Origin of the sequence: Paenibacillus glycanilyticus, assembly GCF_030161375.1 — a bacterium.
GTDB lineage: Bacteria > Bacillota > Bacilli > Paenibacillales > Paenibacillaceae > Pristimantibacillus > Pristimantibacillus glycanilyticus_B.
On sequence record NZ_BSSQ01000010.1, the window covers coordinates 1 to 115,343 of the forward strand.

The window sequence follows — 115,343 nt, forward strand, 5'->3', positions numbered from 1 at the left end:
GGTGTTTTGATCCCTGTCTCACAAATGGGGGTCAGTCCCTAATGACGGGATAGCCCTTTTTTAACCTTCCACTATATCCGCTTCTAGTTCGCTTGCAACCTCGAGCATTTTCGGTATAACCGCTTCGTTGCTGCCCGATACATACAGGTCGCCGCCATAAAGCCGGAATGGAATCTTTACATCGCCGAAGCTCCACATGAAGAAATCGCCTTCAATGGACATCGTGCTTTCCGGGCCTTTGACGGTAAATACCGAAGTATATTCGAATTCCGCTCTGGATTCAAACAATTGCTTGCATTCTTCCAAGGTCAGATCCTGCACATTGCCACTTTCCTTTAATGATCTAGTAATGCGGTAACGCTGGCTCATGGGAATAGGCCTCCTCTTTCATAAGTAAGTGCCTACTAGTATACATGACTTGCGGGCGTCCTTCAAAACGGAAAAACCCAGGTTGCCAACAAAAATGGCCGCCTGGGCATGACTAACTATAAAATAACGCCGTCTTTAAAAATCGCAATCTCGCGGAAGCCGTTGCGTTCATTATTGGTCTCCCGCATTCCGGAAGCCAGTTCGATAATCTGCTTGAGCAGCTCTTCCTGGAGCTCCTCCATCCGCTTGCCTTCGATCAGCTGGCCGGCATTGAAATCGATCCAATTCTTCTTGCGTTCCGCCAATTGCGTGTTTGTTGCAATCTTTACGGTTGGTACCGGACCGCCAAACGGCGTGCCGCGTCCCGTCGTGAACAAGACGATATGCGCGCCAGCCGCGGATAAAGCCGTCACCGATACGAGATCATTGCCCGGCGCCTGTACCAGGTTAAGTCCGGGTCTCCGGGAAGGTTCACCGTACGGCAGGACGTCGGTAACCGTTGCGTGGCCGCCTTTTTGCGTACATCCTAGCGACTTTTCCTCCAAGGTTGTAATCCCGCCGTCTTTGTTGCCCGGTGAAGGATTCTCGTAGATTTCTTGTCCGTGTCGAATGAAATACCCTTTGAAATCATTAACGAGGCTAACAATCCCTTGGAACACTTGCTCGTCAGCCGCCCGGTCCATCAGAATCGTCTCTGCTCCAAACATTTCGGGTACTTCCGTAAGCAATGCCGTACCGCCGGCCGCAGTTATCGCATCCGCCACCTTGCCAACAAGCGGATTAGCGGTAATGCCGGAAAACCCGTCTGAACCGCCGCATTTGAGGCCAATCTTAAGCTTCGCCAGCGGAAGCTCTTGACGCTTGAATCGACCGGCATAGTCGACTAACTCCTCGATTAGCTTCAACCCTTCTTCGAGTTCATCCTCGACCTCTTGCGATTTCAGGAACTTGACACGATCTGGATTATAGTCGCCAATCGCTTTCTTGAAGGCATCGATCTGATTATTCTCGCAGCCAAGCCCAATGACCAGCACGCCTGCCGCATTGCCATGCCGGACAAGCGCGGAGAGCAGCTTTTGCGTTGCCGCAAGATCATCGCCAAGCTGGGAGCAGCCGTAAGGATGCGGAAAATGGTACACGCCGTCGATTCCTTGCCCTTCAAACTGCCGACCGGCGAGCCTAGCGAGCGTCTCGCAAGTCTTATTGATGCATCCCACCGTATTAATAATCCAGATTTCATTCCGGATACCGATCTCGCCGTCTTCCCTGACGTAGCCTTGGAAGGTGGTTGGCCAAGCGGTTTGGTCAGTCTGAACAGCCGTTGCCAAATCCGCTTTGGGTTTATACTCATACTCCAGAACCTCGCCTAAGCCGGTCCGGAGATTATGCGTGTGTACCCAATTGCCTGGTGTTAGGTCTTCTTTGGCTACTCCAATCGAGTAGCCGAATTTATGGACGTGCGCGCCTGCGGCTACCGGATGAATCATGATTTTATGCCCACGAGGCACTGCTTCATGAATGGTAACGGATTGCTCGCTTCCTTCCGTTGAGGGCCATCTTACAATCTCTCCTGGCTCGATATCCCGCAGCGCGATCACGACATCATCCTGATGGTGAAGGAGTGTTGCATTTGTAATCATCGCATTCCTCATGCCTTCTCCTCCAACCGGTCAAACTCCGCAATTAATTGTTCGAGCAAACCGTCAAACTCGCGAAGATCTCTTCCCCACCATGAACTGCGCCCGATTAGATCCGACAGCAGCTCTATGACGCTGAGCTCGCCGTTATCCACTTTCTCCCATAATTGCGCAAGCTCCGCTAATACAGCGGCATCATCGCGAATAAGCAACGTACTTCCGTCCAACCGGCATCCGGCATAAGTGCCTTGTTCGGTTTGTTTGACGCGATACATGGCAAGCAAGGAAGCAAACGATTGAACGAGGAGTGATGGTAGCTCGCGTGTGCGATCATAATAAGCCGTCAGCGTCGGCAGCAAACGCACCTTGAATTTGGAGAAGCTGTTCATGGCGATATCCGCCAGCTTATGACGGACATAAGGATTGGCGAAACGTTCCAGCACCTGCTCGGCATAGAGTTTCATCTCTGCTTCCGGCAGAGGCACAGAAGGAATGATCTCATTATAGATCACATTCCGCAGTTGCTCGCCATATACCGGGTGCTCCACAACTTCTCTAACTTCGCTCAATCCGTTCAACAGTCCGTAAGCCGCCATCCAAGTATGCGCTCCGTTCAGAATGCGCACCTTGCGAAGCTGATAGGACGACAAGTCATTTGTCCATACGACGTTAAGTCCCGCCTTCGCGAGCGGAAGCCGTTCATCAAGTTCAGGTTCGCCTTCAATAGCCCATATATGATAAGGCTCAGCCGCATTAAGCAACCGGTCACTCATTCCCCATTCCGCATAACGTTCGTCTGCTTCTTCCGCAGGGAATCCCGTCACAATACGGTCAACTAAGGAATTGAGAAACCGGTTATGCTCCCGAATCCAGTCTGCAAAAGCTTCCGGCAGCTTCCAATCCGTTGCATGCTGCACAACGATGTCACGCAGCTTATCGCCGTTGCGCTCCACAAGCTCGCAAGGCAAGAGAAGAAGTCCTTTTGACGGGTCGCCGCCAAAATGCTCAAATCTACGATACAAGAGCAGCGTCAGCTTGCCGGGGTACGATAATATCGGCTTATCCGGCGCCCATTCGCTTGGCTGATAGACAAGTCCTGCTTCCGTCGTATTGGATACGACTAGCTCCAGATCCGGGCTAGCGGCAAGCGCGAGAAAACGATCCCACTCCTGATACGGATCAATAAAGTCAGAAAAGACGGAGATCAACTCGCGCCGGTCAACAAGCTCACCTTCATACAATCCTCTGATCCACTGATAATACAAACCATCCTGCTCCTTCAGCTCTTGCAGCTTCTGTGCGCCCGTTGGCCGCGGCTGAGATACGGCAACGCTGCCCTCAAACAACCCTTGCTTATTGCAGCGGTGTATCATCCAATCCACAAAACCGCGGAGGAAATTACCTTCCCCGATCTGCAGCACCTTAACCGGATAAGACTTCATCCGGTCATAGGATGAAGCCTCTCCTTCCGATAGGTTCGCATAGCTGAGCTTGGGCAAGTCGTTCGTCAGTCGACTCATTGCGCAACCACCGCCTGCACGTTAATGCTGGCAGCTTCCGAACCAAAACGGAAATATTGCTCGGCATTGCTGTAGCAGATGCCTTCAACAATTGTGCCGAGCAATTCCATATCGGCCGGCACTTGGCCGGATTCTACCCAGTCGCCAAGCAAGTTGCATAGAATACGGCGGAAATATTCATGCCTTGGGTACGACAAGAAACTGCGAGAATCGGTCAACATGCCGACGAACCGGCTGATTAGCCCCATGTTCGCAAGCGACTTCATCTGAGCAAGCATGCCGTCAATCGTATCATTAAACCACCATGCCGAACCAAGCTGGATTTTGCCGGGAATTGTACCGTCTTGGAAGCTGCCGATAATGGACGCGAGCACGTCGTTATCCGATGCGTTCAAAGAATACAGAATCGTGCGCGGCAATCCGCCATTTGCTTCCATGCTGTCGAGCAGTCTGACAAGCGGCCCCGCCAATTGCCCCGTGTTGATCGAATCGTAACCGGTATCCGGACCAAGGCTTCTCATCATCGCGGAATTATTATTGCGGTGGGCATGAATATGAAGCTGCATCGCCCATCCATGATCGGCATACAGGCGGGACAAATAAACAAGCGTAAACGTCTTGTATTGCGCTTCTTCCTCCAGGCTTACCGCTTCTCCGCGAAGCGCTTTGGCATAGATGGCAGCAGCTTGCTCTTCCGTTGCATCCGCATGCATAACCGTATCAATCGCATGATCGGACAGCAGACAGCCCGTCTGATGGAAGAACGCAACTCTCTCCTTCAATGCCTGAAGGAGCCGTTTGTAATCCGTTACTTCGTAGCCGCAAGCTTCCTGCAAACGGCCGATCCACGGCAAAAACGTATCGCGATTAATCTCAAGCGCCTTATCCGGACGGAACGAAGGGCGCACCTGGAAGCCGTGGCGGTCTTCTTCCATCAGCTTAATATGATAGTCCAGCGAATCAGCCGGATCATCGGTCGTACATACGACCCGGACATTTGATACGCGCACCAGCTCCTGCGGCGTCAGTCCTTTGCCTTCGAACAATTTATTTGCTTTTTCCCAAATGGCCGGAGCATTGTTCTCGTTAATAATCTCTTCGATTCCAAATAACCGTCTTAGCTCCAAATGAGACCAATGATACAGCGGATTGCCAATCGCCATCGGCACGGTACGGGCATAGGCGAGGAATCGGTCATAATCGCTGACGCCTTCGCCGCCGGTCACATACGCTTCAGCAATTCCGTTCGCCCGCATCGCCCGCCATTTGTAGTGATCGCCATACAACCACACCTCCGTCAAATTGCTGAAAGGTTTGTTCTCGTAGATGGCCTTGGGATCCAAGTGGCAATGATAGTCGATGATCGGCATCGGCTTGGCAAATTTCTCGTAGAGTTGAACCGCCGTTTCGCTGTTTAATAGGAATTGATCATCCATAAAAGTCTTCATTCGAATTCCTCCTATTCGTAAAAGCGTACCAGGTCTTGGACTTTAACCGATTGGCCCGTACGGATCGATTTGTTAGCCGCAATGCCCGTCAGGATGGAACGCGCCCCGTCGATGTGGTTAGCCGCGCGTTTGAAGCGGTCTTCAACCGGCACGCCAAAAATATCGTTCAAGAGCACCGGATCGCCACCGCCGTGACCGCCTTCTCCTTCCTCGAAGTCCGCCGTATACGCTTCCCCAAACATCGGGAACACAATAATATTTACGCCTTGAACGGCGCCTTCGAGCGCCTTGTCCCCGCCGGAATTGACGTAGGACTGTTCGATTACGTTCATTTCGATGCGGCCTTTTGTCCCATTAAACGCAATTCGGTAACCTTCCCATGGCAGATAAGCGTTAAGCGAATACGTGAGCAACGCTTTGTTCTTGTAGCGGACCATCACGCTCATCGTATCTTCAATCGAGATCCCGTCGCCAAAAACGCTCTGGTCGCGGCGATAACCATCTTCCGGTTCCGCGTCGTAATACATCGCCTTCAAATGCTCGTTGTTATCAAGCGGCAGCGCAAACGGATCGCCTTCCGCGTTTGGATTGCCGGTGGCGCGGTCATAAAACTTCGTAACGCCGCGTTTCTCGGCATTGTCCCGTCCGTAGAAGAGCAGATCTCCCATCGCGAACACGGTATCGGGCTCGGAGCCGATCCAGAAGTTGACGAGGTCGAAGTGATGCGTCGACTTATGGACAAGCAGTCCGCCGCTGTTGCGCTTATCGCGATGCCATCTGCGGAAGTAGTCCGCGCCATGCTGCGTATTCAGCAGCCATTCGAAATGAACGGAAGTTACATCGCCGATGGTACCGTTTTCAATCAGCTCCCTGGCTTTCGTATGATGCGGAGCATAACGGTAGTTGAACGTCACGCGAACTTGGCGCCCCGTCCGCTCAACGGCATCGAGAATTTCTTGGCATTTCTCTTCGTCAACCGTCATCGGCTTCTCCGTAATGACATCGCAGCCTAGTTCGAGCGCGCGAATAATATATTGATGATGCGTGCGGTCGACCGTAGTGACGATAACGAATTGCGGCTTGATCTCTTCAATCATTTGTTCGAATTCATTGCTTTTATAAGTCTTCACGGCCGGATAATCGAATTTGTCTTGCAAAAGTTTGTTCGCGTAATCCATGCGGGTCTGGTTAATATCGCAAAAAGCGAGCAGCTCCGATGTCTCGCGGTAAGTCGTCGCAATCGCTCCGTAGAAAAATTCCGCGCGCCCCCCGGTTCCGACTTGCACGTACGTTTTTTTGTTCGACATGAAATAGACATCTCCTCATTGCTGGAATGGATTTCTTATATGCCAAATGTACAGCAATATTTGCTCAATATCTCCGCAATCTATGCTAGAATTAATTCCATACCGCATATTTTGTCATTTTGGCCCATTCATTTCAGGAGGTCTATCACGCTTATGCAATTGGATAACGAATTGATATACGGAAACGCAGAGGATTTGTTTTTTATGGAATACAACAAGCGCAAAGGGCATTTCAATATGACCGTTGAGCACATTCATGGACAGTATGAGCTTTATTATTTGTTTAGCGGGGAACGGCAGTATTTCATTAGGGACCGTACCTATCCGATCGCTGCCGGCGATCTGGTTCTTATTCCGGGCAATGAGCTGCATAAAACATCCGATACCGGAGTACCTAACCATGCGCGAATCGTGCTTTATTATAATGAGAAATATTTCGAGCAATTCGGCAAGCAAGAAGCCGAGCTGCTGCTGTCGCCTTTTCTAAGTTCGAGGCGAGTCTTTCGGTTAACCCATCAGGAACGACTGCGCTTTGAGCAATTGCTGTACGGTCTCCTGCAAGAGGTACAGGATCAACCGCAAGGACATGAAATGCCGATTCGCCATGCCGTTGCCGAAGCTCTCCTGTTCGCGGCCCGCCACGCCATCAACAGTAAGCCGGAGGCGGAGGAAGGCTCTTCCCTGCCTTCTCCGGCTGCCGCAAAAGCGATGGAGATTGCCGGTTATATCGCCGGACATTTTCGCGAGCCACTTACGCTAGACAGTTTAAGCCGCCAGTTTCACTTGAGCACCAGCTACCTCAGCCGCACGTTCAAGAAGCATACGGGCTTTGGCTTGACCGAATATATCGGGATTACCCGCGTCAAGGAAGCGCAGCAGCAGCTCAAAGAAACGGATGAACGGATTACCGAAATCGCCGCCGATGTCGGATTCGAAAGCTTGTCCCAATTCGAACGCGTATTTAAGACCCATGTCCGGCTGTCGCCCCGCGATTATCGGAATCAATATGGACAAAAAGGATAAAACCGCTAGAGAAAAAATATCCTTCGTCTTTTGCGCGGCTCTTAAGGTATAATAGAAACCTTGCATCAAGATTAACATCCGGGAGTTTATCACAACAATGAGAGTATTATCGCAATATCCGAAAGAAATAAGAGTTTTTCTTACCGCTAGTCTTATTAATGCAATCGGCAGTTCGCTCATGTGGCCGCTTGTCACGATGTTTGTGTTCGATCAGCTTGGCCGCAGCATGGCAGACGCCGGTCTGGTTATACTGGTGCAATCCATAGGGGGCATTGCCGGTCAACTGCTTGGCGGCGCGCTTTATCACCGCGTAGGCGTGAAAAAGCTTATTATCGGCTCCCTTTCATTAAATGCGGCAGGTTTGCTGCTCTTACCGGTCCTTAGCCATAATTGGAATGTATTTATCGGCATGATGGGCTTGATCGGCTTGTTTAATGCCCTTTCCATGCCGGCTATTCAAGCTTTTATCGGGTTCCGTTTCGCGAAGCAGCGCGGCGAGCTTTTTAACATCGTCTATATCGCCAACAATATCGGTGTAGCCATAGGAACTGCACTCAGCGGATTTCTCGCCGAAGTCTCCTATTCCCTTAGCTTTGTATTAAATGGCGTTACTTCGGGCGTGTTCGCCTTGTTCTTCCTTTTCTATTTGAAACGGGTTGGCGCAGGCGGCAACGATAGCGAAGCTTTAATGAAGAAGAAACGAGCCCAGAGTGAAACCGGCTTGTGGCATCTGCTTACCGATGTCAGGTTATACCTGTTCATGGCGCTTGGAGGCATGCTGATTAATCTCGGCAACAGCATCTGGAATACCGGCGTCTCTCCTTTTATCATCGAGCAAGGGATGTCGAAGCATATGTTTGGTTATCTTTGGACGCTTAACGGCATTCTCATTTTTGTCGCTCAGCCGGTTACCAATCTGATCAAACGTATGGCTGCGAGCTCAATCAAAGCCCAGCTGACAGCCAGCGCTATTTTTTATTTAAGCGGTTATGCGGTTATACTGGCCATGCACAGCTTTGCGGGAATGGTGCTGGGCATGATCTTGACCACATTAGGCGAAATGCTTATCGCGCCTGCCATTCCGGCCTTTCTAAGCGAGAACAGCGGGAAACACGCTCCCTTCTATCTCGGACTGACCGGCGGCATTGGTTCAGCCGGACGGGTATTTGGGCCGTACATGATGGGCGGGCTTTATGATGGCGGCGGCTTGACGCCCGTTGCTTGGCTTGCCGTAATCACGGCTGCCGTATCCGTCGTTTCCTTCTATGTCCATTCCCTGGTCAACAAAGATAACCGGGTTCCGGCGAGCAGTGCGCAGCCGCGCACGGTCAGCACTTAATTAGTAAAGGGTCTGTCTCCCGAAGAGACAGACCCTTTTTGTATTTTCAAACAATAATGCCCTCCGCCGCATGCAGCAGGCTTTTTGCCTGCTATTCGGATCGTTCCGCACTACGCTCGAGTATCGCACCACCTGCAGCAGGCTTTTTGCCTGCTATTCGGATCGTTCCGCCCTGCGTTCGAGCATCGCACCACCTGCAGCAGGCTTTTTGCCTGCTATTCGGATCGTTCCGCCCCATGTTCGAGCATCGTTCCCGCCATGAAATGGCTTGAACAACACCGCTACTGATTTATTTCCAACAGCATTTTTTTGAATTGTAATGCTTAAAGGCTCATATGTATGAAAAAGTAGTTATAAAACAGCTGTTTCTGCCCTCGTTGAAACAGATTCAAGCGAACCAGAGGGGGTGATACCGATTCCTCTTGTCACTCGTGCCACATTTAACGCGACCGGGGCGATTTCCTTTACGGGAAATACGCTTGGTTTAAGCCGTTCCGATACGGCGGGAGCACCCGGAACCCTGGATAGTATCGGTGCGTTCGTAACGACCAATACCTCGTCCGTATACGGTACATATCCTGCCGGCACGACCAGCGCGTATGCAAGCAACCGTTCCGCTGCCATCCTGACTTTGCCGGCGGGCAGTACGATTCTGTACGCCGAGTTAATCTGGGGCGGCTCGTACATTAACGGAACGGTAGATCTTAGCGCGTTCATCAACAACGCGGTCTCGTTCACGACGCCAGCCGGAACCTTTAACGTCACGCCGGATTCGGCGACCAGCAATCAGGTCAACCTGGGGAACGGCGCCTTTGCGTATGTACGTTCCGCCAATGTCACGACGCTGATCTCGCAGGGCGGCGCAGGTACGTATTCAACCGGGAATGTCGTAGGGACTATCGTTATTCCTAGCGATTCCACCGCCAACCATTGCGGTTGGACATTAGGCGTCATCTATCAGAATCCAACGCTTCCGTTCCGCAACATGTCGCTGCGTGCCGGCGCCGTTCTTGTTCAAGCCGACTCCGGGCCCGTATCCACAACCTTAACCGGCTTTGCGACTCCGATCTCTGGCGCATTAGGCGGCAGAGCGTTGTTCAGCGCCCAGGAAGGCGATGCGAACAGGACTGGCGACCAGGCGCTATTTGGTCCAACAAGCGGTACAGCCGTTGCTTTGTCTGGACCCAATAACTTTGCGAACAACTTTTTCGCCTCCCAGATCAACAACGATGCAGGCAACTTGAATACAACCGGCACTTTCGGCACGCGAAATCAAACCAATGGCGCACCAGGCTCCAATATTTCGGGAGGAAGACAAGGCTGGGATATTACGAACGTGGACGTATCCGCGCGTCTCATCAACAACCAGTCTTCAGCCGTTCTTATTCTGACAACTTCCGGGGATGCTTACGTCGTAAACGCCAATGCTATTCAGATTAATATCAACTCTCCTACGATTACCGTCACAAAAGGCGCCAACGTCTCAGGCGTTGTCGTTGGAGATACGGTAACCTATACCGTAACCGTAAGCAACTCGGGCACGGCCAACGCGGCAAGCGTCGTATTAACCGATGCATTGCCAACCGGTCTAACGTTTGTTACCGGCAGCGTAACCGTTGGCGGGGTTGCCCGCCCGACCTATGATATTTTGGCAGGGGCTCCCTTAGGGGCATTGAACTTGAGCAGTTCCGTGATCGTAACTTACCAAGCGAAAGTCACCTCTCTGCCAAGTACGTTCCTAGTGCCCAACAGCGCGCAAGCTGCCTTCACTTTCCAGAGCGTAGCCGGTGGGCAGGTCATCACCGGCGTTATCCCGTCAAACACGGTATCCACTCCCGTCTATTCGCCGATTATCGGGATTGCCAAAAGTTCCAATCGGACGACGGCAACGGTCGGAAGCACAGTCACCTATACGTTAGTCGTCTCGAATACGGGCAATATTGCCGCAAACGTGACGCTTGCGGATAACATTCCTACGGGAAGCTCCTTTATTACCGGTACGTTCCGGGTGAACGGGAATGTCATCGCAGGCGCTAACCCTCCGGCTGGCGTTGCAATCGGATCGATTGCGGCAGGGGCATCATCAACCGTCACCTTCGACGTCCAAGTGAATTCTCTGCCTTCGCCGCCGCAATTCGTGGACCAAGGAACGGCAACCTATACGTTTACGCCTCCGGATGGCCGTACGATATCCGGATCCGCGGCGTCCAACACGCTGACCATTCCGGTGTCTCTGCCAAACGTCACGCTCGCAAAAACCGTGAATGTAACGGATGTTGCCGTCGGCGAGACGCTTACCTACTCTTCAGTCATTACAAACAACGGATCGGAAGCCGTTACGAATGTCACATTGACGGATATTCTACCGGCTGGCAGCACGTTTGTGTCAGGCAGCGTGACGATCAATGGCATCCCTAACGCAACAGCAAATCCGGCAACCGGGATTGCCGTAGGTACCGTTGCTGCCAACAGTGCGGTAACGGTAGCTTTACAAGCACTGGTCAGCTCCATGCCTTCAAGTTCGCAGCTAATTAACAGGTCCAATGTTTCCTATTCCGTAGGTACTTTTTCCGGTACGGCGGCCTCCAACAACACAACAACGCCGGTCTATCAGCCCGTTATTCCGCTCACCAAATCGGCGAGTACAACAGCGGCGACGGTTGGCGATACAATCACTTATATCATCCTTGCTAGGAATACCGGCAACTTGGCAGCTACCGTCACCGTATTTGACAATATCCCGGCAGGATCCAGCTTTGTGCCAGGCTCCGTGACGATTAATGGCGCGCCTAGTCCCGCTTCTTCACCGCTCACCGGTATCGCTATCGGCAGCTTGACGCCTAACAGCCAGACAACAATCATTTTCCAAACTTTATTGAACACTTTGCCTTCACCTCCGGTATTGGTCGACCAAGCAACATCCACCTATGCGTATACCTTGCCAAGCGGCAGAATACTTAACGGCAACAGCAGCTCAAACACGGTCTCTATCACAGCTTCTTCACCCAACGTAACGATTACCAAAACAGCGAGCGATACGGCTGCTGCCGTACAAGATGTTCTGACTTACACCTTACTTGTTACGAATAACGGCATTGCTCCGGTAACGAATGTGGTATTGTCCGATCCGGTTCCGCAAGGATCAACCTTTGTCGCGGGCAGCGTTACGATCAACGGCTCCCCTTCTCCGCTGGCCAATCCAAATGCAGGTATTGCGTTAGGCTCGATTAATGCAGGAGCAACCTTTACCGTTACTTTCCAGATTCGCGTCACCTCGCTTCCCGCGTCAGGCAGTCTAAGCAATGCGGCAAGCGTAGGTTTTACTTCCGGAGCGTTCACCAGCACCTCCACCTCCAATACGGTTACAACTCCGGTATCGGAAGCTGTTGTGACCATAAGCAAATCCGCCAGCACCATTAACGCAACGGTTGGCGATACGTTCTCTTACAGCTTTACGCTATCCAACACGGGGAATACGGCCGCATCCGCTACCTTAACGGATACGGTTCCGACCGGAGCCGTATTTGTCGACAACAGCGTGCTGGTCAACGGCGTTCCTACTCCGGGCGTCAGTCCTGCAACCGGCATTCCCATCGCATCAATCCCGGCAGGCGGGTCGGCGGTTGTCAGTTATGTCGTCAATATTGTCTCTTACCCGGCCAGCAGGCAACTAGTGAACCAAGCAACTGCCGCTTATACCTTCACCCTGAGCAATGGAAATATCGTTAACCGGTCTGCTTTATCCAATACGGTGACCGTGCTTGTTGCCCTGCCGAACGTCGCGCTTGTCAAAAGCGCCAGCCGAACCGTGGCCGTAACCGGCGACACGATGACTTTCACCTCCGTAATGACGAATAACGGCATTGCTCCGGTGAACAATATCGTTCTTCGTGACCAGCTTCAATCCAATGCGGCTTTTGTACCCGGAAGCGTCTTGGTTCAAAACGTTTCACAGCCGGCGGCCTCTCCCGTAGCCGGCATATCTCTCGGTAGCCTCGCACCAGGTGCTTCGGTTACCGTATCCTTTGAGGTGATCATAACGATGGCAATCCCTTCTGAGATCCAGAACCAATCGACTGCTAGCTTTACATCCGGCACCTTCTCGGCAACATCCGCATCCAACACGACAGTTACTCCGGTCACGCAGCCGCAAATCGCAGTCGCCAAAAGTGCCAGTACCAGCAACGCAACGCTTGGCGATTCCATTATCTACACCTTGTCCGTCTCGAATACGGGCAACCTGGCAGCGGCAGTTGTCGTCACGGACACGATTCCGGCAGGCACAACCTTTACGGAAAACAGCGTCATCGTAAACGGAATGCCCTTTCCTGGCATTTCCCCGATTACCGGCATCGATATCGGTCAACTTGCGCCAGGCGCTACAACTACGGTCACCTTTGGTGTTGTTGTCACTTCCCTTCCTTCGCCTCAAGTTGTAAGCAACACCGGAACGGCCTCCTATACTTATACGCCGGCGGATGGGCGCACCTTAACCGGCTCAGTCAATTCCAACACGGTCAGCTTCCCGGTATCCGCGCCAAACGTAGGCGTTGTATTGGGAGCGAACTATACCGTTGTCACTGTCGGCGATACGATTACTTATACCGGCGTCATAACAAATAGCGGGATTGAGGCGATTAACAATGTGCAGTTTACCGCCCCTGCGCCAACCGGCAGTTCGTTTATTCCCGGAACGGTAACGCTTAACGGAACGCCATTGCCGGGCGCTAACCCAACCGGAGGCATTCAGGTCGGCTCCATCCCGCCCGGAGGCACGGCTACCATCACGTATAACACCAGCGTCAATTCCGTTCCTAATCCGGCTGTGCTGAACAATACCGCTACGGTTACGTTTACTTCCGGTGCCTTCTCGGGCATTGCTTATTCAAATACCGTATCTACGCCTGTCGACCTGCCGGTTATTACCGTGGCCAAAAGCTCCAGCACTTCCAATGCCTCCGTTGGCCAGACGGTAACGTATACCTTAATTCTGACGAACAGCGGCAATTATCCCGCAACCGCAACGGTAACGGACAATATTCCGGCAGGTACATCTTTTGTCCCTAACAGCGCTTTGCTAAACGGCAATCCTGTTCCCGGCGTGGATCCCGTGACGGGAATTCCGGTCGGCTCCATCGCCGCTGGTGCCTCGGCCAACGTGATGTTCTCCGTCGTTATCGATACGTTGCCGACGCCGCAGCAGTTGTCCAATACCGGAACGGCGGCCATCTCTTACACTTTGCCAGATAGCAGGGTGTTTAACCAAACGGCCGTGTCCAATACCGTTACTTTCCCTGTCTCCGCCCCAAATGCCACCGTTGTGAAAAGCACGCCGTCAACCGCCGTATCCATTGGCGATACGGTTACCTATACGACTACCGTTACGAACAGCGGGATTGCATCGATATCGAATGTTTTATTCACGGACCCGATCCCAGCGGGCTCCAGCTTTGTTACCGGTTCGCTTACCGTTGACGGCACGCCAAGGCCGGCAGCCAATCCGGCAACCGGCGTCATCATTGACGCGATCGCGCCTGGGGCAACGACCACCATTATTTTCAATGTTCTCGTAACTTCCTTGCCTTCGCCGGCTGTACTGAACAACCAGTCCTCCGTCACCTTTACTTCCGGTACCTTCTCGGGAGTGACGTTCTCCAATACCGTTACAACGCCGGTGTATCAACCGATTCTTTCGGCCGTGAAGACAGGGAGCGCAGTGAATGCGACCGTTGGGGACACGGTCACGTATACCGTGGCGATCTCAAACACAGGCAACTATGGCGCGGATATTACCTTAACCGATACGATCCCTGCGGGCACCGTCTTTGTTCCCAATAGCGTAATCGTCAATAGTCAGCCGGTACCGGGGGCCGATCCATCGACAGGTATTCCGCTTGGCAATGTGACCACGTCGTCAACCGTGTCCTTCTCCGTGCTGATCCAATCGCTTCCTGTCGGCCAACAGCTTGTGAACCAAGCTTCGGCGACTTATTCGTACACGCTGCCGGACGGACGTACCTTGAACGGATCGCTCACTTCCAATACGCTTGTTATCCAAGTATCTGCGCCTAACGTGGCTGTAGCGAAATCGGTGTCCGTTCCAACTGCTGTAGTTGGAGATACCGTTACCTACACCATTGGCGTTACCAATAGCGGTATCGCTCCAATCAATAACGTTGTGGTTGCTGATGCCATACCTGCAGGCTCGGTATTTGTCGCCAATAGCGTCACCGTAGACGGGTTGCCGCGGCCTGGCGCTTCGCCTGCTGCCGGTATTTCGATCGGTACCATCGCACCTGGCGCGACCTCTACCATTACCTTTAACTTAACGATTGTGTCGTTGCCTACTCCGGCTCAACTCAGCAACCAAGCAAGCGCGACCTTCACATCCGGCGCTTTCTCTGGATCGACGTTCTCCAATACAGTCGTATTGCCGGTATACCAAGCCATTATTGCGATTCAGAAGACGGCGAATACAAACAATGCAACGGTTGGCGATACGGTCACTTACGAATTGCATATTACAAACAGCGGCAATCTTCCAGCTCAAGTCACATTGACGGATCCGGTGCCATCTGGCGGCGCCTTTGTGCCAAACAGCGTACTCGTGAACGGCGTTCCTCAGCCGGGAGCCAACCCGTCCGCCGGTTTCTCGGTTGGTACGGTTAATCCGGGCCAAACGGTTGTTGTTAACGTCTCTTACGAAGTCATCATTCAGACGCTGCCGCCTTCCCAGCGGCTTGTCAATACGGCAACCGGCAGCTACTCGTATTTGGTACCGGACGGCAGAACGATTACCGGCACGGTCACTTCCAATACGCTTTCCATCCCGGTATCCTCGCCGGATGTTTCCGTCGTCAAGAGCACGACAGCCATCGACGCCGTCGTTGGCGACGTCATTACGTATACCATTGTAGTAACGAATAACGGAATCGCGACGGTCAACAATGTCATTCTGGTCGACCCTGTACCTACCGGAACCGTATTCGTAGACGGCAGCGTGACGGTTGACGGGACGCCGCGGCCTACGGCCAATCCGAATACAGGCATCTCGATCGGATCGATTGCGGCCGGCGCTTCCTCGACGGTCACCTTCAATGTGCAGGTGGTCACAATATGAGCCCAAACAGTAATTTCAAGCTGCTGAACCAGACTCTTGTCCGGTTCAGCAGCGGTGCCTATGATGGTGTCGCCTATTCCAATACAGTGCTGACTCCCCTAGTGGGTCCCATCCTTACGGCGGAGAAGAGCGCAACTCCAACGAAGCTTGCGCGGAATCAGACCGTAACCTTTACCTTTAACATCGCCAACTCCGGGAACCGGGCAGCCGAAGTGCAGCTCATCGACAGATTGTCGGCCGGATTATCGTTTATTCCGAACAGCGTATTGTTGAACGGCGCCCCCCTTCCGGGGGCTTCGCCGCTTACGGGGATCCCGCTCGGAACTATTCCTGTAGGCATATCTATTCAAGTCGTATTCCAAGCGATTGTCATTGCGATTCCGGAAACGCATGTTTTTCAGAATCAAGGGGAACTCCTCTATACCTTTACGACACTGGATGGCCGAGTGATCTCCGATTCGGTACTCTCCAATCGAATTACGTTAACCGTTGCGCCGTTTCAGCTCGAGGCCCACGCCACTCTCAGCACGCCCGTAACTTTCCTCGGAGATGTGATCTTCTACGATCTGGTCATCCGGAATGACGGCTTGCTGCCTATGGAAAATGTTATCGTATATCTCCCGCTTCCCGAAGGCTTCGAATTTGTACCGGGCAGCGTCGTTATTGACGGTGTACTCGTGCCATGGATTGATCCAACGGCGGGCATCTATATCGGTTACTTGCCTCCAGGGACCACGGTATCGGTAAGGGTTGCCATCCGGCTTGCGCAAATGCCTGCCGAGACGCAAATTCCGTTCCAGGCCATTATCGAATATACCGTGGACGGAACGGTGTACCGTACGCTCGCTAATCTGCTTATTCTAAGCGTTACTATTCCGTCATTGACAGTAAATTTAGCGGTGGATCGAACCAAAGCTTCCTTCTGCTCAAGCTTGACTTACACGATAACGATTGCGAATGAGAACAGCTTTGCCGTAGATGCCTATCTGATCCGTCTTATTCCGCAAGGCACGGTATTCTTGCCGGAGAGCGTAAAGATTGACGGCGTACCTCGCAAAGGAACCTCTCTTGCGGCCGGCCTTCCGCTTGGCACTTTATTAGCCGGCTCGACAACTACTATTACTTATCAAGTGCAAGGCGGAAGCTCCGGCGCGAACTACCCGCAAACCAGGAATCAAGTAGAAGTTATTTATACGTACAGACTGACGGATGGAAGAGTAGTTAATCAAAATGCAGTGTCCAATCCGGTAACAACCGACATCTTTAGTCCGGTCCTATCGGTCGTGGCCCATGCTGCGCCGATGTATTATGAGGCTGAGCATTCCGTCTATTTCTCCGTTGTTGTGCACAATAACGGGAATCTTGCGGCCGATGTGCAATTATACCGGAGTGATTATCCAAGAGGCTTCTATCTGCTCGACCCGCAAATCAATGGCAGTCAGATCCCTTCCTTTCCCTCTTCAGAAGGTTTGAATTTAGGTGTCTTAGCCCCTGGTTACGCGGTGACGGTCAGTTATTGGATTTATGTATCGGACTCAGAAGAGATTGCGGAGATTTCGGCGATTGAGAGCGAATCGCTCTCGCAAGTCGTCACGCGCTTCACGGCGCGCTACCGCTGCCATTATGAAGACAGTACGTGCACGGGCGAAAGCTTGTCGAATGAACTAATCTTGCCTGTTGATCCAAATATCGAATAAAAAAGCAGAGACCAGTAGCCAACGTCATAAAGTTAGCTCTTAACTTAATGACATTGGGCCAGCGGCCTCTGCTTTTTACTTGTCTATTCGATCGAGGAGTCCAAATTACACTCTTCGAGCTTTAACACTTTTGTTTTGTACTTCCATTTGTAACCTAACCAAATGGCGAGGAAGAACGGAACGCCGATATACGAAGCGAGCAGGAACATCCAGTCTACCTTGCCATCCGAGAAGCCGCTGATGCTCTGGCCGATAATAACGATCATGCACATGATGCCGGCCAAGATTGGTCCAAACGGATACCATAGGGAACGGTATGGCAGATCCTCCACTTTATTTCCTTGCGCGACATAAACTTTACGGAAGCGGTAATGGCTGATCGCAATCCCGAGCCATGCGATAAAGCCGGACATGCCGGACGCGTTTAGCAGCCAAATATACACTTGTCCGTCGCCGAAGAAGGAAGCAAGGAATGCAAGCATGCCAACTGCAGCGGTAGCAAGCAAAGCGTACACCGGAATGCCCCGCTTATTCAGCTTCGCGAATAGCTTGGGAGCTTTCCCTTCTTTGGCCAATACCCACAGCATACGGGTGGAAGCATACATGCCGGAGTTGCCGGCAGACAGAACGGAACTTAAGATAACGGCATTCATTACCGATGCAGCAACGCTAAGGCCGGCTTTTTCGAAAATAATCGTAAACGGACTTGCCGCGACACTGTCGTCAGCAAGCGTATCTGTCGTGAACGGGATTAGCATGCCGACAATAAAGATCGCCAGGATGTAGAAGAGCAGAATTCTCCAGAACACGCTGCGGATCGCGCGCGGAACATTTTCCCGCGGATTCTCGGACTCCCCCGCTGCGATACCAACAAGTTCCGTCCCTTGGAACGAGAAGCCCGCTGCCATGCAAATCCCGAGCACGGCCAGCCAGCCGCCGGAGATCGGAGCGTCGCCTGCCGTAAAGTTGCTGAAGCCTACCGCGTCGCCCTTCCAGATGCCTACGATCATAAGAAGACCGATAGCGATAAATACAATAACCGTAACAATCTTAATCATCGCGAACCAATATTCGGACTCCCCGTAACCTTTAACGGACAACAGGTTCAGTCCGACCATTAATGCCAGGAACAGCGCGCTCCATAGGAATGACGGACTGCCCGGAAGCCAAAATTTGATAATCAACGTTGCAGCGGACAACTCTGCCGCAATCGTTATAGCCCAGTTATACCAATAGTTCCAGCCAAGGGCAAACCCTAAGGATGGATCTACGAATCTTGTTGCGTACGTACTGAATGTGCCGGATACCGGCATGTAAGTTGCCATTTCGCCAAGGCTGGTCACCAGGAAATAAACCATGATTCCGATAATGGAATAACCAAGCAGTGCGCCGCCCGGACCAGCGTCATGGATTGCTCCCCCGCTCGCCAGGAATAGCCCCGTACCGATGGATCCGCCAAGGGAAATCATCGTCATGTGCCTGGATTTCAGACCTCTTCGTAACTTATTTTCTTTCACGAACTTAAACTCTCCCTTATCTACGTTTCCAATAGTGTCCCAATAATAGCAGCGTTATAACGCAAAAAAGCCGCCTCTCTTCGCAAAACCAAGAAAGACCGCTTCATCTTCCCCATTTTCCATCTATCAAGATAGCACAACATATTGCCGCTGATTGAAGCAATATGACAGTTCCGTTCCTATTCGGATACGGCCCCAGCGAGTCGCGGTCAGTATACCGGACAGCTTCGGCGATGATACCTTTCAACCGGGATCCGTGGTTTGTACTGGACCTCCCCCGATCTACTCATTAGCATCGCGACCTCTACCTCATCCATGGTGATGAGGATTTACTATTTAATTGAATTGACATTGACCTATAATAAAGGACTGTTGACTAATAAATCAATGGATAAAACAACCAAATCAGCGTTTTGAACAAAAGCAAAAAGCTGACACGACAGGCGCCAGCTTCAGGTTTACATATTTTCATTTTTGGAAGAAGGAAACTACTCCCGATAATCTCCTCTTTGTTCAATCCCAAGTACTGCCGTTCGCGAAATTCCATGTGTATTCCGATTCCTTGCCGTTCACCGTGTAAAAGTAATTGGTCACCGTTCTGCCCTGAAAGGATGCCACGCCTATGTTATGTTCACCGACGTATCTGGAGTTGGCTGCGTCGTTCACACGTTGCCTGAAGAGCCGTGCCGGCTTCACTTCTTCCTTCGTCCTTCTCACGACAACTTTTCGTGCTTCGGCGAGATCCCATTCAATCATCGTGAAACCTCCGTTCTCCGGAATGCCAGCTAGGACACTTCCGTCTTCTGTCAAAATCAAGGCAGAACCCAAACCCGACAGATTGGCTGTTGATTGGGTAATTTTTCCCTTCGCATAGTTCTTGAGTGCACTGCTCGTTAGCTGCAGGAACCGTGCAGACAATAGCGGTTCGTATGTGGGCGATGAGCCGCGCGGCACCTTGGGGAACGTTGTTCCTGGCGCCAGCAACTTGATCATATTTCTCAACGATTGATCATCATATACGACCGATTTCATCGTCGAAGTAAACGCATAGTGGACATCTCCCGACAGAATAACGACGTCTCGGTCAGCCATCAGATTAAGGAATAATAAGAAATGCTGGCGATTTGCCGACCAACTCTCCAGATCCAAGAAATACGGTCCGGCTACTGCGGATATGGCATTCTGCGATTCCTCTATCAAATTAAAACCGAACACTGGCGCCGCGGCCACTAGAACGAGCGGCCAATCGCGGTTCTGTCGTTTCAATAAGACATTTAACATTTCATTGGTTGCCGACCAAGAAAGATGATTTTTCAGATAAGCGGGAGCGCCTTCGTCGCTGCCATGCAGCCCGTCCTTCACGCCGCGCTGCGTCCGAGTGTCGAGAAAATAGATGAATGGGTAGGTAGGAGTAAAGAACTCCCAATCGCGCAATCCCCAGAACAACTCTTCGGCTTGTTCGTAATTCTTGTTGCGGTTACTAATCCGGTCCGCAATATCGTAAACTTTCTTGTCGGTGTACAAATCCGGTTGATTCCCAAATCCCTGCATAAGCCAGAAAGCCATCAAACCGTTTGCGATAATCCTTTTGCCGAGCGGTGCCTTGCCTACCTCTTTCTGCCATCTGACGCATAAATTCCAATCGTCCGTGATATCATGATCGTCAAAAATCATGTAAGTCGGGATATTAGCAAGTAGCCGCCTTACATTCCCTAGACTACTCGTGAAAGAAGACATAGCGCCTAAGGGAACCTTCCAATTATTCTTGTTCCACATGAGGCCGTACATGGCTAAATATTCGGCGAACGTGACCAGATGGTTAACGCTATCCCCTGAAGTGAACTTGGCGTATTTGGTAACGAAGTCCTTCCTCCTGCCGATTCCGGGCAAACTCGATGCAATTGGCAACTTCTCGGGATCAGAGCCTTCAATCCGCTTCGCCAGCGCCATGACTTCTTCCAGGACGGTTGGATCCACGTCGTCAGCATAGATTTGGTCACCTCCTAGACAGAGAACGGCAGGCCTGTTATCCAGATCGTTCACGTGCTCGGCAATGAGCTTGTCGCCATTGGGCAGTGCATCTAGCTTGCCCCCGTGCTCGTCATGAATTTTGCGACAGGATCCGTATAATACGTTTAGCTTCTGTGATGGGCTCTGCAAGAAGAAAGTAGGTAGCTTGTGCCCGTCGTAAGCAAGGCCAAGTCCGTCCGTCGCGACGATCGCTTCGAATGACTCGTAATCCGCTTTCTCTGCCTCGTTCGGACCCAGCACGCCGATGCCGTACTCGAGCAGCGTTCGAACGGGGAACTTCTTGCCACTTTCGCTAGGAGTCACTCGACCGAAATAAACATACAGTGTCTGCGATACCTGGATAGCAATAGGCATATTGTCATGCCCAAGCCAGTGATTCTTGCCGTGTTCCCTGACCGAGAAGATAAGGTTGACCGGTTTGAAGACAGCCAGACAGATGACGACGAGATCCTCCTGCGCTCGCCGAAGCAAAGGACCAACAAAGATATCTTTCGTGTCCATTAGACTTCCTCCCGTCAGATCTGCCGCCCGGTCTTCGGATCGTAGACGACTTCTACGGGCACGATTTGATCTGTAGGCAATACTTCGATCCATTGATCGAAGACTTGGAAATGCCGGTCCGTATTATTAGGATCGGGATTCTGGCTGTTCGGATCTGCGCGAAATCCCCCTTGCAAAGGGTAGAAGCCATGCTCGAATACTTTCTCCACAGGAGTGGAATGGACTTTATTGTCGTCGTTAATTTCTGTGTTCGGATACTTCTTGACCGTGTTGGATTCTTTGTTCTTGTCAGCCACTTCGAGACAAAGGTAGTCGATCGCGTGCCTTATCGTGACGTCCGCGGCGGGATCTATTCCAAGTCTCGCGCGAATGGCTATCCGTTCGTCATCCGTTGCGGCGTAGGAAGCATCAAGCCCGTCGGAACCTTCAACGTTGGCATTTTGCAGCCAATTGAGCGCGGCTTGCTCCTTCCCTGGACGGATCGGGATAACGGCTTTCACCCAAGGCGCATTCAGAAACGCGTTACGCAAATTATCTCCATCCAATTGAAGCAGCCAGCCAAGCGAGCTGCCCATTGCCGCCGGCGCTGACTTTTCCGTGATTAGATAATTGTCCTGACGAACGGTACTGTCACTCCAATTGACAATACTGTCGTCCAATTGCGACTGGAGATCAGGCAAGTTAAGATGCTGATAGGCACGAGGCTTCCACCACTCCGGAGCTACGAAATAGAGCATCTTATCGATGTCGAAGATCGACAGCAGCAGTTCGGAGAGCACATGCCGACTGCTGTCGCTTGCCGAATGATATTGAAAACCAGTCATGAGCGAGCTAATCAGCTTGCGATAAACGACAATCCGCTCCTCTTCCCGTAATTCCTCATAATTACGCTTCGCGATTCCGCGGGCAAGCTCGACGCGCTCTTTTGCGGACTTGACGAACGTTTCTTTGGTGATGCGGTCATTCTCGGCGGTGGCGACGTAACCATTCTGCCTCCTCGCGGCATTCGCGGCGTCGATCTCTGCCCGCTTAGCCGTGCTTACCGTGCATTTCACGACGGTGCCGACTACGAAATCAATCCGTTCGTCCCACTCGAGACCATTTGGTCCGGTGATGACGCCGATCTCGATCTGGCCGCTTACGTTGAACCTTGCCCCAAACTCCCAGATGCCCGTAAAGTCTTCTCCTGAACCGGAGAGTTGTGCAGCTTGAAAAACTCCGGTTTCCTTGACTATATCGAACCCTGCCGGCGGTAGCGGAGGATCCATGAACGCTAGGGTGACAAATCCGTATTTCCGCGAATCGCCGAAGTTCCATACCGCATTTGTCTTGAGCGAGATGAATTGGTCCGCAGGTACTGAGATTTCGGACTGATCAGGAACCGGCAGCAGATTAGAAGGCTGCGCGATATGAATCAGATTGGCAAGGCCAAGGCTTTGGCCCGGCTCATCCACATAAGCCTCCCAGCAAAGGTAAGTACCAACATCCTGCACCTGGACGCCAACTTGTCTCATCTTGCGGCGCAATTCGTAGTTAATCAGCTTCTCCGTGTTATTTGACAGCACATATCGCTTACTGGAGGTATCCGTGGTTTCCGTAATGGACTTAAACGTCGACTTGTAATTTTCCCGGATCTCGCTGGATAGCTTCTCGCTTTGCTGCCGCATCTTCTTATGTGTCGTTTCTCTTGCTAGCTGTTGCGTCTTATCCATATTCAGACTGGCGGAGGCTGAAGCGCTGCCAGTCCCCCAGGATTGGTTGACATTCGAGGTAATGCCAAGCTTCAAGTCATCTTTGTTGTCTTCTTTGACCGCTTCACTAATCTCGTCCTGATCTGTCGTGCTCGTCTCGGTTTTCTTCGTCGTCTCCAGCGAGGTTTCAACCGTTCTCTCAACGATCGTCTTCCGGGTGCTGACCTCGATCAATTCGACTGTAGAACCGGGACTTAGCCAGACATGGCCGGTAGGCGTTCCAAGAAAGCTGTCTAGCTCGAAAAAATATTGCCGGTATAAATGAACGATGCCAAGAGGTGACAACGAGACATCTTGTACGTCCTTCTTTGGGTCGAACGTGAGGTATGGATCATCGGCTGTATCTGTTTCGGCCTTAGCTAGCGTGTCATAGAATCCTTGCTTGAAATCGTAGTCAAGGTTCGTGTAAAAGATCCGAATTAACTCCGCCATCCGGTCGTTGTTAAACAGTTCGCTGATCACACCGGCGATGGTGGTTTCGTTCTCAAGCGCGGTACGGATGTCTTCCTTGCTTTGCTCGCGGAGACGGTTGGCTAGCGCGGGATTGCTCTCGCTATTCCTGCCGATCAACTTGCACTGAGTCATCGAGGTTGAGGCGTAATACTCAATGACGTGATTGTTCAATATGCCGCGGAGCTCATCATCGTTGACGAACATCTTCCATTCTTCCGCGCTCTCCGGAAGACCGCCTTTCTCGCGAAGCCTATTGCTGATCGTGCGAAGCAGGATGGAATCCTGCTTCTTCAGCGTCGGACCGGTGAACGGAGCCGGGACTAGGTTCGGCGCATATACGTTGCAGTCATCGTTAATGTCGATCGGCATCTGATTCGATAAGTAACGCTGAAGCCGCGGAAGCAAGTCACCCTTGTCCAGCTTGGCGCCTGATTGGAGCTTATCGAGTACACGTTTCGATTTCCAGCCGATTAGCGATTGATGCACTCCGAACAACTCGCTCGAATATGGCAACACGGTTTGGTAATCGACGAGATCGGTAATTCGTTTCACGTTCGTCATGGGACGAGGCTCCATTCGTTATAATATTTTGGCAAGCTCTATTCGCCATAGGACAATCGCCCAATTGGCAAGATGAATATAGCAAACGATACCACGTGCCGCATGCACCGCGAGTATGAATTCAGTTACACCTTCGGTCACATTCTTTCCCGCCGATTCACCAATACCAGACACCTTTCGCCAATTCGTGTACGATGACATTTTTAGTGGATAAAAAAAGAAAAAAGCCGCAATTCATGCGGCTTTAGATGTTACTATTCTCGATCCGACGTTTCCCCATGGTTTTGACTTTCCTTCTGAATCTCAATCAATTGGTCCAGCCGTTCGATTATTTTCTGTTCATTCTCCAGCTGCTTCTTCATTTTCCCATCCATATTGAGAATGACTAGAATAAGAATTACGAACCCCATGATAAAAAAAACAAACATAAAACCCACTCCATTGTCGCTTGTTATTAAATACTTCTAACAATTGTAAACGATTAGAAGTCCTTCCGTCTAATATCATTTGGCTACAAAAAACGGCAGCCCGTAGGCTGCCGCTCCATCACCTTATCCTCTAAGAAGTTCCCCGTTCAACAATATGCCAATCGTGCGAACAAAGAGAACCAACAGCACGATGCTAAGCAAAGCCAATATGATTACGGCAAGCGCGGTTAACGGCCAAGAATCCGTGAACATCGCGTATTTCAAAGCGGCATTGCTAAGGGCTCCCATCGGGAAGCTTACTCCCCACCAGGAGGCGCCAAACGGCACCGTTTTTTTGAATACTTTAAAGAACAAGACAAGGAACAGAAACAGACCGAAATAAAACAAAACCGATGAAAATGAATCCATGCGCTGCTCAAAATTCGTATAGCCAAGAAATCCAACTTCAAATGGAGCAATTAATATCATCATGGATGGCACTAATCCCGCAGGCAGCGGAGCGTGATGAACAAGCCTGGAAATAATCAAGGTAAAATACACGATTGCCACAAATCCGCCGATTGCAAGGGATAACAAGTTCACTTCATGCGCCCATGCAAATGGCATGTTCCCGCCGGCAACGGAAATGTCGAGCGTGCCTACCACGGGAATCAGCAAAGCAGGTACTACATGTTCCGGGTTAAGGTTGCCCTTCAACAAACGTGCTACAAATACAAAACTAAGAACGAAAGTCAGTACGGTTCCAAACATCCAGATCCATTGTCCTGCCGTTTGGCTATAAATGCCCATGACAGAGGACAACAATAAAATGGAAACCGTAATGGTGCCAAAAAAATTACCGAAGATCGGATGGGTAAATTCGTTTTTCACTTTTTGCGGATGCATCACCCATTTTACGAGGTAGCCAATGCTTAACGCTACAAATATGATAATGGCCAGAATGCCGCAAATATCAGCGATTACCGCGGAAGTACCAAATAGCTTGCCGGCTTCTCTCCAAGCAAGAGACAAGCCGGAGATCCCCATAACCGATGCGAATAGATTGACGGGCAAAAATTCAATTGAACCGATTTTGCTTGGTTTCTGTGCGGCAGCCAGAGATTGCATGTGCATAGGACATTCACCACTTTCTATATGTGATAGGCGGAGTGCAATCAACAACGTTGATCCTCTCTCCCCCACTGGCCCCATTGTATGAAAATCGGATTTATTCATCAATATCGTTGTTTCTATCGTTATAATAGACCAACGAAATGATTAGTATAAATCCTCCAAGCACCGTCAATACTTGGAACACCTTTGCCTGGAAATGGAGAATAGAAGATGCAAGCCACCGAAAAAATAACGGGGAATCAGTTAAGCTTCTTATTGTTTACGTTCATCATCTCGACGAACTTATTAACCGCTCCATCATTTATGGTTATGTTTGGCAAGCAAGATGCTTGGTTGTCCGCCCTGCTTGCCCCAATCACCGGAATTGTCAGCATATTTGTCATGATCGAACTCGCAAAGCGGTATCCGGGAGAGACCATTACGCAATACAGTTCGAAAATTCTCGGTAAAGGTTTAGGCAAATTAGTGACGGCCAACTACATCTACTATTGGTTCATTTCCATATCGACCATTACGATGCAGCATACGGGATTTATCAGTACGTTACTGCTTCCGACCAGCCCCGCCATCATTATTAGCCTGACGTTTATTCTCTTATGCGGTCTAGCTGCCCATCTCGGGATTGAGGTCATCGCCAGAAGCAACGAGTTCCTTACTGTTCTGTTGCTCGTATTTCTCATTCCGCTCTTAATCTTGACCGTTATGGAAGCTAACTTCCAAGAGATCAAACCGATCCTAAACGGAGGAGTCTATCACGTCTTGCAGGGAGCCGTAAATCCGGCAGGCGGATTTATGAATCAACTTTTTATATTAGGCTGGCTACTCCCCTACTTGAATCAGATGAAAGCAGCCCGCAAAGTTTCCTTTATTGCCCTAACGGGTATTACTTTACTCTCGGTCAGCATTGTGATGCTTACGATAATGATCTTTGGTCCTTTAACAAGCAAGCTGACCTTTTCATTTCTGAGCGTCGTTCAATATATCGGAATCGAAGGCTCGTTCGAGCGCTTGGAGGCAATCGCCGTCTCCACGTGGGTGATTGGCTGCTTCGTTAAAGTTTCAGTGTCCATCTTTATTTTAAGCCTCTGCGTGAGCCATCTTTTTGAGTTGCGCAATTACCGAAGCTTGATCTTCCCGCTCTCGTTGCTTTCCCTAATCGGTGCCTTTTGGATCTTCAAGAATAGTGCCGAACTGCTCAATTATCTTATCTATACATTTCCCTTATTGGCTTTCATTAATCAAAGTCTGCTCCCTTTATTGCTGCTTATCATTGACTCAACCAAGAAAAAAATGTCATTGTCCCAATAACCGGATTCCGACCGGTTCAAGCAAGCGTATGCAGACAACAATAAAGCTCGGCACCTTAACATGAGCAAGCAATAAAGAACCAATTAACAAGGAAATGCCTAATATTCCTCCGTTCACTACTATTTCCTTCGTTTCATGTTTTCTCCGCGAAGACTTAATGAGGAAGATGAACCATACGACCACAAACAACACGTAACCAATAACATAAGCAGTCAATTCATAATCTCCTTCTCGTTTAATTGCAACGGAGGTCCTGCCATTCCGGCGCTGCTGATGGACAATTTTACGTCAACGGAGATATCCGCCTCGGCAAATTTGCGGTCCCATTCCGCTTGTACCGCTTGCCATGCTCGCGGCTTACTTCTGTAGAGCTCCCTTCCCAAACCAATGGCATCCGTTTGATATCGCTTTTGAAGCTTAACGATCACTTCCTGAACTTGTCTCTCTGCGGCTTCCTCTAACGAATGTTGGATTAACGCAAGATTTTGCGGTCTGGACACATTCAAATTCGAGTTATTCTCGAACAATGGACCTTTCGCTTGCAAGACGATCTTAAACTGAATCTGATCCCCCTTGACTTTGGATGTGATGGTACGGTTAGCATGAGCCACAACCATGCTCACGCTCCCTTTGCCGTCAGGCAGCTCGGCATTTATTCTGCCGTCCTCCATATGATTTTTCAGCCAATTTAATCCATTGGTTTCATAGCCGTTCAGCATGCCAATCAGTTTCAAGTTCTTGAATACGGCTGCTCCGGATAACCTAAACACACTTGTTTTGCTCTGACCGGCACCTTCCGATTCCGCTTCTATCACACCCATAATCGGATAAATCCCCCTGCTGGATGCCGCCATGAAGAAATCCCTCAAGGTTACGGCAACTTCGCTTTGCTGGGCTTCCATCTCTTTGACCGCCTCCATCGGCACTTGGTCATAGGGATATTGCGCTTCCAGCACTTGTTTGGCTTCTCCTCCTTTTACAACCATGATATAGGTCTTCAAGCGTTGATGCGGATCGTGGGCAAACACGTCCAGCACATCGTTAATCCCCTTCCTTCCCAGCGATTCGCCAATAAAAATAACGCTGCGATGGGAAGTAAACAGCTTGCGGGAGCTCTTCTTCTGGATTTTTTCAAAAGCATCCGATACATTCTTGCCTGTGGCAGACATGACAAAAAATTTGTTTGGTTCCCCGCCTTGTCCCCCGTCCTGCGAAGATGAAGGAATGGCAAATTGCAAGGACAACAAACTGTCGCCCTTCTCCGTCAAATCAAAAGCCGAACCCGTTATAAACGCAAGATCGTTTATTTCCGTGCGGTCCCAGCAACCGCCCGTTAGGAAGAGGAGTAAGATTAAGCAAATTCGCAACAATGGCAACAATGGTTTCATCTTAGCTCCTTTCCCTGCTTAACGATTTAACGGTAACTACTTGAGCTTATCGCGATAGGGACTTGGTTTCTGGCCAGGCTGCTCTCGAACCGGATCGTTCATTCCCGTTGCCTGAGGCCTGTTCCCCCTTGCCCAGATTGGAGCTCTTATGAGGATGTCTTTCAGATTGCTTAATGTAATGGGTCCAAGCGGCGTCAAGTATGGAACGCCAAACGAACGCAACGCGGCAACATGCAGTACGATGCATAAAAACCCGAGCACAATGCCGTAAAGACCAAGCGTTCCCGCTAGAAAAAGAATTGGAAAACGAAGCAACCGAATTCCACTGGCGAAGTTAAAGCGCGGAATGGCAAAGGTCGCAATACCCGTAATAGATACAATGATTACGACCGGCGCCGATATAATACCCGCTTCCACTGCCGCTTGCCCAATAACTAATGCCCCAACGATGCTGATCGCTTGTCCGATTTGTTTCGGTAATCGTACGCCTGCTTCCCGGAGCGCTTCAAAGACGATTTCCATTGAAAGCGCTTCGAACATCGCCGGGAAAGGCACGGCTTCTCTGGAGGAGGCGATACTTAACACTAAGTTTGTAGGGATCATCTCTTGATGGAAGGTTGTAACCGCAACGTATAAGGAAGGCGCAAATATCGCGATAAAAATAAACAAGAAACGAATCCAACGCACAAAGGTGGCTATTGGCCAACGGATATAGTAGTCTTCGCTTGCTTGAAGCCCCGTCCAAAAGGTCATGGGAACAATTAATACAAACGGGGAATTATCGACAAGTATCGCGATCTTCCCTTCCAGTAGTTCGGCAGCCACAACATCTGGCCGTTCCGTGCTATGCACTTGCGGAAAGGGGGAATAAGGCAAATCCTCGATAAATTCTTCAATATATCCGGAATCCAGAATGCCGTCGATTTGAATCCGGCTAACTCTCTTCCGAACTTCTTCGATTAGAGCTTCATCGGCAATGCCTGCGATATAAGTCATCACAACTTGGGTTTGCGTTAATTCGCCAAGGATGACGGACTCCGTCTTCAACCTGGCCGTTTTGAGTCTTCCGCGAATTAAACCGATGTTGGTTGCTAGATTCTCGATAAATCCATCCCTAGGTCCGCGAATCACTTGTTCAGAGGAAGGTTCTTCAAGACTGCGGTGTTTGACACCGTTTGCCTTGACTAGAATGACCCTGTTATCCGAATCTATTAAGACGGCAGCGAAGCCGTCCAATACTTGTTTGACAATCTCAGAGGCTTGGGAAGCTAGTTTCGTTGACCCCGCTGAAATGATCTGTTTATTTATGCTTTCCGCTCCAATTGGATTGGACTCCTGCTCAAGTTCAATGCCGCTCTCAAACAATGGTTTTAAAATATGGTCATCAATGATTTGTTCGTCCACGAGACTGGCGAGATACACGATTACCGCATCCTGCCCGGCAATTTTCACTTGTCGGAAGACGATGTCTGAACAACATTTGAATATGTCTTGGAGCATGGCTTCGTTCTGGGAAAGAGCCGAGGATAGTTCAATCGGTGTGGCATCCTCCGGAGACATTTCAGCCATGGATGGAAACTTCGGCTGCATTCGCATCCATTTCTTGAAACGTTTCACGGGCAATTCCCCCTTCACGGATATGGATATATCTTCCCAAATACGGCAACATCCTATTCGGTTAGGTAACGCAAGAAAACCATGAAGCTCTGCTCCATGGTGTCCCAAGTATCGTCCTATCTAGTTATCAATCGCAGTTATCCCGATTGGTATCATGCTTAAGTTGCTGCACATGCGCCGTAAGCGTATGTATAAACCCTTTCGAAGCTTTTCCAATAAACTTATCGCGGTGATAAACGATGCCCACTTGTCTGCACAAGGTTGGATTTTGAATCGGGATATGAACCAAATCATCGTAATTGTACATTTCAACAAGCGTTTTGGACAGAATAGTGCCTCCGCCGCCTGAACGGACTAAACCAAATAGAGAATCTATTGTTGAGGTTTCAATGATGGGTTCAAGCGTAAGCCCGCCGCTTGCACAAGTTGTATCGATAAGCTGACGGCTCCGGTGGGTTTCCGGGAACATAATAATCGGAACATCGATAATCTCGTCGAAATTAACGGATGAACGTCCCGCGAAGGGATGATCGGATGTTGCGACAAAGTAAAACGTTTCCCGATACAATGGAATGGTCACAACCCTGTCGTCTTCAACCGGCAATATTGTAATAGCCAGATCTAATTCGTTCTGCAAAATACGGGTAACAAGATCCTCGACGCCAAACACTTTAATCCGGACTTTCGGATATTTATAATGGAAATCAAGCAATATGGAAGTTACTAATTCGCTTAGCTCCCCTGGCAGCGCTCCAATGGATAACGTCCCCCGCTCCATCTTCTGAAGCTCTTGCAGCTGTTCTTTGGCGAGAGTTAATTCACCAAACGCAAGTTTACTTTGCTTCAGCAAGATCATGCCGGCTTCCGTGATCGCGATTTTTTTCCCGATTCGGTCGAACAATAGGACACCTAGCTCGTCTTCAAGCGTTTTAATCTGATGGCTTAAAGAAGGCTGAGTGATGCCAAGTTTCACGGAAGCTCGCGTAAAATGCAATTCTTCGCATGTTGTTATAAAGCATTCTAGTTGTCTTAATTCCATGGCAATCGGCCTCCCAGCGTTATATCTTCACCGTAAGTTACCCTTATCATTCGTGTCAACTCCGGCCTGCACAATAACTCCTGTCGCCTGATTGTATGAAATTAAAATATAGGGTTCAATACTAAGTTTTCTATGATAATAATAGACAACGTGAATCGTTGTTCTTGCTCGGTTTAGAAGTCCTTCCGTCTAATAACAAGCATCCCCCCAACGAGGAAAACCACGAAATAGATAGCGGTATAATATAAAAAAACGTCCGATGGCGGATTCACGATCGAGAAATAACCCAAGGAATCTCTCGAAGAGAACGATTCGCCGAGGTCTTTCACTTGAAACAAATCCGATAACATCCGCTGTTGCAGCGCATCGGTTGGGATAAGGAGACGAATCAAACCAGACACAATCTCCATCGTATCGGATGTTTTCGTTGTTTCGTCGGATGCGAACATTCCCGCAGCGGTAACCCGGTCAAGCATAGTCCCGACCCAGCCCATGCCAAACAACAGCACCATGGCTACGCCGTTGCCAAGCGGCGCAAGCCAGCAAGAAGCAAACATGGTTAGCGTAACCATCAGCAGAACAGGAATAATGAACAATACGAGCCCCCAGCCCATCGCGGACCAATCAGGATGTACACCGGTCGCATAGGCGACGAGCAGCAAGATCGATGCAAACAACAGCACGGCGTAAGCTAGACAAAACGTTACAAACCCAAACCACCGCCCCAAATACCAATGGGTACGCGGAATGGGTCTTGCAAGCACCGATTGCAGCACGCCATGCTCAGCTTCCCCGCTAACGGCGCCAACCGAGCTGAATATCGCCAAGAATCCCGTGGCAAAAGTGGCAAAGAAAAATCCAATCCAAAGCAAAATAGCGCTTCCTCTGAAGCGGTCGATTAATTGATCCAAACTGATAATGCCTGATTCCGTGTGCGACACTGAATTGCCTACGCTTTGAGTTACAAAATAAAAAACAATCCAAAATAAAACCGTGAGCAGCAAGGTCATCAAGGTGACTTTCTTGCGGATCAATTCTTTCCAGGTCAACATCCAAACCGCGATCATCGGTTTTCCCCCCTATGCTCCAAACCCGATACCGCTTGTAGAAACCATTCGTCCAGGCTTGACTTTACTTTGTGCGTCTCATAAAGGGTCACGCCTTGGTCAATTAGCAATCGGTTCATATAGCCCACTTGCTCATCATCGGCTAACTCGGCTTCCAGCCAATTCTCTCCCCACTCTGGTACGCTTCCATCCTGCCATGGAACCATATCTACCGGAACAATCATCCGTTCGCGAAGCCAGTCCAGCAGCTCAGGCGTTATGCCGCCTACCCGGAAGCGCCAGCGTGCCGATGTTGCGCGTAGCACTTCAGATACCTGTCCGTCAGCCAGAATCCGTCCATTATTCAAGAGCGCCACATGATCGCATAATTGTTCAACATCCTCGAGCAGATGCGAATTCAGGAATATCGTTTTTCCTTCCTTGCGCAGACGCTGCAGTAGCTCGCGCACTTCATGGCGGCCAACGGGGTCCAGTGCGGAAGCAGGCTCGTCCAGAAATACGATATCCGGATCGGTCAGAAGCGCGCAAGCAAGTCCAAGACGCTGCTGCATTCCTTTGGAATAACCTTTAATGCGGTCGCGTCCCCGCTGACCAATACCAACTTCATCAAGCAATTGATTAATCCTGCTCTTCAAGACCGGACCTTTCATGCCGCATAGCTTGCCATGAAATTGCAACACCTCTTCCCCGCTCAGCCAGCCTGGATAACGGAATAATTCCGGCAAATAACCGATCCGCCGCCTGGCTTCCACGGATCCGGCAGGCTCTCCGAACAGCAAAGCTTTTCCATCGGTTGGGGTAGCTAACCCTACAAGCATTTTGACAATGGTGCTTTTGCCCGCCCCGTTAGGGCCAAGGAAGCCAAAGGCTTCCCCGGCAGGAATACGGAGCGTGACATCTTGGCAGCCGCGTCCGTTCCCGTAATTTTTCGATAAGTGGAATGTTTCGATTGCATAACTCATTTCGTTATCAATTCCTTCACGATCATCTCCGCGTCTTCGCGGGATTTCGCATTATACATGCTCGCTTGCTTGACCATCCCATTGTCCAGCCACGTCGCGTTCCATCCGTTACCCCAGGCTTGACCGTTTTCGAAATATACATCGATTCCTTCCATTACCGACTTCGTCACATGTCCGTTCGTAATGATCGGGAATGGAACCTCTCCCTCGGAAATGCGCGTGCTTTGCATCAACACGTTTTTCAGATCAGTCGGCAGAACCGGGAATCGGATCAAAGCTTCGTACGCATCTTCCGCTTGAATGGACGGATCCATCTCAATGACCGGAGCCGGTGAAATCGTGAGATGAACATAACGCTCCTGCTCATCCGAATCTATGAAACCATAATCGACGCTTACTCCTTCTCCCATCCGAAGCGTGATCGCTTTGCCGTCAACCGAAGCCGGCAACAGCTTCTCCGCGCCAAGCTTCTTCATCACGTTATTAATCTCATCGACATTTAAACTGAAGGTAATAGCCTCGCCTTGCATGCCGTAGATATGGAGTTCCTTTTGATTCCCAAATGGCGTAACGAGCTTCTCCGGTACATCAATCCCGTATTTCTCGCTTGTTTGCGAGACGCTCAAATCGTTAGCCCCTTCACCTATAACCGTCCGCTCGAATTTGCCAAACTTATTGCTCGACTCAGCCGATATATCCGATCCGAAGAACCCTTGAAGCGCCGTCTTGAAATCATCCTCTTGCACGACCGCTACCTGATTCATCTTGAATTTGCCCAAAATGGCTGCTAGCGCTTCATTCGTAGACGGTAATGCAATAGCAGCGCAGATCAATACGGCCGCGGCGGCAACGCTTGTCTTCATGCCATGTTTCCTTATCCAACTGCGAGATTTGGAAGGTCTCGGCTTCTGCTCATTGCCTCGCTCCAAATTCTCTTCTTGTCGCCCCTTAGCAAGAGACTCGAATCCTTCTAAATGCGACGAGGCCGTGTTATCGGATCTTGGAATCGTATCTTCAGCCGTTGCGCCGTCCTTCGCCCATGCGCCCCAGACCGGCGATCCTGTCTGTTCTTTAAGCTTAAGCTCCAGCTTGGTCCAAGCATCATTTGTTTCTTCCTCGGTAGGCAGATTTATTTGCTTCCGCTCATCGTTTGTCATTATTATGTCACTCCTTATTCATGCGACCATTGATTGTCGCTTTTGTACGCTTGTTTCTTCAACCGATCTCCCGCCCGCTTCAGTAACATACCGACTTGGGGCTGTTGGACGTTTAGCTCTTTCGCAATCTCGGAATAGCTGTAGCCGGAATACCTGAGCAGAAGAAGCTCTCTGTCTTTCTCAGGCAATGCATGCAACCAGTTCTGAACCTGTTCTTCTTCTCCCTGTTTCATGACGGCTTGCTCACCGGATTGAAACGACTGCGGCTCTGTCATCAGCTGTTTCTCTTGCCGCTGCATGAGTTGCCGCTCTCTCGCTTTTTGATCCAAATAATCGTAGGCGCTTCTTGTCAGCACCTGGTGCAGCCATGCCCCAACGGCTTCCGGCCTGGACGGCGGATTGTTATACAACTTCAGGAATACTTCCTGGGCTATGTCTTCGGCCGCTGATTTATCTTTTAGTAATGCGATCAATTTGCGTAATACCGACGGATAATGCTTATGAAATATATCTTTAAACAAATCCGGCGCCGGATTAAGATTGTTCATTTCTCCTTTGCCTCCCTATAATTCATTGCCATGACGATTGCCCCGGGCTTAACGTTGACATATGTAAGACGGTTCTCCGGCCTATTTTGTAACACCTCGCGCTGAAATATTTATAGAATCGATTCTTGCACGCAAAAAAGAGACTGCATTCCGGCATGTAAGATGCCGATATGCAGTCTCTTTTCTTCTAATCTAGTTATTATACGTTCACCGTGAACTTCTCACGGGCAATCTTGGTAGCGTCGACCATATTGCGCAGGGACGCGATGGTCTCTTCTTGGCCGCGAGTCTTGAGGCCGCAGTCCGGGTTAATCCAGAACAGCTTTGGATCAAGCACTTTGAGCGCACGGTCGATCATCACCGTCATTTCTTCCACGTTTGGAACGCGCGGACTATGAATATCGTATACGCCAAGGCCAATGCCATGCTTATACGTATTTTCCTCAAAGCTATGAATCAACTCGCCATGGCTTCGCGAAGTTTCGATCGAGATCACGTCCGCGTCCATCTCCTCGATGGAGTCAATCATGTCGTGGAATTCGCAGTAGCACATATGCGTATGAATTTGCGTGGTATCTTGAACCGTGCAAGTCGTCATGCGGAACGCTTTGACCGCCCAGTCGAGATAAGGCTTCTGCTCCTCTTCCTTCAAGGGAAGACCTTCCCGTACCGCTGGCTCATCGACCTGAATCATCCCGATTCCTGAATTTTCGAGAGCTTCTACTTCTTGACGAAGCGCGTACGCCAATTGATAAGCAATTTGCTCTCGCTTGATATCATCGCGCACGAAGGACCAGTTCATGATTGTAATTGGACCCGTTAACATGCCTTTAACCGGACGTTTGGTTTTGGATTGGGCATACACCGTTTCTTCAACCGTCATCGCTTCTTTGAACGCGACATCGCCATAAATAACCGGCGGCTTCACGCAACGGGAACCATAGGATTGCACCCAGCCGTTCTGCGTGAAGGCAAACCCTTCAAGCTTCTCGCCGAAAAATTCGACCATGTCCGTCCGCTCAAACTCGCCATGCACGAGAACGTCGATGCCGATCTCTTCCTGATAGCCGATCCATTGGTCAATTTGATCCTGAATAAAGCCGGAATACTGCTCATTATTCCATTCGCCTTTACGCCATGATTGGCGTGCCTTCCGTACTTCGGTCGATTGCGGGAAGCTGCCGATTGTTGTTGTTGGGAATAAAGGCAACTGCCATTTCTCCTGCTGAGCTGCATTCCGCGTTGCAAACGGCGATGTTCTTGCCGGCTCCTGCGATTGAATTCGGGCTACGGCGGATTGAACGTCCAAGCGGTTGCGAGATTCGGATTGTTCCAAAGCTTCAAGATCCGCTACGTTGGCCTCAAGCGCTTCGGCTACCGCCGCTTCGCCATTGTTTAACGCTTCAGTCAGGAGCACAACTTCGTCTAGCTTCTCGTCCGCAAATGCCAGAGCGTTCTTCAGCACAGGCTGCAGCTTCGTCTCCGGTTTCGTTGTTACCGGTACATGAAGCAGGCTGCAGGACGTTTGAATAAGAAGTTTATCCGCGGATACGAGGTTTTGAAGCTCTTTCACGAGCCCTAGCTTCTTCCCAAGCGGTGCCTTCCAAATGCCGCGGCCGTCAATAACGCCCGCTCCAAGCACTTTGTCTTGCGGGAAGCCGAATTCGCGAATGGCGGATAAGTTGCCTTCAAGACCGTGAACAAAATCAAGACCAATGCCTTGTACAGGCAGGTTTACGATATCTTTGAATTGTTCTACCGATTCGAAGTAAGTCTGTAGCAAAATGTTCAGTTGCGGCACCGCTTCGGCGATTTTGCCGTACACCGATTTCACCCGCGCCAGATCATCATTGCTAAGCTTGGTTACAAGTACCGGTTCATCGATCTGAACCCATTGTACGCCTTCGGCCTCTAGCTCTTGAAGAACTTGCACGTACAATTTCACCAGAATCGAAAGCCAGGTGTCGATTTCCGATCTTCCGTAACCTTTCGACAGCTTCAGGAAGGAGATGGGACCAAGAATAACCGGCTTGCCCTCGATTCCAAGCTTTTCTTTTGCTTCGCGGTAAGCGGTCAGCGGTTTGTTTTCCGTAAGAACCGGTTCTGCTCCATAAAGCTCAGGCACGATATAGTGATAGTTCGTATTGAACCATTTCGTCATTTCACTGGCAGCCGCGTCTTTGGTACCGCGCGCAACGCCGTAGTAGACCGACAACGGAACAGCTCCGCCGTTATAATTGAACCGCTGAGGAATAATGCCGAACATAGCGGCCGTATCAAGCACCTGATCATAATAACTGAAGTCATTGACCGGAATGAAGTCGATTCCTTTGTCTTTCTGCTTGCGAAGATGGTTCAAGCGGATTTGCTGCAGCTGGTTATGTAGCTCCGATTCCTCCAGCTTGCCTGCCCAAAAAGCTTCCAGCGCTTTTTTCCATTCACGGTTTTCACCAATACGAGGGTACCCCAATACACTGCTCTTTGCCATCTTGCAACAACTCCTTAAGCTTTTGTTACAAGAAAGATACCATGCTTTTTCAGTTATAGTGTAACTGTAAAATACTATATCTAGTTATAGCCAAAAGCTATATCATGGAGATGGCGCTATCGCCCGGTGCAAAGCTTCGATATAGGTGGTGCCAAGCTTAGATAACGCCGTGCTCTTGTGGGCAATCCAGCCTACATTAATCGTTTCGTCAATGTCGAGCGGCACGGGAATAATCTCGTTTCCGTTAAGATCCGCGCTAAGCACGCCGGTCGAAATCGTGTAACCGTTCAGTCCAATCAAGAGGTTGAACAATGTAGCCCTGTCGTTTACCCGGATGCTTTTTTTATGCGATAACGTGCTTAGAATCTCCTCGGCGAAATGGAACGAATTGTACTCCCCTTGGTCAAAGGACAGGTATGGGTATTCGTCCAGCTGGTCGATCGTCACCTTCGGCTGCTTCGCTAGCGGATTGTTGATGCTGATGAATATATGCGGCTCAGCCGTAAACAAACTCGTGAATTGGAGGTTAGATTCCTTCAGCAGTTTATTGATCACTTTCCCGTTGAACTCGTTCAAATACAGGATGCCGATCTCGCTGCGCAAGCTCTTCACGTCTTCAATAATCTCGTACGTCTTCGTCTCGCGAAGCGCGAGCTCATACTCTTCCTGTCCATACTCTTGTACGAGACTAACAAACGCATTCACGGCAAAGGCATAATGCTGCGTCGATACAGAAAAATACTGCGGAGACGGCTTTTTGTTCAGATACCGGCTTTCCAATAGCTCCGCTTGCTCCACGACCTGCCTAGCATAGCTAAGAAACTCCACGCCTTCCTTCGAGAGCGAAATTCCTTTATTCGAACGTTCGAATATCGCAAGCTGCAGCTCTTCTTCCAAATCCTTAATCGCATTGGATAATGTCGGCTGCGAGATAAACAGACGTTTGGCCGCTTCGTTAATAGATCCGCGGTTCGCGACTTCAATGATGTATTTCAGTTGTTGCAACGTCACTATTTGTTCCTCCTACCACACTTTTCTAAGCATCTGATTCTCCGGGCTGCCAGCCCGTCTCTTGAGACCACAAGTGCGCCCGATGGATAAGATCCCAGACGATTGGTCCTTTTCCTTCCACATACTTTTCGCGTTCATTCTTATACAACTCGTATAAACGATGTTTCTCTTGGCCATAACGCAGGCAGTCTTCCGGGTGATGCCGCAAATAATCTCTGAACAGCAAATTTACTTGTTCGGAAAAACTCCCTGTTTGCCTGACATGAATATGAGTTCGGCGTGAACCGGGAACTTCCCTGAAGTATCTTTTGGTTAGATCCGGATTATCGCCCCGAAATATAAATCCATGCTGCTCAATCGCTGATATGTATGTATTTAGTTCATTTATTCGGGTTACGGATATCTGTATATCTATAATCGGTTTAGCGTCTAGATTGCTTACGGAAGTCGATCCGATATGATCAATCCGTACGGCATGATTTCCTAGTGTTGCCCTCAGTATCAAAGCGGTCTCCAAAAACAATTTTTTCCACGCCGGATTATGCTCCGCAATTTTCCATTGGTCTTCCACGCTCTTCTCCCCCACTTTAGAGCCTAGTCCTCAAACAACTCTTTCAGCACGGTTTTCCGATTCTCCAGAAACCGCCGCGTGACAATGTAATGCAGCGTGTCTTCATAGCGGATTTCTTCAACGGGCTGCTCATCAAAGTTCAAGATTTGAGCATCCGGGTACCCTAACAGAATTGGCGAATGCGTCGCAATAATGAACTGGGCCTCAGCGGACAAATCCTTGATCACCCGCATGAGCGCAAGCTGCCGGGCTGGCGATAACGCCGCTTCGGGCTCGTCCAGCAGGTAGATCGCTTTTTTGCCGAAACGGTGTTTGAACAACGACAGAAATGCTTCCCCATGCGATTGATGATGCAGCGATCGTCCTCCATAATTACTCAAGACATCCGGCTCCAGCGTATCGATATGGGATGCAAAATGATAAAACGTTTCCGCCCGCAGGAAAAATCCGTTCGTCACCTTCGGCATCCAGGACAGCCGAATCGCATTGCCCAGTATAGCCGATGATGCATCTACCTCATAAGCGTTGTTCCTGCCGCCCCCGGCGGTATGAAAGCCGCATTGATAAGCAATCGCTTCTAGCAGCGTCGACTTGCCGGAACCGTTCTCCCCTACCAGAAACGTAACGTTTGAACGAAAGTGAAGTCTGTCTATAGCCTTGATAGCAGGGATGGAAAAAGGATATTCCCGCTCCTCCATCCCCTCTTCGCGCCTGATCTCTACACTTCTTAGAAACATAATAGAGGCCATCTCCTCATTGCCTAGATAGTTCCATTATCTCTTTCCTCAGCGGGATCGGCAACTCTCCCCACATGAAAAAAGCCGCGATTGCTAATCGCGGCTTCTTGCATAAATGATATAGTCGATGGATACTCCGGTATAACCAAGCTGTCTGATCATCGAGGCGATGTTGCCGCGATGATAAGTGCCGTGGTTCATTACATGCAGCACAATATCATCCATCCGATTCGTGAAAGGTTCCCCTTTCGTCGTCCGATAAGAGATCAATCTTGACTCATCGTCTTGTTGCTCTAGCCAATGGATAAATTGCTTGTGTAATCTGGCTAAATCCGTTGCTGCATCCTGCACCGTTCGAAATGGTTTAATCGCAAGTGGAGGCACTTCCGTATTCATCATGCGAGCCGACCATACTTCTTCGGCACCGGCAAGATGGCCGAATACTTCTGCAATGGACGCGAACACATTTTGCACCGGAGCGGTAAACACTTCATCCGGCAGTGTCTCAAGATGCCGCAGCAACGCCTCATTTGCCCATTCGTGATAACGATATTGGTTGATCAATTCCTTCATGGATCTCCCTCCTCATTACCCCTATTCTATACTACTTGGCAGGTACTGAGAAACCGTATTTCACAAACACGTCAAGCGCTTCTTGCGACTGCAAATAAGAATAAAAATCTTCCGCTTCCTTGCTATGCTTAGTGGCCTTAACCACGCCAATAGGATAAGTAATCGGAGTGTATGTAGCCGAATCTACGGTGAACGCAATTTTCACTTTATCGGAAGTTAACGCGTCTGTCTTATAGACGAAGCCGGCATCGGCATTTCCCGTCTCAACGTATTGCAGAACCTGTCTTACATCCTTGGCTTGAACCGCTTTCGTCTGCAAGGAATCCCACAGTTTCGCGTTTGTTAACGATTCTTTGGCGTAATTGCCGGCTGGCACGCTCTCCGGGATGCCAACAGCCACATGCTTCACGTCTTCCTTCGTTAAGTCCGCTTCGCTAGCGACCGCAAGCTTGCTGTCAGCAGGCACAACAACGACCAGCTCGTTGCCGAGCAGATTGGTTTGCTTGTCCGTCTCAATCAATTGCTTGTCTACCAAAGCTTTCAAGTTCTTTGCAGCAGCCGAGAGGAACAGATCGGCAGGAGCACCTTGCTCAATCTGCTGCTGGAGGGCGCCCGAAGCGCCGAAGTTGAATTGCAGCTTAACTTCCGGATTCTTCTCTTCGTATGCCTTCTGAATTTCGGTTAACGCATCCGTTAAGCTTGCAGCCGCCGAGATCGTCAGATCTACTTTGGTTTTAGTGTCTACCGCAGCAGCGTTATTCGCGTTATTCGCGTTATTTCCGCAAGCGGCAGTAAATAAAATCATGAGCGCAAAACTTAATAGAACCATACTGTTTTTAACTTTGTTTCTCATCCTAAACCCTCCAAGTATATCTAATTATATCTACTTATAACTAGTTTATATCATATATCATTTTACAATCCAATAGAAAACTGACTTTTTGTGATCCGCGCACAATCGTATTGTTCCATATGTTACAATATGGCCAAACCGTTGAAACGAAGGTGTGACCTTGCATGTCTGACGAAATTTCCTATACAACCGAAGAAATTGCGACCATCCTTAAAGTATCCAAGCTCACCGTCTATGACCTTATAAAAAAAGGCGAACTTCCTTCTTATCGCGTCGGCAAACAGATGAGAGTAGATGCTTCTGATCTCGAAGCTTATAAGCTGAAGTCCAAACAATCGGTCAAACACGCTGAACCTGCTTTTAATCAGACTTTTCCTGCCGGTTTCAACGCTACCGCTTCTTCCTCCTTCGGAATTAGCGGCAGCCGTCCGATCGTCATCACCGGTCAAGATGTCAGCCTGGATTTGCTTGCCAAACATATGGAGAAACAGATCCCCGGGATCCGGCCATTACGTTCCTATGTAGGCAGTCTGGACAGCTTGATCTCCATGTATAAAGGGGAATCCGATATTGTCAGCACTCATTTGTTAGACGGCGATACGGGAGAATACAACCTTCCCTATATCCGCAAGTTACTCGTCGGTTCACCTTATATCGTGGTCAACTTGCTTAAACGCCAAGCCGGCTTGTACGTTGAGCGCGGAAATCCGCATCAATTGAAGAGCTGGGCGGATCTCGGTCGTCCCGGCCTGCGGCTTGTGAATCGCGAAAAGGGTTCTGGCGCGCGTATCCTGCTCGATGAGCAGCTTCGTCTGCATGGGATTCAGCCTGCTGCCATTCAAGGTTATGACCAGGAGGAAAACAACCATATCGGAGTAGCCGGCAAAGTAGCTGCCGGGGCTGCGGATGTTGGAGTTGGGATTGAGAAAGCGGCCGCGATTGTCGGGCAAGTAGATTTTATACCGCTCATTCAAGAGCAATATGATCTTGTTCTGCTGAAGAAGCCGGAAAATAAAGAATGGATTTCAGCCGTATTGACCATTCTTAACTCGGCTTCCTTCCGCAATGAGCTAAGTTCCGTTTCTGGCTATGATCTCTCATTAACGGGACAAATCCTATATGAAACATAACAAGAACCGGCCCTGAAGCAGATCTGCTCCAGGGCCGGTTCTTGTTAATTATAATCTTCGCTAGTCATCGCAAACAGAAGATGGTCCTCCCACGTACCGTTTATCTTCAAATAGCGCTCGGCCAGACCTTCCGGCCTGAAGCCCGCCTTCTCGAGTACCCGGACCGACCGTTTATTCCTCGGCATAACCCCCGCTTGAACGCGGTGCAGACCTAGCTGAACAAACGCCTTCCGCGCGATCTCCGACACAGCGGCAGTCGCATAACCTCGCCCGTTATGGGCTTGATCGATGGAATAACCAAGATAGCCGTTTTGAAATACGCCTCGGGATATGCTGGTTAATGCAATTCGTCCAACAAGCTCGTCCGTCCCGGCAATGAATATGCCATATGCGTATGCCTGGTCGAGCTGCGCAGTATGAATGACGGCTGCTATGTCCTTCTCCTGCTCTTCCAACGTAAAATGCCGCTCTTCCCTTAGCGGCTCATAGGGCTGATAAAACGAACGATTGCGTATCCGCAGCTCCAGCAATGCCGGCGCATCTGTTAATTCCAACTGTCGTAAATAGATAGGAGAATCACTCATCATTTATTCCTTGGAACGCTCGACCTTATCTACGAATTTACCCATTAATTGTTCAAGCACCTGCAAGGTCGCGAAGTCGGTTATCCGGCCATCATCGTCGAATTTCATCGTTGCATGGGAGAGCTTCAATTCTGGCCTATTAACGGGATCCATGTCCAATGCGAATATCAGCTGGCGCAGGTTCATCTGCGCCCGAACCGTTCCGCCGGGACCTGGCGTTGCCCCCATAACCGCAACGGGTTTTGTCGCAAGCGGCGCGCCGATGTTTTTCCGCGAAACCCAATCCAAAGCGTTCTTGAGCACGCCGGTAATCATGCCGTTATATTCAGGAGTACTGATCAGAAATCCGTCCGCGCTTTTGCAAAGCTCGGCGAACTGCTTCACTTCCTCCGGCAAATTCTCCTCTAGATCCTGGTTATACAGAGGCAAATCGCTCAGGTCCGCGTAGGTGTATGTATAACTTTCGGGTAGGAACAAAGCGGCGTTTTTCAACAGGGATTTGTTCAAGGAAGCTTTGCGCAAGCTTCCCGTAAGGCCAACGATATGTGCCATAATTCAAAAACACTCCTTCGGTTATATTCTGTGCAAATACGAGCACACATAATAAGCTTAACCGATTTCATCCTCCTCGTACATAGACGCCTCCCGATCGCGGATATGACGCCGAAGCGTGGAAGCCATCTCCCGGTCAATGGAACCCTTCTCGTATAAGGATTGTACTTCCTCCCGCTCCGCCTGAATCGCTCTCCAGTGCAGCTCTTTCCGGGCTTCGTGAAAATGCTGGGTTTTATTCTTGGTATGGACCGGCATCGACCTCATTCTTTTGACGATTTGCTGATAATACGCAGTTACGCATTCCGCGGGATCATCTTTCGTTCCCGGCACGCAACGGGCATCCATCTGATCGATAACCGCCTCCGAGCATTGGAGCCTCAAGCCCCGCAACACGTTAATGTCGGCTTCCGAGAAAGCCAACTTTCGGTTGTTTGTAAATCCTGCCTTGATCTTCACCCAGAAGCCTTTCAGAACCATCTTCCACAAATGGAGACGGTTAGCCAGAATAAGTTCGATTTGATCCAACATCCCGAAATAGAATTCAGCATGTTTTTCATTAATAGCCCCTTTCTTCAATCGTTCCTCTACGTAGTTCCGTTCAATATCGAGCGCTTCAATCCGCATTTTCAATTCCTCTTCGCGCCTTTTCGGCATCTGCCGGTTGGGATTGTCCCTCATCTCGAGCGACATCATGAGCCTTTTATATTCCGCAATGACGGACTCTACCGCATGTTCATTCTTTTCATTGCTCACTTGCTCCAAATGGTCGACCGCCGCTCCCATCACTTTGACCTGCCATTCCCGCTCTTCATGGGCTTTTTCAGACTCGTCGATAATTTCTCGTTTCTTCGCGATAATCGGCAGCAGAATGCTGGCCGAAAGAAGCGACAGAAGAATGATAAACGCCGCAAGAAAAATAATCAAATCCCGCTGCGGAAAAGAGTTGCCGTTATTAAGCAGTATCGGAATGGAGAACGCACCCGCAAGGGTAACCGCACCGCGCACCCCGGAAACCGTGGTCAGAATAATGACTTTGATGCTGTAGGCCTCTCTCTTAGCCGAACCAATCCGGGTGAATAGCGATGTCCAGACAAACCGCAGCAACAGAAGCAGGGCAAAAATAACAATGGCATACCAGATCACAACCGCGTTATTAAAGCCGGGATTCTTGAAAATAACAGACGTCACTTCGGGAATTTGGATGCCTAAGATAACAAAAACGAGGCCATTCAGAATAAACAAGATCACCGACCAAGTATTCATAGATACCGTCTTTAATCTTGCAATGCTATGCTCGACCCGATCGTCTTCTATCGCATGGACAATTCCCCCGGCTACTGCCGCGAGGATGCCGGAAACCCCGATTTCTTCCGCAACGAGATAAAGAATAAACGGAGTCACGAGCTGGAGCAACATATGCATCGTCTCATCTTCCAGTCCCGCCCTTCTAAGCAGCTGGCGGATACCTATAATAATGAAAGCAAGCACCGCACCGGCAAGCAAACCGCCAAGCGCAATAATCAAGAAGCTTATCGTTGCTTTTTGCAATGAAAAGACGCCTGTCATGGCCGCGGCGATCGCGAATTTGAAGGCCACAAGACCGGAGGCATCATTCATCAAGGCTTCCCCTTCGAGAAGCCGCATCAAGCTTTTGGGCAGCTGGACCCGGCTAGCCAAAGCGTTGACCGCAACCGGATCTGTAGGCGACAAAATAGCCGCAAGGCCAAATGCCGCAGCAAGCGGAATCGATGGAATCATCCAGTGAATCGTATAGCCAACTACAACAACCGTTGCAAATACAAGGCCGATGGAGAGCAGCAAGATTGGCGCGCGAAGCCGCCACAGCTCATCGCGCGGGGTATGTTTGCCGTCGTTATATAACAATGGCGCGATAAACAGGATGAAGAACAGCTCGGGTTCCAAATGCAGATGCACGCCGAACGGAATAACCGCAATGACGGCCCCTAAAGCGATCTGAATCAGAGGAACCGGCACAAATGGAATAAACCGGTAAATCACGTTGGAGACGCCAATAAGAATAAGCATAACAAGAACCACAATAAAGATTTCCAAGCTTCTTCCCCCCACCTATTCCGCTATGTAAAAAGGACCAACCGCTTACAGCGCTCGATCCCCCAACTACTTCTGCTTTACCCGGAGTTTCTTATCTTGAACCACGAGTGGGCTCAAGCGCTAATAGCTTGCTCTGGAGGTCAACATTTCATTCTGTGGAAAAAAGATCACGAAAAAAACCGCGGCGCCATCACCGCGGTTTCTCTCATAATTATATAGCTTAATGTAAGATCACTTTGTCCCCTTGTTTGATGTTGCCGGTCTTGATAACGGAGGCATATACGCCAAAATGCAAATCGAATTCTTGGTTGACCTTCTTCAGCAGCGTTGGATCTTTCACCTGCGTGTCCGGGTCCATCGTAATGAGAACGCAGCGCTCACAAAAGCTGTCTACCTGAAGCTCAACTTCCCCAATGGTCAGTTTATGACCGATCCAATCCCCTTCGTGAACGGAATCATCGGCAACCTGTACTACAAAGTTCGCGCGGAAACGGCGTTCATCAAGCTCTTTGCCCCATGTCTCCTGTAGCTTATTTAGGGAATGGTCCGTAATGAGCAGAATGCTTGCCCCGTCAACGGACAGCAGTTCGGGATGCTCCGCCTGCGGATGCGCTTGTTTGAAATCCGACATCGTCAGCTTCTTGTCCGTTTGCTGTTGGATCTCTTCTAATAATTGTTCGTCCCAGCCATAAACCTTGCCATCCGGATTCGTAATTTGGATATCTCCGTTCCTGTAAACCGCATGGTAATTCAACAAATTAGGGATATTTCTGGCTGTTACGAATTTGTTCCAATCCTTTTTCGTCTCATCGTACAGCGTGACAAAACGGTCGCCCAACAAGCCGTATGGTTCAATTGGGCACTGCTCGAGCTTTTCTCCCGCAAAAGATTTGACCGGGTACCGGTAAATGTCATGAATTTGGCCAACCGTCGTCTTCACGTCATTGCTTCCTCCATTGCTCTTATGTTCGTAACTCCATTAATTCTACCAGCCGACAATACTGCCACTCCCTCTCACTCGACACGACTGACGCAACTACCGCCGCATCGGTGTTGTCACGAAGCGCCGTTACCGCATAGGCTGCGGCATGTACGGCATGGCTTGCCACATGGGCCGTTGCTGCCGCGTGCCCGGCCGCGCGGGCTGCACGGGAGGCGGCGCTGCTCGCAGTCAAGACATCGCGTGCCGCGGCATGCGCGGCAAACGCCGCTTTGCGCGCGGCGGACATCGGCAGTTCGCTTCGCGACCAAGCGCGGGCTGCCCGAATGGCCTCTTGCAGCCTCTTGTCTCCAGCGAACAACGATTCGAAGAAGGGATGGGCCCGCTCCGCGCAATCCGCTGCCCATAAAGCTAACCTTCGGTGATCGACTTGCTTGACCAGGTCAGAGATACGTCTATCCTCACCAATCAGCCCCTTCATCATACGATCACCTGTCGACTGTCGCTTTGTTCCATCTTTCTTCAATCTCCTTTATTTGTCTCAAATGATGACGGGTGTGCATCTCAATCAAGTCAAACCATTCTGTAGCATTTAGCCAGCCAAATCCGCCATGTCTTATTCTATAAGAAGGAAGGATTGAAGGAAGCTTCGTCTCCCATACCTCCATTTGTTCAATCAGATCCATGAGATCATGCGCGTGCTGCTCTTTGCTCTTAGCATCGTTAGGGCTATATTCCATGCCCGGCGGCAATTTGATCTTTACCGGCGGAAACGCTTTCGCTGCGAACAACGTTTCTCCGGCTTCCGTCTTCCCTTGATTTAGGTCAGACCCCGCAATCGCGCATTGTTCTAAGTTATTTAAATACTCAAGCGCTACATCTTCGATATGGGCGTAAACCTGACCGATCGACCAAGTTCCAGGTTCAATGCGGTAACTCAATTGCTCTATCGAATACGAATCTAGTCGATTTATGTAAGAATGAATGACTTCCTGCCCGCTCATTGCCCACCTCTTCTACTAGTTTTCTTACTTCTAGTATATATGGTTTAGCGATAAGATTCATCTCTATGATCATTGCGCATGGATCTTCACGGTTATTTATTAACCATATGCGTCTCTACCAGACCAGATTCAAGGAATTCATCATTAAGACGCGAAGAAGGGGCTACCCAATGGGCAGCCCCTTATTATTTCCGTTCTATAGCGCCGCATCGGCCGTGTTCTTCGCTGCCAATGCCTTTCGCCAGCCTCCGTAGGAGGTGATGTCTTCAGCCCCAACTGATCCGTATCCCTCGCAAATAAAACCAGGGATAATCGTGCCGTCTTGCAGTTCGACTTTGCCGATGCCAAGCGGTGCCGGAATTGCCGCCGTGAAGGAACCAAATGCGGCAAGTGGCATCTCCCATACCTCCAGTTCTATAGAAGCTCCGCCTTGCGGAAGCTTCAGAAGGCCAGGCTTAGGAGGCACGGTTTGCAGTCTCATCAGCTTGTAAGTAGCCGAAGTCCGGTCTTCCCGGACGAACGTTGCTCTATGCTCCAGCATTTGGCGTTCGAGCGGCAAACCTCTCATATGCAGGCCGCATACCGCAACGAGCGTGGATGGCTCGCGAACTTGCGATTCCCGAATCGCTTCGGCCAGTTCGAATAACGTCCCTTCCGCTCCGGATACGGCAAACAGCGTAATGCCAAATGGCAAATCAACGTCCGCGTCGCCGGACTGAACCGCAAGCGCGCACAAATCAAGCAGATTACAATGATTCGTATACAGCCCCATTGCGCTATTGGTCTTGACGGGATCTGCTGCCACCTGTTCGCGTGTCCATGTTCCGCCGGCCGTCGGCATAACAAGCACGGCTTCTTGTAGCAACTTCCGCGCTTCCAGCTTATAGCCTTGCAGCTTGTGGAAAGCGGTAAACACAGATGCCGCGTCAAATTCCGGTTTTGTTGCGCCGCGGAGCACCTGTTCGGTGACAGGGAACGTGACACCCGGATTCGATTCGATAAACGAACCTAGTGCCGACCAACGCTCGGCAACCCAAGGCCCTTCGTATAACAAAGCGGCGGCGGCCTGGAACAGTTGAATATCAACGTATTCAATAGGCAGCTTTAAGCTCTGCAGCCTGCTGACCGACTGCTCCCAAGCGTCGCGATAGGCATCGGCGAACGGTCCGTAGAAGGTCAAAGGCCCATCCGGAAGAATAAGCTTTCCTGGGAGCTTGCGCTCCCCAAAACCTACTTCCTTCGACCACGGGTCATCGGTCTGAATTCCCCGAACCACTTGGTCCACAAGTTCGGCATCCTCCAGCGTATGGGCAAATACCGTTACGCAATCGAGACTCTCGCATGCGGGCACTACCCCTTTGCTAGGCCATGCGCCAACGCTAGGCTTTAAGCCTACCAGATTATTCAGCGCTGCCGGCACCCTGCCCGATCCGGCTGTATCCGTACCGAGAGAAAAAGCTGCGTGCCCAAGCGCTACGGCTACCGCCGATCCTGAACTGGAGCCGCCGCTGATCAGTTCAGGCCGAAGCGAATTATGTGTCTCGCCATATGGACTTCTTGTCCCGACCAGTCCGGTTGCAAACTGGTCGAGATTTGTCTTGCCCACCGGAATTGCGCCTGCTTCTACGAGACGGGCAACAGCTGCCGCATGTTCGGAAGGCAGATAGGAATAATCTTCGCACCCGGCGGTTGTTGGCATGCCGGCTACATCGATGTTGTCTTTGACCGCAAACGGAATTCCCCAGAGCGGCAAATGCGCACGGTCAAGCTTATCCAGACGATCCAGGTAGCGCTGGATATAGGCCAGAGATGGCGGTGTAATCCAAATATGTTTGTCTTTGTCCGCTTGCGCGCGATCGATAATCGTCTGAACAACTTGCTCGGGAGTTAAGGTTCCGTTCAAATACCGGTCACGGAGCGCTGTAATGGTGATGGGCAATTGAGTTTCACTCATACGTTTGTCAACTCCCTTTCCGATTGTTTGGAAATGCCGATGATCAATTGACCGGCGTTTACGCCGTCGCCTGGTTTGACGTGTACAGAATGCACTACGCCGTCAAACGGAGCCACTTGCGAGAATTCCATTTTCATCGATTCTACTATAATAAGCGTATCGCCTTTTTTAATGGCATCTCCCGGATTAACGAGCACTTTCCAGACGCTGCCCGGCATCGAGCATTTCATGGCATCCACATCCGAAGGAAGCTCCTCGTCGCTTACAGGCTTCGAAGAATCTTGCTCGGATACGTATTCGGCAAGTCCAAGCTCTTTCCAACGCTCGCGTTCTTCATCAAACGCTTGTTTCTGCTGACTGCGGAACTTTCCGGCGCTCTCCTCGATCGACTCCAGGAACTGCAAGTATTCCCCGAGATCAAATGTCGTCTCCGTAATTTCGGCTTCGAACCGTCCGCGCGGGAAATCTTCCCGAAGCTGGAGCAATTCCTCTGCCGTAACCGGATAGAATTGAATTTGGTCGAAGAAACGAAGCAGCCAAGGCTTGCCGGCTTGGAAGCTATCCGTTGAACGGAGTTTATTCCACATTTGAATTGTACGGCCAACAAATTGATAACCACCCGGACCTTCCATACCGTAGACGCACATGTAGGCGCCGCCGATGCCTACCGCATTCTCCGGCGTCCACGTACGTGCCGGGTTGTATTTCGTTGTAACAAGACGATGGCGCGGATCGATAGGCGTAGCAAGCGGTGCTCCCAGATATACATCCCCTAGACCAAGCACGAGATAACTTGCGTCAAATACGATTCGCTGCACGTCATCGATGCTATCAAGGCCGTTTACTCTTCTAATAAACTCCAAGTTACTTGGGCACCATGGCGCATCCGGACGAACGTTTTGCTGATAACGGTCAATCGCCAGCTGCGTTGCCGGATCATCCCAGGATAGCGGAAGACGGACAATACGCGAAGGAACGCGGATGGATTCCAGCGGCGGCAAGCTGCTGTCGATGGCAAGCAGACGTTCGGCAGCCTCACGGACAGTCATTTTCTTCGCATCGATATGCACCTGAACCGAACGGACGCCAGGCGTTAGGTCCAATACCGGAATGGTACCGCTCTCCCGGATTGCTTCCACCAGAGCATGCACTTGGAAACGGAGAAGCAGATCAAGCTCCAGAGAGCCGTATTCCACGAGCAGATTCTCGTCGCCGCTGCAGCGGATCGTAATCGGGAACTTGCGCCTCGCATCTTCGCTGAACAGAATCGGATATTCCGGCGAGAACGAAGCATGAACGTCCGGCAAACCGCTGACATACCATTCATCGACATTGCCGTCTTCGATTCCTTCCAGCATCTCTTCTTGTTCTTTGCGGAGTTGTTCCGCTTCTTCCAGCGTAACCAACTGGAAGCGGACTTTATCGCCCGGATGCAGCTGGCCCAGCTTCCAGAATTCAGCCGAAGCTGTCGTTACCGGGCAGACGAAGCCGCCAAGACTTGGACCGTCTGGACCAAGCAGGATCGGCATATCGCCGGTCAGATCCAATGTACCAACCGCATAGGCATTATCATGAATGTTGGATGGATGAAGTCCCGCTTCTCCTCCGTCTTCTCTTTCCCAGAGCGGTGCAGGTCCAATAAGGCGCACGCCCGTTCTCGAACTATTGAAGTGAACCTCAAAAGTTGTATTCGCAAGCTGCTCCAAATATTCAGGCTTCAGAAACTCGCTTGTGCAATGAGGGCCAGGAATAACGCCAATCGTCCATTCCCGGGTAATCGATGGCTGAAGCTTATTTGGCAGAGGAGATTTCACGTTAACCAGCTCTGCCCCTTGAAGAAGGTTTACGCCAAGCACGTCGCCCGTGCGAAGCGCTCTGCCGCCATGTCCGCCAAAGCCGCCTAACGTAAAGGTAGACGCGCTGCCGAGGATATGCGGCATATCGAATCCGCCTTCAATAAGCAAGTAAGTGCGCAGACCTGCTTCCGACTCCCCGAAGCTCAGCACCTGACCACGTTCTGCCCGGATCGGCGTGTACATCTTAATAGGAGCATCGTCCAAAGCCGCCTGCATATCCGCACCCGTCACACAGAACAACATGGAACTGCGGAACTTGTACGAACCGCCGCGAAGCGTCAGTTCCAGGCCGCTTGCCTGATCCTTATTGCCAAGCAGCTTGTTGCCGATACGGAAGGCCAACGGATCCATCGGACCGCAAGGCGGAACCCCAACATCCCAATGACCAACCCGGCCCGGATAATCTTGCACCGTCGTTTGAACGCCGCCATCAAGCACTTCAAGCGCATTTTCCGATGGCATAAAACCATTAAGCAGCTGCGTATAGACATCCCCGCTCGTAAATTGGCTCTCATCTAGCAACGCTTGCACATATTGCAGATTCGTTGTGATGCCATAGAATCTAGTCTCATTCAAAGCTTGCTTCAGCTTGGCAATGGCATCTTCTCGATCCTCGCCATGCACGATTACTTTGGCGAGCATAGGATCATATAACGTCGTAACCGTAATACCGTCCCGAACCCAAGTTTCCGTGCGCGCATCATTTGCAAACAACGCTTGGTCCAGCTGTCCCGCGCTTGGACGGAACCCTTGCAGGCAATCTTCGGCGTAGATTCTTGCTTGGATACTATGGCCTTTGGATGCGGGCACCAGAGATTCGAGGCCCGTTAATTCACCGGCTGCCTCTTTCACCATCCACTCCACCAGGTCAAGCCCTAGCACTTCTTCCGTTACGCCATGCTCGACTTGCAGGCGGGTATTGACCTCAAGGAAATAAAACTTGCAGCTTGCAGGGTCATACAGGAACTCCACCGTTCCCGCGCTGCGATAACCAGCAACTGCTGCGAGACGTTTGGCGCAAGCCAATATTTCGGCGCGGACTTCGGCAGGAAATTGCGGTGCCGGGCTTTCTTCCACTACCTTCTGATTGCGGCGCTGCACGGAGCAGTCCCGTTCGCCAAGCGCAACCACTTCACCAAACCCGTTTCCGAAAATTTGCACCTCGACGTGACGGGCTTTCGCAATATATTTCTCAAGGAACATGCCGCCATTTTTGAAGTTAGCTTCAGCCAGGTGGCGTACGCTGTCAAAAGCCGCGCGAAGCGCTTCTTCGTCCGAGCATACGCGCATGCCGATGCCTCCGCCGCCAGCCGTACTTTTTAGAATAACCGGATAACCAATCACTTCGGCATGGGCAACGGCTTCGTCCAATTCGGTCAGAAGAGGAGTACCCGGAAGCAGCGGTACCGCCGCTTTCTCTGCCAGCTCGCGCGCAGAATGCTTCAGGCCAAAAGCTTCCATCTGTTCCGGAGTTGGCCCGATGAATACAATGTCGTTCTCGCGGCAGGCACGGGCAAAGTCGGCATTCTCGCTCAAGAAGCCATAACCGGGATGAATCGCTTGCGCTCCCGTGTCTTTGGCAATCTGCAAGATCAGATCGGCGTTCAAATAACTTTCCTTCGCAGGGCCTTCTCCGAGCAGCACCGCTTCATCCGCCAGATCAACATGAAGGCTGTCTTGGTCGGCCTTCGTATATACGGCTACGGAAGCAATCCCCATCTTGCGCAGCGTTCTTTCTATTCGAACGGCAATAGCTCCCCGATTGGCAATCAATACTTTTGTAAACATAGCAACCTCTCCTCTTCTCCCAAGTTGGTCTAGCTGTTCCAGATCAAGACGCGAATCGGCGTCGGATTATATGCGTTGCATGGATTATTAAGCTGTGGACAATTGCTGATCAGCACCGCCGTGCGGCCTACGGATTGCATTTCCACATAAGCTCCCGGCGAGGAGACACCGTCATCGAATTTCAATCCGCCTTCCGGCGTAACCGGCACGTTCATAAAAAAGTTCACGTTAGGAGCAAGATCTCGCTTGCCGTATGTCTCCCCCCGTTGTGCTAGTTGCAGCATGAAGGTATCTCGGCAGTTGTGCATGTGCAGCTTCTCATGCGCGTATCGCACGGTATTGCTTTGCGCGGAGCAGGAACCGCCCACCGTATCGTGGCGACCGCAGGTGTCCGCTACGATCTTCACAAGTTCTTTGCCGGATTCGGCCAGCAGAACCGAGCCGGTTGTTAAGTAAATGTTCTGTTGATTCGTCATCGTAGCAACCGCGCTGTAATGATCCTCCGCGTTATCCGCGTCATAGAACAACGTATCCGCCGCCTGGTTCCCCTCCAGATCCACGATGCGAAGCACTTGGCCCGGTTCCAGATCATGCATCCAGCCGTCCCCCGCCAAAATCACTTCATTATAGATAGCGGCCTCCGGCACGCGCGTACTTTCAACTCGGTTAAAGCTTCCCATAAGTGATCTCCCCTTCTATGAACGAAATTCAAGTTATTGCAATATTCCGTCTATTGTAGTTCCAGCAATTTGTAGTAGTCCCATGTATTCTCGAATGCTCTGCGATTCTCCGGTCTGAAGTTCAAACAATAATCCTCGTCGTTCACCGGCTCAGCCGTTGATACCTCTATGTGTACGGGCACAGAAGGATACTCGGTTCTGGAATCCAGCGGGTTAGGCGTATTCGATATCACCAGCAAGATATCCATTTCCGTGCGCAGCACAACAGTTGCCCCAGCCGGACAATGATCAGGCACGCCATGCATTTGCCCTTCGTTATCCACGTATACTTTGGAAAATAAATTCACAACCGGCGACATATCCCTCACGCCAAGACCGTTTCGCGTAAGCTCTACGGCGAAGTTTTCTTGTCCGGATCTGAACCATTCGTTTCGCGATTCCTGATAAGTCGTCTTGCCGTATTTCCGATCGGTCAAAGCTCTTGTCGTGTAGCCGCAGATCGTATCATGCCAGCCCAAGCTATCTTCGACCAAGCTTGCCAACACCCGTCCGTTATCGCTCATCAGCGTATTCCCTTTTGTCAGATGCGCCGTATATTGCGCCTTCAGGGAGTCTGGCATATTGTAGCGTTCAGTCAAATCCTTGGCGTTAAATAGCATAAGCGAAAGATTAGCGCCGGCTTCCGCAGCGGTGAACCGGATCAGCCTGCCGCGTCTTATAACCCCCGACCATTTCTCCCCTGCCCGAACTGAAGTATTCCAAATGCTGCTCATCCTATTTCCCCCTTAGGTAAAATAAAAAGCCCGGGAGAATGATCTCCCAGGCTTTTGTCCTTCCGTGTCATATGGCAGCTTTCGTGACGCTTCTGCCATACGCCGTCTCTCGGACCAGACTTGATGATCGATCGAGCATCAACGGAACCCTAGACAGCTTTGTCGTTCTGGTCGTTATATCTTCCAGAACTATATTCAGATGTAATATTTGCTAACATAGTCAAAGTATAAGTGGATTGTTTTTCCGTGTCAATATATATTACATAAAATTATTTGAACTCGGTTTCCATCGCGGCCGTTGCCGGAAAGATGGAATTCGTTGTAGATTCCCGAGCCTCCCGCGATGTTCTGGTGCGATACAAATAGTAAGCTACACCAACTACAAGCCATACGCAGCCAAGCGTCAACGCCTGAACATCGAGGAGCGTAATGAGCCACACGATGAAGGAAGCGCCGATCAATGGGAAGACCAAATATTGGAACGTTTGTTTGAAAGAACGCTGCTTGCGTTTAATATAACATTCGATGATGACAGAAAGGTTAACAAAGGCAAACGAAGTCAAGGCGCCAAAGCTTACGAATTTAACGGCCATATCGAGGCTAATCACCAGGGCTAGCAGCGAAATGATCGTCACCAGGACAATGTTGTTCACCGGGGTGCGGAATTTCGGATGAAGAGCACCGAAAAACTTTTTCGGCAGAATCGAATCGCGTCCTAGAACGTACATCAGACGGGATACGCTCGTTACGGATGTTAATCCTTGCGTAAAGATTGCGAATATAAGGACAGTCGTGAAGATCGCGCCAAGCGTTGCCCCGCCCGCCAGCTTCATAAGTTCGAATCCTGCGGAATCCAGGTTATCGAACGCCAAGTGAGGAAATCTCATTTGAATAAGAACGGACGTGGTGATGTAAAGAATGCTCGCAATCAGAATGATGAGCATAATCGCCCGTGGAATCGTCTTTTTCGCGTTAATCGTTTCCTCCGACAAAGTAGATACCGTGTCAAAGCCGAGGAAGGAGAAGCAGATCAGCGATGCGCCGGCCAACAGTGTCGGAAGGCTTGCATCCATGTGCGTAAACGGAACCACCATATTGTCCACGCCGGATAAACCTTTGAACAGATAACCGCAGAACAGCGCAATAAATATAATTTGGAAGAGAACGAACAACTTGCTTAAACTTGCTGAGAACTTGATGCCCGCGATATTTACGACCGCTAATATGATATTCAGCAGAATAATCCAGACATAAGAAGGAATGGCAGGGAATTGAGCGTGAAGATAAATGCCGAAGGTTAGGCATGCAATAATCGGAGAGAACAAGTAATCGAGCAGGATCGCCCAACCGACCGTGAAGCCGGGAATCGGATGCATCGACTTCTTCACGTACGTGTACGAGGAACCGGAACCCGGGAAAATCTTAGCCATGATGCTGTAGCTGTAAGCAGTGAAAAAGATCGCCACGATCGAAAGCGAATACGCCTCCGTAATCATCCCTTTCGAAGCATCGTATGCAATTCCGAATACCGAGAAGTAAATCATTGGCGTCATCCAGGCAAGACCAAGCGCAACAACCTGAACGAGTGTAAGTGATTGGCGCAGCGTAACTTCTTGTTTCATCTCCATACTCCTCCCTCTCTCTAAACAAAAAATAAAAGCCGCGGGAAGATATTATTCATATCCTCCCGGGCTTTTCTCCCTCCGTGGACACAGCCGCTTGGCTGTGCGTCCTCTCTCGGACCAGACCAGCGGTTATTGCCGCTACGGAACCCTAGAGAACAATGGCTATTCAGTTGTTCGACCTTGCGATAGATAATCTCACATGTTTCGTTTCGATCTGATGTTATTTAATATAACATGAAATTCTTGGTTTTCAAGCCCTTTTTCAAACTTTTTTCTTATTTAATGTTCGGTTATCTTACATATAAAGCCCTTTCAAGCCTGATGAAGGCAAAAAAAGCCGGCTTTTCATTAGAAAAGCTGGCTCGTGATACTGAATATTCACCTGCAATGTGCGCCAATCCTGTCTTCCGAAGCTTTAATAATGTTTCTAGCCATCCTCCCCATCGCCACCGGCGCGATAACCGATCATGACGGCGGAGCATTCGGACATGATATAGTGATGTCACATTTAATCCGCGCCGGCATATCGCTGGCTGATCCGATTACCTTCATTGACCTGATCTCCGGAGCGATCCGCCATAAGCTGGTCTAATGCATTGACCATACAGCTGTACCGGAAGGGCAAATGAAATTGGTCAAATGCCTCCATGGCAAATACCCATACCACTTCCGGCCTCCAGACATAGATTAGAGTATACTCCAAACGCAAGGAGGTGTTGTGAATTATGTCAGGACTTGGCCATGGCTTTAACAACGTGGGATCAATTCTTGTGCTGTTCATCTTGTTGGTGATCATCGTCTGCGGTTGCGGATTCGTAGGCGGTTGGGGTGGCGGTTGCGGCGGCCCAATGGTTGGAGGCGCACACACAGGTAAAGGTTACTACTAATCACTTGAAGCATCATGCCTCCATGAATGCGGACTAATCTAATTTCTCTAAATATATTCAAAAGACCCCTTCCCGGGGTCTTTTGTCTGTCTGTACCAAGAATCCCCGCAATTTATCCATCCGGGGGAATGATCCTATCTAGTTAATAATAAATAGTCTTCTATATGCGGGATAGAGGTCCAAGCACTTGCTAACCTACATACATAATCTATAGTGTATTCTAAATTATTAGGAGGTTTTATTCTTAATGGCATCTTCCGGTTTCATTCTTGTCCTGTTCATCTTGTTGGTTATCATCGCTTGCAGTTGTGGTATCTTCGGTAGCTCCGCACCTGCGTGCGGTGGATATCGGGATAAAAAAGAAAGCTAACAACAAAAGGCCCCGCTCGGGGCCTTTTTGTTTGTTTATTTGCGGGAATCCGCCAACATGGCGTCAACCGATTTGCTTAATTGTTTAAAAATAAAGTCCGGCGCTAATCGGCTCATCGTCTTCAGAAGGTTACTTTGGCCCGGACGAACCTCCAACTGATCCCGCTCCATCGCTTTAATCACATGATCAACCAGCTTGGATGCCTCCATCGGCACGCTGCCTTTCATATCCGCAGCATCAAAAGCGTCTACTAACGATGTTTGGGTCAGCGGCGGCGCCAATTCAAATACGCGAACGGACGTATTCTTAAGCTGAACCCGCAAAGACCTTGTGTAGGAGTGAATGCCCGCTTTGGTTGCTCCATATACGGGCGCAATAGCAAACGGTACAAAAGCAAGTGCCGAAGAGACGTTCATAATGGCTGCCGAAGGCTGTTTCAAGAGATGAGGCAGGAATTGCGTATTCATCCGAACGGGTCCGCTCAGATTCGTCTCAATTTCGCGATTAATATCGAGAAGATCCGTTTCTTTGGTTTGCAGGTTTATTTTTCGCATGACACCCGCATTATTAATCAATACATTCAAGCTCGGAAATTGCTTGGTTACGCTGCTGTGAAGCTGGGCAATGGCTCCTGGGTCTGTCACATCGCAGGAAAAGGTATGGAGCTCGGGAAAACGGGCTTTCGCTTGATCCAATTTCTCTTGATTTCGGCCGGCTACAATAACCGTATTGCCGAGCGTAAGGAATCGATGCGCCAGCTCTAGTCCTATACCGGTTGCACCGCCTGTAATAAGAATCGTATTTGCATGAAGCTTCATAGGAATTTAGTCCCTTCACTTTTATCAGATCGGCAGTATTTTACCATTATCTGCTTCAACTTGTCACTGAAAATACGACTACTTCACTATACAAAATAAAACGGAGGAGCTATTGGAAGCCCCTCCATTTGAGCTCCCGCTCAGTCTTCGATTGCTTGGTATACCGTGGTCCAGAAGTCATGAATAAGCCGAGCTGAATCCGGCGTGGACATCCCTACTTGAGTAAGCAGGAAACCAGTGAGTTGCTTCTCTGGATCGGCGTAAGTCGAGGTGCCGCTTCCGCCATCCCAACCGAACTGACCGATGGAGGCGTAATCGCCCCTATAAGTACGGACCGCCATTCCTAGGCCCCAACCGCCGTGTTGCCCTTGTCCATATGACACATGGACGTTGTTAACAGCCATGGCGTGACGGGCTGCTTGTTGTTCCGGCGTAAGGCGGTTAGTGGTCATCAGCTCAACGGCAGGCCGGGACAAAATCCGCTCATTTCCATGCATGCCATGGTTTAGCAGCATCTGAAAATAAGCTTGATAATCATCTACGGTGGAGACCAAGCCACCGCCGCCGCCTTGGAAGGCCGGAGGTTGACTATGACGTCCCCCTTCCGCAGGGTCCCACACGAGGAATTCTCCCGTCTCGGGGTTAGGAGCGTAGAGAGGCGGCAAACGATCAATCTTCTCTGCTGGAAGGTGGAAGCCCGTATCCTTCATGCCGAGAGGTTCAAAGATTCGTTCGCGCAGGAATGACTCAAACGATTGGCCCGTTACTCTTGCGACGAGAACGCCAATAAGATCGCTGGCGATGTGGTATTGCCAGCGTTCTCCCGGCTGATGCATCAGCGGAAGTGTCCCGAGGCGCCGCATCCACTCATCCGGCTCGGGCATAGGCACTGGTAGATCAGGGGTGAGTCCTTTCTCAAAGATTGCTCCCATGATTGGTGTTCCTAGCGAAGTCATATCCATGCCAATCCCAAACGTGGAGGTTAATACATCCCTTACGGTAATTGGTCTTCGTGCTGGTACGGTCTCATCCAGCGGACTATCAATCTTCTTCAGTACTTGCCGATTGGCGAGTTCCGGCAACCACGTCTCGACGAGATCATCAAACCGCAGCTTGCACTCGTCGATCAAGATCATAGCCGCCGCAATCGACACCGGCTTGGACGTGGAAGCCATCCGAAAGATCGTGTCCCTGTGCATCGGCGTCACACCGTCATGACTCATCGTACCAAGAGCTTCAACATGTGTCTGGCCATTTCGGCTCACTAATGCGACAAGCCCGGGAATCTTCCCGGACTCGACATGCCGTTCCAGCACATCGCGCAATCTGTGTAGCCCTGTAGTGGTGAAGCCGTTATTGCTCTGTCCCACGATCTTTTGCATGTAATATCCCTCACTTTACTTTTTGATAGTTGAACTTACGAAAACTATTAGTTACGTGAACTCTTTGCTCCTTTCATTCACCTCCATTTAGAATAATACGGGACATGATTGGATAATCCTTCCTTTACCAAACAAAAATAGCAGCCATTATTGGCTGCTATCGTATGGTTAAACTCTGTTGATTTTACTATAGTTTCCACTTAAACCAGCGACCATGCCCGTCTGTTTCGGCTAACGTTTCCCTATATTCTTTCCCTTTGATGTAATAATCAAGGTGGAGATCCGCATCCCACATATTGTTGTAGAGATGAAAGACATCCCGCTCCCTGCCAATAGATTGAATTTGCTCAATCAACCTAGTCTTGGCATCGACCGGCAGCTGGTTAGCAACATGGGTATGAAAGATACATAAGGTAGAATCTTTAGACACCGTCCGTATTAGATCCGGAAGAATGGCTACTCCATCCCCTTCAATGAACTCTAACGATTCGCTCATTAGGTATTCCGCAGCTTTCTCAAAATACAAATGACGCTCTTTGTGCTCCGGCCAAATTAATGCTTTTAGCCATTGATAATCTTCTTGGGTATTAAGATTATTTACATGCAAATCCAGACCGATTCTACGTTGCACGGGTGGACTATATTTAAACAATGCTGGGAATCGGTCTCCTATAACCTCTGAACTTATTTCTAGTGTAGACTGGTGAGATCCGTACATTTGATGTGATTGGTAGGTGTAGCTGTATTTGTCCCATAGTAATTGAAGGCCAGCACTTGTGCCAATTTCTATAAGAGTTAGCGGTTTATTAGACAGCTGATAAATGTAGCAGAAAGTAGGATACAAATAGGCGCATCTTCGGACTTCATTTGTTTGAACAAGCTTATTTTCTAACAAAGGGACGATATCCTCTTCGAATTGAACACAAAAATCTTTGAAAGGTTTAAATGCGCCTGAAGCTCCCAGCGGTTCATTCACTAAACTAGGATAGTATGCAGATAACTCGTGCTCTTTCCCGTTCAGGAGCAAATAATGAACAGCTCCAAGAAGGAGATTAGGCACCGGTTGTCCGTGTTTTGAATGTGCAGCCAATCTTAATAATTGGAGGTCATTAGCAATGTTCTCAGCAAGATGTTCATAAAGGATACTAGAATTTTTGCATTCCCTTTTCGCAAAATTTATAAACCGTTCCGATAACGCATGAAGCTCCAACAAACCAACCACCTCCCAGATAGTGGTATGTTATCACGGAACAGCGATAAACTCTGCTTCAACATTTCTATCCCACTGATTATGTTTCTTTATCGCAAGAAGATCATAATACTTCCCATTGATCCAATCGTTTGAATTCAAACGACAATTTTCCTATTTGGATCCATTCTTTCGCCTGCTGAACAAGCGGAGATGAATTTATTGCCGTAATTTCCTCTAGAGGCAACCACAAGCCTCCTAACGAATCTTGATCTTCGATCATTTCGGGAAATTGTATCATCGTTCCTTTTGCGCTTTGCACCAGATAAAACACGGCAATATGATGAATGTGAGTTGTGCCTCTTTTGTCTAGCTCATACGGAATCAGAAATTCGCAAGCGCCAACATTTTCTTTAATCTCGGCTATAATCCCCGTTTCCTCCAAAATCTCTCTTAATAAAGCGGCCGCTAAAGATTCATCGGCTTCAACCGTGCCGCCGGGCAAGTCATATCTCCCGCTGTATGGACCTCTTCCCTTTTGAACAACAAGTAATTGATCATTCTCCAAACAGATCCCATACACGCCAAGATGTCGATGCCATTGCTCGTTCAGACTCAGTCCCCCCTACTTACTGGCAACAATCATAAACCTTCTCGAATTGGTGCAAATCCCCTTTGGCGTCCGGTTATTCGCAATGAAATCATTAAGAATGGAAAAGTCGTCTTGATGTTGGCCAAAGTTAGGGATGATAGGTGTATGTTTGAGCAAGAAAATCAGGTCTTCAGGGCGTTCATAGTACTCGAGTGCATCGTACTCTAACAATTCGACTATATGAAATCCCGCTTCTTGTAGTTGCGTTATATAATTGTCTCTTAGTACTCCATCCTCTACTCCAAATGACTGCCCTCGGCCAAAAGCCGACTTTAAGTTCAGCTTATCGGCTTCCCCTACTTGCTGCGTTAAGAAGAAACCTCCTTTCTTCAACACTCTCGCCGCTTCACCCGCGGAGAACGGTGCATGACAGCAAGAAATGACATCAAAAAACTCCGACGGAAATTGTAAACATTCCGAAGACATCTGAACAAATCGCACATTAGATACATTTGCTTTATTCAAGTTTGATTGCGCTGTACTCATCATCCCGTTCGAATTATCTATTCCTATGCCCAACAGAAACGAGGAGGCCATGTTCAGAACATTCTCGCCTCCGCCAGTTCCGATGTCCAATAAAACCTCAGTACCGCTGCACTTCTTTTTGACTTCTTCATACAATTGCCAAGTAACCCCTTCAGACGTTACTCTCAACTTGCTGAAATCCCAACCGTTAGAAATTCCGACCCTATCGTAAAAATCTTTGTATTCGATTTCGTTCATACGCTCCTGCAACCTCTTCTACTTATTATTTTATTGCTCCATGCGGCAAGACGGCATGAACCCCACGTATGCCATTCACGATTTGAGTAATGCGCAAATCAACAACCAGACTAGAAAGAGCTAACGCTTCTTTGCGTTCAAAACCATACAAATCGCACATGAGATCCAACATTCCGTTTAATGCAATTATGGTCGCCTCATTCAAATCTTCGTGGAACCCCATGGTGATCCAACCGTTCGGAGTTTTGGCCCGAGGCATGGCTAATTTCATATCCTCGCGGACTCGGAATTCCAGATGGACAGCGTCCATCGGACATTCCAATGCCGGAACACCCACCTCTCCATCGCCTTGTACGGCATGCCCGTCACCAACCGAGAATAACCCGCCAGATACCGCAATCGGCAAGTATAAAGTGCTGCCCGCGGTTAATTCTTTGCAATCCAGATTGCCGCCGCAACAACGCGGTGGAGCCGTTGGATGAATGCCCGGTTCATCGGGAGGCATTCCCATAATTCCCATAAAAGGACGTAGGGTAACCTTATGCCCCTTGTCACTTGTACCAATCATTACATCTCGGTCCAGCTTCCAATTCAAATGGTATTCTTCTCCATCTACCAAGCCTAGACTAATGTTTACGGGATGCGGAAACCCTCCGGCGCTATTCCATCCCCATGAACCGGGAAGGATTTCGTTTATTTTTATTTCCAGCGTCATCCCAGGTTCCGCGCCTCGTATAAATACCGGCCCACACAATGCGTGTCCGCCGTCTTTTGGACGTTCCCTTGGTTCAAATCTCTTCCTAATTCCCGGCGCTGTAAATGGTTCAAGTCCCCAACCGGCATCAAGAGTTGTAAAGCAAATGGAATCGCCTGAATCTATGGTTAGTACAGGTTCGAAATCTTTTGAGAAAGAGCCATGAAGTGTGGAACGCTCAGGATAAATCGAATAATGAGCCATATAATCCCTCCCACAAAGCAATCGCTTACAAGAATATTGTAAACGATTAAATTGGAATATTATCCCACAATTTTAGTCGTTTTTATGACGAATACATACACTCCCCAGACAATGTATTGCATCCGGATCAGCCACACGTTAAGATTCTAGTAAAACCACCATATAGGAGAGTTATTCATGCCGATTAGCGTACCTTCGCCTTTGCCTTGGAGAGAATATTTCAAAGACGACGCCAACCATACCATAACTGGCGATGTCCAAATCATCGAAGCATTCCCGGTTCCCCAGCTTCACATTCATCGTAGAGTCTGGATATACTTGCCGAAGAGCTACAGCGAGGGAGATCGTAGATACCCTGTCTTGTATATGCAAGATGGGCAAAATGTATTTGATCAAGCGACGTCGTGGGGAAGCGAGTGGCGTGTCGATGAGGCATTGGAGGGGATGGCGCTAGAGGATCACTCTCTTGAGGCTATCGTGGTCGCTGTGGATCATGGGGTCGCAGAGCGAAACAATGAATATAACTTTACGATTAATGCGGAATACGGCTTCGGCGGTAAAGGAGAAGCGTTCGCCGCGTTCTTGGCCGAGACGCTTAAACCTTATATCGACAGCCACTATCGGACACTTCCGGAACCGGAACAAACGATGATAGCCGGAAGTTCGTTCGGCGCCTATATCTCGCTGTATGCTGCCATTCGTTACCCGGAACAATTCGGCCGCGTAGGCGGGATATCCTTCGTCATGTGGCATGACAACAACGCGATTATTCAGTTAATAGAGCAAGCCGTATTCTCCCCTTCCCTACGCGTTTACCTAAGCATAGGAGAACTGGAAACCGACAATCCCGAATTTAATAAAACGGCGTACGAGCATGTTGCGCAAGTGCAGCAGGCATTGATAGCAGCAGGAATGCCGGACAATCGCGTTCGATTCGATTACGTCCCAGCTGGCAAACACCATGAATCCACTTGGAGCGAGTTGTTCCCCGTGGCGTTCCGTTGGCTGCTCCAGCCATAAAAAACTGGAACAGCAGCTCTATCAATTAGAAAGAGCTGCTGTTCCGGTGGCAACCTGCTTATTTCTCCCACAGCTCGACTAGTCGGCCATCAGGATCTTCGATCCAAATAAACGTTCCGAATTCACTGCTCTCTTTATTTTTGGCGAGCGGGACACCAAGACGTTCAAGGTGTTGAATCATTTCGTCTATATGATGTACTTGGAAATTCAACATCACTTGTTGGCTGGTTGGAAAATAACGATCTTCTTCCGCAAAAAAGGAAAAAATCGTCTCATTCCCCGGTTGAGGCGCGATCACTGTACCATTCCAATCACCCATTTCTAATTTCAATACTTCGCTGTACCATTTTTTCGTAACCTCAAGATTAATCGTTCTCCAAAATACGCCTCCGAAACCTTTAATCATCGTAGCTAACTCCCGTTCTATTCAAAATGATAAACATTCACGCCATCCTTATTATATCCATCCAGAATGAATCCAGGTTGTATACTATTCTGTTCATCTTGCAGTGCGAACCATAATCGAAATCCATCTGAGAGTTCCACTATATTCGCATCTTTATTGATGGATTTAATGGTTCCTTTGTGCTCGATGTGAAGTTTGGTAATGTCAGCCTGTTTTATTATTCCATAATAAATCCAATAATTCTTTTGCTCTTCTGTTTTTGCGTTAATATCTAGATTTGCGGCCCCCCATGTCACTTCTTCATCAGTTGGATAAGATACCGTTCCGCTGCCAAATCCCCATTTAAATTTTTTCCCATTCTTATAGACAAGTCCAGCATCTATTCCTCCGTTTGGATTTACATAAAATAAAATGACTCCTTTTTTCACCTCGTACTGATAGTAAATTTGTTTGTATTGGATACCGCTATTTTGGATCGCTTCTTCCATTGAACCATATCCGCTGTTTGTACATCCCGTTGCAAAAATGAGTAGAAATAGCAATGGAAAATATTTTATTGTTTTTCTCAAACTTCCCTCTCCTTCTTAATAAATGCTGTTAATAGCAAGCGTGTAAGTCCGTAAGCCATCATAGCTCCGGTACAGTTTAGAATAAGATCATCGACATCAAAACTGCCTAACTTTAACGCGATCTGCAGAATCTCAATGGACAAATTCAGTATGAAGATAAAGGTAAAAAAATGAAACGTTCTCCTATATATCTTGAACATCACGGGCATGAGGAAGCCAAGTGGCGCTAACATGACGACATTCCCAAGCAAATTTTTAATAAGAATGTCCAGATTGTAATGTTCTCTATCTATAAAGTACGTACTAATGGTTCGAAAAGGATACAGATTATACATCCTGCCTGCAAATTGCATGTAGAAAAGACGATCAAGTACAAGGTACTTTATAAGGACTAGACCATAAATAAAGAATAGAAGCCATAAAAACAATCTAACTATCTTGTTCAACACATACATTCCTTTCGTGATGTCATAACTCGCATTTTGACCACAACCACCCACCTAAATTTTGGAATACCGAAACTATTGACGCAACATTCCTATTAATTGTTGCAATATCATAAAGAGGCAACCGATCACTTCGATCGATTGCCTTCTCTTATCGTTGTAACTCGAACCATTCCTTTACGTGACAAGCATAGTGGAGTACCTGATTGGGATCATGGGTTTTGACAAGTTGAGGCAAATCTGAGAACTTGCTGAGAAAATCAGAGACGCACCATCGAATTGTCCAATGGGGGCTGCTTGCTAAGGGAATCCAATGATGAAGTTCAGTCTTATCGCTATTTTGAAGCAAACCATACAAAAACCAAGATCGAACGCTATCCTCTTGCTCCAAATAAAATCTATCCCAATATGATGCGCGCTCAGATGGACTAGCAGGCTCTTTTAATGCATACACTGCAATCTTTCTTATAAGAGGACTTGGATCATTTGAAACATCCCATAGTATCTCACGTGTTAATTCACCGTTTCTAATCTTTCTGCTCAAGTGGATCGCACGCTCTGTCAGTCCTGTTTGATCAAGAAATGCATCCTCTTCCTTAGGCATACAAGTAATACCTTTCGAAATAGCGCTAGCAGCTCGTTCTGCATTTATAATCCGGGCGATATTATTATCTCCAATCAATAGATCTCCATTGTCGACTAACGCATTCCGAAGGGTTGAGGTTTCAAGATTCGGAAACCTAGATAATAAGTTCATACACGCACCAGCTATTAAAGTTGATGCAGCCGAGGTTCCCGTATACAAAGAGTGTTGGTTCTCGTCCGCATCCCCTTCACAATACGGGATCAGGATACGGGTGCGTGGAGCTCGTATGTCTGGACGATAATATCCATCGCCATTATATCCATAAGGTTCCCCTGGATAAGGGATCCTTCGTTTAGGATCCGAGCTTCCTTGATCATTAAAGCCGCCAACTGCGAAATATTCCCGTGGAGGTAAAATGGTAACGATGTCACTGTTACCATTTGCGCAAATAACCATGATCCCTTGTCGAGTAACGGCTTCCAACGCTTGGACAGTCGGATTATATTTTGTTTCCTCTAATAACACCTTGTCATCTTGCGCATGCCATCCTAGACTTAAGATCAATCGAATATTCCAATGCGAGTAATTTGCAAGGATCCAGTCTACCCCCCTCTTAAGACGTTCACCTTCGCCGTCTTTAAAGGCCCCATGGGATAGGACGATAAAATTCCCGCCCGATGCTATTCCCGTATGTATCAATCCATTACTATAAAAGGGCTGATGCGCTAATGTGAGGACTGTCATCAGACCATGTATGCCGTGATCCAATAGTTTTGGGTCGTATTGTTGCTCAGCAATATTTCTACATATAATCGAATCATCGTCCACAACAACATATTTTAAACAGCCAGCTAGATGACTTATCGCAGGATGCGGCGATAAATCATCAATTATAATGATCCCTATCCCTTGTCCAGAAACTTGATCAGGCGGCGCCGTAAATCCTAGCCTCATCCACGAAGGTTCGATGCACATGACAGTTCCTCCTAAATCGCCGTTTGATCGCCTGCCCTCTATTTATTAGCCAATAGGGTAAATTCCCATGGAATGTTTTCATTATTCCAACCGCGATGTTCTTCAAATTTCATCAATTTAAAACCAGAGGTTATAACGGCATTGAGTATTTCGCTTAGGGTATATAGCCTAAGTGAAACTTCAGGGAATGCTTGTTGCTCTTGCTCATCGAAATACTTTTTATATGGGACATGTCCACTATGCAATTCCTCGTCAAAATACCCCTCTTGAACTTGGTTCTGGATCTTAGAGTCCGATAGAAGGCACCGTCTCAATGGATGAAAGTCGCTTAGAACCATCTCGCCATCATGTTTCAGTAACGAAAAAAGAATAGACATCAATCTCTCAATATCATCGAAATAATGTAAAATTCCGCCTTCCAGATACAACATGTCAAAATAACCGCTATACTTTTCCAAGTCGATTTCATACAGGTCGGTAACAACAAATTCAATGGATACACCCGCAGCATCCGCCAGTTCAAGAGCATACCGTTTATTTTCTTCCGATATGTCAAATACGGTTACTTCTGCGCCTAACAGGGCCAACGGGACTGCTTTCCGTCCATTGGAACCGCATAGATTAGCCACTTTTTTCCCATTTATCTGTTCGAAATAGGGCTGGTGCTTTTTCAACTGCGCTTTAGGATTCGCCATTATTTTATTTGCCTTATCTTGAGGTGAACCATCTCGTTTGTTCCAAAACTCATACGCTCGATGTTCCCATGCTAATTTATTTGCGGCGCTTTGTTCATTCATACCCGTCCAAACTCCCTCCATAGGAGACTATTTTTCATTACCACTCTTTTGGGATTGAAAATATGGGGATGTCCTTATCCCCCTGATCATCGCATTGATGAAGCGTATATCTATATGAATCCCGATCCTCTTGCATACTGATGTTTTTGCAGGAGTACACCGTTTTCCCTCGTTCCCCACTCATTCCGTCTCTGGAATTATCGATCGTCCATGTAATCTTCTTCCCGTCTGAATGAACATCATAGATCCAAAATCCGCCGTCGATAACAGGAGGGATCAGCATCAAGTAATCCCCTTTCCCCTCATTGTGCCTTTCTACCATCTCATTGACTCTTCTTATGTCCTTTTTATCGAATCGATATAGAATAGTTCCATCATTTTGAGCTGGCTTAGATGGGTATACGGATATAATCAACAATGCAGCTAATACAACAATCATTCCCGCCATTACTCCGAAAATCATTCTAACTTTCATTCTCTGTCCCCCAGTCGCTGTATTTATTTCTCAAAAGCTTGCTAGATAGATACCACATTTTTACTATTAAGTTGCGCTTCGCCATCTATGATCTGAATAAAAAAAGCAACCGCTAATTTGCGGCTGCTATGTCCAACGATTTCAGTTCCAACCTCACAGGGAAATGATAACCCATTGATTCTAACAACTTCATGGCTACCTTATTCTGTTCATTAACTAGCGTTTCAGCATTGTTTCGCCCGTTCTTCAAATGATACTCGAAACTTTTCGCTATCAGATATTTACCCAGGCCTTTGTTGCGCCATCGGGGAATGACAAATAACCGTTCAACTGCACCCGTTTGCCAACACATCACGCTGCCAACAAGTTCATCGCCTTCAAACGCGGAAATGGTATGCAATTCTGGACCACCCATCATCCATTCCAGCATGTTTACGCTTCGGTATAAAATGCCCTTATAAAATTGATTCTCTAATTCGGTATATTCGATTCTTTCCTTTCTCGTATCCATCGGGTGAAACTTGACATGAACGCCATCAGGTTCCCGTATATCAGGCATCGATTGACCAAGTGGGCATTGCGCGAGAAAGTAGGTTTGAAACGGGCTGAATCCCATCTTTTCACTTAGCTCTTGATCAGCTGTAAAATCATCCCAAGCAACCAGCTTTGCCTTCTTGTTGGGACGGCGTAGCTGTTGACAAGTATTCAAGAAGATAGGAAATAGAGCCTCTATCACTTCATTCATACGATTTGCAGCTAATTCATTAACGGGCATTTCAACCTCGAATACATCATGATCATCAGCTAGTCCATGCCGCAAGTAACCTACGCTAATTAACTGGTCTTCCTCGTTAAAAACACAACTCATCTTCTGATGCTCGTAATCTTTATTGTACTTAAATAGAATCCATGCTTTATGACTCAGCTGTTTCACTCTTTCTTCAAATTCCGTGCAATATGGATGGATTTGCAATGCCATTCCAATGTCCCCCCTGATATGGTTTGTTCAATCGTAACAAAGGGAAAAGTTAATAAATACAGAAAAGATTCTTCTGAATCAATCTTTACACAAGAAATCACATCCTGAGAGCTGATGTGATTTCTTGGACTTATATTTTTGAATAAATGATTTTCTTAATACTCTCGTAGGAGAGGCAAAATTGCTTGGAAAGCTCGTCTATCTTAGCACCATCCGTATATTGTTGGCGTATAACTTCGTTTCTGGTGCTTAAGCTGTTTCGACTTCCCGAGTTCTCGCCCCATTTCTTCCGTTGCCCTTCTGGAGCTGGGACGTAAACCATTGTCCCCTGAATATATTTCTGTATTTCCTTCAATAGTTCTTCCGGTAGAACGTTATCGGCGTTTACATATTTCATGATAGCTCTGCTCCTTAAATGGATTAAAAATTTAAGGTTGCAAAGTCTATCCTATAAACAACAATCACAAACGCAGATCATAAGGCGGTGTAATTCTTTTCTCGCTCCACACAAACAACCGCCGTTGTTTATAGTCCAAGACTTTGCATGGAGCAGATCGTTGATTTACTCATCGTCTGAAGCCTCACTTTCAAGCAACATCATAGCAGGAATACATTTCAAACTATTACATTTGTTACTATTTTCATTTTTCCTTCAACGTTTATTTCACATCCATTTGGTCTGCGATAACGTCAATCGCATTTTGCAATGCTTTTTTTACCTGTGGTCCAAAATGTCCCGCTTTCACAAAAGCCTTCAGATCCTTCTTCCCAATGATGCCATCCGAGTCGAAATCCGCTTTGGGATCGAAATGGAGCTGCCCTTTCTTGGTCCCATAGGTTCGAAGAAATTCAATGACGTCATTCAAATTCACCTGGCCATCGCCATCAAGGTCCGCCGTTGGTTCTGGATCCGTACCTGGATCGGTTCCCGGGTCAGTACCAGGATCTGTACCGGGGTCCGTGCCAGGATCTGTTCCTGGATCAGTTCCTGGATCTGTGCCTGGATCTGTGCCTGGCACCTCATACCATGTGGTACCGAGATAGACCTGCCATCCGTCCTCCCAATATACCTTCGCTTTGTCGGTGACAATCCGTTCGGAAGGCAGCCTGCTGCCGTCCTCTTGCACAAGACTTAACCAAACGCCGCCGTCGTACGTATAAGCGGCTTCACCGGCAGCTGAAAGTGTAATAAAATGGCTGTCCGCTGTACTGGTAGGCATCAACTGGACATCTTCACCTTCTGGGGAACGCAGCCATAACTGCTTCTGCCCTGCCTCCGTATACACCGTATAGCCAATCCAGCCCCCTGCTGTCATATAGTCTCCCGCCACGGATGACGCACCGGTAAGTTCCTCAGCAACACCATCCCGCTCGACAACAAGCGTCGAGCTGTTATCCCTTGCATAGAGCAATACGCCGTCATCCATAACGGGGGTACGGTAGACGAATCCGTCGTTTGGCGTAATTTGAGAAGCGGCACCATCGGCATATCGGAACAACTTACCTTCTCGCGCGAACACGAGCGTGCCATGATCGTCCAGCACATAATCGTTACGGTCGGTAAATCCGACGGAGACCGCATTACCGGTCGAGGTATTCTGTAACGTCAGCTCGCGAAGCCCGCTTCCCGGCGCATGGTAGGCGGCCCAACCTCCATTTACGCGAATATCGTCCGCGGCAATGGCTTGCAGCTGACCGTCCCGCCAAATAAAGCTCGAATAGATCCCCCGTGGGTCGAGACCTTTCCGATAATAACCATCGGGCAGATCGGTGCCAGTTGCATCGTAAGCGCTGCCTATAACACCACCTGGGATGAGCTTAACATTAAGCCGCGTCTGCTCAGCTACGAGCAGCGGCAACGTCTCCGCTTCGTTGGTATCCCGATGGCGAATGCGCAGCCGGTGATCGTAAGCATTCCATAAAAGCGTGCGAGAGGCGTCCGTGTCAAGTACAACGCCAGCTTCCTTCGAGATAGCCGTCAGGTTCGAGACGTCCTCCACATAAATCGGATAAGACTGCGAGCTAGTTAATCCGCTAGCATCGGTGGCACTGAGCTGTACGGTAGCAGCCTGACCAATCCACTGCTCTGCAGATACGGTTTCCTTGATCGCATTAGTGCCGGAGGCAAGCAGCTTCCCGTTTATGCTGAGCTTCAGGCTGCTGCAGCTCGTATCGGGATCATCGTCGGTGCAAGAAATATCAACAGGCAGATTCGGGTCGGCAACTTCGAATGGAAGCGGCGCATCAGGATGAATGACCGGCACATTGTTGTGCTTGAGAGCAATGGCGAGAGGAGCGCTGTTACCGCCATCGACATCAGTCGCCGTAAGGTTCAAGTTGAAGTTCCCCCAAGGAAGCGAGGAAACGTCAACCCAGCCGGTATATTCACAAGACGATCCGCAAAAGGCGGTCTGTTTCGTTAAGTTAACAGCGGGAAGACTACCTGCCGCGGCTTTCGTTTCGGCGATTGGTACCTGAGAGTTAACCGTAACGCGTACAAAAATACGATCGGGTACAAAAGCATTCGCCGTCGGCGTAGTTACCACGAGCTTCGGTACCGATGCGGCATGTACGGGTTTGGCTTGCATACTGATGAGTCCTAGAAGCACAATGAGGACCATTGCCACTAACGCGAATGGCCTTCTATGATGGATCCTGATGTATGAATTCTCCATTTTTCAATTTCTCCTCCTTGTCGTCCGGAACGAACGTCTTGCATGTCGCTCACCTCAAAGAAAGTCCCAAAAAAAACAGGTAAACTTTTCCTTTTGCTCGCGCAAGACTATTATGCCTGTCCGCTGGGGGGACGTACATAGGGAGAAGCCCCTATATGGAAGGTGCGTTTTGCACGTTTTTGAGCGTCGCTTCAACGGGACTATTCGGATGCACAAGTAAGCGACAAGAATCGACATCCTTGTTAAAACCGGTGACCTTTAACCCAAGCAGAGTTATCGCTTCTCTGGTGTCTTTTCCTTCAACAATAAAAGCAAGCGTGGCAATGCCTATTCGCTAAGTCTTAAGCCTGAACACACCCAGGCCGATAGGGAGAGGAATTGCCAGCTTCTTTAGAAAGGCTTAAGAACCATGATTACGGTAATGGCAATCAGAAGCATTTGTGATGCCGTCTCAAGCGGAACGATCTTTTTCATTAACTGACTAAGCTCGGCAGGCACTTCTTCCCCTTTGCTTGAACTTGTAGAAGCAATCTGCATGATCGTTTTCATCCGTGGCCCGATCAATCCTTCGATCATTGCGATCAGGAGCAGCGATAAAAGAATAGCTATATTCAGCCACATTTGAGATAATCCCATCTTTGTTATAATCATGATCCAAACACCGGTTATAATAAGTCCGGAGCCTCCAATTTTGGGCAAGATGGCAAGCCTGTTCGTTACATCAAACGCAAAGCGCAATTGTCCAACGGTTCTGGCAGACCTTCGAAGTACGGGCACTACCAGAGAAGGCCCGATTATCGAAAAAGCAGACAAAATGTGCAAGACCAATAACCATCCAAACAAACCGATCATCTCCTAACCCACAGGACTATCGCTTCGATAGGCGAGCCCGACTCTTTTTCTCTTATAAGGCCCTTCGAGCGTTAGCTGCTCCAGCATGCATGCCACAACATCATCGTAGGCAACATTCAACTCTTCAAGCCGGCTAAACAAGTAACCCGCTATTTCGGTCTCGGAGAACTCCTTAATTGAACTTGGAACCAATAAGGGCAAGGTATCCGTTGTTATATTTAGGTGGAACGGCGCCGAAGGTTCTACAACATTAATCATCGTTCCGGGACACATAACGGACCAATCCAGTTCAGACTGCAGCAGGCGTTCATAATTACGGTTGTGATTCTTGTAAGCAGGCGGGAACCCGGGCAGATTGTTGCCAATGAAATTCGTATGCGGAATATCGAGCAGACCGGCGCCTCCCATGACCCATACCCTCCCGGAAAAACTAGCATTGCTTTCACATTGGCTAATAATGTTGTCAACGAGACGAACAAACTCCTCTCCTTGACCTGCATTGCCGGCAGCTATAATAGCAACGTCTTGATGGGAAAGCGCCTCGCCCACGCTTATTGGATTTAGAATATCGTCCTCGATTACCTTCAATTGTTGGGCGGTAGAGGCTTGCTGTTCATACAACTTCGCTGCGTTCCGCACGAATGCGGTCATTTCATTACCCCCTCTAACCCCTTGCTCCAGCACCATTCTACCCGTGTTTCCTGTTGCTCCGAAAACAATAATTTTCATCGTTTTACCCCTCCAATCATTGATTGGCTTAAGCTTAACATCACTTCCAAACCTTGATAAGAACGCACTTAAATGTAGGGTCCTTACCAAAAAGTAAGTATTAAGCGGAGAGCGCTGTTCAGGAAACAACAAAAGCTGCCAGGGATAATCCCATGGCAGCTTTTGCTGTAAATCCTTCAATCCTTGAGAGGACATAATCCGCTTCAAGATGCAGATTCTTCATATTTTCGTTTATTATGGTTTTCTCCCCAAGCACACATGACTTCTGCTACAGGAATCAATGTTTTACCGTATTCGCTAAGGGAATATTCGACTTTGGGCGGGACGGTGGGGTAGACGGTTCTGTCGATGATGCCCTCTTGCTCCAAGTCTCGAAGATGCTGAGAAAGCATTTTTTGAGAAACGTCGGGAATAAGCTTTTCCAGATCATTGAACCGCTTATTGGATTGGATCAAGTTCCACAGTATCATTGGCTTCCACTTACCGCTTAGAACATGAATGATTGTCTCCACTGGACATTCAAGCTTATGAATCATTGGTTTTCATCCCCTAACCTTTAAATAAGCACGGTATACAAATATGCACCTAACAAAATCTTACAGAACACTCGCGGTCCGGTCAATCAGAGTTTAAAACTCCCTCCGCTCACTTGCTTGATAATACGGATACTCCAGCTTTTGCTGCACTAGAAGAGCGGTTTCTGCATTCACAAGCCATTCAACCATATATATTCCGAGATCGATTGAAGAAGTTACTCCGCCACCTGTGACGATATTGCCGTCGCGGACCACGCGGGCTTTAATAACTTCTGCGCAATAGGGTTCGAGCAATTCGTATGCCGCTGAATTCGTAGTGGCCTTCTTGTCTTGCAGAAATCCAGCCGCCCCCCACAGCAACGCTCCCGTGCAGACGGAGACTTTGTAGCGCGCAGGTTCAGCCGTCCGAATCCAACTCATGAAGGCATCGTCAAACCGAAGTGTTCGGGTTGCGAAACCGCCGGGAAGAAATACAAGATCGAAATCCCCTAAATTCGGCAGTATTTTGTCGGCCTTCATTGTTAGTCCCCGGTCATCCGTCACTTCCTCCTTGTCGGCACAAAACGCCCAGGTAACGTTATCTTTTACCTTTAGAATCCCGATCCAAGTCACTGCCTCATAGAATCCAACAAAGTCCATGCTCGTCATCCCGTCGAATAAGACAAAAGCGATCTTCATTGCGGCCACCAAACCTTTCAACTATTGTGATAATAATCTACATGACCTTAATTCGTATTAGGAACTATATTACTAACTAACACTTTCAAGCTATCTCTGGCTCCCATAAAATAATGCAGCCCATCTTCCGTTGTAACATACGCTTGATATTCCCACTGATCATCTAGTGGAAAATCAATGGAAATAATCTTGAATTTTTTTCTGCCTTCAATAGTATTGGACAGAATGGTTTCTGTTTTTTTAAATATAAACTCTACCGAGAAACTCTTTAAATTTTTAAACTCGTCATCAGATATAGGAGGATCGAACCCATAAATATCCGGAAACTCTATATCAATCAGTTCTACTATCCTGTTATATGTCTCGGAATCGGAATGTTTGGTGATCTCTATTTTATTCCCAAACTCATATAAATTTATTTGAGAGGCTTTAGCCAAGAGTGTTTCATTGCCACTAGTTGATTTAATCCAAATGATTATAAAGCACAGGACTATTACTGAAATTATAGTCGTTACCGATTTTTTATTAGCTTTCAATATTAACCCTCCCTCCCATAAGTTATCTAAAATAAAGTTCTCCATCACCTTATTCGTTCCTTTATTTGGAATATAAATCATCCTTTAACCATTACGATGTGCCACATCGTAAAGACTCTACTTTTGCACATCGCAACGATGCTTAACGATGTGCGGTATCTTTAGATTCTGCATTTTATCTGGAAAAGGGGGGAATCAGCGAATATGCCGTTGCTTAACGATGTACCGAATCGTAAAGGCAGCACTTATGAGGCAATTAAGCATCCCTTACGATGTGCCGCATCGTTAAGCCCCCGCGCGCTCTACCCTCCAAGCACAAAAAAAGCTGTCTCACCAGAGACAGCTTCTCAAACTACTTAATATAATGGTTGCTCACCAGATCGGATTGGATCGCTTCCGTTGGAATGACAAATTCGATCAATCCCATGTAGCCGGGGGCTACTTCGTATTTGTTAAAGACGATCACCAGCTGGCCGTCCTTATTAATGTAGAAGCTTTGATCCTTCTTGATGGAGGAGAACGCTTCTTCCAATGGAATGTCGGCGGATTCCCCGGCAATCCAGTAGATCTTCCCATCATCGCCTTTCATCTGCTCTTTCATTTGAGCGATAATGTTGGCACTGATCAGTTTGGTGTATTGCTCGTCTTTGAACAACATCGGCAAGGTAAGCAAAATCTGGTTTTTCTTATCGATCGTATCGAACTGCATTTCCATCGTTGAAGATGCCGCCGTCTGCGAAATATATCGGCCGATCGAGAAGATGGTCTCGTTATCCGTCTTCACTTCATAACCCGCGTCAACGCCGATATGGGCATCGTTTAATCCCTGCGACTTCAGCTTCTCGATCTCGGCTTGGAACTTCTCGAATAAGGCTTTGTTTTCATTCAAATACTTATCGTTCAGCCCAAGCTGTAATTGTTTGTTATCCATGTTGGTAATCGCGGGAACCTTAATATCTGCCTCGTAATTCACTTCTTTTATCGTAAATTCATGCAGCGTAAGCACTTTAATAATACGTTCAACACCAGGGATCGAGGCGAATGCATTCGCAACGGTTGTGCTTGCGTTAATCGCAATGAGAAACACAAGAATTGCCGCAGCAGCCGTCATTCCTTTTATTTTCAATCGTTTCGCTCTACGCGTATTCAAGGCTTTCTTAATTGAACGGTTAACGATCAGGTCCAGCTCCTCCGGAATCGGCACCGATTGGTACTCCTTCCGAAGATTCTCGAGTATATCGTTCATTACTTCGTCTCCTTTAAGGAAGTGTCCTTTAGTTTCACGCGAAGCAGCCGCAAAGCTTGATACAGCCTTGTTTTGACCGTACTGACATTCTCGTGAAGCACATCCGCCACTTCTTCAATCTTCATATCCTCGAAGTAGCGAAGGACAACAACCTCCCGGTATTTAGAGGGCAAATCCTTGAGTGTCGAGACCAGATCGATATCCGTATAGGCATCCTCCGTGCCTGGCGTATACAACTCCAGCTTTTCCTGCTCCATGGGATGAACCTTCTTATGCTTGCGCAAAAAATCCAAAGCAGTGTTCACCACAATCCGGTAAAACCAGCTCTTAACCACTGTCGGATCTTTCAGCAGCTCGATACTTGTCATTGCCTTGTAAATGGCGTCTTGGACAATATCTAGCGCATCCTCTTTATTTTTGACATAACTATAGGCTAGCCGGTAGATGTTCTCTTTATTATCCGTAATACAATCCGTCAACAGTTGTTCGGTCTTTCTATTCATAGCCGGCATACCCTTCTTTTATTTATGGTCTCTTTCCGATCGCATCCATCAGCATAGCCGCATAGAACTCCGCGCCATCCCGCTTCAAATGAACGCCATCCTTGGAGAAAAATTCGTCCTTCCCTTCGCTTGCAGAATACCAGTCTACTATGGTTACGTTGTCGAATTCCTTAGCAACTTCTGGCAGCATTTTATTGACGGTGTCCTGCCAGTTCCGTGGAACACGCGTATTCACGAGATAAATATGATCCGCCTGGTCGAGAGACTGAATCAAAACTTTCAACTGCTTGCTTGTAAAAGCACCATTCGTGCCAAGCTCAATAATGACCGTATGGCCAATCGTATGATCTGCCTTCATCTGGTCAATGACTTCCTGTGCCTGCCTCAATTGCCGGCCAACCTTGCCGTCTACTACAATACCGGGAAGATTCTTCTCGAGGAAAGGCGCGGCGTCGAGAATGACCGAATCGCCAATCACGGTAATTCCTTTGCCTGACAGATTCCCTACCGGAGGTTTCGTCTCATCCGGCTTATTCTCATCATTAGACGTTCCCTTATCCGGTTGTTCATTCGTTGCATCCGACTTATCCCCGGGTGGTTGCTCCGTCGTTTCCGGTTCCTTGGTTGGATCAGGCGTCGATTCCGGTTTTTTTGTCTCGGATGGTTCTTTTGTCTTCTCTGGCTCATCGGATGGTGTAGGAGTGGTTTGATCCTTCTCGACTTTAACATCCGGCGTAGCAGGGTCTTGATCCGCGTTAACAACCTTCTGATCGTCTTCCGGACTTCCGCTTGGCGTTGGACTAATGGGCTGGATGTCATCATCCGGCTTCTCGTTCTGGGAGACCACGGGTACGGGCGCCGGTTTTGCTTTAAGCAAATAACCGCCATTAACGCTAGGCGTAAGTAGAATTGGAATGATCAATAAGAAAGCTAAAGGCTGCACGCCAAGCCATCTAACCGATCGCATCGTTTGCAAGATGGAACGGAATGATCCCCGGCGGAGCGGTTCTTCCACAAATTTATACGACAATGCCGCCAATACGAAACTTGCGGCAATCTGTACTCCAATGAGCAGCAGGCCTGGCTTACTTGCTTGGTTGACCGGATTCGTCATAATAATAACGGGATAATGCCAAATGTATAAGCTGTAGGAACGAACGCCAATAAAGCGGAGAGGACGAGTGCCTAATACTTTGCCAAGAAAGCTTGCAGGATGCGCTAGGACAGCGATTACAATCGCGGTTACTACCGACAATCCAAAAAATCCGCCGCGGTACAAAGAAGTGTCGTATTCGTTCATGCGATACATCATCCACAGCAGTAGGAGAAGTCCTGCTCCACCCGCCAAATCCATGGAGAAACGCGATGCTTTCGATACGGAGTCTTGGAGTTTGTGACTAGGCCAAACAACGGCAAGAGCTGCCCCGATCAATAGACCAAACATGCGGGTATCCGTACCGTAATAGACACGGCTTGGGTCGGAACCCGGTGTATATAGAAAAGCCATCGCTAGCGCAGACACAACAGCCGCACACAAAATCCAAAGAAATAACTTGCCTCGCTTAAACGTCAGAAGAAGCAATAACGGCCATATCAGGTAAAACTGCTCTTCAATCGACAGGGACCATAAATGTCCGATGGGAGACGGCGGGCCAAAACTTTCGAAATACGAAACTTGATGGAAGATCAGCCACCAGTTATTCACATACAACAAGGAAGACAAATAATCGCCTTGCAAGTGGATCAATCGGTTGGGATCGATGAACAACAGCCATATGGTAACGAACAGCAGCATACAGAACATCGCAGGAAGAAGCCTGCGCGCCCTTCTTATCCAGAAATTTTTCAAATCAAGTTTTCCATGGCGCTGCTTCTGAATAAGGATTTGATCGGTAATGAGGTAGCCGGAGATGACGAAAAAGATCGCAACTCCTATTAATCCTCCTTGTGCCCACTTCATGTTGAGGTGGTACGCGATGACGGCGAGTACCGATAAAGCCCGTAATCCGTCAATACCTGGCATGTAACGTTTCTTGCTGTTCATGTTGTCTTCCATTGCTGCTTCCGTCCCTTACTTATCAATTAATTGCTACGTGTATTCAGACGCAGGAAGCAGGCAAAAAGTTTGCTTTTTTTATATGGAAATTATGAACAAAAAAAAGCATCCCTTCTCTTCAAGGAATGCTTCTTGCCAACCGCTGAATTCCAGTCTCCATTTGCTCAAAAGAGGCATAAGAGTAAGACAAGCGAATATGGTTCTGATCGGATTTGTCATAGAGGTAGCCGGGATTGATCAGCACTCCTTCTTTCAACAACGCTTCAAATAAGGAAGGAATGGATACGCCGTCCTTCAAGCGCAACCAAATGTAAAACCCTCCCCGCGGCACCCGCCATTCCGCCTTTCCTTTCATGTATTGCTCCAGCAGTTGAAGCATGTAGGAACGGCGAATCCGAAGTTCACTCCGCACACGGTCAAGATGTTCCGCGTACAGCCCTTGCGACAAGAACTGCATAACCGTCCATTGGGATAATGTGCTTGCTCCATAATCCGATTGCATCTTAACATCCGCAAGCCGATGAATGACCTGCTCCGGCCCTATAACCCAGCCGATCCTCAGCCCGGGACTTAATGTCTTCGACATGCTTCCGATATAAAGGACAAGCCCGTTCTGGTCTAGCGACTTGATTGGAGGCGGTGAGGGTTCGTCCAGCCATAAATCGCGATACGCATCGTCCTCCATGATCGGCAGCTTATGCTGGACGCAAAGCTCATATATCTCTTGCCGCCGCTCATGGGACATTACGATACCAGTTGGGTTATGAAAGCTGGGGATTGTATACACAATCGTCCCCTTCCCGCTTCTTGCGTAATGCTCGAGAACCGCGGTATCCAGTCCATCCTTATTCATGGGGAGTCCGGATAAGCTCATCCCGGCAGATTGAAAAACTTGCAGTGATTGCAGATAGGAGGGAGATTCCGTCAACACCTGAGAGCCATTCTTCAGTAAACCTACGGCAATGAGTTGAAGAGCTTGCAAAGCGCCAGAAACAATAAGCACCGAATCCGGCGAAACATAAATGCCATAGCCGGCCATATGCTTACTAATTTCTTCACGGAGCTTATATAGCCCTCGAGGTTCGGGATAGCCAAAGTCGCTCATTTGAAGCGGCATTTGTCGTAATAGATCAGCCATCGACTTAGGGTATAAGTCCGGAGAAGGCTCCCCTGTTCCAAGACGTATAATGTTTGGAATAAATTCCGCATGATTGATATCTTGAATCGTACGCTGGTTTGGCCGGTGGATTCCTGATTTCACATAAGATTCCCAATCGGGGAGTTTTGGAACTTCCTTAGTCCAAGAAGCTAACGTTACGACTGTCCCGCTTCCGCTTTTCCCTTCAATATAACCATCAGCCGTCAACTCGGCAAAAGCTTGCACGACCGTGCTCCGGTTCACGCCGCAAGCCGAAGCGATGGCCCGTTCCGTCGGTATGCGGCTGCCGGGCGGCCACTCGCCGCTCTCGATCTTAACGCGGATATAATCGATAATTTGCCGGTATAGAGGAATTCCGCTATCCCTGTCCGGTTTCCAATTGGTTTCGAATCTCATCGATTCCTCCTGTATAAACGTTGGTTGGCAATCCTACCAACCAACGTTACCACAATTCAATGTTGGTTGGTACATTAGCCAACCATTTGGATGGCGACAACCTCCATTGGACTCGTTACAATAAGGACATATTTACAACATGGAAAGGCTGTGTTTCAAGTTGCCATTTCTGCATGGTTTATTGTTGTCGATCGGGCTCATCTTACCCCTCGGCGCGCAAAACGTATTTATTTTCACCCAAGGCGCACTGCAGTCTAAATTTCGGATGGCTCTGCCCATCGTCGTTGCGGCGGCCTTATGCGATACGGTTCTCATCATGCTTGCGATTCTTGGCGTCTCCGTCCTCATTATAAACGTCCCCGTACTGAAAACCATTCTAATTGCGGCCGGAGTCCTGTTTCTGGCTTATATCGGTTGGATGACTTGGCGGTCCGAAGGGTCATCGCAAACAGCTGCCGAAACTACGCGATACTCGCCGCGCAGACAGATTCTGCTCGCCGTGTCCGTGTCGCTCTTTAATCCGCATGCCATTATGGACACGATCGGCGTCATAGGTACCAGCTCTTTGCATTACAACGGATTGGAGAAAGGCATGTTCTCTCTTGCCTGTATTCTCGTTTCCTGGTTATGGTTTTTCGCCCTCGCCTCAGCAGGCCGGCTAATCGGCAAGCTTGATTCCAGCGGGAAACTAATGATGGTGATGAATAAAATATCAGCCGTTCTCATTTGGGCTTCGGCCATCATGATGTTGCTCATCAATGCTCCCGATTTGCTCTAACCTTCCACCTCGAAGAAGACCAACAGCCATTGCAAGCTGGTGGTCTTCTTCCTTACAACTATTCCTTACGGACCAATTCCGTCTTTCTCCACCTTCTGCGTCTTCAGATCAGGCCGTCTTACCGTAAAGCTGCTCGACACCTCCAGATTAGCCGTCGTAAACAGCGAATCCCATTCCTCGGCCAGCGGCTTGAACTTCTGGAAATGGTACCGGTAGTAATGCTGGCCGAATCCAAATACGTCAACGCCTAGTTCTTTTTGCACGTATTCGAAGGTTTCCTGGATCTGCTCATTCACGTAGTTGGATGTCAGATGTTCGAGTTCTTCATAACCTTTAACCGTGGTCAGTTTGATGCTACGATCAACGCTCGTAAGTTTGCCGTCCCCCTCGACATGGAGCTTGAAAGAAGGCTTTTGCCCATCCATCTTAACCTTCATCCGGCTGTGCATATGGTAGAATTGCACGGCTACCGCGCCGGAGCTAGTTGGCTTCCCCCCCGGTCCAGGGATGGAGAATAAGCTTGTACTTACATAATCGCTTGCAAGCATGACCATCCTGGTCCGTTCATTATTGAGGTAACCAATTAATTTGTCTCCCTTAAATACAGCAGCACCTGCTAGTTTTACTATGGCGACCGGATAAATCGTTTTGATGGCGTCCAAACTTTCGCTTTTTTCAAGCTCGCCCGAAATCGTAATTGCGCCTAGCATAAGAGTGCGGCCATCGGTCAGTATAGCCTGCGCCACATCATAGAGGTGACTGCGGGGAATTCCGCCAAACAACTTGCGGTACATCTCCACTTGCGTCTGGATTTTATAGCTGGCATATTGCCCCCTAGCGTATACGGTTCGCAAGAAATCCGAGGCAGGAGCTCCCTTCCCTACCAGTACAAGAACATCTTCACGGATATACCGGTTCCGCTGCAGCACATCCATAAACTGATTGATACCTTCTCTGGCGAGCTTCTCATCGATAACGATAACGCGAACATGGGCAAGAATAGGGTAACGTTCCTGGCTTTCGTTCAATCTCGAGACGGCTTCCGCAATGGAATTGCCTTCCTTCGTAAAGATTGCGGTAGGCGTGCCGCCTTTTCCCCCTTTATTGGGATCGGTCTCCAGCGCATTAACAATCTCGAAGGTTACTTTGTATTTCATGTGATTTCCCTTCTCGAGTGCCAATCCCGTGATCATGGAAGCTCTGTTAAGCTCGACCTGATCCCAGCAGCCCGTACCCATCATAGCTAATGAGAGACAAAGCATCAGGACGCACACAAAGCGCATCAATCTCATGTTACGCTCCTTTTATCCCACTTCGAGAATAGGGACAAATAAGGAACGCCAAACGATTCAATGCGGGTGAGCTGGATCATAAGCAAGCAGCAGCCTAAGACAAGTCCGTACAACCCAATTACCGAGCTAAGTACAATCATGCCAAACCGGAAAAACCTGACCTTGGAGCCAAACGTATAGATAGGAGCCACAAAACCTGATATCGCGGTTAAGGAGACAACGATCACCGTAATGTTGGATACTACGCCGGCTTGCACGGCCGCTTCACCAAGCACCAATGCGCCAACAATCGAAATGGTTGCTCCAACGATCCGAGGCATTCGCGTACCGGCTTCGCGCAAAATTTCAAAGGTGATTTCCATCAGCAAAATTTCGATACTGGCAGGAAAAGGTATGCCTTCCCGCTGTGCCGCTATACTGGTCAGCAGAATACTTGGGATAAGCTCCTGATGGTAGCTTGTTACCGCAATATACAGCGCAGGTACGGTAAGCGAGAGGATAAAAGCGAAATACCGCAAATAACGGGAGAAAGAACCAATCACAAACCATTGGTATTCATCTTCCGGAGACTTGAAGAAATCGGTGAAAATAGACGGCACAACTAGCACAAACGGGCTGCCGTCTACAATAATGGCAATTCTCTTATTAGTCATATGCCGGCAGACCGCATCCGGTCGTTCGCTATTATACACCGTGGGAAACAGCTGCATGCCCTTCCCCTTGGAATGTAGCAGTTCTTCAATACGTCCGGAATCAAACAAACTGTCGATATGGGATTGCTTCAATTTCTCTCGCACCTGGTCCACAATTTCCGTGTCTACCTCACCATCCAAATATGCGATATAGACCGCCGTATGCGTCATGTAACCTAGCTCAAACTTTTCAAATCGCAGATTTACGTTATTAAATCTTCTGCGGATCAAGCTCATATTCGTATCTGCCGATTCGGTAAACCCTTCTTTCGGCCCCCGGACGACATTCTGAGTTGTAGGTTCTTCAATGGATCTGGAATTGAGCGATCTGACATCAACCGCAAGAGCCATCGGCACTCCTTCTATTAGAATAATGCCATAACCAAGAACAATCTTTGGGGGAAGCTGCTCGAGGTCTGTCACTACTTCATGCGTTAGTCCGGCAAAATGGTTGTTCCCAAGCTGTTGAAAGACAGCTTCTTTGGTGGGCGGTGAACTGACTTCCGGAGAAGCCAACTCTTTCAAGACTTGCTTCTTAATGAAATCCGAGCTCGTCATGGTGGTTAGGTAACAAAGCAGCCCCTCGTAGGATCCGATGGAAATCGATACGACAGCCAGGTCAGTCGTCTGGCCAAACTTCGATTGGAAGAACTGTTTTACCCGTTCCAGACTGCTTAATTGTTCGCCATGGCCATGGTTGTCCAGGTTCATGTTGTTGCCCCTTTCCTGTAGCGAATTCGAAGCAAGATCAGCGTCAAGAGCGGCACTAGCAGCTGAAGAGGAATATGCAACGTGTAGATCACATACTTCAAGCCTTCCGTCACATGTTCGGCGCTGTTGCGGGTAACTAGAATCGAGAAGGCTCCGGCCAGCATCGCAAGAGAAAACGCGTAATCCTCCGGCTTCTTCTTGAATATGCGGGATACGCCAACCATTGCGGCATACAGAAAAATCGCGCACTTTAATAACGTACCAAACATGATGATGAGAGCAATTAACGCATCCATCCGGGTGATGATATTCGCAATATTAATAAGCCGCGCAGCATCTAGAAGCGCAAATACCGAAAATTTCTTGTTCTCGATGCCAAGTGTCAACACCTGAATAAGATCTGTAGCGGATAAAATGATACAAGTCGTCACGAAGGCGTAAAAAGTTACTTTGCGCATTCTTTTCGCCCCGCCTAACTGCGGCTGAAAGACAAGAAAGACGATGATCTCCCCATAGGGAAACCAGATGGAGTGTTTAAACGCGGTTTGAACAACCGGCCAGAGTCCTTTCGATAAGAAAGGCAGCATCTGCTCCAAAATAATGGAACTGCTGAACATCAATAAGACCGCAAGCGTCGCAAGCATAAACAAAATGATCCACAAAATTAACGAGGCGAATCGGGCAATGGCATGTATGCCGCCTAGCGCGCAATACGCAATTACGAAAACAAACAATGTCGTCAGCATGGGAACAGGCGTGATGCGCAGCAAAATACTCATAATGAGCTCAATCATATCCCGTATGTTTCGGGCCGCAATATACAGGAAATAAGTCGAGTAGACCAGTATGAACATTTTGCCGATAACCTTCCCCCATGCTCTTTCGAGCAAAGGATATAGCCCCATATCCTCTTTCGACGATAACATCGCGCAATACAAAACAATTAACAAACAAGCCGGAAAAAAAGCGATAATGCCAACAAGCCACGAGTCCGGAACAAGGCTCGGCGAACCGAAAATAATCGCGGTGCTGAGCAAAAAAACCAGTTGCATCGTAAACGTATCAATAAGATTAACTTTGCTTGGCATCACGCTTCTCCCCACTTTGATTATTGGAATTTTTGCCCCCGTATCTCTTCTTCAATCGCTCGGTCATTCCATATTGAACCCATGCCGCCATCGCAAATGCGACAAGAAACATAAAGATCGTTGAGGTATCGGGATACACCGGCAGCAAATGTACAAACACCTTCAAATACGGCTGTTGAAAGACCAGCATATCGAGCATGGCCATCAGCATAAAGCTGAGAACCGTAATGACGAATATTCCGAGGATGATCAAGCGGCACCCTCCCAGCTTTTTGACGTATTGTCATTTTGCTCCATTCAGACTGGGAATATGTACATAAATAAAAGCACCGCCGTGTAACCGATGGTTACAACAGCCGTGCTTATGCGAGATTCCGTTATTTAGATAGTAGCTCTTGATGTCTTGAAATGACAATATCAATTATTTTGCGGTATATATCGGAGGCATAATCAGGCTTTAAGCCATATTGTTCGGAGAGCTCCGCAATTTTTTTGAACTGCTGCTCTTCACGGCTTGGATCTTGCGGATCCAGCTTATTCTCCGCTTTGTATTCCCCTACAGCTTCTGTAAAGATGAATCGTTGCGCAAGTAATGCAATAATCTGTTGGTCCGTCTTGTCAATAGCGGTTCGAAGTCCCTCTAATGCAGTCATGTGCACCCTCCGTAGTCAGATGTCGCGTAGACGCTTTATAGCGATAAAGCAACAATTATATATAGAAGATACCACACTAGATAACGAATTGTAAACGAAAAAAACCATCTATTCCTGAACATTTCAGAAATAAATGGTGTTTTCGTTCGGATTAATGCCCCATCATCATCGGTGCTTCCACAACGTTCCCTTCACTGCCGGGAGATTTCGCCGGTTTGCGCAACAGCAAGCCCAATAAAGCGCCTGCAACAGCAATGCCAACAACAACGAGGAACGTTTCGCCATAGGATTGGTACATGGCATCCAGCGATGGCGCTTCGCCCGGCGTTACGTTGTCTTTGATCTTCGTCGTCAGATAAGTACTGAGACCGGCGATCGCAAACGAAGTCATAACCTGTTGGGTTGCGGAAGTAAGAGACGTTACGCGTCCAACCAGGCTAGGCGGTGAAGCTTGAATGAGGTACGTATTCATCGGCATCATGGACAGACCCATACCGACGCCAAACATGCCGGATGTAATGAGGATTAACGACAATCCGTCATCAGCGGAGATGTTCGACAACAGGAACGATGCCACTCCAACGATGCTTAAGCCGGTAACAAGCAATGGTCTTGCGCCAATCCGGTCAAACAATCTTCCCCCAATCGGCATAAAGATCGCGGAGGCGATCGCCTGCGGAAGCATAATGATACCCGATTCCGTTGCCGTATGTCCTTGGACTTGAATGAGCAGCATCGGAATGAGGAAGAACGTTCCCATCAGCGCGATTTGCGTAAACCATTGCACGATAATTCCGCGGCTGAAATCGCTGGAGCGGAATACCCGCAGTTCGAGCAGCGGCTGCTTGCTGCGCAGCTCGACAAATATAAAGATCAGCAAGGCGGCAACACCTACTATAAGACCCGTTAACGTCTGAACGGAAGTCCAGCTTGTTCCCCCTTCACTTACCCCGTACGATAAAGCTGCAAATGCGAGCGGTCCAAAAATGATTCCCGGAATATCCAGCGATTGTACCGCTTGCCGCTCGATATTCGGCAAAGTCCGCACGCCGGCAATAATGCCTATAATGCCAAGCGGGATATTAATCAGGAAAATCCAATGCCATGTTGCGTAGTCGATCAACGCTCCGGCAACAACCGGTCCTAATGCCGGCGCAATCAGTACCGGGATGCCCAGCATCCCCATAACCGAGCCAACCTTCTCGGGAGGGCTAAGCTTGTAGATGATTGCAAAAGCAATCGGCATAACCATGCCCCCGCCAAGCCCTTGAATAATGCGGAACAGAATCAACATTTCGATGTTGCCCGCGAACGCGCACAATAACGAACCCGCCGTGAACATCCCTACAGAAATGAGGAATATCCGCTTGGCCCCGAACCGATCGGACAACCAACCGGCCAGCGGAATAACTGCCGCCTGCGCCAGCGCATAACCTGTCGTTGTCCACTGCACAACGGACAAATCCTTGCCGAACTCCTTCATAAAGCCGCTTAAAGCAACGTTCATCGCGGTCCCGTCCAGAATAACCATAAATAAACCAACGATAACTGCGATAAGCGGAGCGATAATCGACCTAATCGTAAACGTACTCGCATCCGGTACTGCTGAATGACTTGTCATGTGAATCCTCCATTCTTGACTTCTTCCATTTGGATTATAGCGATAAAGTGACCATTGGTCAACTTAATTTTATACTGTCGGTCATTTTTATAAAACGTTCATAGTAAAGCGTTTTCTTACTTGATTTTAATGAACAATTGACCAACATTCGCTTGGAAATATATTTTTATTGTACTTATGGTCATTAATTGTTTAGACCCATTTCCATACGGGATATGCTATACTGTAGGCAATAACGGAGGATGATCGCTGTGAACCGGGAAGAGAAAAAACTCGAGACGAAAAACCGCATACTTGATGCGGCGATGCGCCTGTTTGCCGAACAAGGCTTTGAAGCAACCACCGTCGCTCAAATTACGGAAGCTGCCGGCGTTGCGAAAGGCACCTTCTTCAACTATTTCAAGACCAAAGAGGATGTTAGAGGTAAACTTGATAAAATCGTGGCTATGGATGAGATAGTCAACCTGAAGGATAAACCCGGCCCTTATGCTCCCCGCTTCATCGCCTTGATCAAGAAGTTTGGCGACTCGATGGCAGGGAATCAAAGCATGCTGCTCCTCTCCATCCAAGGCATGTTAGCCAATAATCAGAACATTGAAGAGAGTAAAGAAGGTTTTTGCTATATCGTGGATTGCTTGGTACCTATCTTCGAGAAAGGCCAGCAGACCGGAGAATTTACGACAACCATCCCTGCTGAGACGATGGCCCATATTGCCTTAAAAATCTTTCTTGGCGTCATGATCAATTGGGCGATGGGACTGTCGAAGGACGACTTTGGCGATCAGCTTCTGCTATCCTACCAAGTGTTTTTCGAGGGAGTTATGAAGAAATAACCGCAAACAAAAAACCGTGCCAAGTTGGCATGGTTTTTCTATTGTCTATCGGGTTAATAACGGAGCGGCGCCTTTCATAACAGCGAATCCAATTAAGGCGCCCAACGTGTTCAGAATAATATCGTCGATATCAAAACTCCCTACCTTCGTCACCAGTTGGATCGATTCAACAAGAAATAGAATAAGGACTGTGACAGGCAGAAATCTAGCTGTCCGCAGCAGCTTGCGGTTCATCGCCGGAAGGAATACCCCGATTGGAATGAACAAAACGATGTTCCCGAACAAGTTTTTCACCCAGGCATCCGTATTATAATGCTCCCGGTTATAAATCAACGATTTGATGGTATGTAACGGAATGACGTTATAATTATAGGTCGGCCAGCCATAGCTCCCGCGGATAAACAACAACTTGATCATGATAAGGCTATATAGGATACAAAGAGCCATGATGAGAGTCGAAATCGGTCTCCCCCATCGCCATCTTGTTTCTGCCTTATGCTTATGCATGAATATAGCCTCCTTCATAACTATAATTACTGTAAAAAGAAAGCAGCGGTCACGTTAACCGCTGCTTGTCTCTTTATGCCCGAAAGGCTAGCCCCTTCTCGGCTAATGCTTGACGCAACAGAACGATAGCTGTTGGTCCAACGCCATGCAGCGCCAGCACTTCGGCTTCCGTCAGCTCAGCGAATTGCTCCAGCTTCGCGTAACCGGCATTGGCGAATGCCCGCTGGGCCGGCTTGCTCAGCTTATTGGGCAGATTGCTTAGTTGATCCATGCCATTGCCTCCGTTCTATTTATAATGCGGCTTCCACGTTGTCTTCCCGCTTCGCCTTTTTTATCCGCGGACCCGAGAAGTTCAATAGCAAGAAACCCGCTACAAAGATTAGTGTGCCAATCATGATATAGCTTGTAATCGGATCTTGGAAAAACACGTACGCCCACAGAATCGAGAACAGGACCGAACTGTTGCCGACAATCGCGACTACCGCAAACGGTACCTTCTTCATCGCTTCCGCAAACCAGAAGAAGCTGAGGCCCGTAATAACGCCAAGACAGACAAGCGCAAGCCATGCCCCGGCCGTTGAGACTCCCGTGAACCCTTGCGACTGGAACGGAATCGGAATAGACACCATTAACGTAGCAATCAGGAAGACCGAGAAGTTCATGTTCCCGTTATCCATGGTCTGAACGAGCATGCGTTGGCTTAATACATGTACAGCCGCTCCGATCCCCGCTAGCGTAAAGAGAATGGTCGTTAATCCGCTGCTCGCAAACAGCTTGTCCAGCGGTACGCCGTTCCAACCTACGACAATGACGCCAATTACGCACAATGCGGCCGAGATCCAGCCAGACCTTGATACCTTTTCTTTGAAGATCGCGCTGCCCGCAAACAGCAGAACAACGGTCTGTACGGGCTGAACTAGAATATTGCCGTAAGAGTAGCCGATCATAAGCGCAATATTCTCGAAAATATAATTGGCCGACTTGCCGGCTGCCCCAAACCAAAGCCATTTCATCCGGTACTTGAATTGAATTTTCCCGTCTTTCATCAATAGATAGATTCCGAGCACAATAACGCCAAAGAAGAACCGGCAAAACGAGATGATGGAGCTGTCTACCATCGTAGACGCCGTTTTGACCAATACCCCCACGAAACTCCACGCCAATGTGGCCAGGAACAGAAACAGATAACTCACAAGTACCGCACCTTCTTATGTCATATGTAAATTCCAAATGATAGCTAATAAAGTATACTCCTAGGTTGGAAACGCTGTCTATACAAAAAGACCGGCTTCACCAATTAAATACGGTGAATGCCGGTCTTTCCGTTTCTAATTACCGAGCTGCTCGCGCCAGTAATATTTCGGCTGCCAGCCAAGCAGTTGCTTCGCTTTATCGCTATTGAGAAGGGACTCATAACCCTCAAGCGGTGCGCGGAAATCGGCAACTTCCGGGTAACGGGCTGCCATTAGCTCCCGGCTTGAAATATCCATGCTTGACTCGTCATTGGCAAGATTAATCGCCACGGAACCAAGCCCTTCGGCTTTAATCGCCAGTTCGCATGCAGTTGCCACATCGCGAGTGTCGATATAGCTCCACAAAATCCGCTCCCGCTCTTCTGGGTTATGGATAAACGATGGGAACCGCTCATACCATTCCGGCGGAATCACGTTGCCAAGACGGAGTGACACAACCTGCATGCCGGTCCGGCGGTGGAACATGTCCGCTGTGGCTTCATTTACGACTTTGGACAAACCGTAGCTGTCTTGGGGCAGCTGAGGATGCGCCTCGTCCATCGGCACGTATTGCGGACCAAACGGATGCTCCGCAAAACAAATCCCATAGGAAGATTCGCTAGAGGCGATAACGACCTTTTGGATGCCCAATCCTGCTGCAGCTTCAAGCACGTTGTAGGTCGACATCACGTTATTGCGGAACGTCGCCTCGGGAGGTACCATCCCCGCTCTTGGAATTGCCGCCATATGGACAACGGCATCCGCTCCGGCGAGCGCGCCGTAGGTTTGACCCAGATCCTCGAGATTAACGATGAGAGTCGGACACAACGCTTCCTCCGGATGGCGCGTGTCTGCATTTAATACTTCATACCCTTGGTCAACGAAATGCTTGACGATCCATCTTCCCAACATTCCGCTGCCGCCGGTGACTACCACTTTTGCCATGCTATGCGTCTCCTTCGGCTATTACTTCAGAATCGATTCAATTTGCGCAAGGACATCCTCACTTAGCGTAATTCCCGAAGCTTTCGCATTTTCGGTTACCTGATCCGGACGGCTTGCGCCAACAAGGGCGCTCGCTACGTTTGGCTGGCGGAGAATCCAGGCAAGCGCCAGGTTGCCTACGCTAATGCCAAGCTCTGCAGAAACAGCTTCCAATTGGCGAACCTTGTTGATTTTTTCCTCGGTAATACCTTTGCCCATCCATTCAATCTTCGCTGCCCGGCTGTCCGCAGGGAAATCCGTAGTCGAAGTGTATTTGCCCGTTAAGAGGCCTTGAGCCAGCGGCGAGAATACAACTTGACCAATGCCGGAACGTTCGCTAAGCGGAATAATTTCTTTTTCGATATAACGCTCGAACATATTGTACACCGGCTGGTTAACCACGATACGGTCCAGCAGGTAACGATCCGCAACGCCAAGCGCCTCTGCGATTTGCGAAGCTTGCCATTCGCTTACGCCTACGTACAATACTTTGCCTGAACGGACGAGATCATCGATCGCGCGAAGCGTTTCATGAAGCGGAGTTTCCGGATCATGACGGTGGCAATAATAAATATCGATGTAATCATGGCCAAGACGTTTGAGGCTGGCATTCGCCTGCTCGATCACATGCTTGCGGGACAAGCCGCGGTCGTTAGGACCGTCGCCCATCGGCCAGAATACTTTCGTCGCCAGAACATAGGATTCGCGCGGATACGCTTTCAGCGCTTCGCCAACCAGCTCCTCCGCCGCCCCCCGCTCGTACACGTTTGCCGTATCAAAAAAGTTAATTCCAAGATCGTAAGCGGCGTGAATGGCATTTACCGCATTCTCGCGCTCCACATAACCGCCATATGTTAGCCAGCTTCCCAAGCTGATTTCACTTACCTTCAGTCCAGTACCGCCAAGTTTCCGATATTTCATTGTTAAGCTCCTCCATTCGTTTCCTGAATTCAAAGCTTATTCTAAAGGACGTCCACCGGCTTGAAAAGAGCTGAAATGTTTTTCATTAGATTGGTTCCAGGTTACCTACTATACTTGAATATACCTAGTTAATCCCGCGCTGTAACAACAAAACGGCCGCCCACCGGGCGACCGTCATGTACATGAAACTTATTCAAATTCAACGTTATGGTACACTTGTTGAACGTCTTCCAAGTCTTCGAGCGCGTCAATAAGCTTCTCGAAAGCCGGAACCGAGTCAGCGGGAAGAGTTACGAAGTTTTGCGCAAGCATAGTCACTTCGGCAACGACAAATTCTGTTACGCCGGCAGCCTTGAACGCTTCTTGTACCGCGTTAAATTGATCCGGAGCGGCATAGACCATAACGGATTCGTCTTCTTCCACGATATCGTTGACGTCCACGTCAGCCTCAAGCATAATCTCCATCACTTCATCAAGCGATTTGCCTTCTACGCCGATAACCGCCGTCTGATCGAACATATAAGCAACCGAACCGCTTACGCCCATGTTGCCGCCCGCTTTGTTGAAAGCGGAACGTACTTCGGGAGCCGTACGGTTAACGTTGTTTGTCAGAGCGTCAACGATAATCATCGTGCCTGCCGGACCAAAACCTTCGTAACGAAGCTCAAAATATTGCTCATCGGAGCTGCCTTTTGCTTTCTCGATCGCGCGGTCGATGATCGCCTTCGGCACGTTATACGTCTTCGCGCGTTCGAGTACGAACTTCAGAGCGCCGTTTGATTCCGGGTTTGGTTCGCCTTTCTTGGCTGCTACATAAATCTCAAGACCAAATTTCGCATAAATGCGGCTTGTGTTAGCGTCTTTCGAAGCTTTTTTCTCTTTAATGTTATTCCACTTACGACCCATACTGCACCACTTTCTTGAATGTTCTATATGCCTATTATAACGGCTTTTCCTTGTATTGGACAACTCCTGAAATGAATTGTCATACAAGATTGCTCAGCAACCGTTTGTGATCTAAATCGAACATGGCGCGTAAGGTCGTGGATTTAACGTCTGACTTGCAGCTTCTGAAGGCGCAGCGCATTAAGTACAACGGATACCGAACTTAGCGCCATGGCCGTTCCCGCTACCCAAGGCGCGAGCAGACCGATGGCTGCAATCGGGATGCCCAGCGTATTGTAACCAAGCGCCCAGAACAGGTTTTGCTTGATGTTCTTCATCGTCATCCGGCTGATATAGATCGCATCCGGGATACTCTCTAGATCGCCGCGCATTAACGTAACGTCGGCAGCTTCCATCGCGACATCGGTTCCCGTGCCGATGGCCATGCCAATATTGGCAGTCGCGAGTGCCGGCGCATCATTAATGCCGTCCCCCACCATCGCCACGATATGGCCTTGCTGCTGCAGCTTTTTCACCTCAGCCGCTTTGCCTTCCGGCAACACTTCCGCAAGCACCTGGTCAATACCGGCCTGGCGAGCGATCGCAAGTGCCGTGCGTTCATTGTCCCCAGTCACCATTACCACTTGGATGCCAAGCGCTTTAAGACGTTGAACCGCAGCCTTGGAGCTGTCTTTAATCGTGTCCGCAGCCGCAAGAATGCCGGCATATTGTCCGTCAATCGCCACCAGCATAGCGGTTTTCCCCGCTTCTTCAAGACCGCTCATTACCGGGTAGAACTCTTCGGCATGTATGCCGCTCTCCTCCATCAGCCTTCGGGTGCCAATGAGAACGGATTTCCCTTCCAGAGAAGCCTTAATGCCAAAACCAGGCAAAGCGGCAAACGAGTCGGCTTGCGCAAACGGGATACCCCTCTCCCGTATCCCATCGGCGATTGCTACGGCCAGCGGATGCTCCGACAGCTGCTCCGCTCCGCCGACCAACCGCATAAATTGCTCTTCATCGCTGCCATCAGCAACCATAATGTCCGTCAAAGAAGGTTTGCCATTCGTAACGGTGCCCGTTTTGTCCAGCAGGATGACGTCAACCTTATGCGTTTGTTCCAGGTGCTCGCCGCCTTTAAACAAGATACCCAACTCAGCCGCGCGGCCAGACCCCGCCATAATCGAAGTTGGCGTCGCAAGACCAAGCGCGCAAGGACAAGCGATAACAAGTATCGCGATCGCTGTCTCAAGAGCCGCTGTCACGTTGCCCGGCTTGATCCAGATCAGCCATACCAAGAAAGCTACAACGGCAATACCGGTTACGATCGGTACAAAAATACCGGAGATCACATCGGCAACCCGCTGAATCTGCGCTTTGGAGCCTTGTGCTTCTTCAACGACGCGTATGATTTGAGCCAATGCCGTGTCCGCTCCAACCTTTGTAGCCTGAACCTTCAGAATGCCGTTGCCGTTTATGGTTGCGCCAATTACCGGGTCACCGGCATTTTTCTCTACCGGCAGGCTTTCTCCCGTCAGCATGGCTTCATCAACGGCCGAAGCGCCTTCGGCCACGACGCCGTCAACCGGAATTTTTTCGCCTGGCCGGACGATAACCAGATCCCCTTTGACAACTTGCTCGACCGGTATGACCAATTCCTCGCCGTCTCTAATTACCGTTGCCGTCTTTGCCCTTAGTCCCATCAGAGATTTGATGGCTTCCGAGGTACGGCCTTTCGCAAGCGTCTCAAACAACTTGCCTAACAACACGAGGGTAATGAGAATCGCGCTCGTCTCGAAATAAAGCTCGGGATCATGGTGCATCATAGAACCGTTTGTCGCCCATTTGACGGAAGCGTACAAACTGTAGAAATAAGCCGCCGATGTACCCAATGCAATCAGCACATCCATATTCGCGCCGCCGTTACGGATTGCCTTATACGCACTCACATAGAAGGAGCGGCCAACGTAGAACTGCACTGGCGTAGCCATCACGAGCTGAAACCACGGATTCATGAACAACTCAGGCACATACAGCCAGGAGGTAAAGGTGAAATGACCAACCATGCTCCAGATGAGCGGGATCGACAATACCGCGGAAATAATTAATTTGCGAATCTGTCCTTCTCTTTCAGCGTTCTTATCGGCTACCACGCTCTCCGCGCGTTCCGCGGCGCTGTAGCCAAGCTGCTCCACCTTCCGCTCTAGATCCTGAACGGTAACTTGACCCGGTTCATAGTCGACGCGCGCCGTTTCCATCGCGAAATTAACGGTAGCCATTGCGACGCCGGGCATCCGGTTTAATCCTTTTTCAATCCGGTTTGCGCAAGCGGCGCAAGTCATACCGGTTATATCCAAGGTTGCTTGATTATGTTCGTTCGATTGTGCGTCAGCCATAGTCAACACATCCATTCATTCTGTATCTGATTGGCTTCAGTATACCCCCCACCCGTATATATGTCAATCATTAAAAATACCTACTAGGGGTATATTCGAATCGTTTCTCCCAACACAAAGAACCTGCCTGACAACAGCTGTCAGGCAGGTTCTCTTGCATCTATTATGCGCCAGTGAATTAGAATACTTTCGTCGTCCAAGATTCGCAGTTCCAAGTCTCGGTAACGATCTGTTGATAAAACTCCGGTTCGTGGGAGATCATCAGAATGCTTCCTTTGTAAGCTTTCAACGCGCGAGCCAGCTCGTCTTTCGCATCAACGTCCAAGTGGTTGGTAGGCTCGTCGAGCACAAGCAGGTTTGTTTCGCGGTTGATCAGTTTGCATAGGCGCACTTTCGCTTTCTCGCCACCGCTCAGCACGGAAATTTTACTCTCGATATGTTTCGTCGTCAAACCGCATTTCGCCAGCGCCGCACGCACTTCGAATTGGTTGAACGACGAGAACTCGTTCCAAATTTCATCGATACACGTATTGTTGTTCGATTCCTTCATCTCTTGCTGGAAGTAACCGATGCTTAGAATATCGCCAAGCTGAACGGAACCTTCAAGCGCCCCAATCTCACCCAAGATACTGCGGAGAAGCGTTGTTTTACCAATACCGTTCGCACCTACGAGCGCAATCTTCTGGCCGCGCTCCATACGGAGATTAAGCGGTCTCGAGAGCGGGGAGTCATAACCGATGACCAGGTCCTTCGTCTCGAAGATCAGCTTGCTGGATGCGCGTGCCTCCAGGAAGTTGAATTGCGGCTTCGGCTTCTCCTTGGCCAATTCGATGACGTCCATCTTATCAAGTTTCTTCTGTCTCGACATCGCCATGTTCCGCGTCGCAACGGAAGCTTTGTTCCGCTGAACAAAGTCCTTCAAATCCGCGATTTCCTGCTGCTGGCGTTTGTAAGCCGATTCCAGCTGCTGCTTCTTCATTTCGTATACTTCCTGGAAATGATCGTAGTCGCCAACGTAACGGTTTAACTCCTGATTCTCCATATGGTAGATCAGGTTGATTACGCTGTTCAGGAACGGAATATCGTGGGAGATCAGAATGAAAGCATTCTCGTACTCCTGCAGATAACGCTTCAGCCACTCGATGTGCTGCTCGTCCAAGTAGTTGGTAGGCTCGTCCAAGAGCAGAATATCGGGCTTCTCGAGAAGCAGCTTCGCAAGCAGAACCTTTGTGCGCTGGCCGCCGCTCAAATCGTTAACGTCTTTGTCAAGTCCGATATCGGTAAGGCCAAGTCCACGCGCCGTTTCATCGATCTTCGCATCGATCAGGTAGAAGTCCTGATTCGTGAGCGTATCTTGCAGCGTGCCAACGTCCTCCAGCAGCTTCTCCAGCTCTTCCGGCGTTACGTCGCCCATGCGGCCATACATGTCGTTCATTTCTTGTTCCATGTCAAACAAATATTGGAATGCGCTCTTCAGAATATCGCGCATAGTCATTCCTTTGCTAAGCACGGCATGCTGGTCGAGGTAGCCGACGCGCATCTTTTTCGACCATTCCACCTTGCCGTCGTCCGGCTGAAGCTTGCCCGTAATAATGTTCATGAATGTCGATTTGCCTTCGCCGTTCGCGCCGATCAGGCCGATATGCTCCCCTTTAAGGAGACGGAAGGATACATCGTTGAAAATCGCTCGGTCGCCAAACCCATGGCTTAGTCTTTCTACGTTTAATATACTCATGAATGCACCTTTTCTTTATAATCTATTTTTCCTCGTTATATTATAAGCGTTAGTGGGCTCAGAACTCAATGAAGGATAACAGGAAATGTTGAAAAAAGACGGCCTTTGCAAGGCCGCCCGGTTTAAATCGCGAACATATCGACAAATTTATCTACCGCCGTACTCTCCAGCGCCTCCTGATCCATGCAAATTCCGGCTATTCGCTCGGCTTGCTTAACCGGAAACCTCGTCCTCAGATTGTCTTTGAACTTGTCGACCAACAGCGGAATGCCTTCCTCCCGTCTTCTTCGGTGGCCAATCGGGTATTCCACTTCGATTTTGTCCGTCGCAGACCCGTCCTTGAACTTCACTTGCACCGCGTTAGCGATGGACCGTTTATCCGCAGCCAAGTATTCTTCGGTATATCTCAGATCTTCTTTGGTCGTCATTTTGTCACGCAATTGATCGATTCTCGGGTCTGAGGCGGCCGCATCCTCATAATGATCCGCCGTTAGCCCTCCGTGAACAAGACCAATAGCTACCATATACTGCAGGCAATGGTCGCGGTCGGCCGGATTATGAAGCGGCCCCCGCTTATCAATAATGCGGATCGCCGACTCATGCGTTGTAAGTTCAATGGCCGCAATATCGTCCAGACGGTCTTTCACTAGCGGATGCAGCCGAATGGCCGCTTCAACGGCCGTCTGCCCGTGAAATTCCGCGGGATACGAGATTTTGAACAAAATATGCTCCATGACATACGATTCGAACGGCCGTGCCTGCACAAGCGGCTTGCCTTTGAATAACACGTCTTGAAATCCCCATTGCGGAGCGGTTAACGCCGATGGATAACCCATCTCCCCGCGAAGGGCCATTATCGCCAGCCACACCGCCCGGCTTGTGGCATCGCCGGCTGCCCAGGATTTGCGTGAGCCAGTGTTGGGCGCATGCCGGTAGGTGCGCAAAGCATGGCCATCCAGCCAAGCATGGGACACGGCATTTATGATTTCTTCCCGGCTTCCTCCAAGAAGCTCGGTCACAACGGCGGTCGATGCGATCTTGACGAGCAGCACATGATCGAGTCCTACCCGGTTGAAGCTGTTCTCCAGCGCCAATATCCCTTGAATTTCATGCGCCTTAATCATGGCGGAGAGCACATCCCGCATGATTAGCGGATTGGCACCGACCGCCTTGTTCTTGCGGCTCATATAATCCGCGGCAGCCAGAATGCCCCCGAGGTTATCCGATGGATGGCCCCATTCGGCGGCCAGCCAAGTATCGTTGTAATCAAGCCACCGGATTAGACATCCGATCTGAAAAGCCGCCGTCACCGGATCCGTTTGGGTCGCGGTGCCCGGCACCTTCGAGCCGTTCGGCACTACCGTTCCCGGTACAAGCGGACTTAGCAGCTTGGCGCATTCGGGATAACGCAGCGCCAGCAAACCGCATCCAAGCGTATCCATGAGGCATAATCTAGCTGTGTTATAGGCTTCCTGGCTCGTCAGCTCCTTGCGTTGAACGTAGTCTGCAATATCAACCAGCAGCTGATCCGGCTCAGGGCGATTATTGGGTATAAACGATGACATCGTTAGGTTATTCCTCCTCTCGCTAACCCTCTCCCTGCTACCGTTCCTCCAAGGGCAGCCACACCTGCGGTTCGGGTCCAACATAATCGGCGCTTGGGCGAATAATCCGGTTTCTCGCGCGCTGCTCCATGATATGAGCCGACCAGCCGGTGAGGCGGGAGAGAACAAACACAGGAGTAAACAATGAAGTCGGAATGCCCATATGGAAATAAGCCGACGCGCTGTAGAAATCGAGGTTCGGGAACAGTTTTTTCTCCCGGAGCATCACCTGCTCGATCCTCTCGGATATATCGTAAAGCGTGCGGTCACCGGCTTGCTCGGACAAGGCAAGCGACCATTCCTTAATGACGTCCGAACGGGGATCCGAAACCGAATAAACGCGGTGGCCAAATCCCATGATGAGCTGTTTTTGCTGCAGGGCTTCGAGCACTCCCGCCTCCGCCTCTTCAGGATCCGAATACCGCTCAATCAGCTCCATGGCCGCTTCATTCGCTCCGCCGTGCAGCGGACCGCGGAGCGTTCCGACTCCGGTTGTAATCGCCGAGTAGAAATCGGATAACGTTGAAGCGGTAACCCTTGCGGCAAAAGTCGATGCGTTAAACTCATGCTCCGCATACAACGTAAGCGAGACGTCCAGCGCCTTGATGTGCTGCAGAGCAGGTTCCTTCTGATGCAGCAGACCGAGAAAATGGTCCGCGATTCCGCCGCCTTTGCCGCGCGTATCGATCCGCATGCCGGATTGCTGATAATGATGCCAATAGAGAAGAACGGAAGGCGTAATGCCAATTAACCGGATGGCGATGTCCAGGGCAGGACGGTTCTCGCTTTCCGGTTCATAGGAAGCGAGCGCGGAGAATCCGGTTCGCAATACATCCATCGGATGCGTGTCTGCCGGCAGCAGTTCGAGTATACGGGCTAGGCTAGGCGGCAGTTCGCGACTATCAGCCAGCTGTTGCTGGAACTGGCTCAACTGTTCGTCTGTTGGCAGCCATCCGTATAAGAGCAAATAAGCCGTTTCCTCAAAGGATGCAAACCGAGCCAAATCATGGATCGAATAACCGCGGTACGACAACCCTTTGCCTTCCTTGCCAACCGTGGATATTCCCGTTTGTCCTGCGATTACGTCCGCAAGTCCGCCTTGTTTGGATGCCGTCATCTAATTCTCCCCCTTCTTCTCCTTCGTCTCCTCCTTCGCCTCCACTCCAAACAACTGGTCAAGCCGATGCTCATAATCGTAATAGTGCAGAAAATCGTACAATTCGGCCCGGGTCTGCATCAAGCCGACCACCTTCTGCTGCGTGCCTTCCTGGCGAATCGCCCGGTATACGCGAAGCGCTGCCGCATTCATCGCCCGGAATGCCGATAAAGGATACAAGGCCAGACCAACGCCGGCTTCCCGCAGTTCTTCGATCGTGAATAGCGGCGTTTTTCCAAATTCCGTTATGTTCGCTAATATAGGGACTTGAACCGCTTCCGCAAACTTCTTATATTCAACCAGGCTGCTTACCGCCTCCGGAAAAATCATATCCGCGCCAGCTTCTACATACCGGCACGCGCGATCGATTGCATTCTCCAGTCCTTCAGCAGCCAGCGCATCCGTCCGGGCCATAATGACAAAGCCGCTGTCCGACCGTGCATCTACGGCTGCTTTAATCCGGTCGACCATCTCTTCGGTTCGGACGATCGCCTTGTTCGGACGGTGACCGCATCTTTTCTCGGCGACTTGATCTTCCATATGGACAGCCGCCACGCCGGCCCGTTGCATTTCCTTGATCGTTCGGGCGATTTGAAATGCGCCGCCAAAGCCGGTGTCGATATCCACGAGCAGCGGTAGCTCCGTCACGTTGGTGATCCTCCTAATATCTTCAAGAACATCCTGAAGCGTTGTAATCCCCAGATCGGGAAGCCCAAACGAAGCATTGGCGACTCCCGCTCCGGATACATATAAAGCTTGGAACCCGACCTGCTCCGCCATCATCGCCGCATAAGCGTTAACCGCCCCCGCCACTTGCAAAGGCTGCTCCTCTTTCACGGCTTCTCTAAGCTTATTCCCGGGACTATTTGTCATTAAAAGTCACCTTCATTTCATCATTCTGCTGCTGATCACAATGCGGTGAATTTCATTGGTGCCTTCGTAGATTTGTGTCACTTTGGCATCGCGGAACAACCTCTCGGCAGGAAGCGACTTGGATATGCCTGGTGTGCCTAGAAGGCGAACGGCGGCTCCGGATACGGCAACAGCCGTGTCGGAAGCGAACATTTTGGCCATTGAGGCTTCTTTCGTGCAAGACCGGCCCTCCTGGTACATGGAAGCCGCGCGGTAGACGAGCAGTCTGGCCGCTGCCGTTCTTGCGATTAGTTCGCCAAGCTCGGAGTGACGATGAGTTACGAGCTTGCCTCTTGGCAGGGGGATCTGTTGTTTAAGCAATTGAAGCGCTGCTTCCGCAAGGCCAAGCGCTTGCGCCGCTATCCCGATCCGGCCGCCGTCCAGCGAACCCTTGGCAATCGCAAATCCTTCTCCTTCCCGGCCAAGCCGGTACTCCGCGGGGACCCGCATTTGTTCGAGATGCAACTCGCATGTGTTGGAACCATGCAGCCCCATTTTTCGCTCAGGCTTCCCTATATGAAGTCCCTCCGTGTTACTCGGAACCAAGAATGCCGTGATGCCGCCGGCCCGTCTCGAAGAGTCCGTCACGGCAAACAAGAGATATACCCCCGCTGCTCCCGCATTCGTAATGAACAATTTCGATCCGTTAAGCTCGTATACGTCGCCTTTTCGCTCCGCTGCCGTCCGGATCGCTCCCGCATCGGAACCGGCATGCGGCTCCGTAAGCGCAAATGCGCCAAGCCACTCGCCAGCCGCCAGCTTCCCGACAAAATGCTCGCGCTGCTCATCGGTACCATAATTTAAGATCGGCAGCGTACAAACCGACGTGTGAACGGATAGAATAACGCCAACCGCCGCGCTAACCCTCGAAATCTCGTTAATGGCAACAATGTAAGAAATAAAATCTTTGCCCGCTCCTCCCCACTGCTTCGGAATCGGAATCCCCATCCATTCCCGCTCCGCCATTAACCGAATGATCCCGGTCGGAAATCGCTCCTCCTCTTCCATTGCGGGTATGGCCGAGGCAATCCGGCTGACGGCAAATTGCCGAACTTCCTCTTGCAGCTGCTGCTGCTCCTTCGTAAACCGGAGATCCATTGTTAATCGCTCCTTTCGGATTGCGATTCTATTCGTAGCTGTAGAAACCTTTCCCGGTTTTTTTGCCAAGCCATCCTGCCGCTACATAATTGCGGAGAAGCGGACATGGCCGATATTTCGAATCACCAAACCCGGCATGCAACGTCTCCATAATAAAAAGGCAGGTATCTAACCCAATAAAATCGGCAAGCGCCAGCGGTCCCATCGGATGATTCATGCCCAGCTTCATAATTTGGTCAATCGATTCCGGCGACGCAACGCCCTCATATACCGCGTATATCGCTTCATTGATCATCGGCATTAGAATGCGGTTCGCGATAAAACCCGGATAATCCGCCACGCAAATGGCTGTCTTGCCGATTGCTTCAGCGAGCTCGGTCGTTAACTTTACCGTGTCTTCCGCAGTAGCCAGCCCCCGAATCACTTCAACCAGCGGCATGATCGGTACCGGATTCATGAAATGCATGCCGATGACCAGGTCCGGCCGTTTCGTCGCCCCGGCAATAGCCGTGATGGGCAGCGAAGACGTGTTTGTCGCCAATATGGCATGCGGGGGACAGAGGCGGTCCAACTCCTGAAACAGTCTAAGCTTAAGATCCAACTGCTCGGGCACCGCTTCAATAACAAAGTCCGAATGCGCGCAAGACTGAAGCGCGGTAACCGGCGTAAGCTTTGACCATGCGGATTGCTTCTGTTCGGGCGAAAGGCGGCCTTTTTTCACCAGACGGTCTAGCGAACTCCCGATAGATGCCATGCCGCGTTCGACCGCAGCGTCCGAAATATCGTAAAGCGTTGTGTCATATCCGTATTGGGCCAGCGTCTGGGCAATGCCGCTTCCCATCTGGCCGGCTCCAAGCACGGTTACCTGGCGGATTCGCTGTACTAACTCCATCGCTAATCACCTCGGCTTCATCTTTCAAGGGTCCACCCGCAGCAAAATAGCATCCCCTTGCGCGCCGCCGCTGCAAATGCCGGCGATCCCTAGCCCACCTCCCCGGCGTTTCAGTTCATGAATCAAAGTCAGGACGATCCTGGCGCCGCTTGCTCCAATCGGATGGCCAAGCGCAATCGCGCCGCCGTTAACATTGACCTTCTCCGGATCCCAGCCGAGCATTTGACCGCTTATTAACACCACCGAAGCAAAAGCTTCGTTCACTTCGAACAAATCGATACTCTCCAGAGGTATACCGGTCTTCTGCAAAAGCTTCCGGATGGCTAGCGCTGGCACCGTAGCCAGATAAGCCGCTTCGGCTCCCGCGGAAGCATGGCCTAGTATTGTCGCGAGCGGCTTCATTCCAAGCTCCGCGGCTTTGTCCTCGGACATGACCGTTACCGCTGCCGCGCCGTCATTAACCCCCGGAGCATTCCCAGCCGTGATCGTCCCGTTCCGGTCGAAGGCGGGCTTCAGTTTGGCCAGCTTACCCGCATCCGTATCGGGCCGAGGGCCCTCATCCGTTGCTACCGCCGTTCCATCTGACAAGCTGACCGGGACAATCTCTTCATCGAAACGGCCGCTTCGCTGAGCGTCAACGGCACGCCTATGACTGCGGAGCGCCCAATCATCCTGCTCCTGCCTTCCAATGCCGAACTCATCCGCTACGCGGTTTCCAAGCGAGCCCATCGGAACCTGATGAAACGCGCAAAACAACCCATCATAATTCATAAGATCGATGAGAGACGCATTCCCCATTCTCGCTCCCCATCTCGCGGACGGTACCGCATAAGGGGCACAACTCATGCTTTCCATGCCGCCCGCCACAACCGTATCGGCATCCCCGGACCGGATCATTTGATCCGCCATCGTAATCGCCCGAAGTCCTGAAGCGCACACCTTGTTTATCGTCTCCGAAGGCAACTCCCAGCTCAAACCGGCCAATCTGGCCGCTTGCCTGGATGGAATCTGTCCCGTTCCTGCCTGAAGGACCATGCCCATAACGACAGCTTCAATCTGATTGGCAAACAAGCCGGAACGTTCTATCGCACCTTGAATCGCCGCCGCTCCAAGCTGAACCGCCGGAACCGATTTGAACTGTCCGCCTAACTTGCCAAACGCCGTTCTTGCCCCCGCAACAATGACAGACTGACGAGTCGACATCCCGCCTGTACCTCCTATTCCGTCCCCAGGCCGTTATAAATAGCCGAATACGAATGTTCTCTGTCGCAACTTGCCTCCAAACATTTGGCATCCCTAAGCAAACGTTCAACGCCATATTCCCGCATATAACCGTATCCGCCGAATATTTGCACGGCTTCGATCGCGGTTGCTACAGCATGTTTAATTGCATATAACTCTGCCATGGCTGCTTTTCCATCGCACTCTGGCAGCCCCTGAATCTTGGACCAAGCGGCTTCATAGACAAGCCATCTGGACGCTTCGACGTTTGCTGCCATATCGGCCAGCTTAAACGCAATGCCTTGCGCACGGCCAATCGGCTTGCCGAATTGCGTTCTTTCCTTTGCATAAGCGAGCGCCGCCTCCATCGCACCTTGCGCAATGCCAACAGCTTGGGCTGCCGAGCCTAATGCCTTCAAATATTTAACCTCATTAACAATCTGCTTGCCTTTCGATTTCGGCTCATAATTAACTGCATTAAATAAAGACGGATAATCCGATTCCACAAGCAAATCGGCGGCTGGCATACCGCGCAATCCAAGTTTGTTCAGGGCTGGACTGAAGGTAAAAACGCCGGAATCAGATTCGCCGATACCAATCGCCACCTTGCCGCGTACATGCAAAACCAGAAATACATAATCGTCTGCTGCACCTGCAAGCTCCACGGACGGAATCAAGTTGCTGCGAGGGTCAGCTAATACCAGGGTTCCAAGCCTCGCCCCGCTAGTTAATGGCATTAATCTTTCCTTTCGCAACCTTTGTCCCCCATACCGGTCAATCACCCAAGCAGCTGAGGTATGGGCATGCAGAATAGCTGAAGTTGAGGCGCAGACTCGGGCTAATTCCTCTAATACGATCACGTAGGCAAGCAGATCGCTACCTGCTCCGCCAAAGCGTTCGTCAATCGGTATGCCCGTCAATCCCATTGAGGCCAAGCTGCCAAGCAAGCCGCCATCCAGCCTCTGTAGCTCATCCCGAGCGCCAGCTCCTTCCGCCAATTCACCTTCCGCATAATCTCTCACCGCGGCCCGGGTCAGTTCATACTCCTCATCCAATTGAAACCGCATCTCTCCTTCCCCCTTTCTGCAAAAGGACAAACTGTTCGACGGATTCCGAGCCTATATCCATATATATGTGCCAGCCTTCCGTTAACATGCCGGGACACAAAAAAACCGCAGCCCAGTGGACTGCGGTTTTCTCGTGCATCTAATTTTTTAAGGCTGATTAGAACCGGTATAAATATGAATGGCATCCCTTAAGAACGCTGCCGTCCCCGGCTGTTCCGCATCATAATAAGCGGTAAACCGTTCGTCGTCCACGTACATTTGCGCTAGTCCGGCATGCGCTTCTTTCGTGTATGTTTTCCAATAATAGCTCAACCAACGCTTATGCAAATCCGCCGTTTCTTGCGCAAGCTCGCCTGCCGGATCACCGGTGTGGAAAGCCTCTGCCAATGTCGTCTTAATCTTCTCAGCCAATTGCGTTACTTCATCAAATTGCTCCTGCGTCATGTTGCTAAGCTTGGCATTGGATTCGTTAACGGTATCGTCGCCGTATTTCTCCCGTATTTCCTTGCCGTATTTCTTCTCGTTCTCGTCAATCATCTTCTGCTTGAAGCCTTCGAACTTCTGCTTATCCGTCATCTTCAATCTCCCTTCCGCGTGTTCAATGGATTGCTCGACATTCCGGATGAGCGCATCCAGCTGCCGCCTGCGGTCGAGAAGCTGCTCGCGGTGCTCCTTCAGCGCTGTAGCCTTATTAAAGCTTGGATCTTGCATAATCTGTTTGATCTGTTCCAGGCCTAGTCCTAGCTCGCGGTAAAATAAAATCTGCTGCAGCAGATCAACCTCCGCCTGGCCGTATATCCGGTATCCCGACGTATTGGTTCTTGCTGGCTTCAGCAATCCCACTTCATCGTAATACCGCAGCGTCCTTGTGCTGATGCCCGCCAGCTGTCCAAGCTTCCGAACGGTATATTCCATTTGCTCGCCTCCCGACACATCCACTGTACACGTTGACGCAACGTCAAAGTCAACCGGTTATTAAGCTTTTATTATTACCTTCATTATACAAGGATGAATGATGATACTCCCGTTCATTCTACTAAGGTTGGAGGTGAGCAGCAATGACAGGACGCAACAATAAACCGGACAATGATGGACCTGCAGCAAGCCCGGCACGCCTTGATCAATTCGGCGATAAGCTTTCCGATCAGTCGGGTAATGTTCCGAAGAAAAACAACCGCAATAACTGCAAATAAAATGACAAAAGGGCTGCCAATATGGCAGCCCTTCCCTTATCCAACCTGCAACCTAGAATACGCGAGGACGAAGAACCTCTCTCTTCTCCCCGAATACGCGTTGCTCCAGATCTTCCAGACGGCGCTTGATCATGAAGTAATCAAACGCTTCCTTGTCCTTCATCAGTTCCGTATGTATGTTCGCCAAATCCGCTTCAAACTTCACGATCAGCTCCTGCATGCGGCTGTAATCCTTGATGATCTCATCCAGGAATTCATCCACCTGCTCTTGGCTGTAACCTCTCATCTTCTTCTCGAATTGCTTGGAATGTATCTGTTGCGCCGTTAATTGAATGCCGTATAAACCCAGCTCGCTCATGGTATAAATGCTCCTCTCAGACCTCGATAAAAAATAAATCAAATAACACCTAACCTATATAATACGACGAAATTCGACTTTGTGCAAAGCTTGAGCATCCGACTGAAAAAAAAGACCGCCTAACGCATGATGGCGTTAAGCAGTCCATAATAAGATCATAAGTTCAATATTTATTCCAAATAAAAAACTTCTCTCATGGGCCGGATCGGTTCCGCTTCCCGGAAGTCGAAGGAGCCCTCTACCATTTGCGAAGTGATGGCGTTCCAACGGTTGCATGGCTCGCTCTCTGCGATGATTGCGAAAGCCTTCTCGACATCGTCGCATTCAAAGCAATAGAAAAATTGGTTGCCATTTTGAAAAATCGAATAATTGCGGATGCCGGCGCGCGAATGTTCTTCCATAATTTCCGGCCAAGGAGCAAGATGCATCGCGACGTATTCCTCCAGCATTTCCTCTTTGATTTTCCAGGTCCAAGCGAATTTATTGCTGCTTCCCATCTGCTTCCTCTCCTTTTACCCCATTTGAAGGCGGTTACAAAAAAACCTGACAGGTTCACTATAGGACATCCATGTCATGGTGTAAAGAGCAGATTTTTCGCGCAATAACGTTTGCAACCTTCGGGCAATCTAAACTCGCCACAAGTTGTAGGCGCTATTTATCACAGGGAGGAATGATTAAGATGTCGCATAATAAACGACGGTCTTTCCAGGGTAAAATGCATGCACTGCAGTTCAACTCGTTAGAAGCTGAAAATAACGTGGCAGGCTCAACGGACAGGAACCGCAACCAAAAAGGCCATGTTCCGAACAGCCCTTCGACAGGCTAGCATCCGTTGATGCCAAAAAGGGCCGAAACCTTGTTCGTCAAGGTTTCGGCCTTTTTTCTTATTTCCCATATCCAATGACCTTGCTCCAGTCCGCCCTGCCGTAATAATCTTCGGCAACCATCAGCTTGGGAATCCAGGTAAGTTGCCTTTTGCTTCCCGACTTAATCAACTTGACCTGAGCAGAACCTTGTCCGGCCTGAATAAATGCAAGTATTCCGTCCTTCAGCAAGACGGGAGCATAATCGCCGTATCCTTCAATCCCCCGTGTTAGAGGCTTGGACTGGCCGGTTCGGACATCAACCTTCGCAAGATGAGGCAATGACCGGTCTTCTTCGTCACTGGACCACGGAGCATCTTTCCGGCGTGATACGATTATGGCGTCTTCACCGTTCCAAGTAAAGTCATTATCCGCGTAACCGCCCGGCGTATAGACTCGTTTCTGCAAGGAAGGGATATCCTCAATAACGGTCAGTTTTTTATTCGATGTAGCTTCCCTGCCCGTACCTTCGACAAAAGCCAGCTTCTCGCTAGCAGGTGCCCATTGGAACCAGTTGTCATAGGCTAACATTTGTCCGGCCTTTATAAAGTGTTGTCCGTCCGAGGACAGCAAAACAAGCGTATTTGCATCCGCGGACAAGGAAGCGGTTGGTTTCGCGATAAAAGCAATCCAGCTTCCATCCGGCGACCACTTGAACGGGCTAGTCTGTACCGCAAAGAAATCATCCGATTGCCCCGGCAAGCGGTACAACAGCTGTTTGCTCCAAGTTCCGGTTGTTCCATCAGGCTTAACGACATACAACTCGACAGGCGACCACTTACCGTCCGGCATGAGTTCGGCAAGCGTAGATACAAGCAGGCCGCTGCCATCCGGCAACCAGGAAAACTCGCCCGCATTGTCCATGACCTTCTCCAGGGAGCCTGGCCGGTTAGCAGCGGCCACGTTAAGCACTCTGCCCGACAAGATAGCCAACCGGTTGTTGTTTGGAGCCCATTTGACGTTGGACCCTTCTCCGATCTTGCGCATTCCGCCGTTAGCCTCTTCATAGGTCCACACTTCAGGCCGGTTCTCATTACGCAGAAAAGTCATCCATTGCCCATCCCGCGACCATTGCGGGCTTCGGATATATTCTTGCTTCGTAAGGGGCTTCTGAACTTCCTCGAGGGCAAGCCACAGATTATTGCTTTGGATATATCCCGCCTTAATGGTTTCCCGCTGCCCATCCGCTGAAGCCACTGTAGCCATGATTCCCTGTGTACATACGGCGATGGCAAATAAAATACTCGCGAATTTCTTATTCATGGCCTATTCCCTCCTCTTCTTCAGAAGAATGTTCCGGTATCGTTGAGTTGGTTTTAATGACGATTTCCTCCGGAAGCTTTTTCGACATGCTTGGAATAACCCGATGCTTGTACTCAATGAGCTCCGACGAATAGACCGATACGAACACCCTTCCGCTGCCGGCATATGCCCTAATGAGAACAGGCTGATTATATTGGTTCTGGAACATGAAGTCCGGTCCATCCCAACTGACGGTTGCGTCGCGCCCTGGCATGACGTAAGGAACATGCCGGCTATGCGAGTAACGCTGCACAATCTTCAAGCCCGCACTGTCAATCGCGTTATATAAGGTCGAGGATACTTGGCAGATGCCTCCTCCTACTCCTTCGGACAACTCGCCGCGAACGATCACCCCCGCGCTTAAATACCCTTTCTCGACGGTTCTCTGTCCAACCGTCTTGTTGAACGAGAAGGTCTCGCCCGGAAAAACAACCGTATTAGAAATCGCTTTTGCAGCTAACGATATATTGTGGGAACGGTTTTTGTTGTTGCTGTTGTAGTACGTGACGTAATTGCCAATTGCTTTTTCTTTAATGCTCGCCAGCAATTCGCTATCCACTCTTGCGTAAACCAGAGAAAGCGGTGCGTCGATCGTAGAAGGAGCGTTATTGAAAAAATAACTATAAAATTGCGTTGCGAATTGATCGCGGTCAAGCCGATAACCCATCTTCTCCGGAACAAGCTGTCCCCTGTCGCCAATATAGGCATTGGCAGGCGGAACATTAATCATTTTTTCCAACTTGGCCTGCAGTTTGTTGAATTTCCCTATATCCAGAAATGAAGTTCCCGGAAGACCATACTCCTCCCGCTTCACATGCGCAAGCGATTGCCCACGGTGCTCAATGGTCAATTGCATTTCCTCTATTTGATTCGGTTGATTCGGTTGATTCGGCTGCGGTGGCTGCACGGGTTGTACAGGCTGCTGCAGCAAGATAGCAAGACCAGCTATCCAGATTCCGTTAAATCCCATTCCTCACTTCTCCTCTTCTCACATAAGCCCCATTACCGCTGAGAATAATAATGGACAAGGGATAGTATGGTTCGCAGACGCTTCAATTATTTAGAAACAGGAGGAAATTATGCTTTTCAAGCAGCTTAGCCGCACCCTAATATGCGGATTAATGTTGATTACGGCCAGTGTTGAATGGCTGCCTGACACGACTCTGCATGCCGCTTCGATGAAAGCAAGAGAAGAGGTTAGCGTAAGCTCCGGCTTGCTGTTATCCGTTAAGACAAGTCCCTCCGCCCAATATGAGGATCATATAACTATAAGCGATCCCGACATTATCGATGCCGTGAAACGGCCAAAATGGCAACCATTACCCACCGCTTCATTCTCATCTTCAATCGAGGTTCCTCGCTTTACCGATCTCTTCGTGGTCGGGCAAGGCATGCAGCTTCGGTTGGATTCAAACAGCCGGTTATGGGATGAACGGCAAATGAAAATGTTGACTATTTCAGACAAATCGGCAGCAAAGCTGAACAAATCTGCGGCTGCCTTGCGCGAAAAACACTATGGTCATTTACTCGATTGGCAAGAAGCCGAAAAGCTTTTTTCCCGCAAAGCGGTATTTGTCATCAAAGATATCGAGACAGGTCTGTCGTTTCGCGTGCAGCGCAGAGCCGGACATGATCATGCCGACGTTCAGCCCGTCACCAAGGACGATACGGAAATTATGAAGCAAATTTTCAATAACGGCTGGACTTGGGACCGGAAAGCGATTATCGCGGAGAAAGACGGCAAGCAAATTGCCGCTTCGATGAACGGGATGCCGCATGGCGGCGACGGTATTCCGGGGAATGGCATGTCGGGGCATTTCTGCGTTCATTTCCTGAACAGCTCCACCCACAAATCGGAGACGCCCGATCTGCCCCATCAATTGATGGTCTACAAAGCGGCAGGCAAACTCCGCTCTTATTTTGACGACGCTACACCCTTTCGGCTTGCTCAGAGTCTAATCGAAGCTTTGCATCATGATGAGTTTGAAATGGTGCGGCTTCTGACGGAAGGTTTGCCGATCGAACAAACGGAAGCCTTGTTGCAACAAAAGCAGGATTGGCGACATATCCGAAAGAAAGACGGGCGCGAACTTCCTCAAGAGGAGCCTTGGCAATCGGAGGTTCAGATGGAAACGGAGACGCTGCATGCTTCGCGAGGCAAAAGACTTGTCTACTTCCATTCCCGTTATGTACGTACTAGCCCCATTAGTCCATGGGAGTTGAAGGAACTAACCGTCTCCTAAACGACAAACGTCCGCTCTCTTCAGATCTCGAAGAGACGGACGTTTGTTTGTTTCTTAGAACGGGCCATTTACGGAAGTCCCATGCATATTTGGATTAGCATTATTGGGACTTACCATGTTTGGACTTACCATGTTTGGACTTACCATGTTCGATTGCATGTTCGGCTGAGCGTTTCCTTGAGCGCCAAGCGATCCGTTTGCCGGGAGATCCATGTATGTTTTATGGCAATACATATTGGAGATCCGAGGGATTACAACGGTTTCCCCATGATTCAAAGATTTCGGATTTGCGATATGCAGGTTGGCTTCTTCCAAAAGCGAATTCGGAATATTGTACGCGTGAGCGATTTGCTCCATCGTATCTCCTGCTTGGCATTGATGATGCGCGTAATAGTAATTGCGGTCATCATCCCGGATGAATGGGAAAAACGGCGAGAAGAAGAAAAACGGGAACAAGAATCGGCCAGGGAAAAACGGATGCGGGAATGGCCGGAACGGTGGACGGAATCCTCCGCCAAAGCCTCCTCCAAAGCCTCCGCCGCCAAAAGGAACAAAACCACGATTATCCATCAGCTTACCTCCGTCATATAGTCATTTGACTATATAACTTATTGAATCATGGGCAAAAAGGTTCCTTCTATCCGGCATGTTACGTTAAAGCTTTTTATAATCGCGCTTCATAATGTTCATCACCAGGCTCGCCCAATTTGGATTGGTCGGGCAGTATTTTCTCGCCACTTTATCAATCGTTGTGTACCCTTTATTCACATAATTTTGGGCCAGCAGCTGGCCGAATTTGCGTACGCTGTCTCCCTTTGATTCGAAGGTGAAGGCTCGGTTATATTTGTCGCTGTCGATGGCGTTAAGTCCGAACAAATTGTTTTTCTTCTTGGCGAGCGTGCTTTTTCCGTTACCGCTTTCCAGCTTCATAACGGCAATCGTGAAGTAAGCATTAATCCCGTATTCCTCCTCAATATCCAATACGGCTTCTTCCAAGCCATGATTGGCTAGAGCGGTTTTTTCAAACAACTTTGCAATATGCTCTTCCGTAAGGCCGGAATCTGATTCCACCGACGAAGTTGGCTTTTCCGGTTCGGATGGTTCAACAATCTCTTTGTGGGGTAATATTTTTAACGTATCGTTAAGCGGTTCTTCAACCTCTGCAGGATTTACGGCAGCTAGCATTTCCGTCGCGGCGCTTTTTGCTGCCGAAGCAATTGTAACCGCCTTCTCTTTCTTCCCTTCAACTTCCTTCACATAATTGCCGTGAACAAATCCTTGATCCTGTAAGGCGATCCACCCATTGTCCGTTGCATGGTCGACCTTAACGGTATCCCCTTGCTTAAGTACTTGAATAATATTGGAGTCAGCATCCGGCTTCTCGCGGACATTGAGGTAATACGAGGTTACTTCATATGTAGGGATGGTTGGTTCTTCTACAGAGGGCTGCGCAATTGCGCTATGTATTTCGGGGAGGGGGATCGGCTCTGGTTCCGGAAGCGTCGCTTCTTGCCTTTCCGTCTGTTTAATCTGACTTGCGTCAGGCAATTGCGGAGTAAACATCTCCAGCGTATCACTGACTACGATATTGCCTTCCGAGATCGTAAGATGGGCTAGCGAGAAATCTGGCGTTACCTCAGCAGAAACTTTATTTGAAGGTAAAAAACGCGTGCTCAAGGTCATGAACAAAGCTATACAAAGTACATATACGAGCACTTTTGAATTAAGTTTTGTACGCATCGTTACACCTCTTCCATCGTTTTTGTAATTCGTACATACCTGCTTGGTATAGGTTAGATTGTACATAGTAAGATTTGAAAAACATGTCAAAGATCCTGCGCGGCTCGCTTGTTTTTTTGTCGCGAAACGAAGTTGAACTTTGAAGGAAATTGCGGATTTAAAGCAAATGCCGTCCATCCGAATCGGTTGAAGCACTACTTGCTCGAAAATATGGCATCTATATGACTCCATCCGCGAAAAATAGTAAAATAAAAACAAAAGAACCGCACTGCTGTGCGGTTCTCCATCGTTATTTGTACTATTCTTCCGACATTTGAGGGGTAAAATGGGTCTTTTGATACTCTTCGATCTGTTCTAGCGTCCAAGTTGGCCCTTTTAGAAGACTGCCGTCTCTAGCTTGCTCCAATAGTTCGAGAAGGAATTCCTTCTCGGTTTCTCCAAATCGTTTGAACCCTTTGATCATCATTTGCGATCCGGCAGGCAAAAATACCCCTTTGATTTCCAGAACCACTTCCATCCTTTTAATTCGCTCTTCGCATGCCTTCAGCTGCTTCAGAAGCAGCTGTTCAATTCGTTCCTGATCGCCGTAACGAATGAACGCCAAAGCGAGGAATACCGGATGTTGCGGATAAGAAACCTGGTTAAGCTGTTCATATAACAGCTTATCCAATGCCGATTTGCCTTTTTCGGTAATTCGGTAAATCGTTTTGTCCGGACGGTTCTCTCCGGGAACAGCCACAATCTCCGCGGCTTCAATCAGCTCTTGATCGCGAAGCTGGTCCACGGCATAATACAACGAACCGTCGCGCAGCTTGAAACTTTCGTTCCAATTCCGCTGCTTAATCGTTTGCCTAATCTCATACGGATGTCTGTCCCGTTCCATAAGAAGCCCCAGAATCAACATCTTCATAGACATGGCTGATTATCTCCCCGAGAACGACGGCTCAGGTTTGCCTGTTTCGTCTTTGGACGCAGCCGAATTAGGTTTAGGAGCAGCCTCGAAACGGGCACGGCCCATCAGAATGGCGAACACGAGCGCCAGAATCGGCAGAAGTACGCTCCATTGGAACAGGAATAGAATCGAATCGGATAACTTGCCTAGCAGCACGTTTACGAAATCAGCAGGCAACCCCATTTTCGCCTGAGTTACAGGGTTAAGCAACGCCTGACCGCCTTTAATTTGTTCGGCCATTTCTGGCTTGATGCCTTGAACTTCCGCCAGCGCGTTCTGGAAATGGGACTTCTGCATCGCGCCGAACACGGTAACGCCAAGCGCCGAACCGATGGTACGGAAGAACGTAATAAGCGACGATGCCGAACCTTTGTATTGCGGCGGAACGGAATTCAAAGTCGCGATATTAAGCAACGAGAACGATACGCCAATGCCAAGACCAACAATAACCATAAATACGGTAATAAGACCGCGGCTAGTCGAGGGATCCATGACATAACCAAGCAAATAGGTGCCGATAATCAGAACCATGGACGAAATAATCATCACATCGCGGAATCTGAATCTGTTCGCTACCCGTCCGCCAACCTGGGAACTAACCACAACCCCAAGCATCATCGGCGTTAGGACGGTACTTGTGTTTGTAGCTGACAGATGGAATACGCCTTGCATGAATAGCGGAATATAAGTAGCAACCGAAATCATAATGCCGCCGTACAACAAGCTGATCATCATGCTGCTGGTGAACAGCTGCTTCTTGAACAAGTTAAGCGGGATAATCGGATCCTTCGCCATCTTCTCAACAAATAAGAAGACAACAGCGAGAATGCCCGCGCCGGCGAGAAGCGAAATCGTTTTGAACGAATCCCATGCCCAGCCGTCGGTACCGCCAAGCTCAAGTCCAAACATCAAGAGCAGAACGGCCGCGCATAAAATAATCGCACCAGCCCAGTCGATGACTTGCTTCCGGTGGCTCTTGGACTCCTGATAACCTTTCATAATAAAGATCAGAGACAAGATACCAATCGGAACATTAATGTAGAAAATCCAGCGCCAGCTGATATTGTCCGTAATGGCACCGCCCATAATGGGACCAAATACGCTCGAGATGCCAAATACGGCACCAAACAGACCCATCATTTTGCCGCGTTTCTCCGCAGGGAACAAGTCGAATATAATCGTGAATACAATCGGCATGATAGCACCGCCGCCGATGCCTTGAATAGCGCGGTAGATAATGAGCTGCGTCATATCCGTTGCGGTACCGCACAGAATAGAACCAATTAAGAAAAAGATCAATCCTGAAATAAAGAACCGTTTACGCCCGTACATATCGGACAGTTTGCCAAAGAGCGGCGTTGCGACCACCATCGCAATCATATAAGCGGAATAAACCCACACGAATTTATCCATCCCGCCCAATTTCTCAATAATGCTGGTCATCGCGGTCGATACGATCGTCTGATCGAGCGCCGACATAAACAGGCCAAGCAAAAGGCCCGCGATGACTAATTTGACACTACTTTTTTTCGCGTCCATATAAACTTCCCTTCTATCGTCATTTATCCGTACTCAAATTTGAATACCCTAGCTTATTATACTCAAATTTGAGTTCATTTCAACCCAGAAAAGATAAATTATTTGTAAGGCAAGTCTGGTGTATAATGGCAGAGAGAAAACTTCGATAAGGTGGGATTTATAACTATGTCATATCTATCGT

General features: G+C 49.2%; 104 protein-coding genes and 3 riboswitches (1 of these 107 running past the window's edge). Of the genes, 15 read left to right on the forward strand and 89 right to left on the reverse strand.

Going from position 1 to position 115,343, the window contains the following annotated elements:
• Nucleotides 1-60 precede the first annotated feature (60 nt).
• The 5 genes from QQK89_RS11045 to QQK89_RS11065 form a co-directional block, all read right to left on the reverse strand.
• Entirely contained in the window at nt 61-369 is a 309-nt protein-coding gene (locus QQK89_RS11045; protein WP_284238621.1) for a hypothetical protein, read from the reverse strand.
• Between the two features lie 116 nt (nt 370-485).
• On the reverse strand, nt 486-2,021 hold the full coding sequence (locus QQK89_RS11050; protein ID WP_284238622.1) for a UxaA family hydrolase: 1,536 nt from the start codon (nt 2,019-2,021) through the stop codon (nt 486-488).
• Nucleotides 2,018-3,526: a tagaturonate reductase gene (locus QQK89_RS11055; RefSeq protein ID WP_284238623.1), complete on the reverse strand. Its 1,509-nt coding sequence runs from the start codon at nt 3,524-3,526 to the stop codon at nt 2,018-2,020. The genes QQK89_RS11050 and QQK89_RS11055 overlap by 4 nt, the downstream gene beginning before the upstream one ends.
• Nucleotides 3,523-4,974 (reverse strand): glucuronate isomerase, encoded by a 1,452-nt coding sequence (gene uxaC / locus QQK89_RS11060; RefSeq protein ID WP_284238624.1) that lies wholly within the window; start codon nt 4,972-4,974, stop codon nt 3,523-3,525. The genes QQK89_RS11055 and uxaC overlap by 4 nt, the downstream gene beginning before the upstream one ends.
• 11 nt (nt 4,975-4,985) lie before the next feature.
• Nucleotides 4,986-6,281, reverse strand: a complete 1,296-nt coding sequence (locus tag QQK89_RS11065) for a Gfo/Idh/MocA family protein (protein WP_284238625.1) — start codon at nt 6,279-6,281, stop codon at nt 4,986-4,988.
• A gap of 153 nt (nt 6,282-6,434) precedes the next feature.
• Between QQK89_RS11065 and QQK89_RS11070 the strand changes: the two genes are divergently transcribed.
• The 4 genes from QQK89_RS11070 (at nt 6,435) to QQK89_RS11085 (ending at nt 17,460) form a co-directional block, all read left to right on the forward strand.
• Nucleotides 6,435-7,304 (forward strand): AraC family transcriptional regulator, encoded by an 870-nt coding sequence (locus QQK89_RS11070; RefSeq protein ID WP_284238626.1) that lies wholly within the window; start codon nt 6,435-6,437, stop codon nt 7,302-7,304.
• Between the two features lie 97 nt (nt 7,305-7,401).
• On the forward strand, nt 7,402-8,643 hold the full coding sequence (locus tag QQK89_RS11075; protein ID WP_284238627.1) for an MFS transporter: 1,242 nt from the start codon (nt 7,402-7,404) through the stop codon (nt 8,641-8,643).
• 406 nt (nt 8,644-9,049) lie between these two features.
• Nucleotides 9,050-15,763: a DUF7507 domain-containing protein gene (locus QQK89_RS11080; protein WP_284238628.1), complete on the forward strand. Its 6,714-nt coding sequence runs from the start codon at nt 9,050-9,052 to the stop codon at nt 15,761-15,763.
• Nucleotides 15,760-17,460 (forward strand): DUF11 domain-containing protein, encoded by a 1,701-nt coding sequence (locus tag QQK89_RS11085; RefSeq protein ID WP_284238629.1) that lies wholly within the window; start codon nt 15,760-15,762, stop codon nt 17,458-17,460. The genes QQK89_RS11080 and QQK89_RS11085 overlap by 4 nt, the downstream gene beginning before the upstream one ends.
• 83 nt (nt 17,461-17,543) lie before the next feature.
• Here the strand turns inward: QQK89_RS11085 and QQK89_RS11090 are convergent, their stop codons facing one another.
• The 5 genes from QQK89_RS11090 to QQK89_RS11110 all read right to left on the reverse strand — a co-directional run bounded on the left by QQK89_RS11090 (nt 17,544) and on the right by QQK89_RS11110 (nt 25,815).
• Nucleotides 17,544-18,935, reverse strand: coding sequence for an amino acid permease (locus QQK89_RS11090; protein ID WP_284238897.1), 1,392 nt, complete (start codon nt 18,933-18,935; stop codon nt 17,544-17,546).
• Nucleotides 18,936-19,101: 166 nt separating this feature from the next.
• Nucleotides 19,102-19,292, reverse strand: a riboswitch (Lysine riboswitch).
• A 198-nt stretch (nt 19,293-19,490) separates the two neighbouring features.
• On the reverse strand, nt 19,491-21,509 hold the full coding sequence (locus QQK89_RS11095; protein WP_284238630.1) for a hypothetical protein: 2,019 nt from the start codon (nt 21,507-21,509) through the stop codon (nt 19,491-19,493).
• Between the two features lie 14 nt (nt 21,510-21,523).
• Nucleotides 21,524-24,274, reverse strand: a complete 2,751-nt coding sequence (locus tag QQK89_RS11100) for a peptidoglycan-binding protein (protein ID WP_284238631.1) — start codon at nt 24,272-24,274, stop codon at nt 21,524-21,526.
• 254 nt (nt 24,275-24,528) lie between these two features.
• Nucleotides 24,529-24,702 carry a hypothetical protein gene (locus QQK89_RS11105; protein WP_284238632.1) on the reverse strand — a complete coding sequence of 58 codons (174 nt, stop codon included), beginning with the start codon at nt 24,700-24,702 and terminating at the stop codon, nt 24,529-24,531.
• Between the two features lie 123 nt (nt 24,703-24,825).
• Complete coding sequence (locus QQK89_RS11110; protein WP_284238633.1) at nt 24,826-25,815, reverse strand: SLAC1 anion channel family protein; 990 nt, start codon at nt 25,813-25,815, stop codon at nt 24,826-24,828.
• A 210-nt stretch (nt 25,816-26,025) separates the two neighbouring features.
• Here QQK89_RS11110 and QQK89_RS11115 point away from each other — a divergent pair, with 210 nt between their 5' ends.
• A complete protein-coding gene (locus QQK89_RS11115; RefSeq protein WP_284238634.1) occupies nt 26,026-27,123 on the forward strand; it encodes a GerAB/ArcD/ProY family transporter in 1,098 nt (365 codons plus the stop codon).
• Here QQK89_RS11115 and QQK89_RS11120 read toward each other — a convergent pair.
• The 14 genes from QQK89_RS11120 to modA all read right to left on the reverse strand — a co-directional run bounded on the left by QQK89_RS11120 (nt 27,109) and on the right by modA (nt 41,134).
• Nucleotides 27,109-27,339, reverse strand: coding sequence for a hypothetical protein (locus tag QQK89_RS11120; protein WP_284238635.1), 231 nt, complete (start codon nt 27,337-27,339; stop codon nt 27,109-27,111). The two genes, QQK89_RS11115 and QQK89_RS11120, sit on opposite strands and share 15 nt — an antisense overlap.
• Nucleotides 27,336-28,511, reverse strand: coding sequence for a Ger(x)C family spore germination protein (locus QQK89_RS11125; RefSeq protein WP_284238636.1), 1,176 nt, complete (start codon nt 28,509-28,511; stop codon nt 27,336-27,338). Before QQK89_RS11125 ends, QQK89_RS11120 begins: the two co-directional genes overlap by 4 nt.
• A 36-nt stretch (nt 28,512-28,547) precedes the next feature.
• Nucleotides 28,548-30,080 (reverse strand): spore germination protein, encoded by a 1,533-nt coding sequence (locus QQK89_RS11130; protein ID WP_434481670.1) that lies wholly within the window; start codon nt 30,078-30,080, stop codon nt 28,548-28,550.
• A gap of 175 nt (nt 30,081-30,255) precedes the next feature.
• A complete protein-coding gene (locus QQK89_RS11135; RefSeq protein WP_284238638.1) occupies nt 30,256-31,167 on the reverse strand; it encodes a LysR family transcriptional regulator in 912 nt (303 codons plus the stop codon).
• A 173-nt stretch (nt 31,168-31,340) separates the two neighbouring features.
• Nucleotides 31,341-32,234, reverse strand: coding sequence for an ABC transporter permease (locus tag QQK89_RS11140; RefSeq protein WP_284238639.1), 894 nt, complete (start codon nt 32,232-32,234; stop codon nt 31,341-31,343).
• A complete protein-coding gene (locus QQK89_RS11145; RefSeq protein WP_284238640.1) occupies nt 32,231-33,196 on the reverse strand; it encodes an ABC transporter ATP-binding protein in 966 nt (321 codons plus the stop codon). Before QQK89_RS11145 ends, QQK89_RS11140 begins: the two co-directional genes overlap by 4 nt.
• The gene (locus QQK89_RS11150; RefSeq protein ID WP_284238641.1) at nt 33,193-34,353 is read right to left on the reverse strand and encodes a hypothetical protein; all 1,161 of its coding nucleotides are present in this window, start codon (nt 34,351-34,353) and stop codon (nt 33,193-33,195) included. Before QQK89_RS11150 ends, QQK89_RS11145 begins: the two co-directional genes overlap by 4 nt.
• 14 nt (nt 34,354-34,367) lie before the next feature.
• A complete protein-coding gene (locus QQK89_RS11155) occupies nt 34,368-34,901 on the reverse strand; it encodes a sigma-70 family RNA polymerase sigma factor (RefSeq protein ID WP_284238642.1) in 534 nt (177 codons plus the stop codon).
• A gap of 199 nt (nt 34,902-35,100) precedes the next feature.
• Entirely contained in the window at nt 35,101-37,389 is a 2,289-nt protein-coding gene (gene metE / locus QQK89_RS11160; RefSeq protein ID WP_284238643.1) for a 5-methyltetrahydropteroyltriglutamate--homocysteine S-methyltransferase, read from the reverse strand.
• Between the two features lie 102 nt (nt 37,390-37,491).
• Nucleotides 37,492-38,400: a LysR family transcriptional regulator gene (locus QQK89_RS11165; protein ID WP_284238644.1), complete on the reverse strand. Its 909-nt coding sequence runs from the start codon at nt 38,398-38,400 to the stop codon at nt 37,492-37,494.
• Nucleotides 38,401-38,425: 25 nt separating this feature from the next.
• A complete protein-coding gene (locus tag QQK89_RS11170) occupies nt 38,426-38,971 on the reverse strand; it encodes a GrpB family protein (protein ID WP_284238645.1) in 546 nt (181 codons plus the stop codon).
• Nucleotides 38,972-38,994: 23 nt separating this feature from the next.
• Nucleotides 38,995-39,708, reverse strand: coding sequence for an AAA family ATPase (locus QQK89_RS11175; protein WP_284238646.1), 714 nt, complete (start codon nt 39,706-39,708; stop codon nt 38,995-38,997).
• 93 nt (nt 39,709-39,801) lie between these two features.
• Nucleotides 39,802-40,281 carry a DinB family protein gene (locus QQK89_RS11180; RefSeq protein ID WP_284238647.1) on the reverse strand — a complete coding sequence of 160 codons (480 nt, stop codon included), beginning with the start codon at nt 40,279-40,281 and terminating at the stop codon, nt 39,802-39,804.
• Between the two features lie 31 nt (nt 40,282-40,312).
• A complete protein-coding gene (gene modA / locus QQK89_RS11185) occupies nt 40,313-41,134 on the reverse strand; it encodes a molybdate ABC transporter substrate-binding protein (protein ID WP_284238648.1) in 822 nt (273 codons plus the stop codon).
• A 164-nt stretch (nt 41,135-41,298) separates the two neighbouring features.
• On the opposite strand from modA, the gene QQK89_RS11190 reads away from it, so the two are divergent.
• Entirely contained in the window at nt 41,299-42,264 is a 966-nt protein-coding gene (locus tag QQK89_RS11190; RefSeq protein ID WP_284238649.1) for a helix-turn-helix transcriptional regulator, read from the forward strand.
• Between the two features lie 44 nt (nt 42,265-42,308).
• Here QQK89_RS11190 and QQK89_RS11195 read toward each other — a convergent pair whose 3' ends face one another.
• From QQK89_RS11195 to QQK89_RS11245, 11 genes are all read right to left on the reverse strand, one after another.
• On the reverse strand, nt 42,309-42,848 hold the full coding sequence (locus tag QQK89_RS11195; RefSeq protein ID WP_434481655.1) for a GNAT family N-acetyltransferase: 540 nt from the start codon (nt 42,846-42,848) through the stop codon (nt 42,309-42,311).
• A 3-nt stretch (nt 42,849-42,851) separates the two neighbouring features.
• Entirely contained in the window at nt 42,852-43,400 is a 549-nt protein-coding gene (locus QQK89_RS11200) for an NADPH-dependent FMN reductase (protein WP_284238651.1), read from the reverse strand.
• A 57-nt stretch (nt 43,401-43,457) separates the two neighbouring features.
• Entirely contained in the window at nt 43,458-45,476 is a 2,019-nt protein-coding gene (locus QQK89_RS11205) for a Na+/H+ antiporter (protein ID WP_284238652.1), read from the reverse strand.
• 220 nt (nt 45,477-45,696) lie between these two features.
• The gene (locus QQK89_RS11210) at nt 45,697-46,416 is read right to left on the reverse strand and encodes an MOSC domain-containing protein (protein ID WP_284238653.1); all 720 of its coding nucleotides are present in this window, start codon (nt 46,414-46,416) and stop codon (nt 45,697-45,699) included.
• 22 nt (nt 46,417-46,438) lie between these two features.
• The gene (locus tag QQK89_RS11215; RefSeq protein ID WP_284238654.1) at nt 46,439-46,900 is read right to left on the reverse strand and encodes a putative immunity protein; all 462 of its coding nucleotides are present in this window, start codon (nt 46,898-46,900) and stop codon (nt 46,439-46,441) included.
• Nucleotides 46,901-46,904: 4 nt separating this feature from the next.
• Nucleotides 46,905-47,420, reverse strand: coding sequence for a DinB family protein (locus QQK89_RS11220; protein ID WP_284238655.1), 516 nt, complete (start codon nt 47,418-47,420; stop codon nt 46,905-46,907).
• Between the two features lie 196 nt (nt 47,421-47,616).
• Nucleotides 47,617-49,374, reverse strand: coding sequence for an allophanate hydrolase (gene atzF / locus QQK89_RS11225; RefSeq protein ID WP_284238656.1), 1,758 nt, complete (start codon nt 49,372-49,374; stop codon nt 47,617-47,619).
• Nucleotides 49,371-53,018 (reverse strand): urea carboxylase, encoded by a 3,648-nt coding sequence (gene uca, locus QQK89_RS11230; RefSeq protein ID WP_284238657.1) that lies wholly within the window; start codon nt 53,016-53,018, stop codon nt 49,371-49,373. The genes atzF and uca overlap by 4 nt, the downstream gene beginning before the upstream one ends.
• Before the next feature lie 29 nt (nt 53,019-53,047).
• Nucleotides 53,048-53,698, reverse strand: a complete 651-nt coding sequence (locus tag QQK89_RS11235) for an urea amidolyase associated protein UAAP2 (protein ID WP_284238658.1) — start codon at nt 53,696-53,698, stop codon at nt 53,048-53,050.
• A 50-nt stretch (nt 53,699-53,748) separates the two neighbouring features.
• The gene (locus tag QQK89_RS11240) at nt 53,749-54,471 is read right to left on the reverse strand and encodes an urea amidolyase associated protein UAAP1 (protein WP_284238659.1); all 723 of its coding nucleotides are present in this window, start codon (nt 54,469-54,471) and stop codon (nt 53,749-53,751) included.
• A 41-nt stretch (nt 54,472-54,512) separates the two neighbouring features.
• Nucleotides 54,513-54,635, reverse strand: a riboswitch (guanidine-I (ykkC/yxkD leader).
• A 105-nt stretch (nt 54,636-54,740) separates the two neighbouring features.
• Complete coding sequence (locus QQK89_RS11245) at nt 54,741-56,093, reverse strand: APC family permease (protein ID WP_284238660.1); 1,353 nt, start codon at nt 56,091-56,093, stop codon at nt 54,741-54,743.
• Between the two features lie 60 nt (nt 56,094-56,153).
• Nucleotides 56,154-56,259, reverse strand: a riboswitch (guanidine-I (ykkC/yxkD leader).
• A gap of 258 nt (nt 56,260-56,517) precedes the next feature.
• On the opposite strand from QQK89_RS11245, the gene QQK89_RS11250 reads away from it, so the two are divergent.
• From QQK89_RS11250 to yjcZ, 3 genes are all read left to right on the forward strand, one after another.
• Nucleotides 56,518-56,688 carry a hypothetical protein gene (locus QQK89_RS11250; protein ID WP_284238661.1) on the forward strand — a complete coding sequence of 57 codons (171 nt, stop codon included), beginning with the start codon at nt 56,518-56,520 and terminating at the stop codon, nt 56,686-56,688.
• 133 nt (nt 56,689-56,821) lie between these two features.
• Complete coding sequence (locus QQK89_RS11255; protein ID WP_284238662.1) at nt 56,822-56,983, forward strand: hypothetical protein; 162 nt, start codon at nt 56,822-56,824, stop codon at nt 56,981-56,983.
• Nucleotides 56,984-57,230: 247 nt separating this feature from the next.
• Nucleotides 57,231-57,353 carry a sporulation protein YjcZ gene (gene yjcZ, locus QQK89_RS29645; protein ID WP_349816725.1) on the forward strand — a complete coding sequence of 41 codons (123 nt, stop codon included), beginning with the start codon at nt 57,231-57,233 and terminating at the stop codon, nt 57,351-57,353.
• 35 nt (nt 57,354-57,388) lie between these two features.
• Here the strand turns inward: yjcZ and QQK89_RS11260 are convergent, their stop codons facing one another.
• The 6 genes from QQK89_RS11260 to QQK89_RS11285 all read right to left on the reverse strand — a co-directional run bounded on the left by QQK89_RS11260 (nt 57,389) and on the right by QQK89_RS11285 (nt 62,832).
• Nucleotides 57,389-58,171, reverse strand: a complete 783-nt coding sequence (locus QQK89_RS11260) for an SDR family oxidoreductase (protein WP_284238663.1) — start codon at nt 58,169-58,171, stop codon at nt 57,389-57,391.
• 140 nt (nt 58,172-58,311) lie between these two features.
• Entirely contained in the window at nt 58,312-59,553 is a 1,242-nt protein-coding gene (locus QQK89_RS11265) for a serine hydrolase domain-containing protein (protein ID WP_284238664.1), read from the reverse strand.
• Nucleotides 59,554-59,740: 187 nt separating this feature from the next.
• Nucleotides 59,741-60,766 carry a DUF2332 domain-containing protein gene (locus QQK89_RS11270; RefSeq protein ID WP_434481657.1) on the reverse strand — a complete coding sequence of 342 codons (1,026 nt, stop codon included), beginning with the start codon at nt 60,764-60,766 and terminating at the stop codon, nt 59,741-59,743.
• A 100-nt stretch (nt 60,767-60,866) separates the two neighbouring features.
• Nucleotides 60,867-61,325 (reverse strand): NUDIX hydrolase, encoded by a 459-nt coding sequence (locus QQK89_RS11275; protein WP_284238665.1) that lies wholly within the window; start codon nt 61,323-61,325, stop codon nt 60,867-60,869.
• A gap of 42 nt (nt 61,326-61,367) precedes the next feature.
• Nucleotides 61,368-62,117, reverse strand: a complete 750-nt coding sequence (locus QQK89_RS11280) for a class I SAM-dependent methyltransferase (RefSeq protein WP_284238666.1) — start codon at nt 62,115-62,117, stop codon at nt 61,368-61,370.
• Between the two features lie 25 nt (nt 62,118-62,142).
• A complete protein-coding gene (locus QQK89_RS11285; RefSeq protein WP_349816726.1) occupies nt 62,143-62,832 on the reverse strand; it encodes an acetamidase/formamidase family protein in 690 nt (229 codons plus the stop codon).
• A gap of 420 nt (nt 62,833-63,252) precedes the next feature.
• Here QQK89_RS11285 and QQK89_RS11290 point away from each other — a divergent pair, with 420 nt between their 5' ends.
• A complete protein-coding gene (locus QQK89_RS11290) occupies nt 63,253-64,095 on the forward strand; it encodes an alpha/beta hydrolase (RefSeq protein ID WP_284238668.1) in 843 nt (280 codons plus the stop codon).
• 58 nt (nt 64,096-64,153) lie between these two features.
• Here QQK89_RS11290 and QQK89_RS11295 read toward each other — a convergent pair whose 3' ends face one another.
• The 18 genes from QQK89_RS11295 to QQK89_RS11375 form a co-directional block, all read right to left on the reverse strand.
• Complete coding sequence (locus tag QQK89_RS11295; protein ID WP_284238669.1) at nt 64,154-64,501, reverse strand: VOC family protein; 348 nt, start codon at nt 64,499-64,501, stop codon at nt 64,154-64,156.
• A gap of 17 nt (nt 64,502-64,518) precedes the next feature.
• The gene (locus QQK89_RS11300; protein WP_284238670.1) at nt 64,519-65,070 is read right to left on the reverse strand and encodes a hypothetical protein; all 552 of its coding nucleotides are present in this window, start codon (nt 65,068-65,070) and stop codon (nt 64,519-64,521) included.
• A complete protein-coding gene (locus tag QQK89_RS29650; protein WP_349816727.1) occupies nt 65,067-65,525 on the reverse strand; it encodes a VanZ family protein in 459 nt (152 codons plus the stop codon). The genes QQK89_RS11300 and QQK89_RS29650 overlap by 4 nt, the downstream gene beginning before the upstream one ends.
• A gap of 142 nt (nt 65,526-65,667) precedes the next feature.
• On the reverse strand, nt 65,668-67,077 hold the full coding sequence (locus QQK89_RS11305) for a S8 family serine peptidase (RefSeq protein ID WP_284238671.1): 1,410 nt from the start codon (nt 67,075-67,077) through the stop codon (nt 65,668-65,670).
• 38 nt (nt 67,078-67,115) lie between these two features.
• Nucleotides 67,116-67,874: a class I SAM-dependent methyltransferase gene (locus tag QQK89_RS11310; RefSeq protein ID WP_284238672.1), complete on the reverse strand. Its 759-nt coding sequence runs from the start codon at nt 67,872-67,874 to the stop codon at nt 67,116-67,118.
• A 37-nt stretch (nt 67,875-67,911) separates the two neighbouring features.
• A complete protein-coding gene (locus QQK89_RS11315; RefSeq protein WP_284238673.1) occupies nt 67,912-68,349 on the reverse strand; it encodes a DUF4362 domain-containing protein in 438 nt (145 codons plus the stop codon).
• Nucleotides 68,350-68,461: 112 nt separating this feature from the next.
• Nucleotides 68,462-69,328 carry a GNAT family N-acetyltransferase gene (locus tag QQK89_RS11320; protein ID WP_284238674.1) on the reverse strand — a complete coding sequence of 289 codons (867 nt, stop codon included), beginning with the start codon at nt 69,326-69,328 and terminating at the stop codon, nt 68,462-68,464.
• A 130-nt stretch (nt 69,329-69,458) separates the two neighbouring features.
• Complete coding sequence (locus QQK89_RS11325) at nt 69,459-69,725, reverse strand: CD3324 family protein (RefSeq protein WP_284238675.1); 267 nt, start codon at nt 69,723-69,725, stop codon at nt 69,459-69,461.
• 262 nt (nt 69,726-69,987) lie between these two features.
• Nucleotides 69,988-72,003 (reverse strand): hypothetical protein, encoded by a 2,016-nt coding sequence (locus QQK89_RS11330; RefSeq protein WP_284238676.1) that lies wholly within the window; start codon nt 72,001-72,003, stop codon nt 69,988-69,990.
• Between the two features lie 390 nt (nt 72,004-72,393).
• The gene (locus QQK89_RS11335) at nt 72,394-72,855 is read right to left on the reverse strand and encodes a DUF2269 family protein (protein ID WP_284238677.1); all 462 of its coding nucleotides are present in this window, start codon (nt 72,853-72,855) and stop codon (nt 72,394-72,396) included.
• Nucleotides 72,856-72,858: 3 nt separating this feature from the next.
• Nucleotides 72,859-73,584, reverse strand: a complete 726-nt coding sequence (locus tag QQK89_RS11340; protein WP_284238678.1) for an NAD(P)-dependent oxidoreductase — start codon at nt 73,582-73,584, stop codon at nt 72,859-72,861.
• 203 nt (nt 73,585-73,787) lie between these two features.
• On the reverse strand, nt 73,788-74,120 hold the full coding sequence (locus QQK89_RS11345) for a winged helix-turn-helix transcriptional regulator (RefSeq protein ID WP_284238679.1): 333 nt from the start codon (nt 74,118-74,120) through the stop codon (nt 73,788-73,790).
• Nucleotides 74,121-74,213: 93 nt separating this feature from the next.
• Complete coding sequence (locus QQK89_RS11350; RefSeq protein ID WP_284238680.1) at nt 74,214-74,798, reverse strand: DJ-1/PfpI family protein; 585 nt, start codon at nt 74,796-74,798, stop codon at nt 74,214-74,216.
• 47 nt (nt 74,799-74,845) lie between these two features.
• Nucleotides 74,846-75,334, reverse strand: coding sequence for a hypothetical protein (locus QQK89_RS11355; RefSeq protein ID WP_284238681.1), 489 nt, complete (start codon nt 75,332-75,334; stop codon nt 74,846-74,848).
• A 352-nt stretch (nt 75,335-75,686) separates the two neighbouring features.
• Nucleotides 75,687-76,580, reverse strand: a complete 894-nt coding sequence (locus QQK89_RS11360) for a DUF3298 and DUF4163 domain-containing protein (RefSeq protein WP_284238682.1) — start codon at nt 76,578-76,580, stop codon at nt 75,687-75,689.
• Nucleotides 76,580-77,083: an RNA polymerase sigma factor gene (locus QQK89_RS11365; protein WP_284238683.1), complete on the reverse strand. Its 504-nt coding sequence runs from the start codon at nt 77,081-77,083 to the stop codon at nt 76,580-76,582. The genes QQK89_RS11360 and QQK89_RS11365 overlap by 1 nt, the downstream gene beginning before the upstream one ends.
• 22 nt (nt 77,084-77,105) lie before the next feature.
• Nucleotides 77,106-79,139, reverse strand: a complete 2,034-nt coding sequence (locus tag QQK89_RS11370; protein ID WP_284238684.1) for an acyltransferase family protein — start codon at nt 79,137-79,139, stop codon at nt 77,106-77,108.
• Between the two features lie 118 nt (nt 79,140-79,257).
• On the reverse strand, nt 79,258-80,694 hold the full coding sequence (locus QQK89_RS11375) for a PLP-dependent aminotransferase family protein (protein WP_284238685.1): 1,437 nt from the start codon (nt 80,692-80,694) through the stop codon (nt 79,258-79,260).
• 160 nt (nt 80,695-80,854) lie between these two features.
• On the opposite strand from QQK89_RS11375, the gene QQK89_RS11380 reads away from it, so the two are divergent.
• Nucleotides 80,855-81,472, forward strand: coding sequence for a LysE/ArgO family amino acid transporter (locus tag QQK89_RS11380; protein WP_284238686.1), 618 nt, complete (start codon nt 80,855-80,857; stop codon nt 81,470-81,472).
• Between the two features lie 65 nt (nt 81,473-81,537).
• Here QQK89_RS11380 and QQK89_RS11385 read toward each other — a convergent pair whose 3' ends face one another.
• From QQK89_RS11385 to QQK89_RS11410, 6 genes are all read right to left on the reverse strand, one after another.
• Nucleotides 81,538-82,764: a Ger(x)C family spore germination protein gene (locus tag QQK89_RS11385; protein WP_284238687.1), complete on the reverse strand. Its 1,227-nt coding sequence runs from the start codon at nt 82,762-82,764 to the stop codon at nt 81,538-81,540.
• The gene (locus tag QQK89_RS11390; protein ID WP_284238688.1) at nt 82,761-84,167 is read right to left on the reverse strand and encodes a spore germination protein; all 1,407 of its coding nucleotides are present in this window, start codon (nt 84,165-84,167) and stop codon (nt 82,761-82,763) included. Before QQK89_RS11390 ends, QQK89_RS11385 begins: the two co-directional genes overlap by 4 nt.
• Complete coding sequence (locus QQK89_RS11395) at nt 84,164-85,255, reverse strand: GerAB/ArcD/ProY family transporter (RefSeq protein WP_284238689.1); 1,092 nt, start codon at nt 85,253-85,255, stop codon at nt 84,164-84,166. The genes QQK89_RS11390 and QQK89_RS11395 overlap by 4 nt, the downstream gene beginning before the upstream one ends.
• Nucleotides 85,239-85,508 (reverse strand): hypothetical protein, encoded by a 270-nt coding sequence (locus QQK89_RS11400; RefSeq protein ID WP_284238690.1) that lies wholly within the window; start codon nt 85,506-85,508, stop codon nt 85,239-85,241. Before QQK89_RS11400 ends, QQK89_RS11395 begins: the two co-directional genes overlap by 17 nt.
• Before the next feature lie 124 nt (nt 85,509-85,632).
• Nucleotides 85,633-85,908, reverse strand: a complete 276-nt coding sequence (locus QQK89_RS11405) for a chorismate mutase (protein WP_284238691.1) — start codon at nt 85,906-85,908, stop codon at nt 85,633-85,635.
• A 151-nt stretch (nt 85,909-86,059) separates the two neighbouring features.
• Nucleotides 86,060-87,529: a DHA2 family efflux MFS transporter permease subunit gene (locus QQK89_RS11410; protein ID WP_284238692.1), complete on the reverse strand. Its 1,470-nt coding sequence runs from the start codon at nt 87,527-87,529 to the stop codon at nt 86,060-86,062.
• Nucleotides 87,530-87,780: 251 nt separating this feature from the next.
• On the opposite strand from QQK89_RS11410, the gene QQK89_RS11415 reads away from it, so the two are divergent.
• Nucleotides 87,781-88,362: a TetR/AcrR family transcriptional regulator gene (locus QQK89_RS11415; RefSeq protein ID WP_284238693.1), complete on the forward strand. Its 582-nt coding sequence runs from the start codon at nt 87,781-87,783 to the stop codon at nt 88,360-88,362.
• 45 nt (nt 88,363-88,407) lie between these two features.
• Here the strand turns inward: QQK89_RS11415 and QQK89_RS11420 are convergent, their stop codons facing one another.
• From QQK89_RS11420 to QQK89_RS11495, 16 genes are all read right to left on the reverse strand, one after another.
• Nucleotides 88,408-88,869 (reverse strand): VanZ family protein, encoded by a 462-nt coding sequence (locus QQK89_RS11420; RefSeq protein WP_284238694.1) that lies wholly within the window; start codon nt 88,867-88,869, stop codon nt 88,408-88,410.
• Nucleotides 88,870-88,942: 73 nt separating this feature from the next.
• Nucleotides 88,943-89,140: a DNA-binding protein gene (locus tag QQK89_RS11425; RefSeq protein ID WP_284238695.1), complete on the reverse strand. Its 198-nt coding sequence runs from the start codon at nt 89,138-89,140 to the stop codon at nt 88,943-88,945.
• A 19-nt stretch (nt 89,141-89,159) separates the two neighbouring features.
• Nucleotides 89,160-90,062 (reverse strand): DMT family transporter, encoded by a 903-nt coding sequence (locus tag QQK89_RS11430; protein ID WP_284238696.1) that lies wholly within the window; start codon nt 90,060-90,062, stop codon nt 89,160-89,162.
• Nucleotides 90,063-90,197: 135 nt separating this feature from the next.
• Nucleotides 90,198-91,046, reverse strand: a complete 849-nt coding sequence (locus tag QQK89_RS11435; protein ID WP_284238697.1) for an NAD-dependent epimerase/dehydratase family protein — start codon at nt 91,044-91,046, stop codon at nt 90,198-90,200.
• Nucleotides 91,047-91,067: 21 nt separating this feature from the next.
• Nucleotides 91,068-92,006: an aldo/keto reductase family protein gene (locus QQK89_RS11440; RefSeq protein WP_284238698.1), complete on the reverse strand. Its 939-nt coding sequence runs from the start codon at nt 92,004-92,006 to the stop codon at nt 91,068-91,070.
• Nucleotides 92,007-92,195: 189 nt separating this feature from the next.
• A complete protein-coding gene (locus QQK89_RS11445) occupies nt 92,196-92,912 on the reverse strand; it encodes a YebC/PmpR family DNA-binding transcriptional regulator (RefSeq protein WP_284238699.1) in 717 nt (238 codons plus the stop codon).
• Between the two features lie 143 nt (nt 92,913-93,055).
• Complete coding sequence (locus QQK89_RS11450; RefSeq protein WP_284238700.1) at nt 93,056-95,287, reverse strand: heavy metal translocating P-type ATPase; 2,232 nt, start codon at nt 95,285-95,287, stop codon at nt 93,056-93,058.
• A gap of 178 nt (nt 95,288-95,465) precedes the next feature.
• Nucleotides 95,466-97,022 carry an ABC-F family ATP-binding cassette domain-containing protein gene (locus tag QQK89_RS11455; RefSeq protein WP_284238701.1) on the reverse strand — a complete coding sequence of 519 codons (1,557 nt, stop codon included), beginning with the start codon at nt 97,020-97,022 and terminating at the stop codon, nt 95,466-95,468.
• 122 nt (nt 97,023-97,144) lie between these two features.
• Nucleotides 97,145-98,587: a bifunctional 2-methylcitrate dehydratase/aconitate hydratase gene (locus tag QQK89_RS11460; RefSeq protein ID WP_284238702.1), complete on the reverse strand. Its 1,443-nt coding sequence runs from the start codon at nt 98,585-98,587 to the stop codon at nt 97,145-97,147.
• A gap of 37 nt (nt 98,588-98,624) precedes the next feature.
• Nucleotides 98,625-99,743, reverse strand: coding sequence for a citrate synthase/methylcitrate synthase (locus QQK89_RS11465; protein WP_284238703.1), 1,119 nt, complete (start codon nt 99,741-99,743; stop codon nt 98,625-98,627).
• Entirely contained in the window at nt 99,744-100,655 is a 912-nt protein-coding gene (gene prpB / locus QQK89_RS11470; RefSeq protein ID WP_284238704.1) for a methylisocitrate lyase, read from the reverse strand.
• Between the two features lie 12 nt (nt 100,656-100,667).
• On the reverse strand, nt 100,668-101,792 hold the full coding sequence (locus tag QQK89_RS11475) for an acyl-CoA dehydrogenase family protein (protein WP_284238705.1): 1,125 nt from the start codon (nt 101,790-101,792) through the stop codon (nt 100,668-100,670).
• 28 nt (nt 101,793-101,820) lie between these two features.
• Nucleotides 101,821-102,684, reverse strand: a complete 864-nt coding sequence (locus tag QQK89_RS11480; RefSeq protein WP_284238706.1) for a 3-hydroxybutyryl-CoA dehydrogenase — start codon at nt 102,682-102,684, stop codon at nt 101,821-101,823.
• A 24-nt stretch (nt 102,685-102,708) separates the two neighbouring features.
• Nucleotides 102,709-103,887: an acetyl-CoA C-acetyltransferase gene (locus QQK89_RS11485; RefSeq protein WP_284238707.1), complete on the reverse strand. Its 1,179-nt coding sequence runs from the start codon at nt 103,885-103,887 to the stop codon at nt 102,709-102,711.
• A 14-nt stretch (nt 103,888-103,901) separates the two neighbouring features.
• Nucleotides 103,902-104,972 (reverse strand): acyl-CoA dehydrogenase family protein, encoded by a 1,071-nt coding sequence (locus QQK89_RS11490; protein ID WP_284238708.1) that lies wholly within the window; start codon nt 104,970-104,972, stop codon nt 103,902-103,904.
• Nucleotides 104,973-105,119: 147 nt separating this feature from the next.
• Nucleotides 105,120-105,887, reverse strand: coding sequence for a MerR family transcriptional regulator (locus QQK89_RS11495; protein WP_284238709.1), 768 nt, complete (start codon nt 105,885-105,887; stop codon nt 105,120-105,122).
• Between the two features lie 143 nt (nt 105,888-106,030).
• Between QQK89_RS11495 and QQK89_RS11500 the strand changes: the two genes are divergently transcribed.
• A complete protein-coding gene (locus tag QQK89_RS11500; protein WP_284238710.1) occupies nt 106,031-106,165 on the forward strand; it encodes a hypothetical protein in 135 nt (44 codons plus the stop codon).
• A gap of 52 nt (nt 106,166-106,217) precedes the next feature.
• Here QQK89_RS11500 and QQK89_RS11505 read toward each other — a convergent pair whose 3' ends face one another.
• The 4 genes from QQK89_RS11505 to QQK89_RS11520 form a co-directional block, all read right to left on the reverse strand.
• Entirely contained in the window at nt 106,218-106,523 is a 306-nt protein-coding gene (locus tag QQK89_RS11505) for a DivIVA domain-containing protein (protein WP_284238711.1), read from the reverse strand.
• Between the two features lie 170 nt (nt 106,524-106,693).
• A complete protein-coding gene (locus QQK89_RS11510) occupies nt 106,694-107,020 on the reverse strand; it encodes an L-rhamnose mutarotase (protein ID WP_284238712.1) in 327 nt (108 codons plus the stop codon).
• 387 nt (nt 107,021-107,407) lie between these two features.
• Entirely contained in the window at nt 107,408-108,649 is a 1,242-nt protein-coding gene (locus QQK89_RS11515; protein WP_284238713.1) for a TolB family protein, read from the reverse strand.
• Nucleotides 108,642-109,658, reverse strand: coding sequence for a VanW family protein (locus QQK89_RS11520; RefSeq protein ID WP_284238714.1), 1,017 nt, complete (start codon nt 109,656-109,658; stop codon nt 108,642-108,644). The genes QQK89_RS11515 and QQK89_RS11520 overlap by 8 nt, the downstream gene beginning before the upstream one ends.
• A gap of 109 nt (nt 109,659-109,767) precedes the next feature.
• Between QQK89_RS11520 and QQK89_RS11525 the strand changes: the two genes are divergently transcribed.
• Nucleotides 109,768-110,931, forward strand: a complete 1,164-nt coding sequence (locus tag QQK89_RS11525; protein WP_284238715.1) for a hypothetical protein — start codon at nt 109,768-109,770, stop codon at nt 110,929-110,931.
• 54 nt (nt 110,932-110,985) lie between these two features.
• On the opposite strand, the gene QQK89_RS11530 is transcribed toward QQK89_RS11525, so the two are convergent.
• The 4 genes from QQK89_RS11530 to QQK89_RS11545 form a co-directional block, all read right to left on the reverse strand.
• Complete coding sequence (locus QQK89_RS11530) at nt 110,986-111,501, reverse strand: LysM peptidoglycan-binding domain-containing protein (protein ID WP_284238716.1); 516 nt, start codon at nt 111,499-111,501, stop codon at nt 110,986-110,988.
• 84 nt (nt 111,502-111,585) lie between these two features.
• Nucleotides 111,586-112,671 (reverse strand): glucosaminidase domain-containing protein, encoded by a 1,086-nt coding sequence (locus tag QQK89_RS11535; RefSeq protein ID WP_284238717.1) that lies wholly within the window; start codon nt 112,669-112,671, stop codon nt 111,586-111,588.
• A gap of 298 nt (nt 112,672-112,969) precedes the next feature.
• Nucleotides 112,970-113,587: a PadR family transcriptional regulator gene (locus QQK89_RS11540; protein WP_284238718.1), complete on the reverse strand. Its 618-nt coding sequence runs from the start codon at nt 113,585-113,587 to the stop codon at nt 112,970-112,972.
• A gap of 6 nt (nt 113,588-113,593) precedes the next feature.
• Nucleotides 113,594-115,162, reverse strand: coding sequence for an MDR family MFS transporter (locus QQK89_RS11545; protein WP_284238719.1), 1,569 nt, complete (start codon nt 115,160-115,162; stop codon nt 113,594-113,596).
• 165 nt (nt 115,163-115,327) lie between these two features.
• Here QQK89_RS11545 and QQK89_RS11550 point away from each other — a divergent pair, with 165 nt between their 5' ends.
• Nucleotides 115,328-115,343: the 5' end (the start) of a sugar phosphate isomerase/epimerase family protein gene (locus tag QQK89_RS11550; RefSeq protein ID WP_284238720.1), read on the forward strand. The gene runs 818 nt beyond the window's last position; the window shows 16 of its 834 coding nt (coding positions 1-16); the start codon lies at nt 115,328-115,330; its stop codon lies beyond the right edge, outside the window.

What these genes read in the sequence shown, in the direction of transcription:
- QQK89_RS11240 (WP_284238659.1), bottom strand. Translation starts at nt 54,471, where the DNA reads ATGAGCAGCATTTGGAATACTTCAGTTCGGGCAGGGGAGAAATGGTCG.
- prpB (WP_284238704.1), bottom strand. Translation starts at nt 100,655, where the DNA reads ATGACAAATAGTCCCGGGAATAAGCTTAGAGAAGCCGTGAAAGAGGAG.
- atzF (WP_284238656.1), bottom strand. Translation starts at nt 49,374, where the DNA reads ATGAGTGAAACTCAATTGCCCATCACCATTACAGCGCTCCGTGACCGG.
- QQK89_RS11455 (WP_284238701.1), bottom strand. Translation starts at nt 97,022, where the DNA reads ATGAGTATATTAAACGTAGAAAGACTAAGCCATGGGTTTGGCGACCGA.
- QQK89_RS29650 (WP_349816727.1), bottom strand. Translation starts at nt 65,525, where the DNA reads ATGTATGTGTTGAACAAGATAGTTAGATTGTTTTTATGGCTTCTATTC.
- QQK89_RS11365 (WP_284238683.1), bottom strand. Translation starts at nt 77,083, where the DNA reads ATGAATAGAAAGACCGAACAACTGTTGACGGATTGTATTACGGATAAT.
- metE (WP_284238643.1), bottom strand. Translation starts at nt 37,389, where the DNA reads ATGGCAAAGAGCAGTGTATTGGGGTACCCTCGTATTGGTGAAAACCGT.
- QQK89_RS11530 (WP_284238716.1), bottom strand. Translation starts at nt 111,501, where the DNA reads ATGGATAATCGTGGTTTTGTTCCTTTTGGCGGCGGAGGCTTTGGAGGA.
- QQK89_RS11255 (WP_284238662.1), top strand. Translation starts at nt 56,822, where the DNA reads ATGTCAGGACTTGGCCATGGCTTTAACAACGTGGGATCAATTCTTGTG.
- QQK89_RS11065 (WP_284238625.1), bottom strand. Translation starts at nt 6,281, where the DNA reads ATGTCGAACAAAAAAACGTACGTGCAAGTCGGAACCGGGGGGCGCGCG.
- QQK89_RS11090 (WP_284238897.1), bottom strand. Translation starts at nt 18,935, where the DNA reads ATGACGATGATTTCCCTTGGCGGATCCATCGGTACGGGGCTATTCCTG.
- QQK89_RS11280 (WP_284238666.1), bottom strand. Translation starts at nt 62,117, where the DNA reads ATGAACGAAATCGAATACAAAGATTTTTACGATAGGGTCGGAATTTCT.
- QQK89_RS11485 (WP_284238707.1), bottom strand. Translation starts at nt 103,887, where the DNA reads ATGTCGACTCGTCAGTCTGTCATTGTTGCGGGGGCAAGAACGGCGTTT.
- QQK89_RS11520 (WP_284238714.1), bottom strand. Translation starts at nt 109,658, where the DNA reads ATGGGATTTAACGGAATCTGGATAGCTGGTCTTGCTATCTTGCTGCAG.
- QQK89_RS11130 (WP_434481670.1), bottom strand. Translation starts at nt 30,080, where the DNA reads ATGGCTGAAATGTCTCCGGAGGATGCCACACCGATTGAACTATCCTCG.
- QQK89_RS11285 (WP_349816726.1), bottom strand. Translation starts at nt 62,832, where the DNA reads ATGACGCTGGAAATAAAAATAAACGAAATCCTTCCCGGTTCATGGGGA.
- QQK89_RS11500 (WP_284238710.1), top strand. Translation starts at nt 106,031, where the DNA reads ATGACAGGACGCAACAATAAACCGGACAATGATGGACCTGCAGCAAGC.
- yjcZ (WP_349816725.1), top strand. Translation starts at nt 57,231, where the DNA reads ATGGCATCTTCCGGTTTCATTCTTGTCCTGTTCATCTTGTTGGTTATC.
- QQK89_RS11535 (WP_284238717.1), bottom strand. Translation starts at nt 112,671, where the DNA reads ATGCGTACAAAACTTAATTCAAAAGTGCTCGTATATGTACTTTGTATA.
- uxaC (WP_284238624.1), bottom strand. Translation starts at nt 4,974, where the DNA reads ATGAAGACTTTTATGGATGATCAATTCCTATTAAACAGCGAAACGGCG.
- QQK89_RS11050 (WP_284238622.1), bottom strand. Translation starts at nt 2,021, where the DNA reads ATGAGGAATGCGATGATTACAAATGCAACACTCCTTCACCATCAGGAT.
- QQK89_RS11155 (WP_284238642.1), bottom strand. Translation starts at nt 34,901, where the DNA reads ATGAACAATCTTAATCCGGCGCCGGATTTGTTTAAAGATATATTTCAT.
- QQK89_RS11180 (WP_284238647.1), bottom strand. Translation starts at nt 40,281, where the DNA reads ATGAAGGAATTGATCAACCAATATCGTTATCACGAATGGGCAAATGAG.
- QQK89_RS11125 (WP_284238636.1), bottom strand. Translation starts at nt 28,511, where the DNA reads ATGAAACCATTGTTGCCATTGTTGCGAATTTGCTTAATCTTACTCCTC.
- QQK89_RS11195 (WP_434481655.1), bottom strand. Translation starts at nt 42,848, where the DNA reads ATGAGTGATTCTCCTATCTATTTACGACAGTTGGAATTAACAGATGCG.
- QQK89_RS11290 (WP_284238668.1), top strand. Translation starts at nt 63,253, where the DNA reads ATGCCGATTAGCGTACCTTCGCCTTTGCCTTGGAGAGAATATTTCAAA.
- QQK89_RS11395 (WP_284238689.1), bottom strand. Translation starts at nt 85,255, where the DNA reads ATGCCAAGCAAAGTTAATCTTATTGATACGTTTACGATGCAACTGGTT.
- QQK89_RS11385 (WP_284238687.1), bottom strand. Translation starts at nt 82,764, where the DNA reads ATGAGATTGATGCGCTTTGTGTGCGTCCTGATGCTTTGTCTCTCATTA.
- QQK89_RS11135 (WP_284238638.1), bottom strand. Translation starts at nt 31,167, where the DNA reads ATGGAATTAAGACAACTAGAATGCTTTATAACAACATGCGAAGAATTG.
- QQK89_RS11540 (WP_284238718.1), bottom strand. Translation starts at nt 113,587, where the DNA reads ATGTCTATGAAGATGTTGATTCTGGGGCTTCTTATGGAACGGGACAGA.
- QQK89_RS11265 (WP_284238664.1), bottom strand. Translation starts at nt 59,553, where the DNA reads ATGCAAAAGATCGTGGGACAGAGCAATAACGGCTTCACCACTACAGGG.
- QQK89_RS11115 (WP_284238634.1), top strand. Translation starts at nt 26,026, where the DNA reads ATGCAAGCCACCGAAAAAATAACGGGGAATCAGTTAAGCTTCTTATTG.
- QQK89_RS11335 (WP_284238677.1), bottom strand. Translation starts at nt 72,855, where the DNA reads ATGATCGGTTTGTTTGGATGGTTATTGGTCTTGCACATTTTGTCTGCT.
- uca (WP_284238657.1), bottom strand. Translation starts at nt 53,018, where the DNA reads ATGTTTACAAAAGTATTGATTGCCAATCGGGGAGCTATTGCCGTTCGA.
- QQK89_RS11075 (WP_284238627.1), top strand. Translation starts at nt 7,402, where the DNA reads ATGAGAGTATTATCGCAATATCCGAAAGAAATAAGAGTTTTTCTTACC.
- QQK89_RS11320 (WP_284238674.1), bottom strand. Translation starts at nt 69,328, where the DNA reads ATGGCATTGCAAATCCATCCATATTGCACGGAATTTGAAGAAAGAGTG.
- QQK89_RS11150 (WP_284238641.1), bottom strand. Translation starts at nt 34,353, where the DNA reads ATGACAAACGATGAGCGGAAGCAAATAAATCTGCCTACCGAGGAAGAA.
- QQK89_RS11475 (WP_284238705.1), bottom strand. Translation starts at nt 101,792, where the DNA reads ATGGATCTCCGGTTTACGAAGGAGCAGCAGCAGCTGCAAGAGGAAGTT.
- QQK89_RS11390 (WP_284238688.1), bottom strand. Translation starts at nt 84,167, where the DNA reads ATGAACCTGGACAACCATGGCCATGGCGAACAATTAAGCAGTCTGGAA.
- QQK89_RS11440 (WP_284238698.1), bottom strand. Translation starts at nt 92,006, where the DNA reads ATGAAATATCGGAAACTTGGCGGTACTGGACTGAAGGTAAGTGAAATC.
- QQK89_RS11370 (WP_284238684.1), bottom strand. Translation starts at nt 79,139, where the DNA reads ATGGAAGACAACATGAACAGCAAGAAACGTTACATGCCAGGTATTGAC.
- QQK89_RS11250 (WP_284238661.1), top strand. Translation starts at nt 56,518, where the DNA reads ATGTTTCTAGCCATCCTCCCCATCGCCACCGGCGCGATAACCGATCAT.
- QQK89_RS11055 (WP_284238623.1), bottom strand. Translation starts at nt 3,526, where the DNA reads ATGAGTCGACTGACGAACGACTTGCCCAAGCTCAGCTATGCGAACCTA.
- QQK89_RS11515 (WP_284238713.1), bottom strand. Translation starts at nt 108,649, where the DNA reads ATGAATAAGAAATTCGCGAGTATTTTATTTGCCATCGCCGTATGTACA.
- QQK89_RS11145 (WP_284238640.1), bottom strand. Translation starts at nt 33,196, where the DNA reads ATGAGTTATGCAATCGAAACATTCCACTTATCGAAAAATTACGGGAAC.
- QQK89_RS11445 (WP_284238699.1), bottom strand. Translation starts at nt 92,912, where the DNA reads ATGGGTCGTAAGTGGAATAACATTAAAGAGAAAAAAGCTTCGAAAGAC.
- QQK89_RS11525 (WP_284238715.1), top strand. Translation starts at nt 109,768, where the DNA reads ATGCTTTTCAAGCAGCTTAGCCGCACCCTAATATGCGGATTAATGTTG.
- QQK89_RS11220 (WP_284238655.1), bottom strand. Translation starts at nt 47,420, where the DNA reads ATGAGCGGGCAGGAAGTCATTCATTCTTACATAAATCGACTAGATTCG.
- QQK89_RS11410 (WP_284238692.1), bottom strand. Translation starts at nt 87,529, where the DNA reads ATGACAAGTCATTCAGCAGTACCGGATGCGAGTACGTTTACGATTAGG.
- QQK89_RS11200 (WP_284238651.1), bottom strand. Translation starts at nt 43,400, where the DNA reads ATGGCACATATCGTTGGCCTTACGGGAAGCTTGCGCAAAGCTTCCTTG.
- QQK89_RS11495 (WP_284238709.1), bottom strand. Translation starts at nt 105,887, where the DNA reads ATGGAATATACCGTTCGGAAGCTTGGACAGCTGGCGGGCATCAGCACA.
- QQK89_RS11435 (WP_284238697.1), bottom strand. Translation starts at nt 91,046, where the DNA reads ATGGCAAAAGTGGTAGTCACCGGCGGCAGCGGAATGTTGGGAAGATGG.
- QQK89_RS11215 (WP_284238654.1), bottom strand. Translation starts at nt 46,900, where the DNA reads ATGATGAAGGGGCTGATTGGTGAGGATAGACGTATCTCTGACCTGGTC.
- QQK89_RS11235 (WP_284238658.1), bottom strand. Translation starts at nt 53,698, where the DNA reads ATGGGAAGCTTTAACCGAGTTGAAAGTACGCGCGTGCCGGAGGCCGCT.
- QQK89_RS11465 (WP_284238703.1), bottom strand. Translation starts at nt 99,743, where the DNA reads ATGACGGCATCCAAACAAGGCGGACTTGCGGACGTAATCGCAGGACAA.
- QQK89_RS11345 (WP_284238679.1), bottom strand. Translation starts at nt 74,120, where the DNA reads ATGATTCATAAGCTTGAATGTCCAGTGGAGACAATCATTCATGTTCTA.
- QQK89_RS11045 (WP_284238621.1), bottom strand. Translation starts at nt 369, where the DNA reads ATGAGCCAGCGTTACCGCATTACTAGATCATTAAAGGAAAGTGGCAAT.
- QQK89_RS11105 (WP_284238632.1), bottom strand. Translation starts at nt 24,702, where the DNA reads ATGTTTGTTTTTTTTATCATGGGGTTCGTAATTCTTATTCTAGTCATT.
- QQK89_RS11450 (WP_284238700.1), bottom strand. Translation starts at nt 95,287, where the DNA reads ATGGCTGACGCACAATCGAACGAACATAATCAAGCAACCTTGGATATA.
- QQK89_RS11375 (WP_284238685.1), bottom strand. Translation starts at nt 80,694, where the DNA reads ATGAGATTCGAAACCAATTGGAAACCGGACAGGGATAGCGGAATTCCT.
- QQK89_RS11110 (WP_284238633.1), bottom strand. Translation starts at nt 25,815, where the DNA reads ATGCACATGCAATCTCTGGCTGCCGCACAGAAACCAAGCAAAATCGGT.
- QQK89_RS11085 (WP_284238629.1), top strand. Translation starts at nt 15,760, where the DNA reads ATGAGCCCAAACAGTAATTTCAAGCTGCTGAACCAGACTCTTGTCCGG.
- QQK89_RS11245 (WP_284238660.1), bottom strand. Translation starts at nt 56,093, where the DNA reads ATGAAACAAGAAGTTACGCTGCGCCAATCACTTACACTCGTTCAGGTT.
- QQK89_RS11425 (WP_284238695.1), bottom strand. Translation starts at nt 89,140, where the DNA reads ATGGATCAACTAAGCAATCTGCCCAATAAGCTGAGCAAGCCGGCCCAG.
- QQK89_RS11545 (WP_284238719.1), bottom strand. Translation starts at nt 115,162, where the DNA reads ATGGACGCGAAAAAAAGTAGTGTCAAATTAGTCATCGCGGGCCTTTTG.
- QQK89_RS11310 (WP_284238672.1), bottom strand. Translation starts at nt 67,874, where the DNA reads ATGAATGAACAAAGCGCCGCAAATAAATTAGCATGGGAACATCGAGCG.
- QQK89_RS11420 (WP_284238694.1), bottom strand. Translation starts at nt 88,869, where the DNA reads ATGCATAAGCATAAGGCAGAAACAAGATGGCGATGGGGGAGACCGATT.
- QQK89_RS11505 (WP_284238711.1), bottom strand. Translation starts at nt 106,523, where the DNA reads ATGAGCGAGCTGGGTTTATACGGCATTCAATTAACGGCGCAACAGATA.
- QQK89_RS11340 (WP_284238678.1), bottom strand. Translation starts at nt 73,584, where the DNA reads ATGAAAATTATTGTTTTCGGAGCAACAGGAAACACGGGTAGAATGGTG.
- QQK89_RS11360 (WP_284238682.1), bottom strand. Translation starts at nt 76,580, where the DNA reads ATGAACGATATACTCGAGAATCTTCGGAAGGAGTACCAATCGGTGCCG.
- QQK89_RS11095 (WP_284238630.1), bottom strand. Translation starts at nt 21,509, where the DNA reads ATGGACACGAAAGATATCTTTGTTGGTCCTTTGCTTCGGCGAGCGCAG.
- QQK89_RS11260 (WP_284238663.1), bottom strand. Translation starts at nt 58,171, where the DNA reads ATGAAGCTTCATGCAAATACGATTCTTATTACAGGCGGTGCAACCGGT.
- QQK89_RS11325 (WP_284238675.1), bottom strand. Translation starts at nt 69,725, where the DNA reads ATGAAATATGTAAACGCCGATAACGTTCTACCGGAAGAACTATTGAAG.
- QQK89_RS11295 (WP_284238669.1), bottom strand. Translation starts at nt 64,501, where the DNA reads ATGATTAAAGGTTTCGGAGGCGTATTTTGGAGAACGATTAATCTTGAG.
- modA (WP_284238648.1), bottom strand. Translation starts at nt 41,134, where the DNA reads ATGAGAAACAAAGTTAAAAACAGTATGGTTCTATTAAGTTTTGCGCTC.
- QQK89_RS11405 (WP_284238691.1), bottom strand. Translation starts at nt 85,908, where the DNA reads ATGACTGCATTAGAGGGACTTCGAACCGCTATTGACAAGACGGACCAA.
- QQK89_RS11305 (WP_284238671.1), bottom strand. Translation starts at nt 67,077, where the DNA reads ATGTGCATCGAACCTTCGTGGATGAGGCTAGGATTTACGGCGCCGCCT.
- QQK89_RS11460 (WP_284238702.1), bottom strand. Translation starts at nt 98,587, where the DNA reads ATGTCATCGTTTATACCCAATAATCGCCCTGAGCCGGATCAGCTGCTG.
- QQK89_RS11330 (WP_284238676.1), bottom strand. Translation starts at nt 72,003, where the DNA reads ATGGAGAATTCATACATCAGGATCCATCATAGAAGGCCATTCGCGTTA.
- QQK89_RS11175 (WP_284238646.1), bottom strand. Translation starts at nt 39,708, where the DNA reads ATGTTTCTAAGAAGTGTAGAGATCAGGCGCGAAGAGGGGATGGAGGAG.
- QQK89_RS11315 (WP_284238673.1), bottom strand. Translation starts at nt 68,349, where the DNA reads ATGAAAGTTAGAATGATTTTCGGAGTAATGGCGGGAATGATTGTTGTA.
- QQK89_RS11350 (WP_284238680.1), bottom strand. Translation starts at nt 74,798, where the DNA reads ATGAAGATCGCTTTTGTCTTATTCGACGGGATGACGAGCATGGACTTT.
- QQK89_RS11480 (WP_284238706.1), bottom strand. Translation starts at nt 102,684, where the DNA reads ATGGAGTTAGTACAGCGAATCCGCCAGGTAACCGTGCTTGGAGCCGGC.
- QQK89_RS11100 (WP_284238631.1), bottom strand. Translation starts at nt 24,274, where the DNA reads ATGACGAACGTGAAACGAATTACCGATCTCGTCGATTACCAAACCGTG.
- QQK89_RS11510 (WP_284238712.1), bottom strand. Translation starts at nt 107,020, where the DNA reads ATGGGAAGCAGCAATAAATTCGCTTGGACCTGGAAAATCAAAGAGGAA.
- QQK89_RS11070 (WP_284238626.1), top strand. Translation starts at nt 6,435, where the DNA reads ATGCAATTGGATAACGAATTGATATACGGAAACGCAGAGGATTTGTTT.
- QQK89_RS11140 (WP_284238639.1), bottom strand. Translation starts at nt 32,234, where the DNA reads ATGATCGCGGTTTGGATGTTGACCTGGAAAGAATTGATCCGCAAGAAA.
- QQK89_RS11490 (WP_284238708.1), bottom strand. Translation starts at nt 104,972, where the DNA reads ATGCGGTTTCAATTGGATGAGGAGTATGAACTGACCCGGGCCGCGGTG.
- QQK89_RS11190 (WP_284238649.1), top strand. Translation starts at nt 41,299, where the DNA reads ATGTCTGACGAAATTTCCTATACAACCGAAGAAATTGCGACCATCCTT.